Annotated in this window: 93 protein-coding genes, 3 tRNA genes and 2 pseudogenes; 59 read left to right on the forward strand and 39 right to left on the reverse strand. The window is 64.2% G+C overall.

Annotation, left to right across the window (positions count from 1 at the left end):
* The 3 genes from minE to minC all read right to left on the reverse strand — a co-directional run.
* The coding region (minE, locus tag N7333_RS06660) for a cell division topological specificity factor MinE (protein WP_279858604.1) at positions 1-237 on the reverse strand (237 nt) is incomplete at its 3' end.
* The gene (gene minD, locus N7333_RS06665; protein WP_003241594.1) at positions 234-1,049 is read right to left on the reverse strand and encodes a septum site-determining protein MinD; all 816 of its coding nucleotides are present in this window, start codon (positions 1,047-1,049) and stop codon (positions 234-236) included. The genes minE and minD, both read right to left, overlap by 4 nt.
* 102 nt (positions 1,050-1,151) lie before the next feature.
* Positions 1,152-1,880 (reverse strand): septum site-determining protein MinC, encoded by a 729-nt coding sequence (minC, locus tag N7333_RS06670; RefSeq protein ID WP_096827161.1) that lies wholly within the window; start codon positions 1,878-1,880, stop codon positions 1,152-1,154.
* A gap of 247 nt (positions 1,881-2,127) precedes the next feature.
* Here minC and N7333_RS06675 point away from each other — a divergent pair, with 247 nt between their 5' ends.
* Positions 2,128-3,060: a lipid A biosynthesis lauroyl acyltransferase gene (locus tag N7333_RS06675; protein WP_012017874.1), complete on the forward strand. Its 933-nt coding sequence runs from the start codon at positions 2,128-2,130 to the stop codon at positions 3,058-3,060.
* Positions 3,061-3,096: 36 nt separating this feature from the next.
* Positions 3,097-4,278, forward strand: coding sequence for a patatin-like phospholipase family protein (locus tag N7333_RS06680; protein ID WP_012017875.1), 1,182 nt, complete (start codon positions 3,097-3,099; stop codon positions 4,276-4,278).
* A gap of 93 nt (positions 4,279-4,371) precedes the next feature.
* Here the strand turns inward: N7333_RS06680 and N7333_RS06685 are convergent, their stop codons facing one another.
* From N7333_RS06685 to N7333_RS06705, 5 genes are all read right to left on the reverse strand, one after another.
* On the reverse strand, positions 4,372-5,226 hold the full coding sequence (locus tag N7333_RS06685) for a pirin family protein (protein ID WP_279858606.1): 855 nt from the start codon (positions 5,224-5,226) through the stop codon (positions 4,372-4,374).
* Between the two features lie 112 nt (positions 5,227-5,338).
* Complete coding sequence (locus tag N7333_RS06690) at positions 5,339-6,109, reverse strand: VacJ family lipoprotein (RefSeq protein ID WP_279858607.1); 771 nt, start codon at positions 6,107-6,109, stop codon at positions 5,339-5,341.
* Positions 6,102-7,400, reverse strand: coding sequence for a serine/threonine protein kinase (locus N7333_RS06695; protein WP_279858608.1), 1,299 nt, complete (start codon positions 7,398-7,400; stop codon positions 6,102-6,104). Before N7333_RS06695 ends, N7333_RS06690 begins: the two co-directional genes overlap by 8 nt.
* Positions 7,401-7,485: 85 nt before the next feature.
* Positions 7,486-7,974, reverse strand: a complete 489-nt coding sequence (locus N7333_RS06700; RefSeq protein WP_279858609.1) for a GNAT family N-acetyltransferase — start codon at positions 7,972-7,974, stop codon at positions 7,486-7,488.
* Between the two features lie 63 nt (positions 7,975-8,037).
* Positions 8,038-8,259, reverse strand: coding sequence for a DUF2061 domain-containing protein (locus N7333_RS06705; RefSeq protein WP_003241614.1), 222 nt, complete (start codon positions 8,257-8,259; stop codon positions 8,038-8,040).
* 151 nt (positions 8,260-8,410) lie between these two features.
* Here N7333_RS06705 and N7333_RS06710 point away from each other — a divergent pair, with 151 nt between their 5' ends.
* The 9 genes from N7333_RS06710 to N7333_RS06750 all read left to right on the forward strand — a co-directional run bounded on the left by N7333_RS06710 (position 8,411) and on the right by N7333_RS06750 (position 16,991).
* A complete protein-coding gene (locus N7333_RS06710; RefSeq protein WP_003241615.1) occupies positions 8,411-8,782 on the forward strand; it encodes a DUF2784 domain-containing protein in 372 nt (123 codons plus the stop codon).
* A 244-nt stretch (positions 8,783-9,026) separates the two neighbouring features.
* Positions 9,027-9,839 carry an SDR family oxidoreductase gene (locus N7333_RS06715; protein WP_279858611.1) on the forward strand — a complete coding sequence of 271 codons (813 nt, stop codon included), beginning with the start codon at positions 9,027-9,029 and terminating at the stop codon, positions 9,837-9,839.
* A gap of 130 nt (positions 9,840-9,969) precedes the next feature.
* Positions 9,970-11,100 carry an MFS transporter gene (locus N7333_RS06720; protein ID WP_096827157.1) on the forward strand — a complete coding sequence of 377 codons (1,131 nt, stop codon included), beginning with the start codon at positions 9,970-9,972 and terminating at the stop codon, positions 11,098-11,100.
* A gap of 74 nt (positions 11,101-11,174) precedes the next feature.
* The gene (locus N7333_RS06725; RefSeq protein WP_003241621.1) at positions 11,175-11,603 is read left to right on the forward strand and encodes a hypothetical protein; all 429 of its coding nucleotides are present in this window, start codon (positions 11,175-11,177) and stop codon (positions 11,601-11,603) included.
* A 9-nt stretch (positions 11,604-11,612) separates the two neighbouring features.
* A complete protein-coding gene (locus N7333_RS06730; RefSeq protein ID WP_003241623.1) occupies positions 11,613-11,945 on the forward strand; it encodes a YnfA family protein in 333 nt (110 codons plus the stop codon).
* 179 nt (positions 11,946-12,124) lie between these two features.
* Positions 12,125-13,438: an OprO/OprP family phosphate-selective porin gene (locus N7333_RS06735; RefSeq protein WP_096827155.1), complete on the forward strand. Its 1,314-nt coding sequence runs from the start codon at positions 12,125-12,127 to the stop codon at positions 13,436-13,438.
* An 82-nt stretch (positions 13,439-13,520) separates the two neighbouring features.
* Positions 13,521-14,645, forward strand: coding sequence for a GNAT family N-acetyltransferase (locus tag N7333_RS06740; protein WP_279858612.1), 1,125 nt, complete (start codon positions 13,521-13,523; stop codon positions 14,643-14,645).
* 454 nt (positions 14,646-15,099) lie between these two features.
* Positions 15,100-16,590 carry a sodium/proline symporter PutP gene (gene putP, locus N7333_RS06745; RefSeq protein ID WP_003241627.1) on the forward strand — a complete coding sequence of 497 codons (1,491 nt, stop codon included), beginning with the start codon at positions 15,100-15,102 and terminating at the stop codon, positions 16,588-16,590.
* Between the two features lie 176 nt (positions 16,591-16,766).
* Positions 16,767-16,991, forward strand: coding sequence for a VF530 family protein (locus N7333_RS06750; protein WP_198402219.1), 225 nt, complete (start codon positions 16,767-16,769; stop codon positions 16,989-16,991).
* A gap of 52 nt (positions 16,992-17,043) precedes the next feature.
* On the opposite strand, the gene N7333_RS06755 is transcribed toward N7333_RS06750, so the two are convergent.
* Positions 17,044-17,928, reverse strand: a complete 885-nt coding sequence (locus N7333_RS06755; protein WP_003241634.1) for an alpha/beta fold hydrolase — start codon at positions 17,926-17,928, stop codon at positions 17,044-17,046.
* 94 nt (positions 17,929-18,022) lie between these two features.
* Positions 18,023-21,121: a transglycosylase domain-containing protein gene (locus N7333_RS06760; protein ID WP_096827151.1), complete on the reverse strand. Its 3,099-nt coding sequence runs from the start codon at positions 21,119-21,121 to the stop codon at positions 18,023-18,025.
* A 201-nt stretch (positions 21,122-21,322) separates the two neighbouring features.
* Here N7333_RS06760 and N7333_RS06765 point away from each other — a divergent pair, with 201 nt between their 5' ends.
* From N7333_RS06765 to N7333_RS06775, 3 genes are read left to right on the forward strand one after another with little or no spacing between them, the layout of a single operon-like run.
* The gene (locus N7333_RS06765) at positions 21,323-22,003 is read left to right on the forward strand and encodes a methyltransferase domain-containing protein (RefSeq protein ID WP_003241638.1); all 681 of its coding nucleotides are present in this window, start codon (positions 21,323-21,325) and stop codon (positions 22,001-22,003) included.
* Positions 22,004-22,005: 2 nt separating this feature from the next.
* Positions 22,006-22,440 carry a VOC family protein gene (locus N7333_RS06770; RefSeq protein WP_012017885.1) on the forward strand — a complete coding sequence of 145 codons (435 nt, stop codon included), beginning with the start codon at positions 22,006-22,008 and terminating at the stop codon, positions 22,438-22,440.
* Positions 22,427-23,248: an aldo/keto reductase gene (locus tag N7333_RS06775; RefSeq protein ID WP_096827150.1), complete on the forward strand. Its 822-nt coding sequence runs from the start codon at positions 22,427-22,429 to the stop codon at positions 23,246-23,248. Before N7333_RS06770 ends, N7333_RS06775 begins: the two co-directional genes overlap by 14 nt.
* A gap of 40 nt (positions 23,249-23,288) precedes the next feature.
* On the opposite strand, the gene N7333_RS06780 is transcribed toward N7333_RS06775, so the two are convergent.
* Together N7333_RS06780 and N7333_RS06785 are read right to left on the reverse strand one after the other, a co-directional pair.
* Complete coding sequence (locus N7333_RS06780) at positions 23,289-24,248, reverse strand: hypothetical protein (RefSeq protein ID WP_096827149.1); 960 nt, start codon at positions 24,246-24,248, stop codon at positions 23,289-23,291.
* Between the two features lie 20 nt (positions 24,249-24,268).
* Positions 24,269-25,984 (reverse strand): proline--tRNA ligase, encoded by a 1,716-nt coding sequence (locus tag N7333_RS06785; RefSeq protein WP_012017888.1) that lies wholly within the window; start codon positions 25,982-25,984, stop codon positions 24,269-24,271.
* Positions 25,985-26,108: 124 nt separating this feature from the next.
* Here N7333_RS06785 and N7333_RS06790 point away from each other — a divergent pair, with 124 nt between their 5' ends.
* Positions 26,109-26,516, forward strand: coding sequence for a PaaI family thioesterase (locus N7333_RS06790; RefSeq protein ID WP_129483530.1), 408 nt, complete (start codon positions 26,109-26,111; stop codon positions 26,514-26,516).
* A gap of 70 nt (positions 26,517-26,586) precedes the next feature.
* Here the strand turns inward: N7333_RS06790 and N7333_RS06795 are convergent, their stop codons facing one another.
* Positions 26,587-27,852, reverse strand: coding sequence for an OprD family porin (locus N7333_RS06795; RefSeq protein ID WP_003241652.1), 1,266 nt, complete (start codon positions 27,850-27,852; stop codon positions 26,587-26,589).
* Positions 27,853-28,500: 648 nt separating this feature from the next.
* Here N7333_RS06795 and N7333_RS06800 point away from each other — a divergent pair.
* Together N7333_RS06800 and N7333_RS06805 are read left to right on the forward strand one after the other, a co-directional pair.
* Positions 28,501-28,932 carry an HIT domain-containing protein gene (locus tag N7333_RS06800; RefSeq protein WP_129483486.1) on the forward strand — a complete coding sequence of 144 codons (432 nt, stop codon included), beginning with the start codon at positions 28,501-28,503 and terminating at the stop codon, positions 28,930-28,932.
* Positions 28,929-29,135 carry a SlyX family protein gene (locus tag N7333_RS06805; protein ID WP_129483487.1) on the forward strand — a complete coding sequence of 69 codons (207 nt, stop codon included), beginning with the start codon at positions 28,929-28,931 and terminating at the stop codon, positions 29,133-29,135. Before N7333_RS06800 ends, N7333_RS06805 begins: the two co-directional genes overlap by 4 nt.
* A gap of 42 nt (positions 29,136-29,177) precedes the next feature.
* On the opposite strand, the pseudogene N7333_RS06810 reads toward N7333_RS06805, so the two are convergent.
* The 6 genes and pseudogenes from N7333_RS06810 to N7333_RS06835 form a co-directional block, all read right to left on the reverse strand.
* Positions 29,178-29,393: pseudogene (locus N7333_RS06810) on the reverse strand (cold-shock protein); the annotation flags it as partial.
* A 90-nt stretch (positions 29,394-29,483) separates the two neighbouring features.
* Positions 29,484-29,795, reverse strand: a pseudogene (locus N7333_RS06815) (cold shock domain-containing protein membrane protein); the annotation flags it as partial.
* Positions 29,796-29,967: 172 nt separating this feature from the next.
* Positions 29,968-31,035 (reverse strand): GGDEF domain-containing protein, encoded by a 1,068-nt coding sequence (locus N7333_RS06820; RefSeq protein ID WP_129483489.1) that lies wholly within the window; start codon positions 31,033-31,035, stop codon positions 29,968-29,970.
* 97 nt (positions 31,036-31,132) lie between these two features.
* Positions 31,133-31,603: a Dps family protein gene (locus tag N7333_RS06825; protein ID WP_024307258.1), complete on the reverse strand. Its 471-nt coding sequence runs from the start codon at positions 31,601-31,603 to the stop codon at positions 31,133-31,135.
* Positions 31,604-31,717: 114 nt separating this feature from the next.
* Complete coding sequence (locus N7333_RS06830) at positions 31,718-32,554, reverse strand: SDR family oxidoreductase (RefSeq protein WP_129483490.1); 837 nt, start codon at positions 32,552-32,554, stop codon at positions 31,718-31,720.
* A 71-nt stretch (positions 32,555-32,625) separates the two neighbouring features.
* Positions 32,626-33,744 carry an HD domain-containing phosphohydrolase gene (locus tag N7333_RS06835; RefSeq protein ID WP_129483491.1) on the reverse strand — a complete coding sequence of 373 codons (1,119 nt, stop codon included), beginning with the start codon at positions 33,742-33,744 and terminating at the stop codon, positions 32,626-32,628.
* A gap of 200 nt (positions 33,745-33,944) precedes the next feature.
* Here N7333_RS06835 and aspS point away from each other — a divergent pair, with 200 nt between their 5' ends.
* From aspS to nadA, 16 genes are all read left to right on the forward strand, one after another.
* On the forward strand, positions 33,945-35,720 hold the full coding sequence (gene aspS, locus N7333_RS06840) for an aspartate--tRNA ligase (RefSeq protein WP_036986948.1): 1,776 nt from the start codon (positions 33,945-33,947) through the stop codon (positions 35,718-35,720).
* A 104-nt stretch (positions 35,721-35,824) separates the two neighbouring features.
* The gene (locus tag N7333_RS06845; protein WP_129483492.1) at positions 35,825-36,574 is read left to right on the forward strand and encodes a YebC/PmpR family DNA-binding transcriptional regulator; all 750 of its coding nucleotides are present in this window, start codon (positions 35,825-35,827) and stop codon (positions 36,572-36,574) included.
* A 153-nt stretch (positions 36,575-36,727) separates the two neighbouring features.
* The gene (gene ruvC / locus N7333_RS06850) at positions 36,728-37,252 is read left to right on the forward strand and encodes a crossover junction endodeoxyribonuclease RuvC (RefSeq protein WP_003241668.1); all 525 of its coding nucleotides are present in this window, start codon (positions 36,728-36,730) and stop codon (positions 37,250-37,252) included.
* Positions 37,253-37,273: 21 nt separating this feature from the next.
* A complete protein-coding gene (gene ruvA / locus N7333_RS06855; protein ID WP_003241671.1) occupies positions 37,274-37,879 on the forward strand; it encodes a Holliday junction branch migration protein RuvA in 606 nt (201 codons plus the stop codon).
* 13 nt (positions 37,880-37,892) lie between these two features.
* Complete coding sequence (gene ruvB, locus N7333_RS06860) at positions 37,893-38,945, forward strand: Holliday junction branch migration DNA helicase RuvB (RefSeq protein ID WP_003241673.1); 1,053 nt, start codon at positions 37,893-37,895, stop codon at positions 38,943-38,945.
* A 53-nt stretch (positions 38,946-38,998) separates the two neighbouring features.
* Entirely contained in the window at positions 38,999-39,451 is a 453-nt protein-coding gene (ybgC, locus tag N7333_RS06865) for a tol-pal system-associated acyl-CoA thioesterase (RefSeq protein WP_129483493.1), read from the forward strand.
* A 2-nt stretch (positions 39,452-39,453) separates the two neighbouring features.
* Complete coding sequence (gene tolQ, locus N7333_RS06870; protein ID WP_012017899.1) at positions 39,454-40,149, forward strand: protein TolQ; 696 nt, start codon at positions 39,454-39,456, stop codon at positions 40,147-40,149.
* 27 nt (positions 40,150-40,176) lie between these two features.
* Positions 40,177-40,629: a protein TolR gene (gene tolR, locus N7333_RS06875; protein ID WP_003241681.1), complete on the forward strand. Its 453-nt coding sequence runs from the start codon at positions 40,177-40,179 to the stop codon at positions 40,627-40,629.
* On the forward strand, positions 40,626-41,609 hold the full coding sequence (gene tolA, locus N7333_RS06880; protein ID WP_096827138.1) for a cell envelope integrity protein TolA: 984 nt from the start codon (positions 40,626-40,628) through the stop codon (positions 41,607-41,609). Before tolR ends, tolA begins: the two co-directional genes overlap by 4 nt.
* Positions 41,610-41,614: 5 nt before the next feature.
* Positions 41,615-42,913 carry a Tol-Pal system beta propeller repeat protein TolB gene (gene tolB / locus N7333_RS06885; protein WP_003241685.1) on the forward strand — a complete coding sequence of 433 codons (1,299 nt, stop codon included), beginning with the start codon at positions 41,615-41,617 and terminating at the stop codon, positions 42,911-42,913.
* Between the two features lie 55 nt (positions 42,914-42,968).
* On the forward strand, positions 42,969-43,466 hold the full coding sequence (gene pal / locus N7333_RS06890; RefSeq protein WP_003241687.1) for a peptidoglycan-associated lipoprotein Pal: 498 nt from the start codon (positions 42,969-42,971) through the stop codon (positions 43,464-43,466).
* Between the two features lie 6 nt (positions 43,467-43,472).
* Positions 43,473-44,285: a tol-pal system protein YbgF gene (gene ybgF, locus N7333_RS06895; protein WP_003241689.1), complete on the forward strand. Its 813-nt coding sequence runs from the start codon at positions 43,473-43,475 to the stop codon at positions 44,283-44,285.
* A gap of 215 nt (positions 44,286-44,500) precedes the next feature.
* Positions 44,501-45,148 carry a 7-carboxy-7-deazaguanine synthase QueE gene (queE, locus tag N7333_RS06900; RefSeq protein ID WP_096827780.1) on the forward strand — a complete coding sequence of 216 codons (648 nt, stop codon included), beginning with the start codon at positions 44,501-44,503 and terminating at the stop codon, positions 45,146-45,148.
* A 2-nt stretch (positions 45,149-45,150) separates the two neighbouring features.
* A complete protein-coding gene (gene queC / locus N7333_RS06905; protein WP_129483494.1) occupies positions 45,151-45,825 on the forward strand; it encodes a 7-cyano-7-deazaguanine synthase QueC in 675 nt (224 codons plus the stop codon).
* A gap of 58 nt (positions 45,826-45,883) precedes the next feature.
* Positions 45,884-45,959: transfer RNA gene (locus N7333_RS06910), tRNA-Lys, on the forward strand.
* 136 nt (positions 45,960-46,095) lie between these two features.
* A complete protein-coding gene (gene nadA, locus N7333_RS06915; protein WP_129483495.1) occupies positions 46,096-47,154 on the forward strand; it encodes a quinolinate synthase NadA in 1,059 nt (352 codons plus the stop codon).
* Between the two features lie 126 nt (positions 47,155-47,280).
* Here nadA and N7333_RS06920 read toward each other — a convergent pair whose 3' ends face one another.
* Both N7333_RS06920 and N7333_RS06925 read right to left on the reverse strand, forming a co-directional pair.
* Complete coding sequence (locus N7333_RS06920; RefSeq protein WP_129483496.1) at positions 47,281-48,354, reverse strand: LOG family protein; 1,074 nt, start codon at positions 48,352-48,354, stop codon at positions 47,281-47,283.
* Positions 48,355-48,486: 132 nt separating this feature from the next.
* Entirely contained in the window at positions 48,487-49,890 is a 1,404-nt protein-coding gene (locus tag N7333_RS06925; protein ID WP_129483497.1) for an MBL fold metallo-hydrolase, read from the reverse strand.
* 125 nt (positions 49,891-50,015) lie between these two features.
* Here N7333_RS06925 and N7333_RS06930 point away from each other — a divergent pair, with 125 nt between their 5' ends.
* Both N7333_RS06930 and N7333_RS06935 read left to right on the forward strand, forming a co-directional pair.
* Positions 50,016-52,418 carry a xylulose 5-phosphate 3-epimerase gene (locus tag N7333_RS06930; RefSeq protein WP_129483498.1) on the forward strand — a complete coding sequence of 801 codons (2,403 nt, stop codon included), beginning with the start codon at positions 50,016-50,018 and terminating at the stop codon, positions 52,416-52,418.
* A gap of 37 nt (positions 52,419-52,455) precedes the next feature.
* The gene (locus N7333_RS06935) at positions 52,456-52,650 is read left to right on the forward strand and encodes a hypothetical protein (RefSeq protein ID WP_003241703.1); all 195 of its coding nucleotides are present in this window, start codon (positions 52,456-52,458) and stop codon (positions 52,648-52,650) included.
* A 13-nt stretch (positions 52,651-52,663) separates the two neighbouring features.
* Here N7333_RS06935 and N7333_RS06940 read toward each other — a convergent pair whose 3' ends face one another.
* The gene (locus N7333_RS06940; protein WP_003241705.1) at positions 52,664-53,065 is read right to left on the reverse strand and encodes a quorum-sensing-regulated virulence factor family protein; all 402 of its coding nucleotides are present in this window, start codon (positions 53,063-53,065) and stop codon (positions 52,664-52,666) included.
* 342 nt (positions 53,066-53,407) lie between these two features.
* Between N7333_RS06940 and N7333_RS06945 the strand changes: the two genes are divergently transcribed.
* Positions 53,408-55,105 (forward strand): OmpP1/FadL family transporter, encoded by a 1,698-nt coding sequence (locus tag N7333_RS06945; protein WP_012017908.1) that lies wholly within the window; start codon positions 53,408-53,410, stop codon positions 55,103-55,105.
* Positions 55,106-55,164: 59 nt separating this feature from the next.
* Entirely contained in the window at positions 55,165-55,899 is a 735-nt protein-coding gene (locus N7333_RS06950) for a tRNA-uridine aminocarboxypropyltransferase (protein ID WP_129483499.1), read from the forward strand.
* Here the strand turns inward: N7333_RS06950 and N7333_RS06955 are convergent.
* Positions 55,859-56,815, reverse strand: a complete 957-nt coding sequence (locus N7333_RS06955; RefSeq protein WP_129483500.1) for a DMT family transporter — start codon at positions 56,813-56,815, stop codon at positions 55,859-55,861. The genes N7333_RS06950 and N7333_RS06955 overlap by 41 nt on opposite strands.
* A 169-nt stretch (positions 56,816-56,984) precedes the next feature.
* Between N7333_RS06955 and erdR the strand changes: the two genes are divergently transcribed.
* Complete coding sequence (gene erdR, locus N7333_RS06960; protein ID WP_012017911.1) at positions 56,985-57,632, forward strand: response regulator transcription factor ErdR; 648 nt, start codon at positions 56,985-56,987, stop codon at positions 57,630-57,632.
* Between the two features lie 36 nt (positions 57,633-57,668).
* Here erdR and N7333_RS06965 read toward each other — a convergent pair whose 3' ends face one another.
* Positions 57,669-58,595 carry a LysR family transcriptional regulator gene (locus tag N7333_RS06965; RefSeq protein WP_096827131.1) on the reverse strand — a complete coding sequence of 309 codons (927 nt, stop codon included), beginning with the start codon at positions 58,593-58,595 and terminating at the stop codon, positions 57,669-57,671.
* 112 nt (positions 58,596-58,707) lie between these two features.
* Between N7333_RS06965 and fpr the strand changes: the two genes are divergently transcribed.
* On the forward strand, positions 58,708-59,487 hold the full coding sequence (gene fpr, locus N7333_RS06970; RefSeq protein WP_003241717.1) for a ferredoxin-NADP reductase: 780 nt from the start codon (positions 58,708-58,710) through the stop codon (positions 59,485-59,487).
* A 136-nt stretch (positions 59,488-59,623) separates the two neighbouring features.
* Here the strand turns inward: fpr and N7333_RS06975 are convergent, their stop codons facing one another.
* The 3 genes from N7333_RS06975 to N7333_RS06985 are packed head-to-tail and all read right to left on the reverse strand — an operon-like array spanning position 59,624 to position 61,918.
* A complete protein-coding gene (locus N7333_RS06975) occupies positions 59,624-60,178 on the reverse strand; it encodes a peptidylprolyl isomerase (RefSeq protein WP_129483501.1) in 555 nt (184 codons plus the stop codon).
* 5 nt (positions 60,179-60,183) lie between these two features.
* Positions 60,184-60,981: an alpha/beta hydrolase gene (locus N7333_RS06980; RefSeq protein ID WP_129483502.1), complete on the reverse strand. Its 798-nt coding sequence runs from the start codon at positions 60,979-60,981 to the stop codon at positions 60,184-60,186.
* A gap of 10 nt (positions 60,982-60,991) precedes the next feature.
* On the reverse strand, positions 60,992-61,918 hold the full coding sequence (locus N7333_RS06985; RefSeq protein WP_003241722.1) for a LysR family transcriptional regulator: 927 nt from the start codon (positions 61,916-61,918) through the stop codon (positions 60,992-60,994).
* Positions 61,919-61,992: 74 nt separating this feature from the next.
* Here N7333_RS06985 and N7333_RS06990 point away from each other — a divergent pair, with 74 nt between their 5' ends.
* From N7333_RS06990 to rarD, 6 genes are all read left to right on the forward strand, one after another.
* Complete coding sequence (locus N7333_RS06990) at positions 61,993-62,307, forward strand: hypothetical protein (RefSeq protein ID WP_003241724.1); 315 nt, start codon at positions 61,993-61,995, stop codon at positions 62,305-62,307.
* A gap of 135 nt (positions 62,308-62,442) precedes the next feature.
* Positions 62,443-63,042, forward strand: coding sequence for an FMN-dependent NADH-azoreductase (locus N7333_RS06995; RefSeq protein ID WP_012017916.1), 600 nt, complete (start codon positions 62,443-62,445; stop codon positions 63,040-63,042).
* 217 nt (positions 63,043-63,259) lie between these two features.
* On the forward strand, positions 63,260-64,027 hold the full coding sequence (gene pomA, locus N7333_RS07000) for a flagellar motor protein PomA (protein ID WP_003241728.1): 768 nt from the start codon (positions 63,260-63,262) through the stop codon (positions 64,025-64,027).
* Between the two features lie 9 nt (positions 64,028-64,036).
* Positions 64,037-64,927, forward strand: coding sequence for a flagellar motor protein MotB (locus N7333_RS07005; protein ID WP_129483503.1), 891 nt, complete (start codon positions 64,037-64,039; stop codon positions 64,925-64,927).
* A gap of 60 nt (positions 64,928-64,987) precedes the next feature.
* On the forward strand, positions 64,988-65,860 hold the full coding sequence (locus N7333_RS07010; protein ID WP_012017918.1) for a carboxylate/amino acid/amine transporter: 873 nt from the start codon (positions 64,988-64,990) through the stop codon (positions 65,858-65,860).
* Positions 65,860-66,753: an EamA family transporter RarD gene (gene rarD / locus N7333_RS07015; protein ID WP_096827126.1), complete on the forward strand. Its 894-nt coding sequence runs from the start codon at positions 65,860-65,862 to the stop codon at positions 66,751-66,753. Before N7333_RS07010 ends, rarD begins: the two co-directional genes overlap by 1 nt.
* On the opposite strand, the gene N7333_RS07020 is transcribed toward rarD, so the two are convergent.
* The 3 genes from N7333_RS07020 to N7333_RS07030 form a co-directional block, all read right to left on the reverse strand.
* Positions 66,754-67,332 (reverse strand): dihydrofolate reductase family protein, encoded by a 579-nt coding sequence (locus N7333_RS07020; protein ID WP_003241735.1) that lies wholly within the window; start codon positions 67,330-67,332, stop codon positions 66,754-66,756.
* A gap of 94 nt (positions 67,333-67,426) precedes the next feature.
* Positions 67,427-67,834, reverse strand: coding sequence for an anti-virulence regulator CigR family protein (locus N7333_RS07025; RefSeq protein WP_129483504.1), 408 nt, complete (start codon positions 67,832-67,834; stop codon positions 67,427-67,429).
* Positions 67,835-67,890: 56 nt separating this feature from the next.
* The gene (locus tag N7333_RS07030) at positions 67,891-69,192 is read right to left on the reverse strand and encodes a mechanosensitive ion channel family protein (RefSeq protein WP_096827123.1); all 1,302 of its coding nucleotides are present in this window, start codon (positions 69,190-69,192) and stop codon (positions 67,891-67,893) included.
* A 141-nt stretch (positions 69,193-69,333) separates the two neighbouring features.
* On the opposite strand from N7333_RS07030, the gene N7333_RS07035 reads away from it, so the two are divergent.
* Entirely contained in the window at positions 69,334-70,680 is a 1,347-nt protein-coding gene (locus N7333_RS07035; protein WP_177491242.1) for a DEAD/DEAH box helicase, read from the forward strand.
* 153 nt (positions 70,681-70,833) lie between these two features.
* On the opposite strand, the gene N7333_RS07040 is transcribed toward N7333_RS07035, so the two are convergent.
* Both N7333_RS07040 and N7333_RS07045 read right to left on the reverse strand, forming a co-directional pair.
* Complete coding sequence (locus N7333_RS07040) at positions 70,834-72,669, reverse strand: ABC transporter ATP-binding protein (protein ID WP_129483506.1); 1,836 nt, start codon at positions 72,667-72,669, stop codon at positions 70,834-70,836.
* A gap of 43 nt (positions 72,670-72,712) precedes the next feature.
* Positions 72,713-73,777, reverse strand: a complete 1,065-nt coding sequence (locus N7333_RS07045) for a metal-dependent hydrolase (protein WP_003241744.1) — start codon at positions 73,775-73,777, stop codon at positions 72,713-72,715.
* A 128-nt stretch (positions 73,778-73,905) separates the two neighbouring features.
* Here N7333_RS07045 and arfB point away from each other — a divergent pair, with 128 nt between their 5' ends.
* Positions 73,906-74,319 (forward strand): alternative ribosome rescue aminoacyl-tRNA hydrolase ArfB, encoded by a 414-nt coding sequence (gene arfB, locus N7333_RS07050; protein WP_129483507.1) that lies wholly within the window; start codon positions 73,906-73,908, stop codon positions 74,317-74,319.
* A 91-nt stretch (positions 74,320-74,410) separates the two neighbouring features.
* Here arfB and N7333_RS07055 read toward each other — a convergent pair whose 3' ends face one another.
* Positions 74,411-74,875 carry a methylglyoxal synthase gene (locus N7333_RS07055; RefSeq protein ID WP_129483508.1) on the reverse strand — a complete coding sequence of 155 codons (465 nt, stop codon included), beginning with the start codon at positions 74,873-74,875 and terminating at the stop codon, positions 74,411-74,413.
* Positions 74,876-74,889: 14 nt separating this feature from the next.
* Positions 74,890-75,891 (reverse strand): type I glyceraldehyde-3-phosphate dehydrogenase, encoded by a 1,002-nt coding sequence (gene gap / locus N7333_RS07060; RefSeq protein WP_096827114.1) that lies wholly within the window; start codon positions 75,889-75,891, stop codon positions 74,890-74,892.
* 128 nt (positions 75,892-76,019) lie between these two features.
* On the opposite strand from gap, the gene edd reads away from it, so the two are divergent.
* Positions 76,020-77,843: a phosphogluconate dehydratase gene (gene edd, locus N7333_RS07065; RefSeq protein ID WP_129483509.1), complete on the forward strand. Its 1,824-nt coding sequence runs from the start codon at positions 76,020-76,022 to the stop codon at positions 77,841-77,843.
* A gap of 90 nt (positions 77,844-77,933) precedes the next feature.
* Here edd and rdgC read toward each other — a convergent pair whose 3' ends face one another.
* A complete protein-coding gene (rdgC, locus tag N7333_RS07070) occupies positions 77,934-78,854 on the reverse strand; it encodes a recombination-associated protein RdgC (RefSeq protein ID WP_129483510.1) in 921 nt (306 codons plus the stop codon).
* A 305-nt stretch (positions 78,855-79,159) separates the two neighbouring features.
* Between rdgC and N7333_RS07075 the strand changes: the two genes are divergently transcribed.
* The 4 genes from N7333_RS07075 (at position 79,160) to N7333_RS07090 (ending at position 81,006) form a co-directional block, all read left to right on the forward strand.
* A tRNA-Val gene (locus N7333_RS07075) sits at positions 79,160-79,235 on the forward strand.
* Between the two features lie 15 nt (positions 79,236-79,250).
* Positions 79,251-79,327: transfer RNA gene (locus N7333_RS07080), tRNA-Asp, on the forward strand.
* Between the two features lie 187 nt (positions 79,328-79,514).
* Positions 79,515-80,225, forward strand: a complete 711-nt coding sequence (locus tag N7333_RS07085; RefSeq protein WP_012017926.1) for an FKBP-type peptidyl-prolyl cis-trans isomerase — start codon at positions 79,515-79,517, stop codon at positions 80,223-80,225.
* Positions 80,226-80,562: 337 nt separating this feature from the next.
* Positions 80,563-81,006 carry a DUF1232 domain-containing protein gene (locus tag N7333_RS07090; protein ID WP_012017927.1) on the forward strand — a complete coding sequence of 148 codons (444 nt, stop codon included), beginning with the start codon at positions 80,563-80,565 and terminating at the stop codon, positions 81,004-81,006.
* Here the strand turns inward: N7333_RS07090 and N7333_RS07095 are convergent.
* The gene (locus N7333_RS07095) at positions 80,957-81,727 is read right to left on the reverse strand and encodes a transporter substrate-binding domain-containing protein (RefSeq protein ID WP_129483511.1); all 771 of its coding nucleotides are present in this window, start codon (positions 81,725-81,727) and stop codon (positions 80,957-80,959) included. The genes N7333_RS07090 and N7333_RS07095 overlap by 50 nt on opposite strands.
* A 186-nt stretch (positions 81,728-81,913) precedes the next feature.
* Here N7333_RS07095 and N7333_RS07100 point away from each other — a divergent pair, with 186 nt between their 5' ends.
* From N7333_RS07100 to N7333_RS07110, 3 genes are read left to right on the forward strand one after another with little or no spacing between them, the layout of a single operon-like run.
* The gene (locus N7333_RS07100; protein WP_129483512.1) at positions 81,914-82,234 is read left to right on the forward strand and encodes a helix-turn-helix transcriptional regulator; all 321 of its coding nucleotides are present in this window, start codon (positions 81,914-81,916) and stop codon (positions 82,232-82,234) included.
* Positions 82,231-82,596, forward strand: coding sequence for a hypothetical protein (locus N7333_RS07105; RefSeq protein ID WP_003241767.1), 366 nt, complete (start codon positions 82,231-82,233; stop codon positions 82,594-82,596). Before N7333_RS07100 ends, N7333_RS07105 begins: the two co-directional genes overlap by 4 nt.
* The gene (locus N7333_RS07110; RefSeq protein WP_129483513.1) at positions 82,589-83,074 is read left to right on the forward strand and encodes an SEL1-like repeat protein; all 486 of its coding nucleotides are present in this window, start codon (positions 82,589-82,591) and stop codon (positions 83,072-83,074) included. The genes N7333_RS07105 and N7333_RS07110 overlap by 8 nt, the downstream gene beginning before the upstream one ends.
* Here the strand turns inward: N7333_RS07110 and N7333_RS07115 are convergent.
* Both N7333_RS07115 and N7333_RS07120 read right to left on the reverse strand, forming a co-directional pair.
* Entirely contained in the window at positions 83,063-84,817 is a 1,755-nt protein-coding gene (locus tag N7333_RS07115) for a bifunctional diguanylate cyclase/phosphodiesterase (RefSeq protein ID WP_012017930.1), read from the reverse strand. The two genes, N7333_RS07110 and N7333_RS07115, sit on opposite strands and share 12 nt — an antisense overlap.
* Positions 84,818-84,920: 103 nt before the next feature.
* Positions 84,921-87,002 carry a carboxy terminal-processing peptidase gene (locus tag N7333_RS07120; protein WP_003241774.1) on the reverse strand — a complete coding sequence of 694 codons (2,082 nt, stop codon included), beginning with the start codon at positions 87,000-87,002 and terminating at the stop codon, positions 84,921-84,923.
* Between the two features lie 128 nt (positions 87,003-87,130).
* Here N7333_RS07120 and N7333_RS07125 point away from each other — a divergent pair, with 128 nt between their 5' ends.
* The 3 genes from N7333_RS07125 (at position 87,131) to ahpF (ending at position 90,522) form a co-directional block, all read left to right on the forward strand.
* Positions 87,131-88,093 carry an NAD(P)H-quinone oxidoreductase gene (locus N7333_RS07125; protein WP_129483514.1) on the forward strand — a complete coding sequence of 321 codons (963 nt, stop codon included), beginning with the start codon at positions 87,131-87,133 and terminating at the stop codon, positions 88,091-88,093.
* A 155-nt stretch (positions 88,094-88,248) separates the two neighbouring features.
* Complete coding sequence (gene ahpC, locus N7333_RS07130; RefSeq protein ID WP_003241777.1) at positions 88,249-88,812, forward strand: alkyl hydroperoxide reductase subunit C; 564 nt, start codon at positions 88,249-88,251, stop codon at positions 88,810-88,812.
* Between the two features lie 153 nt (positions 88,813-88,965).
* Complete coding sequence (gene ahpF, locus N7333_RS07135; protein ID WP_129483515.1) at positions 88,966-90,522, forward strand: alkyl hydroperoxide reductase subunit F; 1,557 nt, start codon at positions 88,966-88,968, stop codon at positions 90,520-90,522.
* Positions 90,523-90,670: 148 nt separating this feature from the next.
* Here the strand turns inward: ahpF and N7333_RS07140 are convergent, their stop codons facing one another.
* A complete protein-coding gene (locus N7333_RS07140) occupies positions 90,671-91,513 on the reverse strand; it encodes a bifunctional allantoicase/(S)-ureidoglycine aminohydrolase (RefSeq protein WP_129483516.1) in 843 nt (280 codons plus the stop codon).
* Positions 91,514-91,656: 143 nt separating this feature from the next.
* Between N7333_RS07140 and N7333_RS07145 the strand changes: the two genes are divergently transcribed.
* The coding region (locus N7333_RS07145) for a LysR family transcriptional regulator (RefSeq protein ID WP_279858616.1) at positions 91,657-92,121 on the forward strand (465 nt) is incomplete at its 3' end.

Consider the following 92,121-nt stretch of genomic DNA (forward strand, 5'->3'; position numbering starts at 1 on the left):
AATGTTCAACTCCAGGATCGAACAGCTGCCCTGGTTTTCCAGGGCGACCTGTACCTGGTCCGATTCGATGTTGACGTACTTGCGGATCACCTCGACCAGCTCCTGCTGCAGGGCAGGCAGGTAGTCCGGCTGGCTGCGCTGGCCACGTTCGTGGGCAACGATGATCTGCAGGCGTTCCTTGGCGATGGATGCTGTGGTTTCCTTCTTGCGCGAACGCAAGAAGTCAAAAATATTCATTCTCGACCTCCAAACAGGCGCTGCAGGAAGCCCTGCTTCTTCACGTCCAGGAAGCGGTGCGGCACGTCCTTGCCAAGCAGGCGATCGACTGCGTCGCTGTAGGCCTGACCAGCGTCGCTCTGGTCATCGAGGATGACCGGAATACCCTGGTTGGAAGCCTTGAGCACGGCCTGGGATTCTGGGATCACGCCGAGCAGGCGGATGGCGAGGATTTCCTCGACGTCTTCGACGCCGAGCATTTCGCCCTTGGTGACACGCTCGGGGTTGTAGCGGGTCAGCAGCAGGTGCTCCTTGATCGGCTCCTCGCCTTTCTCGGCGCGGCGCGATTTGCTCGCCAGCAGGCCGAGCATGCGGTCGGAGTCGCGTACCGAGGAAACTTCCGGGTTGGTCACGACGATGGCCTCGTCGGCGAAGTACATCGCCAGGTGGGCACCTTTCTCGATACCGGCCGGGGAGTCGCAGACCACGAACTCGAAGTTCTGCGACAGCTCGGCGATGACCTTCTCGACGCCTTCCTGGGTCAGCGCGTCCTTGTCACGGGTCTGGCTGGCGGCCAGCACGTAAAGGTTCTCGAGGCGCTTGTCCTTGATCAGGGCCTGGGTCAGGGTGGCTTCGCCGTTGACCACGTTGACGAAGTCGTACACCACGCGGCGTTCGCAGCCCATGATCAGGTCGAGGTTACGCAGGCCGACGTCGAAGTCGACGATGACGGTCTTGTGGCCGCGCAGGGCGAGGCCGGTACCGATGGCAGCGCTGGTGGTGGTTTTACCGACGCCACCCTTGCCGGAAGTGACTACGAGGATCTTGGCCAAGGTGATTCACCCCAAAAAATGAAGATAAACGCGGGAATCCGTAGGCCATTCAAGGCTTCCAGATGCCCTTTTTGTGTCCCTGAAAAGTGGCGGAAGTATCCGTTAAAGGCGGGTGATGTTCAACACGTCACCCGACAGGCTGACGTGTACCGCATCGCCCCAGAGCGGGTCGCGGCGCAGATCTTCGGCGACCTTGTAATGGCCGGCGATCGACAGCATTTCGGCGCCCATTTGCTGACAGAAAATTCGCGCCTTGGTATTGCCCTTGATGCCGGCCAGGGCGCGGCCACGCATGGGCGCGTAAACATGGATGTTGCCATCGGCGAGAAGTTCCGCCCCGGCGCTGACGGGGGCCAGGACGATCAGGTCGCCGCCCTGGGCGTAGATCTGCTGGCCGCCGCGCACCGGGCTGGTGACGATTCGGCTGGGTTTGTGCTCGGGCTCGGCCGGCTTCTCTTCGACTTTCTTCGGCGCGGGGTCGAGGAGGCGTTCGCGGGCGCCGGAGGGCGGCAGCACCGGCAGGTCCATGGCTTCGGCGGCGGCAATGTCGCCCTCGCGCGAGGCGCGGATGGCCAGGGTGCGCAGACCGTGGCGACGGCACACGGCCATCAGTTCGGCCAGGTTCAGCTCGCCTTCGCCTTCCGGTAGCTTGTCCAGCGCCAGCACCAGCGGGGTGTTGCTGAAGAAGGCCGGGGCCTGGGCGACCTTTTCGGTCAGTTGCGCGTCGAGGCGGTCGAGATCGTTGTGCGCCAGTTCCATCACGGTGATGGCAAGCATGCTGCCCTTGAGCTGGAATACGGGGTCTTGGGCGAGGAGGTCGGCTTGGCTCATGGTGGTGCGATGGGCCTTGTGGCGAGTCGGAAGATGCCCGGACTTATAGCGATTCGAGCTGCATGCCGCAAGCAGCCGGCGTTGTGGCATGTGCTTCGCGGCGCTCGATCATGAACGGGCGAACGGTTTTCGGGTCGGTTTTCGCCTGGCCGATGACCTTGCTCCTGCCAGCTGGGTCCGCTCGCTTCCGAGCAGGCGGAAAAACTGCGTTAGAATGCGCGGCTTTGCTCGTGCTCGGAAACCTTTCATGGATCGCCCACGCTTTCGCGCCTATTTCCTTCATCCGCGCTTCTGGCCGCTGTGGCTCGGCTTCGGGCTGTTGTGGCTGGTGGTGCAGTTGCCCTACGGCCTGCAGCTCAAGCTGGGGCGTGCGCTGGGCTGGCTGATGTATCGCACGGCCGGCTCGCGCCGGCGCATTGCGGCGCGCAATCTCGAGCTGTGCTTCCCGGCCAAGAGCGCGGCCGAGCGCGAGCGCCTGCTCAGGGAGAACTTCGCCTCCACCGGTATCGCCTTCTTCGAAATGGCCATGAGCTGGTGGTGGCCCAAGGCGCGCCTGGCAAAGCTGGCCCATGTCGAGGGCCTCGAGCATCTGCAGCAGGCGCAGGCCGAAGGGCAGGGCGTGATCCTCATGGCGGTGCACTTCACCACCCTGGAGATCGGCGCGGCGCTGCTCGGCCAGTTGCACACCATCGACGGCATGTACCGCGAGCACAAGAACCCGCTGTTCGACTTCATCCAGCGTCGGGGGCGCGAGCGGCACAATCTGGATGCCACCGCCATCGAGCGCGAGGACATTCGCGCCATGCTCAAGGTGCTGCGCGCCGGTCGAGCCATCTGGTACGCGCCGGATCAGGACTACGGGCGCAAGCAGAGCATCTTCGTGCCCCTGTTCGGCATTCCTGCCGCGACCGTCACTGCCACCACCAAGTTCGCTCGTCTGGGCAAGGCGCGCGTGGTGCCCTTCACCCAGCAGCGTCTGGCCGATGGCAGCGGCTATCGGCTGGTGATCCATCCGCCGCTGGCGGACTTCCCGGGGGAGAGCGAAGAGGCCGATTGCCTGCGCATCAACCAGTGGATCGAGCAGGTCGTCAGCGCCTGCCCGGAGCAGTACCTGTGGGCTCACCGCCGCTTCAAGACGCGCCCCGAGGGTGAGCCGAAGCTGTACGGGAAGCGCAAGTAGCGCGCCTATACTCAACAAAAAATCAGGATTGGCCCGATGACTGCAGTTGCCCACCCTCATGAGCCTGTCACCGGGCTGATTCTTTCCGGTGGCGGGGCGCGGGCGGCCTATCAGGTCGGGGTGCTGGCGGCCATCGGCGATCTGCTGCCGGACTCCTCGCGCAATCCCTTTCCGGTGATAGTCGGCACCTCGGCCGGCGCGATCAATGCCGTTGGTCTGGCCTGCGGCGCGCTGCACTTCAGCGAGGCCGTGCGCCGTCTGACCACGGTGTGGCAAGGCTTCCATACCCATATGGTGTATCGCAGCGACTGGCCGGGGGTGATACGCCAGGCGACGCGCTTCATCGGGCACAGCCTGCTCGGCCTGGGCCGCGAACTGCCGGTAGCGCTGCTCGACAGTTCGCCGCTGCGCGAATTGCTGATGCGCGAGCTGGACTTCTCGGGTATCGCCGCCGCGGTACGTCATCGGCAGTTGCGCGCGGTGGCGGTGACCGCCTTCGGCTACGAGAGCGGCCAGGCGGTGACCTTCTACCAGGGGCGCGCCACCATCGATCCCTGGTTCCGTCATCGTCGTGTCGGGGTGCCGACGCGCCTGCAGCTGGAGCATCTGCTGGCCAGTGCGTCGATTCCGCTGATCTTTCCGCCGGTGAAGATCAACCGTGAGTACTTCGGCGACGGGGCGGTACGCCAGGCGGCGCCGATCAGCCCGGCGCTGCACCTGGGGGCCAGCCGCGTGCTGGTGATCGGGGTCAGCGGCAATGCCCAGCTCGAGCCCAATGCCGCGCTGCCTCGCGTGTCCAGCACGCGGCCGCCGACCCTGGCGCAGATCGGCGGGCACATGCTCAACAGTACCTTCATCGACAACCTGGAAACCGATATCGAGCTGCTCGAGCGCCTCAATCAGATGAGTGCCCTGGTGCCGCCGGAGCGCCGTCCGCGCGGGCTGGGTCTCAATCCGGTGGAGGTGCTGGTGATTGCGCCAAGCCGGCCGCTGGATCAGATCGCCGCGCGCCATCAGCACGAGTTGCCCAAGGCGTTGCGCCTGTTCCTGCGTGGCCCGGGCGCGACCAAGGCGGGCGGTGCCGGAGTGCTCAGCTACCTGTTGTTCGAGCCCGGTTACTGCAGCGAGCTGATCGAGCTGGGGTATCAGGACGCGATGGCGCGCAAGGCCGACCTCTGCCGTTTTCTCGGGTTGGCCGAAGTGGCGCAGCCTGCCTGAACCGCAGTATTGCTATGCGGTAGGGGGCCCGCGCGCACCATCGGCTGCATGTCGTTTGATGGTGCGCCCTACAACCACTCCGCCTTTTGTGGCTCAGGCCAGCGCGCCGTCACGGAAGTCGCGCAGGGCCTGCTCGATTTCCTCGCGGCTGTTCATCACGAACGGCCCGTATTGCACGATGGGTTCGCGCAGCGGCGTGCCGGCGATCAGCAGCACGCGTGCGCCCTGGGCGCTGGCCAGTTGCAGTTGCCCCTCATCCGTCAGGCGCACCAGGTGCCCGGCGCTGACCGCCTGCTTGCTGGCCTCGGGCAGTTCGAGCAGGCCTTCGTAGACGTAGAGCATGACCCGCTGACCGTCGGCCAGGCGCGGCGCGATCTGGCTGCCGGGCGGCAGGTGCAGATCGAACAGCTGCGGCTCGGTGTGCGGGCGCTGCACTGCGCCGGCCTGGCTGATTTCACCGTCATCGAACTGCCCGGCGATCACCACCACCTCCACGCCGGCCGAGGTGGTCAGGCGCGGGATCTGCTGCGCCGGTATGTCGCGATAACCCGCTTCGCCCAGCTTGTCCTTGGCCGGCAGGTTGAGCCACAGCTGGAAGCCGCGCATGGCGCCGGACTCCTGCTCGGGCATCTCGCTGTGGATGATGCCGCGTGCTGCGGTCATCCACTGCACGCCGCCGCTGCCGAGCAAGCCGACGTTGCCCAGGTGGTCCTCGTGCCGCATGCGTCCTTCGAGCATGTAGGTGATGGTCTCGAAGCCGCGGTGCGGGTGGGGTGGGAAGCCGGCGATGTAGTCGTCGGGGTCGTTGCTGGAGAACTCGTCGAGCATCAGAAACGGATCGAAGCGTTCCAGGCCTGGCCCGCCGATCACCCGGTTGAGGCGCACGCCGGCACCATCGGACGCGGGCTGGCCTGGCTGAATGCTGAGAATGCGACGTGGATCAGTCATGGCATGTGCTCCATCTCAATAAGGGAATGAACACATGCTATGTCGATTTGATCGATTGATGGGTGCAATTTATGCCGCCTAAATATCGATTTCGTCGATATTTAGGCGGCGCTCAGTCGGTGATCTTCAGCTTGCGCGACTCATGATAGAAGTAGCGAATCTTCTCGTACTCGAACGGCGAGTTGAGCTGGCCGTAGCGGAAGTTGGTGTTCGCGCGCTGGTCCACCACGTCCAGCAGGGTGATGCCGGGGTTGGCGCGGCTGGCCTCGGCCACGTCGAGGTAGTTGACCGCCGTGGCCAGGCCATAGTCGGCCACCAGACCCGTGGTGTCGCGCAGGTTGGAGGGGCCCAGCAGCGGCAGCATCAGGTAGGGCCCGGCGGGGACGCCATAGTGGCCCAGGGTCTGGCCGAAATCCTCGCGCACCTTGGGCAGGCCCATGTGGGTCGCCGGATCCCACAGGCCGCCTAGGCCGATGATGGTATTGAACAGCAGGCGCGCGGTGCTGTTCATCGCGCGCTTGCCCTTGAGCTGCAGCAGGCTGTTGGCCAGGGTGGGCACTTCGCCGAGGTTGCTGAAGAAATTGTGGACGCCGGTTTCCACCAGGTCCGGGGTGATATAGCGGTAGCCATCCACCACCGGCAGGAATACCCACTGATCGAAGCGGTAGTTGAAGTGATAGATGCGGCGGTTCCACGACTCGAGCGGGTCGTAGACCTGCAGCGCATCGTTGGAGGCACGTTCGAATTCCTGCTGATCGAGCCCGGGGTTGAAGTTCAGGTTCTGCAGCGGGTTGGTGAAACCGTCGGCATCGACCTGCCGATCGGCCAGCGCCGGCCCGCTGGCCAGCAGCAGGGCGATGAGGAGAGTGCTGTGCTTAGCCACGGAAGAACTCCAGCATGGCGTCGCTGTTGACGCGATAGTTGAGGTTGCCGCAGTGCCCGCCGCGCGGATACAGGGTCAGCCGCTCGCCGAAGGTGCGGCGCAGAAAGCCGATGTCGCCCGGGCCGAGGATCAGATCGTCGGCGTTGTGCATCACGGCCACCTTGTCGGTGTTCTGCAGGTAATTCTCCAGCGCATAGAGGCTGGTCTGGTCGATCAGCTGGTTGAGGCTGCCGCCGTCGTAGCGCGCACGCCACATCGGCATCAGCTGTTCGGCGATGTAGCAGTCGAAATCGCAGCGCAGTGCCAGCTGGAAGAACGGCGTGAGGCTGGTGCCCTCGGTGATGCGGTAGCCGCGTGGGGTGATCAGGCCGCGACGGTTGAGCAGGTCCGAGGTGAACACGATGTCGGCGGCGGAGAAGCGGAACGAGGTGCCGATCAGCATGGCCATCTGCTCGTCCGAGAGCTTTTCCGTGGACTGCTGGAAGTCGTAGAGCATGGCCTCGTTGATATCCAGGTAGCCCTTGTCGTGGAAATAGCGGGTGAGCTTGCCCAGCACCAGGTCATAGAAGTTGGTGCTGTTGTCGATACCCTGGACCCTGGTCTGCACCAGCTTGTCGAGATTGCTGATGGAGGTGTAGAGGTTCACCGGCGGGTTGAGCAGCAGCACGCGCTTGAAATCGAAGGCGCGGCGGGTCTCGTCGATCTGGCTGACGAAGGCGGCATGCAGGGCGCCCAGGCTGTAGCCGGTGAGCATGAAATCGCTGACCTCCAGGTGCGGGTGCTGGGCGCGTACCGCCTGCATGGCGCGGTAGAGATCGTCGGCATCGTCCGGGCTGTATCCCGGCGTGGCGAAGCGCGAGGCTGCGGCCATGAAGTCGTAGCTGGTCGGTGAGGACAGCTGCACCACATGGAAGCCGGCGCCATAGAACAGTTTCTTCAGGTATTCGTTGGTGCCGGTGGCATAGTGGGCACCGGTGCCGGCGATGATGAAGATCAGCGGCGCGCGGCCCTTCTGCTGGGCTAGGCGGTACTGCAGTTTGGTCACCGGCCAGAAGTTGGCCAGCAGCTCGAACTCGCGGTCCGGGCGGATGCGCACGGCGTAGTCGCGCTGATTGATGTCGCCATCTTTCGGTAGCGCCGGGCGCAGTTCCGGCGGGGTGGTGGCAATGGTCGCCTCGAACGGATTGGCCAATGGAAAGCCATAGCTCTCCATATCTATATCCGTGGCCATGCTGGAGGCACAGAAGACCAGGCCGCCGAGCAGGGCGGCGAGTCGGGCAAGGCTGGGCATGTGGCAAGTCCCTTTAATAAGAGAACGTCTGGATTCAACAGCTCGCTTATGACAGCAAGAAGTTGGGCAAAGTGCCAGGCTGCCTTCAGCGCGTTTGATCGGCCAGCGCCTTGAGCGCGGTTCCGCTCAGGCGGTAGACGGTCCATTCGTCCTGCGCCGTGGCTCCCAGGCTTTCATAGAAGCCGATGGCCGGTTGGTTCCAGTCCAGCACAGACCACTCCAGACGGCCACAGCCGCGACTGACCGCCAGGCGCGCCAGTTCGCTCAGCAGCGCTTTGCCGAGGCCGGCGCCGCGGGCAGCGGGGCGCACGTAGAGGTCTTCCAGATAGATGCCGGGGCGGCCGAGGAAGGTGGAGTAGTTGTGGAAGAACAGAGCGAAACCGGCGGCTTCGCCGTCCACCTCACCGATCAGCACTTCGGCGAAGGGGCGAGGGCCGAAGAGGTGCTCGGTCATCAGCAGCGGGTCGGCAACCACCTGATCGCCGAGGCGCTCATACTCGGCCAGTTCCTGGATGAAGTCGAGAATCAGTGAAATATCGGCGGGTTGCGCGGGGCGCAGGCTCAGCTTGGACATGGCGGCTCCTTGTGGATGCCGCCGAGTATGCCGCGGGTGCCCGGGGCTCTGGCAAGCCGGTTTTCAGGCCTGATGGTGCAACCAGGCATGCTTGGGAATGCTGCTGGCGCGCTTCTTCGCTTCCAGGCGGGCCCAGATCTTCTCGTGGAAGTAGAAGCCCACCGAATTGCACAGTGGCTCCACCGCGGCGACCAGGCCGCTCACGGCAATGCTGCCGGTCAGAACGTAAGCGACGCCGAAGGCGATGCAGAAGTGCATGATGGTGAAGGTCAGGGTCTTGAGCATGATGCACCTCGATGAGAATCGTTTCGTCTTGGTACAAGGCTAGTCCTGGCGTGTCAGGTCGGGAAATATGACCTTTACATGGTCGCGATAGCTGCGGTTAATCGGTTTTATTGTTTTGAAAGTTGCGATCTATTTTTAACAGGAGAGAGAAATGCTGTGGCGGGTAGCTGCCGATGCGCTGGTGCTGATCCATCTGGGCTTCATCCTGTTCGTGCTGTTTGGCGGCCTGCTGTTGCTGCGCTGGCCACGCCTGGTCTGGCTGCACCTGCCGGCGGTGGCCTGGGGAGCGGTGGTTGAGTTCTTTCATCTGTTGTGTCCGCTGACGCCCTGGGAGAACCAGCTGCGCCAGGCGGCAGGGCAGTCCGGTTATGACGGTGGCTTCATCGAGCACTACCTGATACCGCTGATCTATCCGGCCGGCCTGACGCCGCAGATCCAGTTGTGGCTGGGGGGTGTGGTCGTGCTGGTCAATGGAGCGGTCTATGCCTGGCTGCTGTGGCGCTGGCGCAAGCGCGCTGCCTAGGGGCAACGAATCGTAGGGTGCGCCATGCGCACCGCTGCTGTTGCTGGTTCCGGTGGGCCGGCTCTTAGGATGCGGTGGCTAGGTCGGTGCGCATGGCGCACCCTACGGATCGGCATTCCAATCGCGACACCCTACGCGCGATGTTTTTGCTCCGCCTATTCATAAGTCTGATGGAGGGCCGGCAGCACTATAGCCTTCGCTACACTGCCAGCCATTGCAATCAAACATTCAAGGCAGGCCCGCTATGCAAAACCGCATGATGATCACTGGCGCTGGTTCCGGATTGGGACGTGAGATCGCGCTGCGCTGGGCCCGGGAGGGCTGGCGTCTGGCCCTGGCCGATATCAACGAGGCGGGCCTGACCGAGACCCTCAAGCTGGTGCGTGAAGCGGGTGGTGACGGCTTCACTCGTCGTTGCGACGTGCGTGACTACAGCCAGCTGACGGCGCTGGCGCAGGCGTGCGAGGAGCAGTTTGGCGGCATCGACATCATCGTCAACAACGCCGGGGTCGCCTCGGGCGGCTTTTTCGACGAGCTGTCGCTCGAGGACTGGGACTGGCAGATCTCCATCAACCTGATGGGCGTCGTCAAAGGCTGCAAGGCCTTCCTGCCGATGCTGCAGCGCAGCAAGGGCAAGATCGTCAACATCGCCTCGATGGCCGCACTGATGCAGGGGCCGGCGATGAGCAACTACAACGTGGCCAAGGCCGGCGTGGTCGCGCTGTCGGAAAGTCTGCTGATCGAGTTGCGTCAGCAGGAGATCGGTGTGCACGTGGTCTGCCCGTCGTTCTTCCAGACCAATCTGCTGGACTCCTTTCGCGGGCCAACCCCTGCGATGAAGGCGCAGGTGGGCAAGTTGCTGGAAAGCTCGCCGATCAGCGCGGCGGACATCGCCGAGTACATCCATGCGGAGATGGCCAAGGGCAGCTTCATGATCCTGCCGCATGAAATGGGGCGCATGGCCTGGGCGCTGAAGCAGAAGAATCCGCAGGCGCTGTATGACGAGATGGCCAACATGGCCGAGAAGATGCGCAGCAAGGGCAAGGCTGCAAACTGACCATAAGGTCAGCTAAATGTGCCTGCAGGCTTGCCCGATGCGGCCTGCAGGGGTAGGGTGGCCGACCCGGCCTGCCTGCCGTTCTGACCCTGGATACCCCGTGAAACCGATGCCTCGGGCCTTGCTATTGATGGCTCTGGTGCTGGCGGCGATCAACCTGCGCCCCGGCATCACCTCCCTTGCTCCGCTGATCGAGCGGATTGCCACCGAGCTGTCGCTGAGCCGCAGCTTCATCAGCCTGACCACCGCGCTGCCGGTACTGTGCATGGGCCTGCTTGCGCCACTGGCGCCGCGTCTGGCCCTGCGTTGGGGCCTGGAGCGCACCATAGTGCTCTGTCTGGGATTGATCAGCCTGGCCCTGCTGGCGCGCCTGGCGGCGCATCAGAGCGCCGTACTGATCGGCAGTGCCATCGCTCTCGGCGCCGCCATCGCCGTCGCCGGGCCCTTGCTCTCGGGTTTCATCAAACGCTACTTCTCCGGCCAGATGGGCCGCGTGGTGGGGTGGTATTCGCTCGGCATGGCCATCGGCGGCGCCGGCGGCGCGGTGCTCACGGCGCCGGCGACCAGCCTGTTCGGCGATGCCTGGCATCTGGGCCTGGCGATCTGGGCGCTGCCCGCTGCGCTGGCCGTGCTGCTCTGGCTCTACCTGCCCAACCAGGTGGGCAGCGGCGAAGCGCAGGAGGGCGGTCTACCCTGGCGACAGCCGCGTGCCTGGCTGATCAGCGGTTTCTTCGCCCTGCAGGCGGGGCTGTTCTACGCCCTGGCGACCTGGGTGGTGGCGCGCTATCACGAAGCTGGGCTGAGTCTGCTGCGCAGCAACTCGCTGCTGAGCATTTCCATGCTGATGGGCTTGCCCAGCTCCTTCCTGCTGCCCTGGCTGGCGCAGCGCTTCGATGCGCGCTATCCGCTGCTGCTGGCCTGTGGCGCGCTGAGCAGCCTGTGCCTGGCGATGATCAGCTTTGCGCCGACCCTGTTGCCTGAGCTCTGGGCACTGCTGATCGGTTTCGGCCTCGGTGGCTCGTTCGCGCTGTCGCTGGTGCTGCCGCTTTACGAGGCCGGCTCGCCGCTGGCGGTCAGCCGCTGGACCGCGATGATGCTGTTCACCGGCTACTGCCTGGCCTGCATGACGCCGATACTCACCGGCCTGGCGCGCGATCTGTCCGGCAGCTATCGCCTGCCGTTCGCGGTACTGACCGCTCTAGCCCTGCTGATGACGCTGGTCGCCTGGTTGCTCGGACGCAGCCAGCGGCGCTCGCGTTGAAGAATTCGCGCCAGTTCCTTTCTTGCCCTGGCGCGCTGTGTTAGAAGGCGTTCTGCTTTTTCAGGAGTGCCGGTGTGGAGTCCGAATCCATCGTCTATGGCTGTATCCGCGACTGGCCCTCGGATGATCCCGAGTTGCGTCGCCTGCGTCGGGAAACCAACCACGGCGTGCTGGCCGAGCTGCCGGCTGGCGACCTGTGGCCTTTCCTCGGCCGCGAGATGTTTTCCTTCTGCGAACTGCCGGGGGCGGGCCTGTACCAGACCCAGGTGATCCACTTCGGCGCCAGCTACGGGGCAGTGGAGTACGAGTGGAACCTGTGGATCGAAGCCTTCGAGGCGCTGCTCAAGCGCCTGTACTGGGCCAGTGCGGTGGTGCATCTGGAGACCGAGCTCAATGGCATGCACACCTTCCGCTGGGAGTCCGACAGTGGTTTCCACAGCCCGCAGGAGGGCGCCTTGCGCGTGCGCTGCGCCTGGGAACGCGAGGGCACGTTGCGTGGCTAGGGCGGCTGGATGACCAGTTATCTGTGGTTTCTGCTGGCGGCCGTGTTCGAGATCGCGGGTTGCTACGCCTTCTGGATGTGGCTGCGGCTCGATCGCAGCGCCTGGTGGATCGCGCCGGGCCTGCTCAGTCTGGTTCTGTTCGCGCTGATCCTGACGCGAGTGGAGGCCTCTTTCGCCGGGCGTGCATACGCGGCCTACGGTGGTGTGTATATCGTCGCCTCGCTGGCCTGGCTGGCGTTGATCGAAAAGACCCGTCCCATGCTCAGCGACTGGCTGGGCGCGGCGCTGTGTTTGGCGGGTGCGGCCATCATCCTTTTTGCGCCACGCCTGCATACGTCCTGAGTGGGCAAGGCAGCTCCAGGATGCCTTATGCGTATTGGAAGTAAAAAGTTCCGCTGTCATCAAATCTTTATATATCAGCAACTGAGCTGAAATAACCCCTCGCCAAGATTCCCCCCAGCACGAACGAGCCCTGCGCTCGGGTGTTTTCAACACTAAAAGTCCAACAGGGGAATTTCTCGATGATCCGTAAGCACTTCGCCGGTTTCGCAGCCAGCGCCCTGGCCCTGGCCGTTTCCGCCCAGGCTTTCGCCGGTACCGTCACCACTGACGGCGCCGATATCGTGATCAAGACCAAGGGCGGCCTTGAAGTCGCCACTACCGACAAAGAATTCAGCTTCAAGCTGGGCGGCCGTCTGCAGGCTGACTACGGCACCTTCGACGGCTTCTACACCCGCAACGGCAACAACGCCGACGCTGCCTACTTCCGTCGCGCCTTCCTGGAACTGTCCGGTACCGTTTACAAGGACTGGAAGTACGTTATCAGCTACGACCTGGCTCACAACGCCGGTAACAGCGACGACGGTTACTTCGACGAAGCGTCGGTGACCTACACCGGCTTCAACCCGGTCAATATCCGTGTCGGCCGTTTCGACCCGGACTTCGGTCTGGAGAAGGCCACCAGCTCCAAGTGGATCACCGCCATCGAGCGTTCCGCCATCTATGAAATCGCCGACTGGGTCAACGGCCACGAGAACGGTCTGGGCGTACAGGCCAGCTCGGTCATCGGCAACATGGCGTTCATGTCCGGTGGTGTCAGTGCCAAGGACAGCAACGACACCGACGGCGAGAGCGTCAAGCAGTTCAACCTGCGCGGCGTGTTCGCCCCCATGGCCGAGCCGGGTAACGTCCTGCACCTGGGCCTGAACTACGCCAACCGCGGTCTCGACGACGTTGCTGCCGATGGCCGCATCCGTCCGCGTCTGACCGTACGCGGCGTCTCCACCAATGGTGGTAACGACGCCGGCACCAACGGCAACCGCGCCGTCTTCGGCGGCTTCCAGGGCGTCGCCGGCGACTTCGACAGCGATTCCGCCTGGGGTGCCGAACTGGCCTACGCCATGGGCCCGTTCTCCGCTCAGGCCGAGTACCTGGCACGCAAGCTGAAGGCTGACCGCGCTGGCATCGAAGACATCAAGGCCAACGGCTACTACGCGCAACTGGCCTACACCCTGACCGGCGAATCCCGCGGTTACCGTCTGGATGGCGCGCGCTTCGATGCGATCAAGCCGTCCGACAAGCAGCTGGGCGCCTGGGAAGTCTTCTATCGCTACGACAACATCAAGATCGAAGACGACAACGTCACCGTTGCCACCGCTACTCGTGAAGTGGGTGATACCAAGGCCAAGCTGCACACCGTCGGCGTGAACTGGTACGTCAACGACGTGGTCAAGGTCGCAGCCAACTACGTCAAGGCCGAAACTGACAAGATCACCAACACCGCTGGTGACGACGACGGTGACGCCTTCGTGATGCGCGTGCAGTACGCCTTCTAATGCATCGCTGATTCTGCTCCTGAATTGAGCCCCGCCACTGGCGGGGCTTTTTTTCGTCCGCCGCTTTCGCCAGACTGGCGCCATGCCTCTGCACACCTTGCCTCAACTGTCCCAACTGCCGGCCGCCAGCTGGGATGCGCTGCTGTCGACGCCGCAGCCCTTTGTGCGCCATGCCTTTCTGAGCGCCCTGGAAGACAGCGGCAGCGTCGGAGGGCGCAGCGGCTGGCAGCCATCGCACCGGCTCTGGTACGACGAGCAGGGGCGGCTGCAGGCGGCCATGCCGACCTACCTCAAGCAGCACTCCTACGGCGAGTACGTGTTCGATCACGCCTGGGCCGATGCCTGTCGCCGCGCCGGTATCGCCTACTACCCCAAGCTGCTCGGCGCCGTGCCGTTTTCCCCGGTGAGCGGGGCCCGCCTGCTGGGCGAGCCGCACGCTGCTGCACGGCTGCTCGATGAGCTGAGTGCAGGCCTGCCCGGCGAGGGGCTGTCGAGCTTGCACGTCAACTTCACCACGCCTGCCTGCGATGCGCTGCTCGAGCCGCGTAGCGGCTGGCTGCAGCGTTTGGGCTGCCAGTTCCACTGGCACAACCGCGGCTACCGCGATTTTCAGGACTTTCTCGACGCCCTCAGCTCGCGCAAGCGCAAACAGTTACGCAAGGAGCGCGAGCAGGTGGCCGGGCAGGGCATCGAGTTCGATTGGCTGCAGGGGCATCAGTTGAGCGAGGCGCAGTGGGACTTCGTCTACCTGTGCTACGCCAATACCTATCACGTGCGCGGCCAGGCGCCTTATCTGACGCGGGAGTTCTTCAGCCTGCTGGCCGAGCGCATGCCCGAGGCGCTTCGCGTCGTGCTGGCGCAGCAGCATGGGCGGCCGGTGGCCATGGCGCTGAGTCTGGTGGGCGGGGATACCTTCTACGGGCGCTACTGGGGCTGCCTGGCGGAGTTCGACCGTCTGCATTTCGAAACCTGCTTCTACCAGGGCATGCAGTTGGCCATGAGCGAAGGGCTGGCGCGTTTCGACGCCGGGGCGCAGGGTGAGCACAAGCTGATCCGCGGTTTCGAGCCGGTGATCACCCGCTCCTGGCATCTGCTGCTGCATCCCGGACTACATGCCGCGGTTGCGGACTTTCTCGAGCAGGAGCGTCCTGGCGTGCTGGCTTATGCCGAAGAGGCGCGCAGCTACCTGCCTTATCGCCAAGCGTGAGGTTGGCGGTTATCGGCCGGCATGGCGCGAGATAGGCGCCTGCGAGCCTTTCGTGGGTATGCCCGGGGCCGAACGCGCGTTCGCCAGAAGTTCCCCGGCCTGGAGATTTCTGCAAAAACTCCAGAGTTTTTTGCAAGAAGCCCTTGCACCGGAGCCTCTACATTCCGCCCCTCGCCCGTCTCGTGTGCAGTAGTCGTTGCTAGGCTAGACCGCTAGTAAGGAGCGCTGCAGGGCACGAGGCAACTGACCGGCGCGGCGTATGTCGAGCTGGCGGCGGCGAAAACCAGGGAGAGGGGCCGCCATGGCGGCATGAGCATTCCCCGGGTGTGCCTGCAAGGCATTGCCCGTATCTGACCTGGCCCGCCTGGCGGGCGTCAGACCCGGCAGCGGTTGCACCTGCAGTCGCTTGAACCATAACCACGGCCGCGGCCGTGACCAGAAAGAGAACAACAAAATGAGCGAGCAGAACGTTCTTGTTGTAGGGGTGACCTTCGTGGTCTACCTGGTGCTGATGTTGTGGCTGGGCATCGTTGCCTATCGCCGTACCAGCAGCCTGTCCGACTACATCCTCGGCGGCCGTTCCATCGGCCCGACCACCGCGGCCCTGTCCGCCGGCGCTTCCGACATGAGCGGCTGGCTGCTCCTGGGCCTGCCGGGCTACGCCCTGGTAGCCGGCTTCGAGGCCTCCTGGATCGCCATCGGCCTGCTGGCCGGCACCTGGCTGAACTGGCTGTTCGTTGCCCGTCGCCTGCGCGTCTACTCCCACGCAGCCAGCGACTCGGTGACCATGCCGTCCTACTTCGAGCATCGCTTCAACGACAAGTCCCATGCGCTGCGCGTGATCTCGGCCATCTTCATTCTGCTGTTCTTCCTCTTCTACGCCAGCTCCGGTCTGGTCGCAGCCGGCAAGCTGTTCGAGACCGTATTCGGCTTCGACTACCGAATCGCCGTGGTCATCGGCACCCTGGCCGTGGTCTCCTACACCCTGTTCGGTGGCTTCCTCGCCGTGGCCTGGACCGACGTGGTGCAAGGCCTGCTGATGGCCGCCGCGCTGGTGCTGGTGCCGGTGTTCGCCCTCAACGCGGTGGGTGGCGTGGATGCTGCGCATGCCGCGATCGTGGCCAAGAACCCCGAGCTGCTGACCTTCTTCAATGATGCCAAGGGCCAGCCGCTGGGCATCATCGCCATCCTTTCGCTGCTTGGCTGGGGCCTGGGCTACTTTGGCCAGCCGCACATCCTGGCGCGCTTCAAGGCGATTTCCGACGACAAGGACATGCCCACCGCTCGCCGTATCGCCGTGGGCTGGACCGCACTGACCCTGTTCGCTGCCCTGGCCATCGGCTGGGTCGCCGTGGGCTACCTGGAGACCGATCTGGGCGATGCCGAGACCGTGTTCATGGTGCTGGTCAACAGCCTGTTCCACCCGGTGGTCGCCGGTATCCTGATGGCGGCCGTACTGGCCGCGATCATGTCCACCGCCGATTCGCAGCTGCTGGTGAGCTCCTCGGCCCTGGCCGAAGACTTCTACAAGGCGATCCTGAAGAAGGACGCCGGTGGCGCGGAACTGGTCTGGATCGGCCGTGGTGCCGTGGTGGCGATCGCCATCGTCGCCCTGATCCTGGCGCTGAACCCGGACACCACCGTCCTGGGCCTGGTGTCCTACGCCTGGGCTGGTTTCGGTGCCGCCTTCGGTCCGGCCATCATCCTGTCGCTGTACTGGAAGCGGATGAACCGCAACGGTGCGCTGGCCGGCATCCTGCTGGGCGGCATCACCGTGGTGGTGTGGAAGCAGCTGTCCTCCATGGGCGGCATCTTCGGCCTGTACGAGATCATCCCGGGCTTCATCCTCGCCACTCTTGCCATCGTCGTGGTCAGCCTGATCACCGAAGAGCCGGAAGCGGCCGTCCAGGCGCAGTTCGACGACGTCGAGCGCAAACTGGCGTAATCGCTTGATCCTGGCCGCGGGCGATGCTCCGTAGCCAGTGCGGCAACGGCCGACACCGCAAGGTGTCGGCCGTTTTAGTTTTGTATGGGAATGGCATCGATCCAATGGATGCCGGGCTTCCGCCCGCTGCTGGCATTGGCTAAGGTGGCGCTCCCTGCCTCGGTACTCAGTACAGGTTGTCCATGACCGCGAAAGACCCGCTCCACGGTGTCACCCTGCAAGCCATCCTCACCGCGCTCGTGGAGCGTATCGGCTGGGATGGGCTGGCCCGGCAGGTGGACGTGCGCTGTTTCAAGCATGAGCCGAGCATCAAGTCGAGCCTGACCTTCCTGCGCAAGACGCCCTGGGCTCGGGCCAAGGTGGAGCAGCTCTACCTGCAGCAGTTTCACCAGCAGAAATAGCAGTGCGTCGCCGGATGCAGTTCGGCCCGCGTCAGCGCCATTCGCTGTCGGCTCAGTTCAGCGCCAGACCCAGCGCCTGCAGGGCCTGGCGATAGCTGTTGCCAGCCATGCGCAGACCATTGTTATGGTTGGCGCCGTCGATCAGCAGCAATTGCTTGGGCTCGTTGGCGGCGTCGAACAGCGCCTCGCTGAAGCGCGACGGCACGTAGCGATCGTCGCGCCCGTGGGCGATCAGCACGGGGATGCCCACTTCGCCGATCTTGCTCAGCGAGTCGAACTCCTGCGACAGCAGCCAGCGCACCGGCAACGAGGTATTGGTCACCGCCGCGGCGACATCGCCCAGGTTGGTGAAGCTGGACTCGACGATCAGGCCGGCAGCCTGCGCTTGCTGCCGTTCGCCGGCCAGCTCGCGTGCCAGATTGACGGCTACCGCACCACCGAGGGAATGACCGTAGATGAAGCGTTTGCCTGGATCCGGCTGCAGCCTGGCCAGATGCTGCCAGGCGATCAGCGCGTCCTGATACACGCTGCGCTCGGAGGGCAGCGCGCCGCGGCTCTGGCCGAAGCCGCGATAGTCGACGGCGAGCACGGAAAAGCCCATCGCATGCAGTTGTTCAATGCGAAACAGCTGGCCGGTGAGGTTCCAGCGCGAGCCATGCAAATACAGCAGGGTCGGCGCGTCCTGACGCGAGGACGGCCACCACCAGGCATGCAGGCTCTCGTCGGCCGCCAGGTCGGGGGACTGCAACTGCACGTCCTCGATGCCGGCCGGCAGGCCGCTGAACCAGCGGGCGGTACCCGGTTCGATGCGAAACACCAGTTCGCGCTCGGTCTGCTCCAGTTTGGCGCAGCCGATGGGCAGCAGAACCAGCAGGCTGGCCAGAATGATCAGGCTCAGGCGGCGACGGCGCAGCAGGGCGCTCCAGGATGCAGGCATGGGCGAGGCTCATAAGCTAAACGGGTGATGCTGCCATGGACTGCGCCTGCGCCTGGCGGTTTCATCCCGCCGGCACTGCTCTGGTTACCACGTGTTACCGCCAGCTGATCTGCGGCGCGCTCTGGGGCGCCTGGCAAAGGGTGACGCTACCCGGTTCCAGATAGGGCGCGAGTATCGGCGCCATGCCCTTGAGCACCTGTACCGGCAGCGCCGAGGTGAAGGTGAAGCGCTCTGCCTCGCGTCCCGGCACGAAGGCGGTGAGGGTGCCGTAGTGGCGCGGGCCGAGGAAGAACACGAAGGTGGCCGTGCGGTTCATCGCCCGCGAGCTGATCACCCGCCCGCCAGCGCCGACGCTTTCGATGCGGTTGTCGCCGGTGCCGGTCTTGCCGCCCAAGGTCAGGTTGCTGCCGTCCTGCAGCTGGAAGGTGCCCTGCAGCCGCCGTGCGGTGCCGCCCTCGACCACCTGGGACAGTGCATTACGCAGCGCGGCGGCCACTTCCGAGGCCATCACTCGCTTGGCGCCTTGGGTGTTGCGCTCGACCCGCGTCTCGTAGGGCGTGTCGGCGGCGAAGTGCAGTTCGTCGATGCGCAGCACCGGTTGGCGAACGCCGTCGTTCTGGATGATGCCCATCAGTTCGGCCAGCGCCGCCGGCCGGTCGCCGGAACTGCCCAGGGCGGTGGCCAGCGAGGGCACCAGATGCTGGAAGGGATAGCCGAGGTTCTTCCAGCGCCGGTGGATGTCGGAGAAGGCTTCCACCTCCAGCATGATGCGGATGCGACTGTCGCGGGCGCTCTTGTGCCGGCTGCGGAACAGCCAGCCATAGACTTCCTGGCGCTCGTCGACGCTGGCGGCCACGGCGTCGCCGAAGCTCGCCTGCGGATTCTCGATCAGAAAGCCCAGCAGCCAGAGTTCCAGAGGGTGGACCCGGGCGATATAGCCCTGATCCGGCAGGCTGTAGGCGCCGGGGCCGTAGTCCTGATACAGACGCGCGATACGCTGATCGGTGAGTTTTTCCTGCGGCAGCTGGGCGCGTAGGAACGCGGCGAAGGTAGCTTCGTCGGCATGCGGCTGCAGGTAGCGGTGCACGGCGCTCAGGCGCACCGAGGTCTGGCGCAGGCCGCTGAGGAAGGTTTCCAGTCGCTGCTGTTCCGGCTGGCCCTGGTACTTGCGCCAGAAACGCAGCAGGAAGGTCCGCCCCTCCTGATCGGCGAAGCGTTGCAGGTACTCCTGGCGGCGTGGGTCCTTGTCGTCCTTGAGCAGTTCGGCGCTGTTCTGATAGGTGCTGTAGCGCACCAGGTCGCGCATCAGGCGGACGAACGGCAGATTGATCGACTCGCGCAGCGATTCGCGCAGGGTCGGGTTGCGACCGTTGTCCTCGCGGCGGAAGTTGCCGAAGGTATGCAGCCCGCCGCCGGTGAAGAAGCGCTCATGCGGGCTGGCCGAGTAGCGCCGCTCCAGCGCGGCTTCCAGCATGCTGGCCAGGTCGGCGCCGGGATTGGCCAGCAGGTGGTTGACCGCCCAGCGGCTCAGGTAGTCCTGCTCGGCGATCTCGACGCTGCGCAGCTCGGCCGGGCTCCTTCCGGCGTGGCGCTGATGCAACTCGGCAATGACTTCGAGATAGGTGGCCAGCACCCGCAGCTTGGCGGTGGAACCCAGCTCCAGCTTGCTGCCTTCATTGATGTCGAACGGCTGGTCGGTGCTGTCGGTCTGCACGCGCACCCGACTGCCGGTGGCGGTGCGTTCGAACAGGGTAAAGCTGTAGCGCACCTCGGCGGTCTTTTCCGCTGACAGCAGGCGCTCGCCGAACAGGCCGATCTTGCCGGCGAATTCCGGGTCGGCCAGGCGTTGCAGGTAGAGGCTGGCCTCCTGCTGCAGGTCGCGCTGCAGGGTGCTGCGTGCGGCCAGATCGAGGCGGTCCAGATCGTACAGCGGCATGCCCAGCAGATTGGACAGACGTGAGCGGGCGACGCTAATGCCCTTGTCGCTTTCCACCGGGCGCAGGTTGGATTCCTGCTGCCAGTCGCGGTACTGCAGCTTCTGCGTCAGCGCCGCGTCACGCAGTTCGGCGTCGATCAACCCCCCGGCAGCCAGCAGGCGGATATGACTCTCCGTCAGCGCCTCCATTTCCTTGCGCCCCTGAGCCAGATAGTAGGAGGGGCGGCGCTGGGCGATCATCAGCGACAGTACCTGGCGCAAGGCCAGACCGCGTTCGGCCAGGCTGGCCTCCGGCGTGCGCGCCGGGTCGAGCAGGGCGTTGCTGCGCTCGAAGTCTGCGCCGTACCAGATGCGCAAACCGTCGGCCAGGCCGTGGACCTCGCCGTGCCCCGGTGCAGCGGACAGCGGTACGCTGTTGAGGTAGTCGCGCACGATGGTCTGGCGTGCTTCGAGGGTCTGCGGCCCCTGTTGGTAAGCGCGTACGCTGGCGGAAATCATCTGCCGCAGTTTTTCTCCCGCCGACAGCGTCAGGCCGTCCGGCGAATGGCGGTACTTTTCCAGTTGGGTGGCCAGGGTGCTGCCGCCAGCGGACTGGTCCTGCATGTCGAGCACCTTGCCGATCTGCGACAGGGCGGCCATGGCGAACCGCGGCCAGTCCACGGCCGGGTTGGCCAGCGGCTGCTCGGTATCCAGCAGATGGCGGTTCTCGATGAACAGCAGGCTGCTCACCACCAGCGGCGGAATGCTGGCGAAATCGGCATAGCCCTGTTGTGGATAGCGGAACTCATAAAAGGGCGTGCCGCGGCAGTCGCTGATGCTGAGGCCGGTTTGGCTCTTCTCGACGAAGGGCGGGAACAGGCCGCGACGGCTGTAGGCCATCAGTGCCGGCGAGAAGCGCGCCTGCTCGCTGATGGTGAAGTCGCGTTGCTGTAGACGCTCCAGCATTAGTGGCAGGTAGGCGTAGCCCTGACGTTTGTCGAAGGGGCCGTCGGCGGGGTAGAGGATGTCCGGGCTGGGGCCTTGCTCGACACGGTAGGTGAGGGTGGCGGCGTAGCGGCTCAGCTCACGGGCCTGGAAATGCGCGCTGCGCAACTCGAAGACCAGCAGCGCGGCGGCGGCCACCAACGACAACGCCAGCAGTGAGTAAAACGCCAGACGCCAGCGGCGTGGCCGCGGAGCCGGCTTGTCGTCGACCGTCGGCAAGACGTTCGACGCCAGTTCGCGGTGCTGAGGATCCGATTGCCATAACGCGCCCATAATCCACCGGCCTGGCCTGTCTGCTCCACGGAAAAACACGAGACTGCCGCTTAACGGGCTCTGCCCCCCTGGCGCCTCGTCTGCCTGTTATCAGCTTAGCCGCTGTGCGCGGGTCTGGCTGGCGGTTTTGACGCAAGGCGTGTCTGGGCCGCTCATTGGCGCTAGACTCGCTGGCAATGCACACAATGCAGGGGAAGCGGCATGCAGCGCGATCATCGAGAGCAGCTTCAGCAAAGCTGGCAGGCCAACGCCGATGCCTGGGCTGCGGCGGTGCGCGAACAGCGTATTGAGAGCCGGCGCCTGGTCACCGATGCGGCGATCATCCAGGCCGTGTTGGCGCTGCAGCCCAAGCGGGTGCTGGATATCGGCTGCGGCGAGGGTTGGCTGTGCCGTGGGCTGGCCGAACACGGCATCGAGCCGGTCGGCGTGGATGCTTCCGCGCCGCTGATCGAGGCAGCCCGCGCCGCCTGCGACGGGCGCAGTCAGTATCGCGTCTGTGGCTATGCCGAACTGGAGCAGCATGCCGAGCAGCTGGGGCGTTTCGAGGTGCTGGTGTGCAACTTCGCCCTGCTCGAAGAGCCGCTGCAGCCCATTCTGCGCAGCCTGCACGCGTTGCTGGCGCCTGGCGGCAGTCTGCTGATCCAGACCCTGCACCCCTGGCGCGCCAGCCATGGCGAGCCTTATCAGGACGGTTGGCGGGTCGAGGATTTCGTCGGTTTCGGCGAGGGCTTCCAGGCACCGATGCCTTGGTTCTTCCGCACCCTGCAATCCTGGCTGACGCTGATTGGCGAAACCGGCTGGCGTCTGGAATGGCTGCAGGAGCCATTGCATCCCGAGAGCGTTCAGCCGGTCTCCCTGCTGCTGCTGCTCAAGCCGCTCTGATCATGCAGCTGCTGCTCAACCTCGATGTTCCCGATCTGCCGGCCGCGGTGGCCTTCTATCAGCAGGCGCTCGGCTTCAGCGTCGGGCGCGTGCTGTTCGACGGTTCGGTCGTCGAGATGCTCGGCGCAGCCGTACCGCTCTACCTGCTGCACCAGCCCGCTGCCACTCGTCCCTGCCCGCAGTCCGGTGTGCAGCGCGACTACCGCCGTCACTGGACGCCGCTGCATCTGGATCTGCTCGTCGAAGATCTGGACGCAGCGCTGGCTCGGGCGCTCGCCGCCGGTGCGCGGCAGGAGGGCGAAATCCATGAACATGACTGGGGACGTCTGGTAACGCTGAGCGATCCCTTCGGCCACGGATTGTGCCTTCTGCAATGGCGTGGTGCGGGATACGACCTGGTCAGTCTCAACCCCGGAGGAAGCGATGCGCACAATTGAATTGGCCGGCGTACAGGTGCCGGTAGTCGGTCAGGGTACCTGGCGCATGGGCGAGGACCACCGACAGCGCACGCGGGAAGTCGCCGCGCTGCGTGAAGGGCTGGATCTGGGCCTGAGCCTGATCGACACCGCCGAGATGTATGGCGAGGGTGGTGCGGAGCAGGTGGTGGGTGAGGCCATTGCCGGGCGCCGCGACGAGGTCTTTCTGGTCAGCAAGGTGTACCCGCACAACGCCAGTCTGGACGGCGTTCAGGCGGCCTGTGAGCGCAGTCTGAAGCGTTTGGGGTGCGAGCGGATCGATCTGTACCTGCTGCACTGGCGCGGGCGCTATCCGCTGCGGGAAACTGTCGAAGGCTTCGAGCGGCTGCGCGAGCAGGGCAAGATCGGCGCCTGGGGTGTTTCCAACTTCGATCTGGACGACCTGCTGGAGCTGGATCAACCGGCCTGTCGCAGCAATCAGGTGCTGTACAACCTGCAGGCCCGCGGAGTCGAGTACGACCTGCTGCCCTGGCAACAACAGGCTGGCATGCCGCTGATGGCCTACTGTCCGTTGAGCCAGGCGGGTGCCTTGCTGCATGAGCCTGCGCTGCGTGAGGTGGCCGAGCGGCACGGGGTGACGCCGGGCCAGGTGGCCCTGGCCTGGACCATCAGACAGGACGGTGTGATTGCCATACCCAAGGCCGTGGGCAGCGCGCATCTGCGCGATAACGCCGCTGCGGCATCGCTGGCGCTGCATGCGGACGATCTGGCCCTGCTCGACGCGGCCTTCCCGCCACCGCGACGCAAGCAAGCCTTGCAGATGGTATAGGGAGCTACGCCGCCCGTTAGGGCGCGCGTAGCGGATGCGCTCAGTTCACGACCGGATCGGCCGCCAGGCGCCCGGCGTCCTTGAGCAGCGCTTTGAGGAAAGCGTCCTGCAACTCGGGGTCGTTACGGGTCAGCTCGATCAGGCTCTGTTCCAGCTCGCTGGCTTCCTCTTCCAGGCCCAGATCGGAAAGGCGCTTGACCCGATGCACCCATTGCGCCACGTCGTCGCCTTCGAGGTCGTCGAAGATCAGATCGTGCGCTTCGCGCAGCTTGCCGCGCAGGGTATGGCTGACCATCAGTGTCGCCTCGGCACGTGCCACCTCGTCGCCCAGACGATCCTCGACGCTCAGTTGGAGGAGGTTGAGGCGGGCCATGTCCTGTTCGCTGAACGGGCTGTCCAGCAGATTCAGGCGCAGCACGCCGCTGCTGTCGGTAAGCAGCTCGAACTGCTGCTCGCCGGCCTTGACCTGCACGGGACGTTCCGACCAGGGCAGGTTGATGTACTCCATGCGGCGATCACGCTGCACTTCCTCGATGCTCGCCAGATTCTGCTCGGCGCGGCCGTTCGACTCGACGTTCATGAAGGGATTCAGGCCCGCCATGCCATAGCTGATCCAGTCACGGGTGGCGGTTTCCGGCAGGCTGCCGAGCATCACCACGTTGAGTACGTTGGCACCGACGCCAGCCACCACCGCCACCGCACCCATGGGCACTTCATACAGCTCGCGCCAGGGTTGGTAGGGCGTGTAGCGGTCGTAGCGGCGCGTCACCTCGAAAGCGGTGACCTCGTAGCTCTTCTGGTCATGCACTCGCACCCGCCGTTGCGGCAGCTCGAGCACCTTGGGTTCGCCTGTGTCGATCTGCAGCTGGTGATCCAGCAATTTGCGCTCGACACGCTCCTCATGCTCGCTACGTTGCGGCAAGTGGTTGGCGCAGGCGCTGAGGAAAAGGGCGCCGCACAGGGCGGCGCCGGTCAGGCGAAGGTTGTTGCTCGTGTGCATGATGTCTCGGTGCGGCGTGATCAGCGGCTGATACGGGCTTGCAGGAAGGGCAGGATCTCGGCCAGCGGTACGGCCTGGGCTTCGGTCTCGGCGCGGCTCTTGTACTCGAGATTGCCCTCGGCCAGGCCGCGGTCGCTGACCACCACGCGGTGCGGAATGCCGATCAGCTCCATGTCGGCGAACTTGATGCCGGGGCTGGTCTTCTTGTCGCGGTCGTCCAGCAGCACCTCATAGCCTGCGGCGGTGAGTTCGGCATACAGCTTGTCGGTGGCCTCGCGTACCTGTTCGGTTTCGTAGCGCAGCGGTACCAGCGCGATGTGGAACGGCGCCAGGGCGTCGTTCCAGAGAATGCCGCGTTCGTCGTGGTTCTGCTCGATGGCCGCGGCTACCACGCGCGATACGCCGATGCCGTAGCAGCCCATGGTCAGGGTGACCGGCTTGCCGTTCTCGCCCAGTACCTGGCAGTTCATCGCCTCGCTGTACTTGGTGCCGAGCTGGAAGATGTGGCCGACTTCGATGCCGCGCTTGATTTCCAGGGTGCCCTGGCCGTCCGGGCTGGGGTCGCCTGCAACCACGTTGCGCAGGTCGGCAACGGTCGGCAGCGGCAGGTCGCGCTCCCAGTTGACGCCGAAATAGTGCTTGTCTTCGATGTTGGCACCGGAGGCGAAGTCGCTCATCAGCGCCACGCTGCGATCGACGATGCAGGGGATCGGCAGGTTGACCGGCCCCAGGGAGCCGGGGCCGGCGCCGATGGCGGCGCGAATCTCCGCTTCGCTGGCCATCTGCAGCGGACTTGCCACCTGCTCCAGATTGGCAGCTTTGATTTCGTTCAGCTCGTGGTCGCCGCGCACGATCAGGGCAATCAGCTTGCCCTCCTCGGCGGCATGCACCACCAGGGTCTTGATGGTCTTCTCGATGGCCAGGCCGAAGCCCTGCACCAGGGCGTCGATGGTCTTGGTGTTGGGGGTGTCGACCAGGCGCATGTCCTCGGTCGCGGCAGCGCGCTCTTTCTCGCGCGGCACGGCTTCGGCCTTCTCGATGTTGGCGGCGTAGTCGGAGACGTTGCTGAAGGCGATATCGTCTTCGCCGGACTCGGCCAGCACGTGAAACTCGTGGGAGCCGGTGCCGCCGATCGAGCCGGTATCGGCCTGTACGGGTCGGAAGTTCAGGCCCAGGCGGCTGAACACGTTGCAGTAGGCCTGATGCATGCGGTCATAGGTTTCCTGCAGGGACGCCTGGTCGGCATGGAAGGAGTAGGCGTCCTTCATGATGAACTCGCGACCACGCATCAGACCGAAGCGCGGACGGATCTCGTCACGGAACTTGGTCTGGATCTGGTACATGTTGATCGGCAGCTGCTTGTAGCTGTTCAGCTCGTTGCGGGCCAGGTCGGTGATGACCTCTTCATGGGTCGGGCCGACGCAGAATTCGCGCTCGTGACGATCCTTGACCCGCAGCAGCTCGGGGCCGTACTGCACCCAGCGACCGGACTCCTGCCACAGCTCGGCAGGCTGAATGGCCGGCATCAGCACTTCCAGCGCACCGGCGGCATTCATTTCCTCGCGCACCACGTTCTCGACCTTGCGCAGCACGCGCAGGCCCATCGGCAGCCAGGTGTACAGGCCGGAGGCCAGCTTGCGGATCATGCCGGCACGCAGCATCAGCTGGTGGCTGATCACCACGGCATCGGAAGGGGTTTCTTTCAGGGTCGAGAGCAGGAACTGACTGGTACGCATGTTTGGCCGTTCTGTCGGTTGCTAGGGCTTGGAATAGGCCGGCATTGTACGGTGCCTATACAGTGGCGTACAGGACGGGGCTGCGGAAGCGGCGCCGGTGAGCCAGAAGGAGGCGAGGGTGGGATTGACCGCGTTGGAAGTGCAGACACTGATTCGGGCCGGGTTGCCCATGGCCGAGGATATCGACCTGCGTATCGACCGGCTGGACGAGGAGGGCGTGCTGGCACGGGTGCCCTTTCATAGCAAGCTGGTGCGACCCGGTGGCACGCTGTCCGGCCCGACCATCATGGCCCTCGGCGATGCCGCCATGTATGCCGTGGTACTGGGGCGTCTCGGTCGGGTGGAGATGGCGGTGACGTCCAATCTCAATATCAACTTTCTGATCAAGCCCCGGCCGGTGGACCTGCTGGCCGTGGCTCGAATACTGCGTTTGAGCAGGCGTCAGGCGGTATGTGAAGTTTCGTTGTATTCGGCGGGTAATGAGAATGAACTCGTTGCCCACGTAACGGGGACATATGCGTTGCCGATTTGAATGTTAATACTCAAAAAGAAAAGCCCGGTCTCCCGGGCCTCTCTTATTCAAGTATTTGCTGGTTCCTAGGTTACAGGATGCTCAGCGGGTACTCGAGGATTACGCGAACTTCGTCGCTAGAAGCTGCACCGTAGTACACGCCATCGCTGCTGCGATAGGTGGCCTGACGTACACGCATGTTCAGGTCCTTGGCAGGGCCGCTTTGAATGGTGTAACCGACCTGAATGTCGCGTTCCCACTCTTTGCCGTTGGTAGTGTCGCCGACGTTGGCGTCGGTACCGCGAACATAGCGGGTCATGAACTTCAGGCCCGGTACGCCGTATTCGGCGAAGTCCAGGTCATAACGGACCTGCCAGGATTTCTCATCTTCAGCGTTGAAGTCAGAGCGCTGAATGGAGTTAGCCAGCCAAATGGTACCACCGCCGTCTACACCATAGTCATAGCCGATGCCGTCAAAGCCGCCATGGGACTTTTGGTAGGCAAGGGTGAATGTATGAGCGCTGATGTTATAGGCTGCAGCGAGACTCCAGATGGTGTTTTTCTCGCTCGAACCGGTATCGGTGTACTCTTTATCGTACTTGGTGCGATAGATGTTGAAGTCGAAGTTCAGCGATTGGGCTTCGCCCATGCCGATGGTGTAGTTGACGTTGCCGTAGTATTTCTTGAACGCGTCTTCTACGTCGGAGTAGTACAGCGAGGCAGACAGATCGTCGTTGAAGCTGTAAGAACCGCCGAGCACGTCGGCGCTCTTGAGGCCGATGCTGTCATGGTAGGTCTGATCTTGGGCATTGATCGCGGTGAAATGACCGGCGTGCAGCTCCAGGCCTTCGATCTCATTGCTGGTTACCAAGAAGCCTTCAGCAACTTCCGGCAGCAGGCGGCTGTCATCGGTGCTCAATACAGGCAGAGCGGTGAACTGGTCGCCGTATTTGAGAACAGTGTTAGACAGGCGCAGTTTTACCGCGCCGCCAGCTTCAGAGTAATCATCTTGCGAGCGACCATCGCTGTCGGTCGGGAACATGCCGGAGCCTGCGCGGCCTTTACCGCTGTCCAGCTTGATGCCGAGCATGCCAATTGCGTCAACGCCGAAGCCGATGGTGCCTTGAGTGAAGCCGGACTCGAAGGTGCCGATGATGCCATGGCCCCATTCTTGCGGGTCGTCAGTACGAGTCGGATGGTTGCGGAAGTCGCGGTAGAAGTACAGGTTACGGTTCAGGATGTTGAAGCTGCTGTCTTCAACGAAACCGTTGGACTCGGATTGTGCGCTGGCAAACGCCAGTTGGCTGGTACCCGCGGCTACTGCCAGGGCGATTACGCTCCACTTCATCACTTGCATCGTGATTGCTCCTTTGGTTTAGAAGAGTTGCGCTGCCCATTGTTTTGTTGTATGGGCGGCTCTTTCTTTTTGTGTCGGCGGTAACTTATAGCATGCAGCCAATATTGGCGATAGTTGCAGTCTATTCGTTGCGCATTCGGTCATGGCGGTGTCGCATTGCCTGTTGATGAATGTCGCAAATCTGTAGTTCTGCGCTTGCGTTTCGTTCCGTCGACGTTGTCGCGGTTCTGAGTTGCCTGGTACCGCTGTTATTGATCGACTGCGCGGCGTGCCGGGCATTGCGGAATGTTTAGCAAAAGTCGTGCTCAAAATCCACGTTAAGCGCTAAAACCTTGATTTGTTGAGGTGGACGATTCGGGCTGGGCCTGCCAGATGGGGGGCTTCGGCCACGTGGCGCCGCTGATCGGCGGATGGCGCTGCCGCTCATTGCCAGTATGTCTTTCGATACCGTCGGCGGTAACGTTTGATCCTGGCCATTACGGGAGGAAACAAAATGGTGCACGCCTGCGGTGCCGCTCGGGCGGGGTTGCCTTCCGTTGGTGCGTGGCGCGGGATGAATTGTCGTTTGGGGGCGCGTATGCTGCGCGCCCTCGGCCGCGCCTTACCGGCGCTACGCTTGGTTGACTGGATTGAAGCGAGGAGAACCTTATGTTCGCCCTGGATTCGCGTTTGCAGCAGGACTGCCTGCTGATCGGGGATTTCCCCCTGTGTCGTTTGCTGTTGATGAACGACGCCAACTACCCCTGGTTCATCCTGGTGCCACGGCGCGATGAGGTCAGCGAGCTGTTCCAGCTCGACGCCGCTGATCAGCGTCAGCTCTGGCAGGAAACCACCTTGTTGGCCGAAACCCTCAAGGACACCTTTGCCGCCGACAAGATGAACGTGGCGACGCTGGGCAATGTGGTCAGCCAACTGCACATGCACGTGATCGTGCGGCGGCGCGGCGATGCTGCATGGCCTGCGCCGGTATGGGGGCGCAATCCGCCGCGACCCTATGAAGAGGAGCAGGTACGCCAGCTCGTCAGCAAGCTGCGTCTGGTGTTGACCGAGAATTTCGAGTTTTCGGGAGAGGTGGCATGAGTCTCGAGGCGCGGGTCATGGAGCTGGAAAGTCGTCTGGCCTTTCAGGACGACACCATCCAGGCGTTGAGCGATGAGCTGGTCGAACAGCACAAGCGTATCGAGCGTTTGCAACTGCAGTTGTCTGCGTTGGCGCGGCGTCAGGAGGAATTGCAGGGGCAGGTGGGCATCGTCGAAGACGAAGCGCCGCCTCCGCATTACTGAATTGAAAAAGCCCGGTTTCCCGGGCTTTTCTTTGTGCGCGATTCAGCGTCGCGAAGGTGCTGCGGCAATCACGTCTTCCGCCTGCAGACCCTTGTCGCGCTGCATGACCGAGAACTCCACGCGCTGGCCTTCTATCAGCACCCGGTGGCCTTCGCCGCGAATGGCACGGAAATGCACGAAGATATCCTCCCCCGAGTCGCGAGAAATGAAACCGAAACCCTTGGAGGTGTTGAACCACTTGACCGTGCCGGTCTCACGCGACTCCTGGGAGCTGGTGACGCTCGATTGCTCGGTGCTGCGCTGGGCGCTTTGTGGCAGGGACGGGCGTACCTGGGCTGCCAGTTGCAGCAGAACGGCGGCGCTGGTGATCAGCAGGGTAAGCCAGACAGCCGGTTGGTCGCCGATGCTCGGCAGTGGAGCCAGCAGTACCAGGCTCTGCACGACGGCAGCCAGGACCAGCAGAGCGGAGGCCAGGCCCTGCAGCTGTTGGCGCAGGCCGCCGAAGTATGAGGGTTGTTGCGTGGCGATCAGCAGGTTGAGCAGGCCGATTAGGGCCAGATAGATGGCATCCGGAGTGGTCAGGAACGAGGCAGAAAAAACGGGTACGGCAGACAGCAGCAGGGCGGCGAACCCTGTCACGAGATGGGCAATCTTCAACATCTTCGATGAACTCACTGATTGAATGATGACTCAAGGTGTTGCGGAGGGAGCACGCTCTGCGGGTGGCGAGTTGGATGGCCAGGGCGCGCACCGGTGGATCAGGGTGCAGGCGCCGCAAGACGTTAACGCGGCGCGCCGACCTATTTAACAGCAAAGGCGGGGGCTACTCAAATCAAGCGCTTAGCACGGTTTTGCTGGTAATCGGGTGAACCTGGTTGCGGCCACTGCGCTTGGCCTGATAGAGCGCGTCGTCGGCGCGGGTCAGCAGTGTTTCCAGGCTGTCGTCCGCCTCGGCCAGGGCGCAGCCGAAGGAGGCGGTAATGCTGTCCAGCACCTGATCGGTACGGCGTACCTTGACCCGCAGCGCCTGGATCTTGTTGCGTAGTTTTTCGGCAAATTCGAGAACCGCTCCCAGGTCGACGCAGTCGCGCAGTACCACGCAAAATTCCTCGCCACCATAACGGGCGGCAAAGGCGCCTGACGGCAGAAGGTCGCGCAACAGTTGGCCAACGTGCTGCAACACCCGATCACCCAGCGGGTGGCCGTACTGGTCGTTGAACTGTTTGAAATGGTCGATATCGAGAATGACCAACGCCAGGCCCTTGTGGGTTTCGCTCAGGGCGCGTTCCAGCAGGCGGGTGAAGGCATGTCGGTTGAACACCCGGGTCAGGCTATCGAGCGTTGCAGCCAGGTGCGCCCGCTCGAGCTGACTGCGCAGGTGGGTGATTTCCTCCTGGGCGGCGCGCAGGCGGTAGAGAAACTTCTCCTGCTGGTCCTGCATCAGCTGGGTGCTTTCCTGCAAACCGCTGAGCACGCTGGGCAGGTCGTCGATGATCGGTTCCTGCAGGGCGCTGAGCCCATGGCTGAGGCTCTGCTGATAGTTCTCGCTGCCGATCACGCTGCGGGAAACGTCACCCTCGATGTCATCGACCAGTTCGATCACCTGCTGCTGGCCGGCACGGGCCTCCTCCAGCTCGCCGCGAATGATGTAGTCGCGAAAGAGTTTGCTGGCGGTATCCGGCGGGAACACGTCGAAATCCTCGACGACCTTGTCCAGGCGACGGTTGAGCTCCGGCTCGCTACCTCTGCTGTAGGTGTACCAGAGTGCATAGTGCACCGGATTGGGCGGGATGTCGTAACGCATCATCAATGGCACGGCCTGCTTGAGCAGCGCCGCTGCCTCGCGGGTCTCCTCGGGATACAGGTCGATGATGCTGGGCGGTTTGGGCGGCTGACTCATATGTCTCGAACAAGTCTATGGCGAATGGCCAGAGCATAGAACAGCCCGTGCCTCTCTGCCTAATGAAAAGGCCCGGAAAACCGGGCCTTTGGGCGTGTCACGCGGCGAGCAGGCTGCGCAGCATCCAGGCGGTCTTTTCATGCACCTGCATGCGTTGGGTCAGCAGGTCGGCAGTGGGTTCGTCACTGACCTTGTCCAGCAGCGGGAAAATGCCGCGGGCGGTGCGTACGACGGCTTCCTGGCCCTGCACCAGTTGCTTGATCATTTCGTCTGCGCTGGGCACGCCTTCCTCTTCCTTGATCGAGGACAGGCGGGCGTAGGCGGCATAGGTGCCCGGGGCCGGGAAGCCCAGCGCGCGGATGCGTTCGGCGATGGCGTCCACGGCGAGGGCCAGTTCGGTGTACTGCCCTTCGAACATCAGGTGCAGGGTGTTGAACATCGGGCCGGTGACGTTCCAGTGGAAGTTGTGGGTCTTCAGGTACAGGGTGTAGGTGTCGGCCAGCAGGCGCGAAAGGCCTTCGGCGATGGCGGCGCGATCCTGTTCGGCGATTCCTATATTGATTTCCATGGTCTTTCTCCTTTCAGGTGAGCCCGGGATGCTTATCCGGCAATGTGGGCAGAGCCTAACATGGCGAGATGCGGGGCGATTCTGGCTTGGATCAATGAAAGCGATGGTTAGAAGCTATTGATGGCTTGCGGTTCCCTTTCTGCCCAGTAGTCTGGCCAGCAGCCCGGGATAGGACGCCGGCAGCAGTCGCTGAATCTGGTCGAGCAGGCGCGCATCGCTGCCCACCAGGATGCGCGGTTTGCCGCTCTTGATGCCATTGACGATGACGTCGGCCGCCCGGGCCGCGGTGGTTCGCGCCAGCTTGTCGAAATTCTGGCAGGCGCGCTCGGCGTCCTGAGAGCCATCTATGCCGCGATAGAAGCGTGCGGAGCGGGCGATATTGGTCTTGATTCCGCCGGGATGGACGCAACTGACCGCCACGCCGCGGCAGGCGACCTCCTGGCGCAGGGCTTCGGTGAAGCCGCGCACGGCGAACTTGCTGGCGTTATAGGCGCCCTGGCTCGGCAGGCTGACGATGCCGAAGATGCTCGACAGGTTGACGATATGCCCGCTGCCCTGGCGCAGCAGGTGCGGCAGAAAGGCCTTGCTGCCATGCACCACGCCCCAGAAGTTGATGTTCATCAGCCATTCGAAATCCTCGTAGCTGAGCTGATCGATGGTCTGCGATACGGCCACGCCGGCGTTGTTGATGATCAGATCGGCGCCGCCGTGTTCGCTTATCACCTGCTCAGCGAAGGCATGCACCGCGTCGCGCTGGGCCACGTCCAGGGCATGGCAGGTGACGCGCGGGCTCTGGTGGCGCAGCGCTTCGGCATTGCGTTCCAGCTGTGGCAGATCGATGTCGGCCAGGGCCAGTTGGCAGCCTTCGGCCGCCAGGCGAACGGCAAGTGCCTGGCCGATACCCGAGGCTGCGCCGGTGATCACGGCGGTTTTTCCGCTTAGAGAGGGCATGCGAACTCCTTGCACTGGGCTATCCATGAAGCGCGGAGCTTAGCCACTGCAGTCGATCCGGTACAGCCGTTTCAGCCGTGCGCCAGGTTGGGCCGTTGCTGCAGGGTGCGGTTGAAGACGTCGACCCAATGGGCGCTGAACTGCTGTCCGGCGAGATTGTTGATCTCGAGTATCGCCCGCAGAAGCGGGCGCTTGCTCAGCGTCTGGTGCGCGCGCTCGTGGGTGCGTGCATCGAAGGTGTCGACGATATTGAGGATCAGCGCCCCGGGTGCGATCTCGGTTTCGCGCAGGCCCTTGGGATAGCCGCTGCCGTCGGCGTGTTCCTGATGTTGCAGAATGATCTCCATGGCCGGCGCCCAGTCAGGCATGCGCTTTAGCAGCTCGCTGGCCAGACGTGGGTGACCATGGACCAGGCGCCGTTCGTCGCGGCTGAGATCGGCCTGCTTGTGCAGCAGTTCCAGCGGCAGAAACGCCATGCCCAGATCGTGCAGGCATACCGCCGCTGCCAGTTGCTCGGGGCGCTCGACCTGACCGCCCTGGGCATTGATGCTCAGGGCCAGATCCAGCAGGCGCAGGTTGCGTCCTCGCCAGTAGTGCGAGCGTTGTTCGGCGGCCTGGGTGAGCGCAGCGAAGAACTGCAGATCCGGGTCGGCGGCGATGCCGTGGCGAGCCAGCAGCGCCTCGGTAGGGCTCTCGGCGAGAGCTGGCGGGGCTTGCAGACGGGTGCTGGGGTCGATCTGCTGCAGCAATGTGCGGCGAGCCTCCGTCTGTCGTTCGGCTGGCGTCACGGCCAGGGCCTGCAGCGCCTGGCAGAGGTGCTCGAACTGCATCTGGCTCAGGCGTGCGTCCGGGCCGCCCAGTGCCTGACCAATCAGGGCCTGCAGATGGTCCAGCGTCAGCAGCAGGATGTCGCCAAGCAGGCTGTCGAACGCCAGGCGCCCGCTGCGCAGGGCGTCCAGCACGTCCTCCATGGCCTGTGGCAAGGGCATCAGGGCATTGAGATCGATATAACCCAGGTTGCCCTTGAGCGTATGCACCAGGCGGAACAGTTCACGTAGCCGTTCGCCGTCTCTGGGCGCGTGCTCCAGTTCGATCAGCAGTTGCTCGCAACGCGGGAACTGGTCGGCGGCATCCAGGCGAAAGTCCTCCAGCAGGTCGCTGGACAGATCGGCTAGGCGGGGCAGGGGCATGGCATCTTCTCCATGATGGAGGCGCCCTTCATTATAGAAGGCATCTGCCGGGCGGCTGCGCCGGGGCGATTTACCCTATATAATCCCGCTCTTTTTCAACACGGGGCGCGCGGCTGGACGCTCGCCGCGGCGTTGCCTCCGCCCAGTGCGCAGGATACGCCTGACCCATCCAAGACCTTTTAGAGAAGCGAACCACGATCATGATGCGCAGCCACTATTGCGGCCAACTGAACGAGAGCCTGGATGGCCAGGAAATCACCCTTTGCGGCTGGGTCCACCGTCGCCGTGACCATGGTGGGGTGATCTTCCTCGATATTCGTGATCGTGAAGGCCTGGCCCAGGTGGTGTTCGACCCGGATCGCGCGGAGACCTTCGCCAAGGCCGACCGCGTGCGCAGCGAATACGTGGTGAAGATCACCGGCAAGGTGCGTCTGCGTCCGGCCGGTGCGGTCAACCCGAACATGGCTTCCGGTGCCATCGAAGTGCTGGGCTACGAGCTGGACGTGCTCAACGAGGCGGAAACCCCGCCGTTCCCGCTCAACGAATACACGGACGTCGGCGAGGAAACCCGCCTGCGCTACCGTTTCATCGACCTGCGTCGCCCGGAGATGGCCGAGAAGCTCAAGCTGCGCTCGCGCATCACCTCGAGCATCCGCCGCTACCTGGACGACAACGGCTTCCTCGACGTCGAGACGCCGATCCTGACCCGCGCCACGCCTGAAGGCGCACGCGACTATCTGGTGCCGAGCCGCACCCACGCCGGCAGCTTCTTCGCCCTGCCGCAGTCGCCGCAGCTGTTCAAGCAGCTACTGATGGTGGCCGGCTTCGACCGCTACTACCAGATCGCCAAGTGCTTCCGCGACGAGGACCTGCGTGCCGACCGTCAGCCGGAATTCACCCAGATCGACATCGAGACCAGCTTCCTCGATGAAAAAGACATCATGGACATCACCGAGACCATGGTGCGCAACCTGTTCAAGGAAGTGCTGGGTGTCGAGTTCGGCGAACTGCCGCACATGCCGCTGGCCGAAGCCATGCGCCGTTTCGGTTCGGACAAGCCGGACCTGCGCATCCCGCTGGAGCTGGTGGACGTCGAGGACCAGCTCAAGGACGTTGAATTCAAGGTCTTCGCAGGTCCTGCCAACGACCCGAAATGCCGTGTTACCGCGCTGCGCGTACCGGGCGGGGCGAGCATGCCGCGCAAGCAGATCGACGACTACACCAAGTTCGTCGGCATCTACGGCGCCAAGGGCCTGGCCTACATCAAGGTCAACGAGCGCGCTGCCGGCGTTGACGGTCTGCAGTCGCCGATCGTCAAGAACATCCCGCTGGACAACATCAATGTCATCCTCGACCGCGTTGGCGCCGTCGATGGCGATATCGTGTTCTTCGGCGCGGACAAGGCCAAGATCGTCAGCGAAGCCCTGGGTGCGCTGCGCATCAAGCTGGGTCATGACCTGAACCTGCTGACCTGCGAGTGGGCGCCGCTGTGGGTCGTCGACTTCCCGATGTTCGAGGAGAACGACGATGGCAGCCTGACCGCCATGCACCACCCCTTCACTTCGCCCAAGTGCACCCCCGAGGAGCTGGAGGCCAACCCGGCTGCCGCACTGTCGCGCGCCTACGACATGGTGCTCAACGGCACCGAACTGGGTGGCGGTTCGATCCGTATCCACGACAAGGCCATGCAGCAGACCGTGTTCCGCGTGCTCGGCATCAGCGAAGACGAGCAGCAGGAGAAGTTCGGCTTCCTGCTGGATGCGCTCAAGTACGGTGCGCCGCCCCACGGTGGTCTGGCTTTCGGCCTGGATCGCCTGGTAATGCTGATGACCGGCGCCAGCTCGATCCGCGAAGTGATCGCCTTCCCGAAAACCCAGAGCGCGGCCTGCGTCATGACCCAGGCGCCGGGTGTGGTGGATGCCAAGTCGCTGCGCGAGCTGCATATCCGCCTGCGTGAGCAAGCCAAGGCCGAATAAGCCTGCAAAAGAAGCCTGGAGATCCCAGGCTTCTTCGTTATGGGGTGGAGAGACTCGAACCCTCACGCCTGGCAATTGTGAAAACCTTATAGATGGAGTGAGTTATGGCTGGTCATTCCAAATGGGCCAACATCAAGCACCGCAAGGGGCGTCAGGACGCCAAGCGCGGCAAGATCTTCACCAAGCTGATCCGTGAGCTGACGGTCGCGGCCAAGCATGGTGGCCCGGTTCCGGCGGACAACCCGCGTCTGCGCCTGGCCGTGGACAAAGCGCTGACCAACAACATGTCGCGCGAGGTGATCGACCGCGCCATCGCCCGCGGCGCCGGCAACAACGAAGCCGATAACGTCATCGAGTTCAGCTACGAAGGCTATGCGCCGAGCGGTGTGGCCATCATCGTCGAGGTGATGACCGACAACCGCAACCGCACCGCCGCAGAAGTGCGTCATGCCTTCACCAAGTGCGGCGGCAACCTCGGCACCGATGGTTCGGTTGCCTACATGTTCGAGCGCAAGGGGCAGATCAGCTTCGCACCGGGTGTCGATGAGGACGCCCTGATGGAAGCCGCGCTGGAGGCGGGTGCCGATGACGTGGAGATGGGCGAGGACGGTTCGGCCCTGGTGTCGACCAGCTTCACCGAGTTCCACGCCGTCAACGAAGCGCTGGGCGCTGCCGGCTTCAAGGCCGAGGAGGCGGAAATCGCCATGATTCCCTCGATCAGCGCGCCGATTGCTGATCTGGAAACCGCGCAGAAGGTCTTCAAGCTGATCGACATGCTCGAAGATCTGGATGACGTGCAGAACGTCTATCACAACGCCGAAGTCGCCGACGAGATCATGGAGCAGCTCGGCTGAGGCCAGCGTTTGACCCTGTGGCGTTCGCGATCTGATCAAGCCGGAAGCGCTGAACAGCGACTCCGGCTTTTTTCGTCGGGCCGAGCGGCGGCGGATGACGGCGCCGGGGGCGGCCCGTATACTCGCCAACTGGATAAATAGACAGTTGCTGATATGACCCTGATTCTAGGCATCGATCCCGGCTCGCGCATTACCGGCTATGGCGTGGTGCGCGATACCGGGCGTGGCTGCGAGTACGTCGCCTCGGGCTGCATTCGCACCGGCGACGGTCCCTTGGCCGAGCGTCTGCAGATCGTCTTTCGCGGCGTCAGCGAAGTGATTCGCACCCATGGGCCGGTGACCATGGGCATCGAGCAGGTGTTCATGGCGCGCAATGCCGACTCGGCCCTCAAGCTAGGCCAGGCACGAGGCGCTGCCATTGTCGCGGCGGTGGAAGCGGGGTTGGAAATCAGCGAATACACCGCTACTCAGGTCAAGCAGGCCGTGGTCGGCACCGGTGCAGCGGACAAGCAGCAGGTACAGATGATGGTCATGCACCTGCTCAAGCTGGTGCAAAAACCGCAGATCGACGCCTCCGATGCCCTGGGTATCGCCCTGTGCCATGCCCATCACCGGCAGAGCCTGATTCCCCATGGGCTGGCCAGTGCCAAGCGGCGTGGCGGTCGTCTTCGTTTATAACCTCTTGAAAGGAAAACAGTGGTGATCGGACGTTTGCGCGGCACCCTGGCGGAAAAGCAGCCGCCGCATTTGCTTCTGGATGTAAATGGCGTCGGTTATGAGCTGGAAGTGCCGATGACCACCCTATATCGTCTGCCTGCGGTGGGGGAGACGCTGACGCTGCACACCCATCAGGTGGTGCGCGAAGACGCCCATCTGCTTTACGGATTTTTCGAGAAGCGCGAGCGCGAGCTGTTCCGCGAGCTGATCCGCCTCAATGGCGTCGGCCCCAAGCTGGCGCTGGCCTTGATGTCCGGGCTGGAGGTCGACGAGCTGGTGCGCTGCGTGCAAGCCCAGGACACGGCGGCGCTGACCAAGGTGCCCGGCGTCGGCAAGAAGACCGCAGAGCGGCTGCTGGTGGAACTCAAGGACAGGTTCAAGGCCTGGGAGACCATGCCGGCCATCGCCACCCTGGTGGTTGAACCTCGCCTGGGGGCGACAGTCTCAAGCGCGGAGAACGATGCGGTGAGCGCTCTGATTTCCCTCGGCTACAAGCCGCAGGAGGCCAGCCGGGCCGTGGCTGCCGTCAAGGAGGATGGCTTGAGTAGTGAAGATTTGATTCGTCGCGCGTTGCGCGGCATGGCGTAGTGGAAGTATTGCGATGATCGAAGCCGATCGCCTGATTACCGCCAGCCCGCGCGAGCGCGAAGAACAGCAGGATCGTGCCATCCGTCCGCTGAAGCTGGCCGACTACATTGGCCAGCCCGGCGTGCGCGAGCAGATGGAGCTGTTCATCCAGGCTGCTCGTGGCCGGGCGGAGTCGCTCGATCACACCCTGATCTTCGGTCCGCCCGGCCTGGGCAAGACCACCCTAGCCAATATCATCGCCCAGGAAATGGGCGTATCGATCAAGAGCACGTCCGGCCCTGTATTGGAGCGTCCGGGCGATCTGGCTGCCCTGTTGACCAACCTGGAAGCCGGGGACGTGCTGTTCGTCGACGAAATCCACCGCCTCTCGCCGATAGTCGAGGAGGTGCTGTATCCAGCCATGGAGGACTTCCAGCTCGACATCATGATCGGCGAAGGCCCGGCGGCGCGCTCGATCAAGCTCGATCTGCCGCCCTTCACCCTGGTGGGTGCCACCACCCGCGCCGGCATGCTGACCAACCCGCTGCGCGACCGCTTCGGCATCGTCCAGCGCCTGGAGTTCTACGGTATCGACGACCTGGCTACCATCGTCACGCGATCTGCCGGCATTCTCGGCCTGCCCATCGAAGACCAGGGCGCTTACGAGATCGCGCGTCGTGCACGCGGCACGCCGCGTATCGCCAACCGCCTGCTGCGCCGCGTGCGCGACTTCGCCGAAGTGCGCGGGCGTGGCCACATCACCCGTGAGATCGCCGACCAGGCGCTCAACCTGCTGGATGTCGATGAACGTGGCTTCGACCACTCCGACCGTCGTCTGCTGTTGGCCATGATCGAGAAGTTCGACGGTGGACCGGTGGGCGTCGACAGCCTGGCGGCCGCCATCAGCGAAGAGCGCCACACCATCGAGGATGTGCTCGAACCCTATCTGATCCAGCAGGGCTATATGATGCGTACGCCGCGCGGGCGGGTGGTGACCCGTCACGCCTATCTGCACTTTGGCCTCAACACCCCGAAACGTCTCGGCGAGCAGCCGAGCGGAGACTTGTTCGCAGTGAGCGACGAATGACGAAAAAATTGTTACCCAGCCGGATTGGCAAGCGACAGGGCGGGCACTAGAGTATGTGCGCGCAAAACGGAGTCCAGCCGTTCAGTCACCGCTGCCGGGTCTATTACGAAGACACCGATGCCGGTGGCATCGTCTACTACGTCAACTACCTCAAATTCATGGAGCGGGCTCGCACCGAGCGCCTGCGTCAGCTGGGTTTTGCCCAGTCGACGCTTGCCGGTGAGGGCCTGTTGTTCGTCGTGCATTCTGCCGAGGCGCGTTATCACGCGCCGGCGCGCCTGGATGACGAACTGGTGATCAGCGCCGATGTGATCGAATTGAACCGTGCCAGCCTGCGCTTTCGTCAACAGGTCAGGCGGGCCGCGGATGATGCGCTGCTCTGCGAAGGGCAGTTTCTGGTGGCCTGTGTGCGCGCCGACAACTTGAAACCCCGGGCTATACCCGAATCCCTGCGACACGCGTTCGCCGGGACGCAGGCGCCGGGTTTAATTGCAGCAGGAGAGTAAGCGTGGAAGCTAACGCCGTTGACCATATGTCGATGTGGAGTCTGATCAGTAACGCCAGTCTGTTGGTTCAGCTGGTGATGCTGACCCTGGTGGCCGCCTCGGTCATTTCCTGGGTGATGATCTTCCAGCGTAGTAATGCCATCCGCGCCGCCAAGCGTGCTCTGGACAACTTCGAGGATCGTTTCTGGTCCGGTATCGACCTGTCCAAGCTGTATCGCCAGGCCGGCAGCAACCCCGATCCGGATTCCGGTCTGGAGCAGATCTTCCGTGCCGGCTTCAAGGAATTTTCCCGTCTGCGTCAGCAGCAGGGCGTCGACCCGGACGCGGTGATGGACGGCGTGGCGCGTGCCATGCGCGTGGCCATTTCCCGCGAGGAAGAGAAGCTGGAAACCGCGCTGCCGTTTCTCGCCACCGTCGGTTCCACCAGCCCGTACATCGGCCTGTTCGGTACCGTGTGGGGCATCATGAACTCCTTCCGCGGCCTGGCCCAGGTGCAGCAGGCCACCCTGGCCACCGTCGCCCCGGGTATCGCCGAAGCGCTGATCGCCACCGCCATCGGTCTGTTCGCGGCGATTCCGGCGGTCATCGCCTACAACCGCTTCTCTGCCCGCGGCGAAATGCTGATCGGCCGCTACTACACCTTCGCCGACGAGTTCCAGGCCATCCTGCACCGCAAGGTGCACACCTCGGAAGACTAAGACGCGCGCACAGGATAGGTTCTAGCCATGGCGAGAATTCGCAACAGACGCAAACCGGTCGCCGAGATGAACGTGGTGCCCTACATCGACGTGATGCTGGTGCTGCTGGTCATCTTCATGGTCACCGCGCCCATGCTCAACCAGGGCGTCAAGGTCGACCTGCCCAAGGTCAGCAGCGAAGCGCTGCCGCAGGACAACGACGCCCAGGTGCTGACCATTTCCATCAAGGCCGACAAGACCTACTACTGGAACATGGGCAGCGAGGTCGACGTCGATACCGAGCAGGAGCGCGCCTCCACCCTCGAGCAGATGACTCAGGCGGTTTCGGCGATCATTGCCGAGAACCGTCGCCAGGGTAAGCAGGTGCAGGTGTTCGTGCGCGGTGATCGCACCGTCGACTACGGCACCGTGATGGCGGCCATGGGCGGCTTGCAACAGGCCGACGTGGGCAACGTCGGATTGATTACCGAGGCGCCCTGATGCAGCAGACCGAGCGTTCGCAGTCGGAAAGCTACTTCTGGCCCGTGGTCTGGGCCGTGGGTCTGCACGTCCTGATGTTCGCCATGCTGTTCGTCAGCTTCGCCTTCACGCCCGAACTGCCGCCAGCGCGTCCGGTGGTGCAGGCCACCCTGTACCAGTTGCAGTCGCAGAGCCAGGCCACCACCCAGACCACGCAGAAGGTGGCAGGCGAGGCGCAGAAGACCTCGGCGCCGCAGTTCGAGACCGAGAGGCTCGAGCAGAAGAAGGCCGAGGAGCAGAAGCAGGCCCAGGCCGAAGCGCAGAAGGTAGCCGCGGCCAAGAAAGCCGAGGAACAAAAGAAGGCGGAAGAGGCTCGAAAGGCCGAACAGGCCAAAGCCGAAGCAGCGAAGAAGGCCGAAGCCGAAAAGGCGGCCGAGCAGAAGCGTCAGGCCGATATCGCCAAGAAGCGCGCCGAGGAAGAAGCGAAGAAGAAAGCCGCTGAAGAGGCCAAGAAAAAGGCCGCTGCAGAAGAGGCGAAGAAGAAGGCGGCAGCTGCCGAGGCAGCGAAGAAGAAGGCCGCCGAGGATGCCAAGCGCAAGGCCGAAGAGGCCCGACGCAAGGCAGCCGAGGATCAGAAGGCGGCGGCGCTGGCCGAGTTGCTCTCGGACAACGTGCAGAACCAGCAGGCGCTGGCCGAAACCCATGGCGACAAGGTGGCGGGTAACCTTGATGATCTGATCATCAAGCTGATCACCGAGAACTGGCAGCGACCGATGTCGGCGCGCCGCGGCATGAGCGTCGAGCTGCTGATCCAGATGCTGCCCGATGGCACCGTGACCAATGCCAGCGTATCGCGCTCCAGTGGCGATGCGCCGTTCGACAGCTCGGCCGTGGCTGCGGTACGTAACGTCGGGCGTATTCCCGAGATGCAACAATTGGATCGCGCTACCTTCGACCGTATGTACAGGCAGCGTCGCGTCATTTTCAAACCGGAGGATTGAGCTCTGTGAATACCCTGATTCGTATCGCCCTGCTGGGGCTGGTCATGCTGGTCGGCAGCGTCCAGGCGGCCGACCCGCTGGTGATCTCTCACGGCGCCGACCGCGCCACTCCGATCGCCGTGGTGCCGTTCGGCTGGCAGGGCGGCTCGGTGCTGCCCGAGGACATGTCGCAGATCATCGGCAACGACCTGCGCAACTCCGGCTACTTCGAGCCCATCCCGCGGCAGAACATGATCAGCCTGCCGACCCAGGCCAGCGAAGTCATCTACCGCGACTGGAAGGCCCTCGGCGCGCAGTACGTGCTGGTCGGCAACATCGTCCCCAACGGCGGCCGCCTGCAGGTGCAGTACGCGCTGTTCAACGTCAACACCGAGCAGCAGGTCATGACCGGCAACGTCGGTGGCGGCACCGATCAGCTGCGCGACATGGCTCACCATATCGCCGACCAGTCGTTCGAGAAGCTCACCGGCGTCAAGGGTGCGTTCTCCACGCGCCTGCTCTACGTCACGGCCGAGCGCATGGGCGCCAACAATACCCGCTACACCCTGCAGCGCTCCGACTACGACGGCGCTCGCGCCGTGACCCTGCTGCAGTCGCGTGAGCCGATCCTGTCGCCGTCCTTCGCTCCCGATGGCCGCCGCATCGCCTACGTGTCGTTCGAGCAGCGTCGTCCGCGCATCTTCGTGCAGCACATCGATACCGGCCGCCGCGAGCAGATCACCAACTTCGAAGGCCTCAACGGCGCGCCGGCCTGGTCGCCGGACGGCAATCGCCTGGCTTTCGTGCTGTCGCGTGACGGCAACCCGGAAATCTACGTGATGGACATGGGCAGCCGGCAGATGCGCCGCATCACCAACCATTACGCCATTGATACCGAACCCTTCTGGGGCAAGGACGGTCAGACTCTGTACTTCACCTCGGATCGCGCGGGCCGTCCGCAGATCTACAAGACCAACATCAATAGCGGGGCAGTGGAGCGAGTGACCTTCGTCGGTAACTACAACGCCAACCCGAAATTGTCGGCTGATGAGAAGACCCTGGTGATGATCCATCGTCAGGACGGTTTCACCGTGTTCAAGGTGGCTGCGCAGGACCTGGAAACCAACCGTCTGCGCATACTTTCAGACACAAGTTTGGATGAGTCGCCCACTGTTGCGCCCAATGGCACCATGCTAATCTACGCCACCCGCCAGCAGGGCCGGGGAGTCTTGATGTTGGCGTCCACCAATGGACGCGTGAGGCTCCCTCTTCCTACCGCTCAAGGCGAAGTTCGAGAGCCTTCTTGGTCCCCTTACCTGAACTGATGCGGTGCTACACCTTTATTGCTTAACACAACTGGGGTTCATTAGGAGTTACATGATGGAAATGCTGAAATTCGGTAAGTTCGCTGCACTGTCCCTGGCTCTCGCCGTTGCCGTAGGTTGCTCCTCCAAAGGCGGCGACGCTGCTGGCGAAGGCGCTGTCGACCCGAACGCTGGCTACGGTGCCAACACTGGCGCTGTTGATGGCAGCCTGAGCGAAGAAGCTGCTCTGCGCGCTATCACCACCTTCTACTTCGAGTACGACAGCTCCGACCTGAAGGCCGAAGCCATGCGCGCTCTGGACGTACACGCCAAGGACCTTAAAGGCAACGGCGCTCGCGTCGTTCTGGAAGGCCACGCTGACGAGCGCGGTACCCGTGAGTACAACATGGCTCTGGGCGAGCGTCGTGCCAAGGCCGTTCAGCGCTACCTGGTTCTGCAGGGCGTTTCCCCGGCTCAGCTGGAACTGGTTTCCTACGGCGAAGAGCGTCCGGTTGCCACTGGCAACGACGAGCAGTCCTGGGCCCAGAACCGTCGCGTAGAGCTGCGTAAGTAAGCTGCCATGCGTGATTGCCGTCGTATCCTGACCCTTCTGACACTCGCCCTGCCGCTTGCGGCGATGGCGGAAGTTCCCGTACTGGAAAGCAGCTCCATGCAACAAGGCAGCAGCTATCCTCCGGCGGGTTATGGTACGGCCGGCGCCTACGCCGGAGCGGGTGCGCAAGCGCCCGCTTCAGCGCAGGGCATGCTGTTCAATCAGCTCGAGCAGATGCAGCAGGAAATCGCCCAGCTGCGCGGCATGCTTGAAGAACAGCAGAATGAAATCCAGCGCCTCAAGCAGGAAGGCCTGGAGCGTTACCAGGATCTGGATCAACGTATTTCCTCCGGCGCCGCTGCCGGTGGAGCTCCCGCACAGAATTCCGCCAACGGCGCGATCAACGCCAATGGCACCCCGACGCCACCTGCCGCTCAGCAGCAGGCCAGCGCCGAGCCGGGCGATCCGGCCAAGGAAAAACTCTATTACGACGCAGCCTTCGACCTGATCAAGGCCAAGGATTTCGACAAGGCGTCGCAGGCATTCACCGCCTTTCTCAACCGTTATCCCAACAGTCAGTACGCCGGCAACGCGCAGTACTGGTTGGGCGAAGTGAACCTGGCCAAGGGCGATCTGCAAGCCGCCGGTCAGGCCTTTGCCAAGGTCAGCCAGGCCTACCCGAGCCACGCCAAGGTGCCGGATTCGCTGTTCAAGCTGGCCGACGTCGAGCGTCGCCTGGGCAACAACGACAAGGCGCGCGGCATTCTGCAGCAGGTGATCGCCCAGTATCCGGGCAGTTCGGCCGCGCAGCTGGCCCAGCGCGACCTGCAGCGTCTGTAAGCCGAGAATCGATGAACAAACCCGCGCTCGTCGCGGGTTTTTCTTATCCAGTCTCGCGTGATCCATTAGAATGCGCGCTCGCATGGCCCACGGGGTTTCAGCTCGGCTGATTTCCCTGTCGCCATGCCTCGTCGAACGTCGGCCGCGGCCGACGTTCCTGTCTTTCCACGCAACGGAGGCGGATGACCTGTTTCGTCATCACGCCCGTGGCTACCATGCAAGAAACCCTGCGCATCACCGAGATTTTCTACTCGTTGCAGGGGGAGACGCGTACCGCCGGCTTGCCGACGGTATTCGTGCGCCTGACCGGCTGCCCCCTGCGCTGTCAGTACTGTGACACCGCCTACGCCTTCAGCGGCGGCGAGATCGTCACCCTGGACAGCATCCTCGATCAGGTGGCCGCCTATCGGCCGCGTTACGTCTGCGTCACTGGCGGCGAGCCGCTGGCCCAGCCCAACTGCATCCCCTTGCTCACGCGTCTGTGCGACGCCGGTTACGAGGTGTCGCTGGAGACCAGCGGCGCGCTCGACGTCTCGGCCGTCGACCCGCGGGTCAGCAAGGTGCTGGATCTGAAGACGCCCGGTTCGGCTGAAGTGCAGCGCAACCGTTACGAGAACATCGAGTGGCTGACCGCCAATGACCAGGTCAAGTTCGTCATCTGTTCGCGCGAGGACTACGATTGGGCAGTGTCCAAGCTGATCCAGTACGACCTGGCGGCCCGAGCCGGCGAGGTGCTGTTCTCGCCCAGCCACAAGCAGGTGGAAGCACGGGCGCTGGCCGACTGGATAGTGGCGGACAACCTGCCGGTGCGCCTGCAACTGCAACTGCACAAGATTCTCTGGAACGACGAGCCGGGACACTGATCATGAGCGACAAGAAAGCGGTCATCCTCCTTTCCGGCGGCCTGGATTCGGCCACCGTGGTGGCCATGGCCAGGGCCGAGGACTACGCCTGCTACAGCATGAGCTTCGATTACGGGCAGCGTCATCGCGCCGAGCTGCAGGCGGCCGAACGCGTTGCCCGGCAACTGGGCGTGGTCGAGCACAAGGTGATCGGCCTGAATCTCAACGGCATCGGTGGCTCGGCGCTGACAGACAGCAGCATCGCGGTTCCGGAAACCCCGGGCGAAGGCATCCCGGTGACCTACGTGCCGGCACGCAACACGGTGTTCCTGTCCCTGGCGCTGGGCTGGGCCGAAGTGCTGGGGGCGCGCGATATCTTCATTGGCGTCAATGCGGTGGACTACTCGGGCTATCCCGATTGCCGCCCGGAGTTCGTCGCGGCTTTCGAGCGCATGGCCAACCTGGCGACCAAGGCTGGTGTGGAGGGGCAGGGCTTTGCCATCCGTGCGCCGCTGCAGCAGATGAGCAAGGGCGAGATCATCCAGGCCGGTATGCGCCTGGGCGTGGACTATGCGCTGACCGTCTCCTGCTACCAGGCCGACGATGACGGCCGCGCCTGTGGCAAGTGCGACAGCTGCCGCCTGCGCGCCGCCGGTTTTGCCGCAGCCGGCGTACCCGATGCAACTCGCTACTTCTGAAAAAGTTTTCGCGAAGTGTTGATTTCCTGAATTAAATCAGTATCATGCGCCTCGCGTTGGGTCGTTAGCTCAGTTGGTAGAGCAGTTGGCTTTTAACCAATTGGTCGTAGGTTCGAATCCTACACGACCCACCAGATCGCAAAAGCCAGTCGTCAGACTGGCTTTTTTTTGCTCTCGGAAAAGCCCTCTGGCCATGTTGCCCCGCCTGTGGCGATGGGCAGGCAGGGGGTATACTCGCAGCTTGCTCAAGAGCGCCGCAGGTTCGATGATATGACGCAGATTTCCGAACGCCTTCTGGTTCAAGCCCACCTCGATGCCAAGCAGCCCAAGCCGCTGACCGCCGAGGAAGAGGCTTTCTATCGCCGCGAAATCGCCGCCGAGCTGAAGAAGCAGAACGCGGTGCTGGTGGCGCACTATTACTGCGATCCGGTCATCCAGGCGCTGGCCGAGGAAACCGGTGGCTGCGTTTCCGACTCCCTGGAAATGGCCCGCTTCGGCAACCAGCACCCGGCGCAGACCGTGGTGGTGGCCGGGGTCAAGTTCATGGGCGAGACGGCGAAGATCCTCAACCCGGAAAAGCGCGTGCTGATGCCGACGCTGGAGGCGACCTGTTCGCTGGATCTGGGCTGCCCGGTGGAAGAATTTTCGGCCTTCTGCGATCAGCATCCCGAGCGCACCGTGGTGGTGTATGCCAACACCTCGGCGGCGGTGAAGGCGCGTGCCGACTGGGTGGTGACCTCCAGCTGCGCGCTGGAGATCGTCGAGAGCCTGATGGACAACGGCGAGACCATCATCTGGGCGCCGGACAGGCATCTGGGCAACTACATCCAGCGCGAGACCGGTGCCGACATGCTGCTGTGGGACGGCGCCTGCATCGTCCACGAGGAATTCAAGTCCAAGCAGCTGCTGGACATGAAGGCGCTGTACCCCGACGCCGCCATTCTGGTGCACCCGGAATCGCCGCAGAACGTGGTCGAGCTGGCCGACGCCGTGGGCTCCACCAGCCAGCTGATCAAGGCGGCGCAGACCCTGCCGAATTCCACCTTCATCGTCGCCACCGACCGCGGCATCTTCTACAAGATGCAGCAGCTGTGCCCGGACAAGACCTTCATCGAGGCGCCGACGGCCGGCAACGGCGCGGCATGCCGCAGCTGTGCGCACTGCCCGTGGATGGCGATGAACACCCTGGAGCGTGTGCTGATCGGCCTGCGTCAGGGCTCCGGTGAGATTCATGTCGACCCGGCGCTGATTCCCAAGGCGATCAAGCCGCTCAAGCGCATGCTCGATTTCACCCAGGCAGCGCGGATGAAGGTTGCCGGCAACGCCTGATAGGCATGCAGTAAAAAGAAGCCCAGCCAATGCTGGGCTTCTTGCTTTGCGTAGCCCGGATGCAATCCGGGAATGGCGAGAGGACAATGCCCCCGGATTTCATCCGGGCTGCGGCAATTCGTCAGCTCAGGTTGCCCAGTTTTCCGGTGCGTTGACGGCATTGAGCAGGGCGCGCAGCCGTCCGTAGTCGCGGCCGTTGAAGGCGAAGGCCAGGCGGGTCAGGTGCCGCAGCTCGGGCTCGTCGCGTTCCTGCTCGCAAGAGGACTGCTGGGTGAAGCCGCCTTCCTTGCACAAGCCGGCGAACTCGCGGGTCAGTTGCGCCAGTGCCACCTCGCTGAGCGGATGATTCAGGCGTATGACGAAGCGATCCTTCAGCCAGCGGCTGGAGTGGAAGTTGCCGTAGAAGCGGGCGATCTCTTCCACCGCTTCTTCGGCGCTGTAGACCAGGTGCAGCAGGTTGAGGTCGGTCGGCAGGATATAACCGTTGTCGCCCAGTTGGCGGCGAATGAAGCCCAGGGCGTCTTCCCAGTAGCTGCCGCCCGGCTGGTCGAGCAGCACCACCGGCACCAGCGGGCTCTTGCCGGTCTGGATCAGGGTCAGCACTTCCAGGGCTTCGTCCAGCGTGCCGAAACCGCCCGGGCAGAGCACCAGGGCGTCCGCTTCCTTGACGAAGAACAGCTTGCGCAAAAAGAAGAAGTGGAACGACAGCAGGTTGTGGCTGCCGCGCACGGTGGAATTGGCGGCCTGCTCGAAGGGCAGGGTGATGTTGAACCCCAGGCTGTTCTCCAGGCCCGCACCTTCGTGAGCGGCGGCCATGATGCCGCCGCCGGCGCCGGTGATCACCATCAGGTCATGATGCGCCAGCAGGGCGCCCAGCTCACGGGCCTGCCGATACAGGGGATGATCGGCCGGGGTGCGTGCCGAGCCGAACACCGTGACCTTGCGTCGACGCTTGAGCTGTTCCAGCACACCGAACGCGTGTTCCATCTCGCGCAGGGTCTGCAGCATGATCTTGGCGTCCCAGCGGTTGCGATCCGCCTGGGCCATGTGAATCACGGTGGTGAGCATCTCCCGATACAGGGGCAGGTTCGGGCTGTTGCCGGGGGCCGCCAGTGCTAACAGCTCGTCCACTTTGCTCGGCAGATCGACCTCGCTGGTCTGCACGTGGCGTGACAGGTAATCGTCCGGTTCGTAAGCCATGGAAACTCTCCTTTTCTGGGCCTGGCGAGAGTGGATTGCGCTCGCGCCTGTGCCGGTTCCTTGATTATGGAGTTTCGCGAAGGTTGCCACAGCCAGGTTGCAGCCTGGCTGCAAGCTTTTCGTAAGCGCGGGTTACAGGGCGATCTGCTCCCCCGGCTCGGGGATATTGGCGATCCAGTTCAAGCGTTCGCGCAGTGCCTGCTGCAGGGCCTGCATCTTTTCCAGCTCGCCGTGGACCAGATACAGCTCGGGGTGATGCTCGAACTGGCCGGCCCAGTGCAGCAGCTGCGACTGTCCGGCGTGTGCGGAGAAGCCGCCCAGGGTATGCACCTTGGCTTTCACGGCGATGCGCTGGTGCAGCACCTTGACCGTTTCGGCGCCGTCGACGATCAGGCGGCCCAGCGTGCCCTTGGCCTGGAAGCCGGGGAACACCAGGTGGCAGTTCTCGCGCCAGAGGTTGTGCTTGAAGTGATGGACGATACGCCCGCCATTGCACATGCCGGCCCCGGCGATGATGATCGCCCCGCTCTTGATCCGGTTGATGGCCATCGACTCTTCGGCCGTCGCGGTGCAGCGCAGGATCGGCAGCCAGTCCTCGACCCGCTTGACCCCCTTGGCGGCCAGGGCGGCGCGGTCTTCGGCGGCGAACTGATCGTGAAAGCGGCTGTAGATGGCGTTGGCGCGGATCGCCATGGGGCTGTCGAGGAACACCGCCTGCTGGGGCAGACGGCCCTCCTGGTAGAAGCGGCCGAGGTAGTAGATCAGATCCTGGGTACGACCCACGGCGAAGGAGGGAATCAGTACATTGCCGCCATCACGATGGGCCTGCTGCAGGATGTCGGCGAGCTCTTCCAGAGTGGCTTCGCTGTCGCGGTGGTCGCGGTCGCCGTAGGTGGACTCCATCAGCAGCACGTCCGCCTTGTTCAACTGCGCCGGGGCCTGCATCAGCGGCGAGCAGGTGTTGCCCAGGTCGCCCGAGAACACCAGATGACGGTGCAGGTGATGGTCCTCCACCTGCATCTCGACGATGGCCGAGCCGAGAATATGACCGGCGTTGTGGAAGGTCACCTGCACGCCCTTGGCCACCTCGACCGCTACGCCGTAGGCATGGGGGCGGCGCTGGCTGAGGGCCTGTTCGGCGTTGGCGATCGTATACAGCGGCTTGATCGCCGGCTTGCCCTGGCGTGCGCGCCAGCGATTTTCCCATTCGGCGTCCTTTTCCTGCAGGAAGGCCGAGTCCAGCAGCATCAGTTCGAGCAGCTCGCAGCTGGCCTCGGTGGCGTGGATAGGGCCGCGATAGCCTTCGGCGACCAGGCGCGGCAGCAGCCCGCTGTGATCGAGATGGGCGTGGGAGATCACCACCGCATCCAGGCTGCGCGGATCGAAGGGGAAGGCGCTGCGGTTCTGATCCTCCTCTTCGCGGCGTCCCTGGTGCATGCCGCATTCGAGCAGGACCCTGGCGCCGTCGCGGCTTTCCACCAGGTAGCAGGAGCCGGTGACCTGTTGAATCGCACCGAGAAAAGTGAGCAGGGCCATGGTTCTATCCTTGTTGTGATGATGAGGCGAGTCTGCCGGTTCGCATCGCAGCGCTTGTTGATGCAGGTCAGCCGGGGCCTTTTTCCCGCTGCCTAGACTGCAGGCAAACATTCAGGAGAGCAGCCATGACCCAGCTATTGCCCGACGCCGCCGCCTTGCACCAGCACGCTCAGCAATATCCCGACTTCGCCCGCTGGCAAGCCGGCCACGGACCTATCCAGCATAGCCCGCAGACCTGCGCCGCAGTCTTTCGGCTCGCTCATCAACTGGTGCAGAGCGGCCTGCAGCCCGACCTGCCAAGCGTCTATCGCCTGCTGTGCGCCCTCGATTCACTGACGGCCGCCGGCCTCTGGCTGGTGGTGCACATGACCTACGCGCAGCGCGTGAGGCTCGATGGCCAGCCGCTGCAGGCCGCCGACTTCAAGGACGTGCCCGAGGGGCATACCGGCGGCGCGCTGAACATGGTGCCGGCCTACGCCGGTTACCTGGCCCTCAATGCCCTGACCGCCGAGACGCGCGGCTGGTTGATGGGGCAGGGCCATTGCGTGGCGGCGATCGAAGCGCTGAACCTGCTGACCGGCAACCAGCATCCCGAGCAGGCCGCCCGTTACGCTCGCGACGAGGCGGGCATGAGCCGCCTGGCGGCGGATTTCTACAGCTACGCTCAGGCCGCTGACGGCAGCCCAGGCGTGCCGCTGGGCAGTCACGTCAACCCGCACACCGCCGGCGGCATCGCCGAGGGCGGTTACCTGGGTTTTGCCGAACTGCAGTACGCGCATCTGCCATTGCCGGGGGAGAAGCTGGTGGCCTTTCTCTCCGACGGCGCTGCCGAGGAGCAGCGCGGCAGCGACTGGATGCCGCGCTGGTGGCGCGCCGAGGATTGTGGCGTGGCGCTGCCGGTGATGATCGCCAATGGCCGGCGTATCGAGCAGCGCACCGAGCTGGGCACGCATGAGGGCCTCGAAGGCTTTCGTCAGCACCTGCGGCTGTGCGGCTTCGATCCGCTGAGTTTCGACGGGCGCGACCCGGCGGCCTTCGTCTGCGCCCTGTGGGAGATGGAGCAACGCCTGGCGCACCGTGTCGGCGAACTGAACGACGACGTGCTCGCCTATCCCTTGCCGATGCCCTACGGCATCGCCGAAACCACCAAGGGCTATGGCTTTTTCGGCGCCGGCAGCAACGCCGCGCACAACCTGCCGCTGCCGGCCAGCCCGGCGCGCGACGAGCAGGCGCGCGAGCTGTTCAACCAGCATGCGGCGGCCTTGTGGGTGGAACCGCAGAAGTTGTCCGATGCCTGCGATCTGTTCGCCAGCCGCAAGGGGCGCGCGCTGGAGCGGGACAACCCGCTGGCCTTGCGTCAGCCGCCGCAGCCCGTGCAGCCGCCGCTGCATTTTCACGATCATGCCTGCTCGCCGATGAGCGCCCTGGATCGCTATTTCGTCGACCTGGTGCGCGCCAACCCGCAACTGCGGCCGCGGGTGGGCAACCCGGACGAACTGGCCAGCAACCGCCTGGGTGGCGTACTGGCGGCGCTCAGGCATCGCGTCAGCCAGCCGGAGAGCGAGCTGGAGTCGGTGCACGGCGCGGTGATCACTGCGCTCAACGAGGAGGCCGTGGTATCCGCCTGCCTGGCCAACCAGGGCGGGCTCAATCTGGTGGCTAGCTACGAAGCCTTCTGCGTGAAGATGCTCGGCGCCGTTCGTCAGAGTCTGATCTTCGCCCGCCAGCAGAAGGAGGCAGGGCGTCCGGCCGGCTGGCTGGGCTGGCCGCTGGTGGCCACCTCGCACACCTGGGAGAACGGCAAGAACCAGCAATCGCACCAGGACACCACCTTCTGCGAGGCGCTGCTGGGCGAGATGCACGACGTCATGCGCGTGTTGCTGCCCGCCGATCACAACTCGCTGCTGGCCCTGCTGCCGGAGATCTACCAGACGCGTGGTCGACTGGCCTGCCTGGTGGCGGCCAAGCGTGAACGACCCTGTTTCTTCACGGTCGAACAGGCACAGCAGCTGGCGCGCGACGGTGCCCTGCAGGTCGCTGAGGGTGGCGACGGCGAGCCTGTGCTGCTGATCGCCAGTGGCAGCTATCAGCTGAGCGAGATGCGCCGCGCCGCCGTTCGTCTGAGCGAGAAGGGCGTGGCCTGGCGTCTGATTTACTTGCAGGAACCGGGGCGTTTTCGGGCGCCGCGCGATGCCTGGGAGGCCGCCAGCGTGGCCAGCGCCGAGCAGCGTGAAGCGCTGTTTCCGGCGGCGTGCCGCCGTCGCGTGCTGCTGACGCACATGCGCCCGGAGGTGGCCGCGGGCCATCTTTGGCCGCTGCTGGGCGACGCCGCCAGCTGTCGGGCGTTGGGCTACCGCAACCGCGGCGGCACCTTCGACGAGGCCGGCATGCTGTTCGCCAATGGCTGCAGTTGGGCGCATGTGCTGCAAAGCGTGGCCGAAGTGCTGGGCGTATCGCCCGATGGCTGGTTGAGCGCTGAGGAACGCGCGGCTCTGGCAGGCAGGGGGGACTCTCGCTGTCTGCGTTGAGCCCACGAAGTGGAGCAACGGGAAGGGAGGGGCAGGTATGCCCAGGTTGACGCTGGAGATAAACACGGAGCTGTACCGCATGCTGCAACAGGCTGCGCGTACCAATCACATGAGCATCGAGGACGAGTGCCTGCGCCGCCTGGAGGGCGGCGCGCGGCGCTCACGCTACATGGAGGCACTGCTCGCCGAGCTGCGCGCCGATGAGGCGCAGCGGCGAGCGGGAAGAGGCTGAGTTTTCGACTGCTTCAGAGACCGCAGTCGCTCTTGTCGAACACTTCCACGGTGACCGGGCGGTTGCTGCGGTACTCGCTGAACTGATAACGCAGCTGGGCGCCCTGCGCCAGCAGGCTGCGATAACCCGGGTTGCGGCAGACGCTGGCCGCCAGCTGGCTACGCACCGTATCGGGGTTGCCACGCATCTGCGCGGCATGTGCTTCGCGCACGCTGAGATGGTTGATCAGCGTGTGGCCTTCCACGGTATAGCCCTGATCGAGAATGTCCTCGTTGATCGCCCGCGGCGTGCCTTCGCTGCTTTGCCGGGCGACCTGCTCCAGCGTCCGGGTCAATTCCATCTCCTTCAACGAGGCCGCCTGGGCAGTGGCAAGCATCAGGCCGAGGGCGAGTGCGGGAAGGGTGTAACGCAGCATCTGACTGACTCCTAAAGCGTGGACATCGTTGGACACGGGCCCGATGGGATTGTTCGTTGCCCGGCAAGGCGTTACCTATGGGTACATGCTGGCACCTGGCCGGCGCCGCTCACCACGACCAAAGGCCGGGGATCGTCTCGGCAACCTGCACGTCACAAGACTGACCGCCTGGTGACGTGCCTGCCTCACTGCCAACGTTGCGCATCGTGCAGGCCACGCCAATACCACGCGGCGACTCGTATACCGCCTCGCTGCAGCGCCCGGCCGTTGCAGCTGTCTAGAGCCTGCCCCTGGCGATGACTGCAGCGTGCGGTGTTCAAGGTAGCGTGCAGGAGAATAACAATGACAATGCTCTCTCGGCGCTGGCCATCGCCCCTGATGGTTGGCAGTTTACTGGTTTTGCCTGTGGTTCAGGTGCAGGCATCCGGTTATCACTTCGGTTCGCAGTCGGTCGCGGCGCAGGGTTCGGCGCATGCCAACGGCGCCGAGGCAGCCGATGCCTCGACCATCTTCTACAACCCCGCCGGGCTGGCCCGGCTCAAGGGCACCCAGCTCACCTCCGGGTTGACCATTCTGCTGCCGGACGGCAAGTACGAGGACAAGGGCAGCCGCGACGTGTTCGGCAACCCGGTATCGGGCGATGCCGGCGAGTTTCTCCCCGATGCGGCGGCAGCGCCGAATTTCTACTTCTCCCACGAGATCAACGAGCGGGTGACGGTCGGCCTCGGCATCTTCACCCCCTTCGGCGCCAAGCTCGACTACAAGGAAGACTGGGCGGGGCGCTACGGCATTCAGTCGGCCAGCCTGGAGACGGTGACCTTCAACCCGAGCATCGCCTTTCGTTTCAACGACCATCACAGCATCGGCTTCGGTGTTTCGGCGCAGTACATCAAGTCGGTGCAGCGCGGGGCGGCGGACGTCAAAGGTGCTTCGCGACAGTTGGCCGGGCAGTTCGTCGATGCGAACTATGACAGCACCCGTAACGCGGCCGACCCCATTCTCGGGCCTATCGTCGGGATCATCGCCGGGGTTCCGGTGCCGGAAGAAATCACCTCCTGTCGCGGCGTCGCGGACAGAGACGGCTTCGTCGATTGCGTCGCCAGCAACTTCGCCGACAACGTTCAGGGCGACGGTTACTTCCGGGTAAAGGGCGATGACTGGGGCTTCGGCTGGAATATCGGCTACATGTGGGAGCCGACCGAATCGACACGCTTTGGCGTGGCCTATCGCTCCAACATTCGCCATACCCTGGAAGGGGAGACCAAATGGAGTTTCGCCGGTGTGCAAGGCAGCGTTCCTTCGCCGGATACCTCGCTCGAGGGCGGTTTCACCATTCCCATCCTGGACATCTATGTGCCGCCGACCGATGCCCTGCGGGAGCTGTTCGATGAGGGCAACTGGGTCAATCCCGGTGATTTCGCTGCCACCCGGCTGCACCCCAATTCCAAGGCCAAGACCGCCATCGACACGCCGGAGATGCTCTCCTTCAATGCCTTCCACCAGCTCAACGACAAGGTGGCGCTGATGGCGGACCTGACCTTCACCCGCCATTCGCGGCTCGATGAAGTGCGTATCGGCATCGACCAGGTCGCCGGCTATCCCTACTTCAATGGCGTCACCGAGGGCGACCTGAGCGTCAAGCAGGACTGGAAGGACACCTACAAGATCTCCCTGGGCATGAACTACCAGTACAGCGACGACCTCTTGTTGCGCACCGGGGTGGCGTACGACAAGTCGCCCGTCAATTCGACCCAGTTGCGTCATCCGGCGTTTCCCGACGCCGATCGCTACTGGCTGTCGTTCGGTGCCAACTACAAGGTGACCCGCGACACCTCGCTGGACTTCGCCTACAGCTACGTGCAGTTCTCCAGCGGCAAGATGGACTACCAGGACGGCTGCTCGCCGGCCGGTTGGGTGCCGGGCAGCGGTGGGCTGTACCAGGACAGCGGCGTGCGCTGCACCGGCAACGGCGGCAATTTCACCGGCGAGTACGAGACGCGCATCCATTTCATCGGCCTGGCCTTGAACCACACCTTCTGATCCATCTGACCGGCGAACGGGGTGGTAGAATTCCGCCCCCTTTGCTGTTCGCCTTGCCCATGAATCGTCCGTTTGCACCCGACTCCCTGCATGCCGTTGCCCGTCTGCGCGCCGAGCGCCTGGCGCGCAGCGTCAAACCCTTCGTCGCCCGCGGCTCGCGCGCCGAGCGCTGCCCGGCCTGCCGCGTGCAGCCGGACTATTGCCTGTGTGCCTGGCGCCCGCGCGTGGAGGCGAATGCCGGCATGTGTCTGGTGATGCACGACATCGAGGCGTTGAAACCCAGCAATACCGGCTGGCTGATCGCCGATGTGGTACCCGACACTCACGCCTTCGGCTGGTCGCGCACCGCGGTCGAACCGGCGCTGCTGGAGCTGCTGGCCGAGCCGCAACGGCAGCCCTATCTGGTGTTTCCCGGCGAATACGCAGAGCCGGGGCGGGTGGTGGAGGAGGTGCGCCTGACGCCGGGCAAGCGGCCCTTGTTCGTACTGCTCGACGCCACCTGGACCGAAGCGCGCAAGATGTTTCGCAAGAGCCCCTATCTGGACGCGTTGCCGGTGCTCAGCCTGACGCCTGCGCAACTGTCACGCTATCGTCTGCGCCGCTCCACCCGCGGCGAGCACCTGTGTACCGCCGAAGTGGCTGCCATGTGCCTGGAACTGGCTGGCGACCTGCGCGCCGGCGAGGCGCTGGACGATTATCTCGACGCTTTCAGCCAGCACTACCTGGCTGCCAAGCGGCGTCTGCCGCTGGATCTCAACGACGCCCTGCATCAGCGCTTGCAATCGTACCGCTGAGCTCGCTTGGCAAGGGCTTGGGCCATAGCTGGGCCAGCAGCATGCCGGCGAACATCAGCGCGCAGCCCAGATAGCCGCGCAGGGCCAGCACTTCGCCGAGCAGCAGGGCGCCGGCGATGGCGGCGAACACCGCCTCCAGCGAAAGAATGATCGCCGCGTGCGAGGCGATGGCGTGCTGCTGCGCCACCACCTGCAGGGTGAAACCGATGGCCACGCCGAACAGGCCGCCATAGAGAATGGCTGGCCCCGCGGCGATGATGCCGTCGAGCGTGGCCGTCTCGAACACCAGCGCCAGCAGCAGGCTGATCACCGCACAGGTGATGAACTGGATCAGCGCCAGGCGCAGCGGGTCGTGGCGGCTGGCGAAGAACCCCACCAGCAGCACGTGTACGCCCCAGACGAAGGCGCCGGCCAGTTGCAGCCAGTCCCCCGAGGCCACGGTGAAGCCTTCGCCGACGCTGAGCAGGAACATCCCCAGCACCGCGAGGCAGGCACCCAGCCAGATGCCGGCACTGCTGCGCTGGCCGATCAGCAGGCCGAGGATCGGCACCACGATGACGTACAGGCCGGTGATGAAGCCGGAATTGGTCACGGTGGTGAACAGCAGGCCCACCTGCTGCAGGTTGATCCCCAGCGACAGCGCCAGGCCCATCACCACGCCGCCCAGCAGCAGGCCGCGGTTCAGGGGCGCCGCCGGGCGCTGGCTGCGTCGTTGCAGCAGGGCCAGCAGTGGCAGCAGTATCAGGCAGGCCAGGGTGAAACGCAGACCGGTATAGAGAAAGGGGCCGATGCTGTCCATGCCCAGACGCTGGGCGACAAAGGCGCTGCCCCAGATCATCGCGGTAATCAGCATCAACAGGTCGGCGCGCAGGGCTTGGCTTCGCATGGAACGAACTCGGCTGGAAAAGCAGCGCATGCTGCCGCAAAGCACGAAGCTTGACCACCCCGTCACAGCTCGGCATGCTGGGCGCCGCCGTCGGTCCGAGTGGGGAGCCTGAATAGCTTGAATGCGCAGGCTTGAGCGGGTCGGCAGGCCAAAGCACTGCCATACTCAGTGCCACTCATAACAAGAACAGGATCTGCCGATGGCCGCTTACGAAATCCTGATTGCCGACGATCACCCGCTGTTTCGCAGCGCACTGCAACAAGCATTGACCCTGGGGCTGGGGCCCGAAGTAAGGCTGGTGGAAGCCGCCAGCATCGCCGAGCTGGAGGCCTGTCTGGCTGCCAAGAATGACTGGGATCTGGTTCTGCTCGATCTCAACATGCCCGGCGCTTACGGCTTTTCCGGTCTGGTGCTGCTGCGCGGGCAGTATCCACAGATTCCCGTGGTGATGATCTCCGCCCAGGAGGAAGCCTCGGTGGTCAACCGTTCGCGCGAGTTTGGCGCCAGCGGCTTTATCCCCAAGTCCAGCCCCCTGGAAACCATTCAGCTGGCCGTGCGTCAGGTGCTCGACGGCGATACCTGGTGGCCGCCCATGGCGGAGGAGAGTGCACCGGTTTCCGAAGAGGCCAAGGCCGCCGGCGCCGGGCTGGCCAGCCTTACCCCGCAGCAGTTCCGCGTGCTGACCATGGTCTGCGAAGGCCTGCTGAACAAGCAGATCGCCTATGAGCTGAGCGTGTCCGAGGCTACCGTCAAGGCTCACGTCACCGCCATCTTCCGCAAGCTCGGGGTGCGTACCCGCACCCAGGCGGCGTTGCTGCTGCAGCAGATGGAATCGATTCCGGGTTGATCGACCCGGCGGCGGACAGGTCTGCGGCCTGTTCGCCTAGGCAATCGACGGCAGAACGATCTGATCGCTGCGCCCCACGCCTGCGGTGAGTTCGCGGCATTGTTCGAGAAACTCGCGCATGGCGGCGGTCTGGTACTTCTGTTTGTGCCAGATGAAGTAGAATTGTCGGCGCAGGTCCAGCTGCGGCGTCTCCACCGGCACCAGGCTGCCGCGGCGAAAGGCATCGCGCAGGGCCAGACGCGAGATGCAGCCGATGCCCAGGCCCGACTCCACGGCGCGCTTGATCGCTTCGGTGTGTTCCAGTTCGAGACGGATATTGAGGCTGCGCGGATGATGGCGCATGGCCTGATCGAAGGTCAGGCGCGTGCCCGAACCCTGCTCGCGCAGGATCCAGGCCTCATGCGTGAGCTCCTCCAGCGTCGCCGTGCCGCGTGCGGCCAGCGCATGCTGTGGTGCGCAGAACACCACCAGTTCATCTTCCACCCAGGGCTGCACTTCGATGTCCGGGTGCTGGCAGTCGCCTTCGATCAGGCCCAGGTCCAGCTCGTAATGCGCGATCTGCTGCACCACATGGGCGGTGTTGTGCACCTGCAGCTTCACCCGACATTCCGGATGGCGCTGCATGAAACTGCCGATCAGCAGGGTGGCCAGGTAGTTGCCCACGGTGAGGGTTGCGCCGACGTTGAGCGAGCCGAAGCCGCTCTTGCCACCCAGCAGGCGCTCGATCTCGCGCGCTTGGTCGAGCAGCGCCACCGCCTGTGGCAGCAACTGGCGGCCCAGTGCATTGAGCGACAGGCGTTTGCCGGCGCGGTCGAACAGCTGGCAGTCCGACTGGCGCTCCAGTTCGGTCAGCGAGGTGCTGGTGGCCGACTGCGACAGGGCGAGCGATTGCGCCGCGCGTGAGACGCTTTCCTGCTGCGCCACGGCAACGAAGACCTGGAGTTGTCTGAGAGTAAATCGCATATCGATATAACCGATAACCTATATCTTGATAATCCGCTTAACAGATATTGTTGCCGCGAATAAAATGCCGCGCAATCGCGTCTTCAGGCGCCCGATTCTCGAGGAAGTCATCATGAGCAATATGAACGTCGAGCGCGTGCTCAGCGTCCACCACTGGAACGATACGCTGTTCAGCTTCAAGTGCACCCGTGATCCGGGTCTGCGCTTCGAGAATGGCCAGTTCGTGATGATCGGCCTGCAGCAGGACAACGGCCGCCCGCTGATGCGCGCCTACTCCATCGCCAGCCCGAACTGGGAAGAGCATCTGGAGTTCTTCAGCATCAAGGTGCCGGACGGCCCGCTGACCTCGCAGCTGCAGCACCTCAAGGAAGGCGACGAGATCATCATCAGCAAGAAGCCCACCGGCACCTTGGTGCTCGATGACCTCAACCCGGGCAAGCATCTGTATCTGCTGTCCACCGGCACCGGTCTGGCGCCGTTCATGAGCGTGATCCAGGACCCGGAAACCTACGAGCGCTTCGAGAAGGTGATTCTGGTGCACGGCGTGCGCTACGTGAACGAGGTGGCCTACCGCGAGTTCATCACCGAGCACCTGCCGCGCAACGAATTCTTCGGCGATGCGCTGAAGGAGAAGCTGATCTACTACCCGACCGTGACCCGCGAGCCGTTCGAGAATCAGGGCCGTCTGACCGACCTGATGCGCAGCGGCAAGCTGTTCGCCGACATCGGCCTTCCGCCGATCAACCCGCAGGACGACCGCGCCATGATCTGTGGCAGCCCAAGCATGCTCGACGAAACCAGCGCAGTGCTCGACAGCTTCGGCCTGAAGATTTCCCCGCGCATGCGTGAGCCGGGGGACTATCTGATCGAGCGCGCCTTCGTCGAGAAGTAAGCGCCGCCGCTAAACGACAAAGCCGCCCCATGGGCGGCTTTGTCGTTTCAGTTGTAGGGTGCGCCGTGCGCACCGGGGGATTGCTCGTTGGGGCGCGGTGCGCACGGCCTGGGCGGCCCCACGACACCCTACGTTTTTACAGACGCTTGGCCTCGATGATCAGCACCGGCTCGCGTGGCACGTTCTGGTGCATGCCGCGGTTGCTGGTGGGCACCTGGGCGATCTTGTCCACCACGTCCATGCCGCGGGTCACCTTGCCGAACACGGCGTAGCCGAAGTCGCGCGAGCCGTGGTCGAGGAAGGCGTTGTCCTTGTGATTGATGAAGAACTGGCTGGTGGCCGAGTCGCGTACCTGGGTACGTGCCATGGCCAGGGTGCCGCGCACGTTGTGCAGGCCGTTGTCGGCCTCGTTCTTGATCGGCGCATCGGTGTCCTTCTGGCGCATGTCGGCATCGAAGCCACCGCCCTGCACCATGAAGCCGGGAATCACCCGGTGGAACTGGGTGCCGTTGTAGAAGCCGTTGTCGACGTACTTGAGAAAGTTCTGCGTGCTGATCGGTGCCTTGTCGGCGGCCAGCTCCACTTCCACTTCACCCAGGCTGGTGGTCAGCAGCACCTTGGGATTTTCCGCGGCCAGCAGGCTGGACGACAGCAGCAGGGCGCCGGTGGCGAGAACGAGTTGCTTGAGCATGATGGTCAGTTTTCCTTGTTGGCAGTCTCGCCAAGAAAGGCGAGCAGGACGGTATTGAAACGTTCGGGTTGATCCAGTGGTGTGGCGTGGCGCGAATTTTCGATCACCACCAGGCGTGCATCGGGTATTTCTGCGACGTACTCGCGCTTGCGCTTGACCGGGGTGTAATCCTGGTCGGCCGTGATCACCAGGGTAGGACAGGTGATGCGCTTCAGCCGTTCCCGCACGCCCCAGCCGATGATGGCGTCGAGGCTGGCCAGGTAGGCGCGCTTGTCATTCTGCGGCCAGCGCTCCTCGACCCTGCGCCGCAGCTCGGCCTGCTCGGGCCTGGGGAACAGCAGCTTGGCCAGCGCCTTGGCGATGGTTTCCAGGCTGAGCAGGCGCGACAGGGTCCAGCGCTTGCCGATTTCCAGCCAGTCGCGCGGGCTTTTCGCCTTGACCTCCGGGCCGCTGTTGACGATGGTCAGACTGCGCAGCAGCTCGGGGTGGTCGACCGCCAGCTGGAAGCCGATCATGCCGCCCATGGATATCCCCACCAGGTGCACCGGCGGCAGCTGCAGATGCTCGATCAACGCGGCCACGTCGTCGGCGAAGTCGGCGATGCGATAGGCCTCGTGCGGTTTGTCCGAGCGGCCATGGCCGCGAACGTCGAGCGCCACAACCCGGTAATGCTGGCTGAGCACGGGCACCTGGTATTCCCAGTCGCGGGTGCTCGAGCCCAGGCCATGCACCAGCAGCAGCGGGGCGCCGTGGCCATAGTCCTCGTAGTGCAGCTGGCAACCGTCGTTGTCGAAGTAGGGCATGGCCGGGTTCTCAGTTGGGCGACTGCGGGGCGGCGAAGGCGGCGTCCAGAGGGGCCGCGTCGAAGTTCTTGATCAGTTCGATGAGAATCTGCGTGGCCGGGCCCAGTACGCGCTCCTTGTTGCTGTAGAGGAAGAAGCGTGGCTTGCGCACGGCGCCTTGTGCCAGCGGCAGGGGTTTGAGCAGGCCTTCCTGCAGCTCGCGGCTGATCAGGTGGCGCGGCAGCCAGGCGAAGCCCAGGCCGCTGCTGACGAAGGTGCGCGCGGTAGGCAGGCTGCCCACCGTCCAGCGCTGCTCTGCGCCCAGCCAGCCGGCGTCGCGCGGCTGCAGGCGGCCGCTGTCGCGGGTGACCACCTGCATCTGGCCCTCCAGATCCTGAAAACCCAGCTCGCGTTGCAGGCGATGCAACGGATGCTCCGGATGGGCGACGGCAATGAATTCCACTTCGCCCAGTTCGATACCCAGGTGGCCGGTGATGTTCAGCGCGCTGACGGCCAGGTCGGCGGTACCTTCGAGCAGCACTTCCTCGACGCCTGAGAGCACCTCCTCGCGCAGGCGCACCCGGCAGCCGCGGCTCTGCGGCATGAAGGCCGACAGGGCACGAACCAGGTTGGCGGTGGGATAGGCCGCATCGACCACCAGGCGCACCTCGGCTTCCCAGCCCTGCTCCATGTGGTGGGCCAGGTCTTCCAGCTGGCTGGCCTGCTTGACCAGTTGCCGCGAGCGGCGCAGCAGCACGTCGCCGGCTTCGGTAAGAACCGCCCGGCGCCCATCGATGCGCAGCAGCGGCACGCCGAGCTGCTCCTGCATGCGCGCCACGGTATAGCTGACCGAGGACTGCGAGCGGTGCAGCACCTCGGCGGCCTGGGCGAAACCGCCCTGATCCACCACTGCCTGCAAGGTGCGCCACTGATCCAGAGTTACGCGGGGAGCTTTCATCACACTGTCCTGTTGCCGGCTGTTATCGTCGGCGATCTCGACCTACACTGGCGCTCCCACGTTGGAGAGCGCCGATGAAAAAAATCTTCTGCCTGTTGTTCGTCCTGTTGCCGCTGGGGGCCCAGGCCTACCCCATCGAGCTGGAGAAGCAGCTCAACGGTGCCGAGGTGTCGGCCAGCACCCAGGAAATCGACCACAACATGGCGGCGCTGATGCTCTACAACTACGGCCAGAGCGAGGCCGAGTGCAGCGCGGTGTTCCGCAACGGCCCCGAGGCACCGCGCACACGGCGAACCCTGTTGGCACCGGGCGCCAGCAACAACATGACGGTCAAGTTCACGCGCAGCGTGATTCGCCTGCGCATCAGCCTGACCTGTGGCCTCAAGTAGGCAAAGCCTAGACTTGGGCGCCCTACAAATCAACTTTGTCGATATATGTAAGCGGATATTTGCGCTTTTTAATCGGCTTGGCCGGTTCTAGTCTTCACTCCATCGACTTACCCCTACCTCGATGGAGTCTCAAACATGTCCCGTGTTCTGGTTATCGAAAGCAGCGCCCGTCAGCAGGGCTCGGTTTCCCGCCAACTGACCCAGCAATTCATCGCCAACTGGCAGGCCGCGCATCCGGCCGATCAGGTTCAGGTCCGCGACGTGGCCAGCGACCCGCTGCCGCATCTGGATGCCACCCTGCTGGGTGGCTGGATGACCCCGAGCGAGCAGCAGAGCGACGCGGAAAAGGCGGCGCTGGCGCGTTCCAACGAGCTGACCGATGAGTTGCTGGCTGCCGATGTGCTGGTGCTGGCTGCGCCCATGTACAACTTCGCCATTCCCAGCACCCTGAAAGCCTGGCTCGACCATGTGCTGCGTGCCGGCGTCACCTTCAAGTACACCGAAACCGGGCCGCAGGGGCTGCTGAGCGGCAAGCGTGCCTTCGTCCTCACCGCGCGTGGTGGCATCTATGCCGGTGGTGCGCTGGATCATCAGGAGCCCTATCTGCGTCAGGCACTGGCCTTCATCGGCATCCACGAGGTGCAGTTCATCCACGCCGAAGGTCTGAACATGGGCGCCGAGTTCAGCGAGAAGGGCCTGGCCCAGGCCAAGGCCAAGCTGGCTGAAGTAGCCTGATCCCTCCGCTATCTCCCTTCCCTTGAGCGGGCGCGTTCACCAGCCTGGACGCGCCCCGCTCGATTCCCCTGTGCCGTTGAGCCTCATCAGCGGCAGATTGCGCTAGATTGTTTTTCTGCGTCTTCATAAATCGACGCTCTGGCCGATACTCGTCCAATCATCAATCTATCTGGCGACCGTTGCTGCGGTCGTGCTGCGCAAGGCTGGGGGAAAAACGGTGGATCTGGCGACGCTGATCGGTCTGGTGGGTGCTTTGGTGGTGATCGGCGCGGCGATTATTCTCGGAGCATCCAGCGAGGTGTTCTTCAACGTGCCGTCGCTGCTTATCGTGGTGGTCGGCAGCCTGTTCGTGGTGCTGGTGAAATTCAGCTTCGGGCAGTTTCTCGGCGCCTTCAAGGTGGTGGCCAGGGCCTTTCGTTTCCGTTTGCCGTCAGTGGAAAGCTGCATTGGCGAGATGGTCGAGATCGCCCAGGTGGCGCGCAAGGAGGGCGTGCTGGCGCTGGAGGGGCGCGATTTCAGCTCGCCCTTCCTGTCGGCTGGCGTACAGCTGATGATCGACGGCCAGGGGCAGGACACCATTCGCGCCTTTCTGGAAAAGGAGCGGGTGCTGACCCTCGAGCGCAATCGCGAGGGGGCCAAGGTGTTTTCCGCCATGGGCGACGTCGGCCCGGCGATGGGCATGATCGGTACCCTGGTGGGCCTGGTGCAGATGCTGTCGAACATGGAAGACCCCAAATCCATCGGCCCGGCCATGGCCGTGGCGCTCCTGACCACCCTCTACGGCGCCATGATGGCGACCATGATCTGCCTGCCGCTGGCCGACAAGCTGAGCCTGCGCAGCAGCGAGGAGGCGCGCATGCAGGCGTTGTGGATAGATGCCCTGTTGGCCATCCAGGACGGCGTCAACCCGCGCATCATCGAGCAGATGCTCAAGAGCTACCTGCCGCCTTCGAAGCGCGAACTGCAGGCCGATAAATCGGGGTAGGAGAGAGCCATGGAGTTGCCTGAAGAGGAAGCCAGGGCGATGCCCGCCTGGGTCATGACCTTCGCCGACCTGATGTCGCTGCTGATGTGCTTCTTCGTCCTGCTGCTGTCGTTTTCCGAGATCGATGCGCAGCGTTTCAAGCAGATTGCCGGCGAGCTGGCCAAGGCCTTCGGCGTGCAGCGCGAGGTGCCGGCGTTGGAAGTGCCGCTGGGTACCAGCCCGGTATTCGACAAGTTCTCCCCCGGCAAGCCGGAGCCCACCGAGGTGCAGGAGATTCGTCAGCAGACCACCACCCAGGACCCGCAGCTCGACACCCTGCGCGGCGATGCCGAGGCCGAGCTGCTGGCGCGTGCCGAGGCCCAGGTCGACCAGCAGGTGCGCGAAAGCGTCGCCGCCCTGCAGCAATTGCTGCAGAGCGAATTGAGCGAGGGGCGTCTGCAACTGCTCGAGGAGCGGCGGCGGATCATCCTGCGGGTCGAGGAGCGCGGCTCCTTCGCCTCCGGTTCGGCCGAGCTGACGCCGGCATTTGAGGACATGCTGCTGGGCATGAGCGAGCTGCTGGTGGAGATACCCGGTACCCTGACCGTCGAGGGACACACCGACGATGTGCCGATCAGCACCGCGCGCTTTCGCTCCAACTGGGACCTGTCCGCCGCACGCGCTTCGGCGGTGGCCAACGCGCTGCTGCTCAATCCCGCGCTCGAGCCGCAGCGGCTGGAGGTCAAGGGCTTCGCCGATACCCGGCCGCGGGTGGCCAACGATTCGGCGCAGCAGCGCGCCCTGAACCGACGCGTGGAGATCATCATCGACCAGAGCGCCAGTGATGAGGATCAGGCCGAGCAATTGCGCAGCCTGATGGGCGATCAGTTGCGACACGAGGTTGAGACGCAGCGACACTGATATGGCCGTTGCCGCCTGGCTGGGCTATGGTGCCGGCCCGCGTTCGACCCGGAGTACCCGATGCGTTATCTGCTGATCGTCACCCTGCTGTGGGCCTTTTCCTTCAGCCTGATCGGCGAGTACCTGGCCGGCAGGGTGGACAGCTACTTCGCGGTGCTGACGCGCATCGTCATCGCCGGCCTGCTGTTCGTGCCGCTGACCCGTTGGCGTGGTCACGCGCCGGCCTTCGTGCGCGGCATGCTGGTCATCGGCGCCTTGCAGTTCGGCATCACCTACGTCTGCCTGTACCTGAGCTTCTCGGTGCTGAGCGTGCCGGAGGTATTGCTGTTCACCATCCTCACGCCGTTGCACGTGACCCTGATCGAGGATGCGCTGAACCGCCGTTTCAACCCCTGGGCGCTGGTGGCGGCCGCGGTGGCGGTGCTGGGGGCCGGAATCATTCGCTACGACGGCATCAGCAGCGGCTTTCTGCTCGGCTTCCTGTTGCTGCAGGTGGCCAACTTCACCTTCGCTGCCGGTCAGGTGCTGTACAAGCACCTGTTGCTGCGGCATCCCTCGGACGAGCCGCAGTATCGACGCTTCGGCTTCTTCTATCTCGGCGCGCTGCTGGTGGCGCTGCCTGCCTTCCTGCTACTGGGCAATGCCGAGCGCCTGCCGGTCACCCCGCTGCAGTGGGGTGTGCTCGGCTGGCTGGGCGTGGTGGCGTCCGGCCTGGGGCTGTACTGGTGGAACAAGGGCGCCAGCCTGGTGGATGGCGGCACGCTGGCGGTGATGAACAATGCGCTGGTGCCGGCCGGTCTGCTGGTCAACCTGCTGTTGTGGAACCATGATGCCGACCTGCTGCGCCTGGCGCTGGGCGGCGCGGTGATCGCCGCGTCGTTGCCATTGCTGAAGCTTGGCCAGGCGCGTCGCGTGCGCGGCGAGGTGTTCTGATGCTGTTGTCGGGCAGAGGGGTGGCGCTTTCGGTCGGCGCCTCGGTGCTGTTCGCGCTGTTACCGGGTTACGTGCAGCTGCTGGCCCCGCTGGACGGCATTCAGATCTTCGCCCAGCGCGTGCTCTGGTCGATCCCCCTGGTGCTGTTGCTGGTGTTGCTGACCCGACAGGGCGCGCTGCTGCGTGAGACCTTCGCCCGTTTGCGCCGCGAGCCGCTGCTGGTGGCGGCCTGGCCCGTGGCGGCCGTGCTGATCGGCGTGCAGTGGGGGCTGTTTCTCTGGGCGCCGCTGGCAGGGCGCATGCTGGAAGTGTCCATGGGCTACTTCCTGCTGCCCCTGGCCATGGTGCTGGCCGGCAGGCTGTTCTACAACGAACGCCTGCGCCCGCTGCAGCAGCTGGCGGTGGCTTGCGCCGTGGTCGGTGTGCTGCACGAGCTCTGGCGCACCCAGGCGTTTTCCTGGCTGACGCTGGTCACCGCGCTGGGCTATCCGCCGTATTTCATGTTGCGCCGCTGGATGCGCCTGGATGCCCTGTCCGGCTTCGTGCTGGAAATGCTCATGCTGGCGCCCCTGGCCATCTGGCTGATCCTCGCATACGGGCCGGCCGGCGCCTTCGAGGGCAGGACCGCGCTCTGGCTGCTGGTGCCCGGCATGGCGCTGATCGGCACCCTGGCGTTTGCCGCGATGATGGCCTCCAGCCGGCTGCTGCCAATGGGGCTGTTCGGCATCCTCAGCTATGTCGAGCCGGTGCTGCTGTTCGCCGTGGCCCTGCTGGTGCTGGGCGAGCGCTTCGATGCCGGGCAATGGCTGACTTACCTGCCGATCTGGCTGGCGGTGCTGCTGGTGGGCTGGGACAGTGCCCGGCTGCTGCGCAAGCAGCAGCTCGAGCGCTGATCAGGCGGCCGTGCTGCGCGGGGTGGGAATCTGGGTGAGCTGGCTGGCCTGTTTCTTCACCTGATAATGCAACTGCACCATGCCGCTGGTGAAGGGGCGCTGCTCGCTCAGCGTCAGGCTGCGCTCCATGCCGGTGGCCAGCAGGGGAATACCGGCACCGAGCAGATGCGGCACCAGATTGATCACCACCTCATCGATCAGCCCGGCGGTGTAGCAGCTGCCCGCCAGCAGGCTGCCGCCGACCAGCCAGATGCGCTGGAATCCGGCTTCTCTCAGTGCGCCAACGGCCTGCGCCGGGGTGCAATGGGTGAGCTGCACTTCATCGCCGGCGCGCGGCAGCTCCAGGCGGGTCAGTACCACGCAGGGCTTGCCGGGGTAGGGCCAGGGGCCGCCGCGTTTGAGCAGCGCTTCATAGGTGCCGCGGCCCATCAGCAGCGCGTCGATGCCCGCGTAGAAATACTGAAAGCTGTACTCCTCGTCCGGCTGACGCGGCGTATCGAACCAATCGAGGCGGCCGTCGGGGCGAGCGATGTAGCCATCGAGACTGGCTGTGACGTGATAGATCAGCGTGGGGGTCATGATGTCACCTCGGCAGGCCATCTGAGAATTGGAACGGTGCCGCAGGGACAAGTTCTGCGGGCGCCGTACCGTTTGTCGGCAGGCGCCCGCAGGCTCAGTCCAGCACGTTGCGCAGGATTTCGTAGACGATGCCGGTGGCGATGGCCACCAGCACCACGTCGCGGCCAATCTGTTTCCACTCGTAGCCCTCGTAGTAGGGCAGGCGTGCGCTCAGACGGCTGTCGAAATTCTTGGCGATGCCCGGTGGCAGTGGCTTGCCGCGGGCCAGGTTCTTGGCGATACCGGGCGGCAGGGAAGAGGTCGGGCCGATCAGTTGCCGGTTTTCGCCGAGGATGATGCGCACCCGGCCGACATCGACAGTGGGGCCGCGCAGATCGATCTGCACGCCGTCATGGCCGCCGCCCGGTTTGCCCTTGCCTGGCGGCGGGCTGGCCAGCAGTGGGGAGGCGGCCAGCAGCAGGCTGAGGCCGAGGCAAAGGGTGGTGCGGGATCGGGCTGGCATGGTCGGTACTCCTGCGATGGCGCCATGCTCATTGGAAACCCAACCGCCGTTCCGGTTCAATCCCGGGCCTGCTGCGCCGTTTGCGCTTGTGACGGAAGTCGCTGAACCAGAGCCTGCAGGCCCTGGCGCAGGTCGTTGCCGGCAGGCTGCTGATACAGCGCCAGGTCGAACTCCGGCAGCAGGGCCAGCAGGTAATCGAAGATATCGCTCTGGATGCGCTCGTACTCCAGCCAGTTGGTGGTGCCGGTGAAGCAGTAGATTTCCAGCGGGATACCTTCGGCTCCGGGTTGCAGCTGGCGCACCATGCAGGTCATGTCCTGGCGGATCTGCGGATGGTCCTTGAGGTACGCCTCGGCATAGGCGCGGAAGGTGCCGATGTTGGTCATGCGCCGGCGGTTGGCCGAGGGGCCGTTCTCGGCCTTGTGCTCGGCGTTCCACTGGCGCAGTTCGGCCTGCTTGCGCGCCAGGTAATCGGCGAGCAGGCGCACGTCGCTCAGGCGCTGCTCCTCGGCGTCATCGAGAAAGCGCACCAGGCCCGCGTCCAGATACAGGCTGCGCTTGATCCGTCGGCCACCGGCCTGGGTCATGCCGCGCCAGTTCTTGAACGACTCGGCCATCAGGCGCCAGGTGGGAATGGAGACGATGGTCTTGTCGAAGTTCTGCACCTTGACCGTGTGCAGGGTGATGTCCACCACATCGCCGTCGGCGCCGACCTGGGGCATCTCGATCCAGTCGCCGACGCGCAGGGAATCGTTGCTGGTCAGCTGCACGCCGGCGACGAACGACAGCAGGGTGTCCTTGTACACCAGCAGGATCACCGCCGACATCGCACCCAGGCCGGACAGCAGGAGCAAGGGCGAGCGGTCGATCAGGGTGGCGACGATGACGATGGCGGCGAACACGTACAGCAGCATCTTGGCCAGTTGCACGTAACCCTTGATCGAGCGGGTACGCGCATGCGGGGTGCCTGCATAGAGATCGAGCAGGGCGTTGAGCAGCGCATTGAGCGCCAGGGTCAGCGACAGCAGGGTGAAGGCCAGCGCCAGGTTGCGCAGGAAGTGCTCGGCCTGATCGTTCAGATCGGGTACCAGCACCAGGCCGAACTGCACCACCAGCGACGGCACCATCTGTGCCAGGCGATTGAACACCTTGTTGCGGCGCAGATGCTCGATCCAGAACAGGGCCGGCTGGCGTGCCAGCAGGCGGGTCGAATGGAGGATCAGAAAGCGCGCCAGGCGTCCGGCCACCAGCGCGATCAGCAGCAGCACCAGGAGCCCTACCGCTGCGCTGAGCCAGGGATACTGCTCGAAACGGCTGAGCAGTTCCTGTGGTTGGCTGAGCAGTTCGTCCATGTCCATGGGGTGATTTACCTTTCGAAGCATCTGAAAGGGCCAATTAGACCATCCGCACGGCACCGCTTCGCAACCTCGAGACGCCTCCCACCGCAAAGAAGCTCGGCCCGGACGCCGGAAACCGTTAGGCTATGCACCGTTTTGTCGATCTTTCGAGGTAGTGCCCCCGTGTTTGCCCAATTCGCCCTGCATGAACGCCTGCTCAAGGCCGTGGCCGAGCTTAACTTCGTCGAGCCCACCCCGGTGCAGGCGGCAGCGATTCCTCCTGCGCTGGAGGGCAAGGACCTGCGGGTGATCGCCCAGACCGGCAGCGGCAAGACGGCGGCCTTCGTTCTGCCCATGCTCAACCGCCTGCTCGGTGACGGCAACTCGCAGCAGCGTGTGAGCATTCGCGCGCTGATCCTGCTGCCGACCCGCGAGTTGGCCCAGCAGACGCTGAAGGAAGTCGAGCGCTTCGCCCAGTTCACCTTCCTCAAGGCCGGCCTGGTGACCGGTGGCGAGGACTTCAAGGTGCAAGCCGCGATGATGCGCAAGATCGACATCCTGATCGGCACGCCGGGGCGTCTGATCGAGCATGCCAATGCCGGCAACCTGCCGCTGGGCGATGTCGAGGTGCTGGTGTTCGACGAGGCCGACCGCATGCTCGACATGGGTTTCGCCGAGGACGCCCAGCGCCTGGCCGAAGCCTGCGGCCCGCATCAGACCCTGCTGTTCTCCGCCACCACCGGCGGCAATGGCCTGCGCGAGATGGTCGCCAAGGTGCTCAAGGAGCCGCAGCACCTGATGCTCAACAGCGTCAGCCAGCTCAACGAGGGCACCCGTCAGCAGATCATCACCGCCGACCACAACCATCACAAGGAACAACTGGTCGACTGGCTGCTGGCCAACGAGACCTATGACAAGGCCATCGTCTTCACCAACACCCGGGTGCAGGCCGACCGTCTCTACGGCAAGCTGGTGGCGGCCGGGGTCAAGGCCTTCGTGCTGCACGGCGAGAAGGACCAGAAAGACCGCAAACTGGCCATCGAGCGCCTGCGCCAGGGCGCGGTCAAGGTGCTGGTGGCCACCGACGTGGCGGCGCGCGGACTGGATGTCGACGGCCTGGATCTGGTGATCAACTTCGACATGCCGCGTTCGGGCGACGAGTACGTGCACCGCATCGGTCGCACCGGCCGCGCCGGTGGCGAAGGTCTGGCCATCTCGCTGATCTGTCACACCGACTGGAACCTGATGTCGAGCATCGAGCGCTACCTCAAGCAGCGTTTCGAGCGCCGTACCATCAAGGAGCTCAAGGGCAGCTACCAGGGGCCGAAGAACCTCAAGGCTTCGGGCAAGGCCGCTGGCAGCAAGAAGAAAAAGACCGACAAGAAGGACCCGAAGAAGGCCGCTGCGCCCAAGCGCAAGACCGGACCGCGCCCGGCCGGCAAGCCGTCGGCACTGGTCAGCGAGGACGGCAGCGCGCCGCTCAAGCGCAAGAAGCCGGCAGCGGAGTGATGTTCGGCTGACCAATGCTGTAGCCCGGAACCGTAGGGTGCGCCGTGCGCACCAGACCCCTTGGCCGCTTCCGGTACTCGGATTACGCCTGCGGCTAATCCGGGGCTACGGCTGATCTTCTCGGTGCGCACGGCGCACCCTATTGCGTGGGTTTCATTCCACCCCGACGAAACCGCCGGTCTGGTGCTGCCATAGGCGCGCATACAGACCGCCGCGTTCGACCAGTTCGGCGTGGCTGCCGGTCTCGACGATGCGCCCCTGATCGATCACCACCAGCCGATCCATGCGTGCGATGGTGGACAGGCGGTGGGCGATGGCGATCACCGTCTTGCCCTCCATCAGGCTGTCCAGGCTTTCCTGGATGGCCGCCTCGACTTCCGAATCCAGCGCCGAGGTGGCTTCGTCCAGCACCAGGATCGGCGCGTCCTTGAGCAGCACGCGGGCGATGGCGATGCGCTGACGCTGACCGCCGGACAGCTTGACCCCACGCTCGCCGACCTGGGCATCCATGCCGCGACCACCCTGGCTGTCGTCCAGGGTCGGGATGAAGTTGTCGGCACGGGCCTTGCGCACGGCCTCCCAGAGCTGCTCCTCGCTGGCGTCCGGCTTGCCGTAGCGCAGGTTGTCACGGATCGAGCGGTGCAGCAGCGAGGTGTCCTGGGTCACCATGCCGATATTGGCGCGCAGGCTTTCCTGGGTCACCTCGGCGATGTCCTGACCGTCGATCAGGATGCGCCCGCTCTCCAGGTCGTACAGACGCAGCAGCAGATTGACCAGGGTCGACTTGCCGGCGCCGGAGGGACCGACCAGGCCGATCTTCTCGCCGGGGCGAATGTCCAGGCTGAGGCCGGCGATCACGCCGCCGCGCTTGCCGTAGTGGAAGTGGATGTCCTCGAAACGCACGCCGCCCTCGCGCACCTGGATTGGCCGGGCATCGGCGCGGTCGAGCACCTGGCGCGGCTGGACGATGGTCTGCATGCCGTCCTGCACGGTGCCGACGTTCTCGAAGATGCCGTTGACCACCCACATGATCCACTCGGCCATGTTGTTGATGCGGATCACCAGCCCCAGGGACAGGGCGATGGCGCCCGTGGTGATCAGCGACTGGCTCCACAGCCACATCGCCAGGGCGCCGGTGCCGACGATCAGCACGCCGTTCAGGCAGGTGATGAGAAAGTCCAGGGCGGTGATGGTGCGCGACTGCAGGCGGAACTTGTCGAGCAGCTCCTGCATGGCTTCGCGGGCGTAGCCCTCTTCTTCCTGGGAGTGGGCGAACAGCTTGAGCGTGGCGATGTTGCTGTAGCCGTCCACCACCCGGCCCATGACCTTGGAGCGCGCCGAGGAGGCGGCTGCCGAGCGCGCCTTGATGCGCGGCACGAAGTGCCAGAGAGCGGCGCTGTAGCCGACGATCCACAGGGCCAGCGGTATCACCAGGCGCAGATCGGCGGCCGCGAACAGGTACAGCGCGCTGCCGGCGTAGACCACCACGTGCCACAGCGCGTCGATCACCTGCATGGCCGAGTCGCGCAGCGACGGGCCGGTCTGCATCACGCGCTGGGCGACGCGACCGGCGAAGTCGTTCTGGAAGAAGCTCAGGCTCTGCTTGAGCACGTAGCGGTGGTTCTGCCAGCGGATCAGGTTGGTCAGGCCAGGGTTGACCGCCTGATGGGTGAGCAGGTTGTGCAGGCCGAACACCAGGGGGCGGATGACCAGCGCCACCAACACCATCCACAGCAACTCGCTCTGGTGCTCGGCGAAAAAGCTGCCGGCATCCGTACTGGCCTGGGCCATGTCGATCAACTGCCCGAGGAAGCTGAACAGCGCCACTTCGATCACCGCGGCGACGAAGCCGACGATCAGCACGGCGAGCATCAGCGGCCAGACCTGTCTCAGGTAATGACCGTAGAAGCGCAGCATGCCCTCGGGTGGCGCGACATCCGGGCTGGGTTTGAAAACGTCGATCAACGACTCGAAACGGCGAAACAGCATTGCAGGCGTCCTGCCTCGGTGAGTGGACGCCGATAGTAACCTCTCAGTGCGAGCGAGTCTCAGTCAGTAGCGGTTTTTCCAGCTCTGCGGCCCAGGCCAGCAGGGGAATATCCAGGTCCGGTTGCCAGATGCGCTTGAGCAGCAGGGCCAGGTGAGCCGGCTCGCCGCGCTCGAAGGGCAGGCGATCGACATGCTCGTGTACCTGCCACTGGCCATCCTGCAGACGGGCGAAGTCGAAGCGGAACGGGTGGAAGCCGGTCATGCCCAGGCGCAGGTCGGTGACGATCAGGCGGTCGCCTATCTGGTCGTAGCGCAACACGCCGTTGCTGAACCAGGCCAGGCGCTGGTGCTTGGGCGAGTCGAGCAACTGTTCGCGCAACTCGATCCCGCGCGGCAGGCGCTGCAGCTGCGGCGGCGCGGCATCCAGCCAGCCGACCAGGGCTTCGTGGTAGTGCTCGCCGTCCAGCACGATGACGCGCCACAACAGGGTATTGAGCGGCGTCGGGGTCACGAACAGCTGCTCGGCCTGGATGCCCTGACGCGCCAGTTCGGCTTCCACGCGTTGCTCGGCCATGAACTTGCCGGCCATGCTGAAGCCGATGTAGAGCGTCGACACCGCCAGGGCAACGCTGGGGATGCGCCAGCTGTTCTCGCGCAGCCCGGTGAACAGGCTGATCACCACGGCGGCAATCAGCGGCAGGGTGTACAGCGGGTCGATGATGAACAGGCTGGACCAGGCCGTGGGTGTCGGCATCAGCGGCCAGAACAGCTGGGTGCCGTAACTGGTGAAGGCATCCAGCAGCGGGTGGGTGATCAGCACCAGCCAGAGCGTCAGGAGCAGGCGTCGGTCCGAATAGCCGGGGTGAGGGCGGTAACGCCTGATCAGCCAGGTCAGCAGCAGCGCCAGGCCGCTGAGCACGAACAGCGAGTGGCTGAAGCCGCGGTGATAGGTCATGTTGCCCACGGCATCGCCGTAATCGATGACCACGTCCAGATCGGGCAGGGTGGCGAGGGCGGCACCGTACAGCAATGCCTTGCGCCCCTGCCAGCGACCGAGCAGGGCGCCCTGGATGCTGGCGCCGAGCACGGCCTGGGTTATCGAATCCATCGGTTGCTCTCGCGTGAATGCAGGCCGCTACGTTAGCCGAGCCTGCGCAGCGGCGCTGCGGGGAAATTTCAAGCAAAGATTACAGCGCCAGCGGTTATCCTGCCCGTTCGACAACGCGGACCTGAACCATGCTGATCATCTCCAATGCCGTGCATCTGCCGCTCGAGGAAATCGAGCTGAGCGCCATTCGCGCCCAGGGCGCCGGCGGGCAGAACGTCAACAAGGTGTGCAGCGCCGTGCACCTGCGCTTCGACAGCCAGGCCTCTTCGCTGCCGCCGTTCTACAAGGAGCGCCTGCTGGCGCTACGCGACAGTCGCATCACCGCGGATGGCGTGGTGATCATCAAGGCGCAGCAGTATCGCACCCAGGAACAGAATCGCGCGGACGCCCTCGAGCGTTTGGCCGAGCTGATCCGCAGTGCCGGCAAGGTGGAAAAGAAACGCCGCCCGACCAAGCCGACCCTGGGCTCGAAGAAGCGCCGCCTGGACGGCAAGAGCAAGCGCGGGGCGATCAAGGCGGGGCGGGGCAAGGTGGATTTCTAGCGGCCCCCCAGCCGTCAGATGCTTCACGTAGGGTGCGCCGTGCGCACCTGCATCTCGCGGGGGCGCACAGCCTAGGCGGCCCCGCGACACCCTACCCGCGGGCCGCCAGATAGGCCTGGTAGTCCGGAATGCGATACTCGTGCTGCTGCTCCAGCAGGCTGCTGCTAAGCAGGTAGTCGGCGCTGCTTTCGTTGCACGCCACCGGGATGTTCCACACCGCGGCGACCCGCAGCAGCGCCTTGATGTCCGGGTCGTGCGGCTGCGGTTCGAAGGGGTCCCAGAAGAACACCAGGATGTCCACGCGGCGTTCGGCGATGCGTGCGCCGAGCTGCTGGTCGCCGCCCAGCGGGCCGCTGATCATGCTTTCCACCGGCAGCTGCAGGCGTCTGCTCAGTAGCAGGCCGGTGGTGCCGGTGGCCAGCAGCTCGTGACGCGCCAGCTTGTCGCGCTGGCGCTCGCACCAGTCGAGCAGAAAACCCTTGCAGTGGTCGTGGGCCACCAGGGCGATGCGCTTGCGCGCCGGCAGGCTGGCGCTGGTGAAGGCGATACGGCTCATCAAGGCTCCTCGTTTCAGCCCAGGCGGGCCAGGGTCAGGCAGTTGTCCAGCATGCGGTTGGAGAAGCCCCATTCATTGTCGTACCAGGCCATCACCTTGAGCAGCTTGCCGCTCACCTTGGTGTGGTTGGCATCGAAGATCGACGACAGCGGGTTGTGGTTGAAGTCGCAGGACACCAGCGGCAGCGCGTTGTAACCGAGCACCGGCGACTTCTCGCTGGCGGCCTTGAGCAGGGCGTTGACCTCTTCGGCGCTGGTCTCGTGCTTGAGCTGCAGGGTCAGGTCGACCAGCGACACGTTGATCACCGGCACCCTCACCGCCATGCCGGTGAGCTTGCCGGCCAGTTCCGGCAGCACCAGGCCGACCGCTTCGGCGGCGCCGGTTTTGGTCGGGATCATCGACTGGGTGGCCGAGCGCGCGCGGTAGGGGTCGCTGTGGTAGACGTCGGAGAGGTTCTGGTCGTTGGTGTAGGCGTGGATGGTGGTCATCAGGCCCTGTTCGATGCCCAGCTCGCGGTGCAGCACCTGGGCCACCGGAGCCAGGCAGTTGGTGGTGCAGGAGGCGTTGGAGACGATCTGCATGGCCGGCGTCAGCACCGCTTCGTTGACCCCATAAACCACGGTTGCGTCGGCACCTTTGGCCGGCGCCGAGATCAACACCTTACGGGCACCGGCAGCGAGGTGGGCTGCGGCCTTGTCGCGGTCGGTGAACAGCCCGGTGCATTCGAACACCACATCGACCTGATGCGCTCTCCAGGGCAGCTCGGCGGGGTTGCGAATGGCGCTGACGGCGATGTGATCGCCGTTGACCCACAGGCTCTCGCCATCGGCCACCACCTCGCCGGGAAAGGCGCCGTGTACGCTGTCATGACGCAGCAGGTGGGCATTCATGGCGCTGTCGCCCAGGTCGTTGATCGCCACCACCTGCAGATGCTGGCGATAATCCTGGGTGTAGAGTGCACGCAGCACGTTGCGGCCGATACGGCCGAAACCATTGATGGCGATTCGCAAAGTCATGGTGAGCTTCTCGTAATTTGTTGTTGGAATTACAAGATTATGCTCATGATGCTAGAAATCAAGCCTTTTTGATGGCAGTATTTTGTTAAAAATACAAACAGATGCTAGTAGCTAGCCTGGAGAAGACCATGCATCCCCGCGTTGTTGAAGTCACCGACCGTCTGATCGAGCGCAGCCGCGCCACCCGCCAGCGCTATCTGGCCATGATCCGCGCGGCCGCCAGTGAAGGGCCGCAGCGCGGCAAGCTGCAATGCGCCAACTTCGCCCACGGCGTGGCCGGCTGCACCGGCCATGACAAGCAGACGCTGCGTCTGATGGACGCGGCCAACGTGGCCATCGTTTCTGCTTATAACGACATGTTGTCGGCCCACCAGCCCTACGAGCACTTTCCCGAACAGATCAAGCAGGCCCTGCGCGATATGGGCTCGGTGGGCCAATTCGCCGGCGGCGTGCCGGCGATGTGCGACGGCGTCACTCAGGGCGAGCCGGGCATGGAACTGGGCATCGCCAGCCGCGAGGTGATCGCCATGGCCAGCGCCGTGGCCCTGTCGCACAACATGTTCGACGCCGCGCTGTACCTGGGCGTGTGCGACAAGATCGTGCCGGGGCTGGTGATGGGTGCGTTGCGCTTCGGTCATCTGCCGTCGCTGTTCGTGCCGGCCGGGCCCATGACCTCGGGTCTGTCCAACAAGGAAAAGGCCGACGTGCGTCAGCGCTACGCCGAGGGCAAGGCCAGCCGCGACGAGCTGCTGGCCGCGGAGATGGCCGCCTATCACGGGCCGGGCACCTGCACCTTTTATGGCACCGCCAATACCAACCAACTGTTGATGGAGGTGATGGGCCTGCACCTGCCGGGCGCTTCCTTCATCAATCCGGGCACGCCGCTGCGCGAGGCGCTGACCCGCGAGGCGGCGCAGCAGGTCACCCGCCTGACCAAGCAGAGCGGAAACTTCATGCCCATCGGCGAGATCGTCGACGAGCGCTGCCTGGTCAACTCCATCGTCGCCCTGCACGCCACCGGCGGCTCCACCAACCACACCCTGCACATGCCGGCCATTGCCCGCGCCGCCGGCATCCTGCTGACCTGGCAGGACATGGCCGATCTGTCCGAGGTGGTGCCGACCCTGGCCCACGTCTATCCCAACGGCAAGGCCGACATCAATCACTTCCAGGCCGCCGGTGGCATGGCCTTCCTCATTCGCGAGCTGCTCGAGGCCGGGCTGCTGCATGAAGAGGTCAATACCGTGGCCGGCCGCGGCCTGTCGCGCTACACCCGCGAGCCCTTCCTCGAGGGCGGCAAGCTGGTCTGGCGCGACGGCCCCACCGCGAGCCTGGAGGAGAGCGTGCTGCGCCCGGTGGCGCGGCCGTTCTCGGCCGAAGGCGGTTTGCGCCTGATGCAGGGCAACCTGGGGCGCGGGGTGATGAAGGTGTCCGCGGTGGCGCCGGAACATCAGGTGGTGGAAGCGCCTGCGCTGGTGTTCGAGGATCAGCTGGAGTTGGTCGAGGCGTTCAAGGCCGGCAAGCTGGAGCGCGATTTCGTCGCCGTGGTGCGTTTCCAGGGGCCGCGCAGCAACGGCATGCCCGAGCTGCACAAGATGACCCCTTATCTGGGCGTGCTGCAGGATCGCGGCTTCAAGGTGGCACTGGTCACCGACGGGCGCATGTCCGGCGCCTCGGGCAAGATCCCGGCGGCTATCCATGTCTGCCCCGAGGCCTTCGACGGCGGCCCGCTGGCGCGGGTGCGCGACGGCGATCTGCTACGCGTCGATGGGCAGAGCGGCGAGTTGCTGCTGCTTGGCGACGAGGTCGAGTTCGCCTCGCGCGAGCTGGCGCCGACGCCGCCACCGGCCAGCGGTTGTGGTCGCGAGCTGTTCGCCTTCATGCGCCACAACTTCAGCACGGCGGAGCAGGGCGCCAGTGCCTTTACCGAGAGTCTCGAGTCGCTGGTCTGAGGCTTGGCAATCCGGGAATGCCTTGCGCAGTGATCCCGGATGGCATCCGGGCTACCGTCCTGTATCGGTGCGTAGCCCGGGCAAGGGTGATCAGATGCCTTGCGGAATCTCTTCGCCACCCAGTGCGGTGAACAGCTCCGGCAGGAACTCCACCAGGGTCATCATCATCAGGATGAAGCTGGCGTCCTGCTGGGCCAGGGCGTCGTCGCCGCCGTCCTGTTCCGCCTGCTCCTGCAGCACGTCTTCGAAGCGCAGACGCTTGATGGCCAGCTTCTCGTCGAGCACGAAGGACAGCTTGTCCTGCCAGGCCAGCGACAGCTGGGTGACCTGCTTGCCGGTGGACAGGTGCAGCTGGATTTCCTCGCTGGTCAGGTCCTGGCGCTTGCAGCGCACCACGCCGCCGTCCTCATGGGTATCGCGCAGCTCGCACTCGTCGAGCACGTAGAAGCCTTCGGCGGCCTTCTGCGTTTTCAGCCAGTCGGTGAGGGTGGCGGTCGGCGCGATCTTCACCGACAGCGGACGTACCGGCAGCGAGCCGATGGCTTCACGCAGGGTGGAAAGCAGGTCCTCGGCCTTCTTGGCGCTGGCACTGTCGACCAGGATCAGGCCCTGTTTCGGCGCGATGGCGGCGAAGGTGCCGGATTTGCGAATGAAGGCGCGCGGCAGGAAGGCCTGGACGATCTCGTCTTTGATCTGATCGCGCTCCTTCTTGTACACCTTGCGCATCTGCGTGTTTTCGATCTCGTCGACCTTTTCCTTCAGCGCGTCGCGCACCACCGAGCCGGGCAGGATGCGCTCTTCCTTGCGCGTGCCGATCAGCAGGAAGTCGCCACTGACGTGTACCAGGGGCGCGTCGCCGCCTTTGCCGAAGGGGGCGGTGAATCCGTAAGTGGTCAGCTCCTGGCTGGCGCAGGGGCGCGCCGGCTTGCTGGCCAGTGCGGTCTCCAGCGCGTCGGCGTCGAAAGGGATGTCCTGAGTGAGGCGGTAGACCAGCAGGTTACGAAACCACATGAGCGGGTGAATCTCCATTGGTGTTGAGGTCGCAGGCAGCGCCATCCGTGGGACCTTCGCGAACGGGAAGGTGGCCGCGCAGCGACGGATGAAGGTGGCGGACGACCCATCGGATGGTGGGCGGTCCGTCGGCACAGAGCGCGCATTATTCTCCGCTGGCGTGCTCAGGCCAACCCTGACAGCAGACCGTTGAGGAAATTCGCTGGTCTCACCTAAGTTCTTGCTGGGGCGATAAATTTTTTTGCCAAGAGGGCTTGCCAAGGTCCGGAACGCTCTCTAGAATGCGCCCCACTTCGAGAGCGAATGGGTGGTTAGCTCAGCCGGGAGAGCATCTGCCTTACAAGCAGAGGGTCGGCGGTTCGATCCCGTCACCACCCACCAATCTCGCAGTTACGCGCAGCGGTAGTTCAGTCGGTTAGAATACCGGCCTGTCACGCCGGGGGTCGCGGGTTCGAGTCCCGTCCGCTGCGCCATTCTTCTCCTCGCTTCATCCCCTCCTGTGACATCTCTTCGGTTTCCACCGAAATCTCAGAAAAAATCCTTTGTTTGCTTGAACTTATGCGCATTGCTCGGCTCCTATGCCGTAGCCAGTGATCGTGGCAGGCTGCTAAGCTCGCGCTTTCACACGACGGCCTTCGGGCGCATCTACAAGGAACAAGCATGAAACAGCATCGTTTGGCGGCGGCAGTTGCCCTGGTAGGCCTGGTGCTCGCCGGTTGCGATTCGCAAACCAGCGAAGTCGAACTCAAGAGCCCGGCGCAGAAGGCTTCCTACGGTATCGGTCTGAACATGGGGCGCAGCCTGTCCGAAGAGGGCATGGACGATCTGGACTCCAAGGCCGTCGCTCAGGGTATCGAGGACGCGCTGGCGAAGAAGGAGCCGCGCATCAAGGACGAAGACATGATCGAGGCCTTCTCCTTCCTGCAGAACCGTGCCGAAGAGCGCATGGCTGCCCTGAACAAGGAAGCGGCCGAGGCTGGCAAGAAGTTCCTTGAAGAGAACGGCAAGCGCGAAGGCGTGGTTACCACCGAATCCGGTCTGCAGTACGAAGTGGTGAAGAAGACCGACGGTGCGCAACCCAAGGAAACCGACGTGGTGACCGTTCACTACGAAGGCAAGCTGACCGATGGCAGCGTGTTCGACAGCTCCGTCGCACGCGGCAGTCCCATCGATCTGCCGGTTGGCGGCGTGATCCCGGGTTGGGTCGAAGGCCTGCAGTTGATGCACGTGGGCGAGAAGTACAAGCTGTACATCCCCAGTGAGCTGGCCTACGGCGAACAGAGCCCATCTCCGGCCATCCCCGCCAACTCGGTGCTGGTGTTCGATCTTGAGCTGATCGGCATCAAGGATCAGGCAGACGCGCAGCAGTAACACTTGCACGCGTCATCGCAACGCCCCGTCTTGACGGGGCGTTGTCGTTTCTGGCTCGAAAAAGGCGGTGTGTCGCAAGTCGAGTGTTACGCTTATGCACATTGCGGAAACGGTTCCTGACGGATTTTCGCTACACCGCGCGGTGATGCCATGTCAATTCTCAAGTTATTGATTTGAATGGCTTTTATCCTTTGTATAAAAAATGCCCGATCTGAGCGAAGTCCTCATGGCACGGGCCTTTGGTAAGCTTGTCGAAAGTCTTTGCACAGATTTATCCACAGCTTCGGTGGATAAGCCAGGCAAGGCCAGGCGTTGTCTGGCTTGCCGAGGAGGTCCGATGAAAGCTCCATGGAAACTGATGCGTTACCTGCCTCTGGCGGCTCGCTTCCTGCGGGACGGGCGCTTGCCGGAGCTGGTCCGTGCCCTGGGTGACAAGCGTTCCCCGGAGGGGCAGCGGTTCGCCGCGTTCAAGGACGACTTGCGTGTGCTGCGCGCCCTTTGCCTGGCCTGGTTCAAGGGCGAGTACCGGCAGATCAGCAGTCAGGCGCTGCTGATGGTGGTGGCGGCGTTGCTGTATTTCATTGCCCCGCTGGACGCCATTCCGGATTGGTTGGTGGGTGTCGGCTTCGTCGACGATCTGGCCGTGCTGGCCTGGGTGATGCGCACCTGGCAGGGGGAGCTGGAGGCGTTCAAGGTCTGGCGCGCGAAGCAGGCTCCGGAGCGTCTGGCGCTCATCGAGCATCTGCCGCCTGCTGACCAGGCTGATCCGCAGCATTCCTGAGGGCTTCATCCAGCCATTGGCTGATCAGCCCGCGATCACGCAGCTCCAGCAGCACGGCGTCCAGTCGCTGCGCGGCTATCGGCAGGTGCGGGCCGTACGCGCAGTGAATCTGATAACGCTCCACCACCCAGGGGCTGAAGCGCAGCTGTAGCTGCGGATATTGGTTGAGCTTGTAGGCCAGATTGCGGCGCATGTCGATCACCGCGTCCAGGCGTTGCTTGTCGAGCATATGCAGGCTGGTGTCGAGGTCGCGTACGTCCTGGCGTTTGATCGCGCCATTGGCGAAGGCGGCCATCAGCGGCTGGCTGTAGACGTAACCCAGGCTGGTACCCAGGACCCTGCCGTGCAGGCTGGCGAGATCGCTCAGCGGTGGCCGATCACGATGCTGCAGCAACACGTCTTCCTCCTCGTACAACGGAGGCGACCAGTGATAGCGCTGCGACTCGCTCATCCATTGCGGCGTGGTGTTGCAGATCAGGTGCAGCCGGCCCTCCTGCAGGTAGGACTCCAGGCGATTGTTCGGCGTTTCGATGAACTGCACGGGAAGATCGAAGCGTTTGCTCAGCTCCTCGCCCAGGCGTGGTGCCAGCCCGCGCTGCGGCTGCACGCGTCCCGGTTCCACATAGGGCAGGGTGTCGGCCGGGCCGTAGCCCCAGATCAGGGTCTGCGCCGTACAAGGCGCGGCCAATAGTCCACCCAAAAGCGCGTACAGTATTCGCAAGATGGACTCCCCGTTGGCAGATGTTTCGACGCAGCTACCGCTATGGTGCGGTTTGTTCAGCCTCGAGAATAGAGCGTGATGCCTTGGCAGTACAGATCACGCCTCTGGCGCCAGACGCCTGTTAAGATGGCGGCTCGCAAGGAAGGCGCCGAGGTTCGTCGGTGCTGCTTTCCCACGGAGAAATTCATGACTGTGCAAATCATTTCCCGCGATGGCGAACCGGAATATGCCGTGTTGCCCTGGGGCGAATATCAGGCATTGATGCAGGCGGCCGGGCGCCAGGAGCATGCCGAGCCCGCTGCCGCGCAGCCGGTCAATGCGCTGAAGCCTTCGCTCGAGCAACTGCAAGCGCTGCGTGAGGCCAAGGGCTTGAGTCCGGAGGCTCTGGCCCGCAGCGTGGGCATCAGTCCGCATTACCTGGCCATGATCGAGCGTGGCGAGCGTCGACCCGACGCGGCCATCCTGCGTTCGCTGGCCTGGACCCTGGGGCTGGAGGGCTGGTCTTGAGCGTGCGCATCAGTCGCCAGCATTGGCAGGCCCTGCTCGATGAACTCGATGATGCTCGCCGTCAGCGTCATCTGCTGACATACCGTGCACTGATCGAGCGCCTGGAGTTGCCGAGCCCGGCCATGCAGACCCTCACTGCGGCGCTGGAACACCTGGCTGCGCTGGATGCCCGTGCCGAACGACCGCTGCGCAGTGCGCTGGTGATCAGCCAGGGCGCCAGCCGCCTGCCGCGAACCGGCTTCTTCGAGTGCGTCACCCGTCTGGGGCGTTTCAGCGGTGCTTCCGATGGCGTCGCCGCTGCCTCCTGGCACGCATCCGAGGTGGTGCGGGTGTTCGAGTTCGATTACCCCGCCGATGTCTAGGCTGCTGTGGGGCCTGCGCGCGCGGCTTGGCTACTGGCTGGCCCGGCGCCTGTTTCATTGGCCCGTGGCGCTGCGGCAGCCGCGCCTGTGGCAATGGATGCAGGGGCAGTACGGGCGCATGGCCAACCTAGGCGACACTGCCGCACAAAGTTTCTACGGCCATATCCTGCTGTTTCGCGGCCAGGGCCTCGGTGCACGCGAGGAGGGGCTGAGGCTGCTGCGCCTGGCCGCCAATGGCGGGGATGGCAAGGCCGCCTATCAGCTGGGCGTGCAGGCGCTGCAGGGCGATACCCGGCAGCCTCCGGATGCCGCGCAAGCGCTGCGTTGGTGGGAGATGGCGCTGGCTGCCGGACATCCCCTGGCGGCCAGCCGTCTGAGCCAGCTCTATCGCCAGGGCGGCCCTGGGGTGGAGGTCGATCTGCAAGCCGCCGAGCGCTACGCCGCCATGGCAGAAGGGGCTGGTCGCTCAGCCCGCTGAGCCCGGAATGATGTGCAGGCTGTAGCCGGGCACCGACTTGGCCTGACGCTTGGCGTCCGACGCCAGCTCGGCCAGGCGTGCGGCGTCCAGTTGCGCGCAGTCTTCGCCCTGCAGATGCACTACGCCGATCGACAGCGACAGCAACGCATACTCCTGGCGCTGGCCCTGGCGGTTGTGGGCGATAAAGCAGCCGGCTTGCAGATGCTCTTCCCGGTAGAAGCGCCGGCACTGGCTCTGGAAGTCCTCGATCAGACGCCCGAGCTTTTCTCGCCAGTCGGCCGAGCCAAGCACCAGCATGAAGTCATCCCCGCCGATATGGCCGACGAAATCGCGTGCCGGATCGACCCTCTCGTTCAGGCACTGGGCCAGGCACAACAGCACCTCGTCGCCCTTGGCATAGCCGTACAGGTCGTTGAAGGGTTTGAAACTGTCGATGTCGACGTAGCACACCGCGGCCTGGCGGCCCTGCTGTAGCAGGCGCGCCAGGCACTGCTGGATGGGCACGTTGCCGGGCAGCAGGGTGAGCGGATTGGCATGGCGTGCCTGCTGCAGCTTCTGCTCGGTGATCAGCTTGAGCACGTCGATCACCCGACCCAGGCCCAGATAGCGACCGCTCTGGATGATGATGAAGTCCTCCTCGATGCGCTGGCGCGCGCGGCTGGTCAGCAGCCGGCTGACCTTCTGCAGCGACTGGGTGAGCTCCACGGCGAGAAAGTCCTGGCTCATCAGCCGGCTGATCGGCTTGCGCGCGAACAGGTCGGTGGCGAAGGGCTTGAGCAGCGCCTCCGAGAGCGAGTGGCGGTGGACGATGCCGACCGGCTGGCGCTGTTCATCCAGTACCGCCAGGGAATTGAGATTGGCTTGAGCGCGAAACACCTCCAGCACCTCGGCGATGGCGGTGTGCTGGTCGACGGCCGGCTGCTCGCTGAGCAGGGCGCTCAGGTCGTGGCTGTCTTCGGCGAGACCGCTCTGGCCGCTCTGCAACCGTGGCAGCAACTGCCGGGCGTCACGTGGCGGCTTTTCCTGCGGGCGGCTGAGCAGGTAGCCCTGCACCAGATCCACGCCCATTTCGGCCAGTACCGTCAGTTCCTCGCCCAGCTCGATGCCTTCGGCTATGACCTGGGCGCGCGAAGCGGCTGCCATCTTCAGGATGGAGCCGACGAACTCGCGTTTGACCGCGTCCTGATGGATGCCATCGATGAAATGCCGGTCGATCTTCACGTAGTCCGGGCGCAGTTCCGACCACAGGCGCAGGCTGGAGTAACCGGCGCCAAGGTCGTCCAGGGCGATGGAAAAGCCCATGGCGCGATAGTGGTGCAGGGCGGTATCGAGCAGGGCGAAGTCTTCGGTGGGCGACTGCTCGGTGAGTTCGATCACCACCTGGCTTGGCGGAATGCCGAAGGCCTGCAGCAGTTTCAGGGTTTGCCCCGGCTGGTGGCTGGGGTCGAGCAGCGATTCGGGCGAGACGTTGAGAAACAGCTTGCCGTCCAGGCCCTGGGCGCTGAAGGCCTTGCAGGCGCTCTTGCGGCAGGCCATTTCCAGTTCGCTCAGGCGGCCGGCATGGCGGGCGACGGCGAACAGCGTCAGCGGCGAATGCAGCGGGCTGTTGGAGGGGCCGCGGGTAAGCGCCTCATAGCCCAGGATGCGCTGTTCGGAAAGCGAGACGATGGGCTGGAACAGGCTGCTGATGTCGCCGTGAGCGAGGATGTTCCCCAATGCGCTCAACTGCTCGGTGACGGTCATGGGTGCTCTCGATCTGGCAAAAAAACGAAGGGGCCGGTTTTTGGCCGGCCCCTGCATTTCACGACAGTTCGATGACGATTTGATGACGTTAGATGCTTTGCGCTCAGTGCAGCGCGAGTGAGGGGTTGAGTCCCAGATAGTCGAGCAGGATGCGCCCCGATTCGGCCAGGTAGGCGTCATCTTCCGGCGTGCTCTTGCCGTCTTCCAGCGGCAGGGCGTCCTCGTCTTCCTTCTGCAGTTCCTTGAGCGGATCTTCGCCCTTGGCCAGCCGGCGGTTGTTCTCCAGCTTGAGCTGCTTGGCTTCCACCTCGGCCTGGCGGGCACGACGCGTCTGCTCGTTGAGGCTGACGGTGGTTTCGGCCATCAGCTTCTTGGCCAGGCTCAGGCGGTCGCGGGTGAAGACGAAGTCCGGGTCATTGGCCGTGCGCCGGTCATGGCGCACTTTCAGTTCGCTCAGGAAGGGCTTGATCGGGTCCAGTTCGGGCTTGATCGCCGGGCGGATGCTGTCCCAGGGCAGGGCGGCAGGCAGCGCGCTTTCGCCGATGTCCTTGGTATCCATCACGTCGGGGTAGAGGATGTCGGGAATCACGCCCTGGTTCTGCGTGCTTTGCCCCGAGACGCGGTAGAACTTGGCCAGGGTCAGTTTCAGCTCGCCGTGGTTGAGCGGCTGGATGGTCTGCACCGTGCCCTTGCCGAAGGTCTGGCCGCCGAGAATCAGCGCGCGGTGATAGTCCTGCATGGCGCCGGCGAAGATCTCCGAGGCCGAGGCGGACAGGCGGTTGACCAGCACGGCCAGGGGACCGCTGTAGTAGACGCCTTTGCTGTCGTCGGCGAGCACGTCGACACGGCCGTCGGCATTGCGCACCAGCACGGTGGGGCCCTGTTCGATGAACAGACTGGTCAGCTCGGTGGCTTCCTGCAGCGAGCCGCCACCGTTGTTGCGCAGGTCGATCACCACGCCGTCGACCTTTTCGGCCTGCAGCTCGTCGAGCAGGCGTTTGACGTCGCGGGTGGTGCTCTTGTAGTTCGGGTCGCCAGCGCGGAACGCCTTGAAGTCGAGATAGAAGGCCGGCAGCTCGATGACCCCGAGCTTGTAGTCGCGGCCCTCGTGCTTGAGTTCCAGAACCTTCTTCTTGGCTGCCTGCTCTTCCAGCTTGACCGCCTCACGGGTGATGGTGACCACCTTGCTGGTCTGGTCGCTGGGCGGGTTGCTGGCCGGAATCACTTCCAGGCGCACGGTGGAGCCTTTCGGGCCGCGGATCAGCTTGACCACTTCGTCCAGACGCCAGCCGATCACGTCGACCATCTCGCCGTTACCCTGAGCGACACCAACGATCTTGTCCGCCGGGGCGATCTGCTTGCTCTTCTCTGCCGGGCCGGCCGGTACCAGGCGTACGACCTTGACGTGCTCGTTGTCGCTCTGCAGCACGGCGCCGATGCCTTCCAGCGACAGGCTCATGTTGATGTCGAAGTTTTCCGCATTGTCCGGCGACAGGTAGGTGGTGTGCGGATCGTAGGTGGTGGCGAAGGCGTTGATGTAGGCCTGGAACACGTCTTCGCCACGGGTCTGCTTGAGGCGCGCCAGCTGGTTCCGGTAACGCTTCGTCAGCAGTTCCTGGATGTCCTTGGTTTCCTTGCCGGCAATCTTCAGCCGCAGCACTTCGTCCTTGAGGCGTTTGCGCCAGAGCTCGTCGAGTTCGGCGCGATCCTTGGCCCAGGGGGCTTTCTCGCGGTCGACCTGCAGCTCTTCGTCGATGGTGAAGTCGATCTTGTCGACGCCCTTGCCGAGCTCTGCCAGGGCGTAGTCCAGGCGCTCCTGCAGGCGGGTCAGGTGGCGGCGATAGATGGCGAAACCTGGTTCGAGATCGCCGCTCTTGAGCAGATCATCGAACTTGGTTCGCCACTGGTTGAATTCGGCGATGTCGCCGGCGGTGAAATAACTGCGCGTCGGATCGAGCAACTTCAGGTAGTTGTCGTAGATCTGAATCGAGCGCTCGTCATTCAGCGGCGGCTTGTTGTAGTGATGGCGTCTGAGCAATTCCACTACGTTGAGGCTGGCAATCACTTGCTCGCGATCCGGCTGCAGGTAGTCCCAGCCAGGAGCAGTGGTGGTCTTGGCCGCCAACGGCAGGGCACTGAAGCCGAGTACGAGGGCGAGGGCGGTACTTGCAAGGGAGCGCTTCATGCTGATTCGACGTAGTGGCAGGTGATAACGCATATTAGGCCGTAATTGAGGGCGCCAGGTTCCGTTGGCGCTAGACGTAAGCCCGGCGGTCTGCGCCGGGCCCGTTCCACTTGCACTATGGAGGCAGCATGAAGGCATTGCAAGGCGTCGAGGGGCAGGCGCAGTGGCTGGAGCAACCCGCTCAGGCCTGCGACGCGGGGCAGATTCGGGTCAAGGTGGCTGCCGCCGGGCTGAATCGTGCCGACCTGTTGCAGCGTGCCGGTCTCTATCCGCCGCCGCCTGGTGCCAGCCAGGCCCTGGGCCTGGAGTGTTCCGGGGTGGTTATCGAGGTCGGTGCAGGCAGCGCCTGGCAGGTGGGCGATCGTGTCTGCTGCCTGTTGGCCGGCGGTGGCATGGCCGAGGAAGTGGTGCTCGATGCGCGCCACGCCTTGCCGATACCCGAAGGCCTCAGCCTGGTCGAGGCGGCGGTAGTGCCGGAGGTCTATGCCACCGCCTGGCTCAATCTGTTCCAGCTCGGTGCGCTGCGCCCGGGGGAAAAGGTGCTGCTGCATGCCGGCGCCAGCGGCGTGGGCTCGGCAGCCATTCAGCTGTGCAAGGCATTCGGCAGCCCCTGCTGGGTCAGTGTCGGCTCCGCCGAGCGGCTGGCCTACTGCGAGGCGCTGGGAGCGCAGGGTGGAGCGCTGAGAGGCGAGGATTTGCAGAGCCTGCGCGACTTCGGTCCCTACGACGTGATCCTCGATCCGGTTGGCGGGCAGTACGCCGCGCTCAATCTGGAGCTGCTGGCACGTGACGGGCGCTGGATCAACATCGGCCTGATGGGCGGCCGCGAGGCCACCCTGGACCTGGCGCAGGTGCTGGGCAAGCGCATTCAGCTGATCGGTTCAACCCTGCGTAACCGTGACGAGCAGTTCAAGGCGGACCTGCTGCGCGATCTGCAGCAGCAGGTCTGGCCGCTGTTCGCCGAAGGACGATTAAAGCCGCAACTGGAGCGCAGTTTTGCGATCAAAGACAGTGAGGCGGCGTTCGAGACACTCGCCGGTAACCAGGTCGCAGGTAAACTCGCGCTGCTGATTGATCCCACCCTGGTCTGAACCAGGGCTGCAGCCCACGTGCGACGTGGGTTGTAACATCGATTGGTGCATTCAATCGATATCATGGCCGTAATCAATAAGCTTTTTTCCGTTAGGTAGCTAATATAGCGACCGTAGATTTTTCAACCCTCATAGCAACTCACAAGGAGTCAGAGATGTCCCTCATCAATACTCAGATCCAGCCGTTCAAGGTCAACGCTTTCCACGCTGGCGAGTTCATCGAAGTCACCGAGCAGTCCCTGAAGGGCAAATGGTCCGTGCTGATCTTCATGCCGGCTGCCTTCACCTTCAACTGCCCGACCGAAATCGAAGACGCCGCCAACAACTACGCCGAGTTCCAGAAGGCCGGTGCCGAGGTCTACATCGTGACCACCGACACCCACTTCTCGCACAAGGTATGGCACGAAACTTCGCCGGCCGTTGGCAAGGCTCAGTTCCCGCTGATCGGCGACCCCACCCACCAGCTGACCAACGCTTTCGGCGTACACATTCCGGAAGAAGGTCTGGCGCTGCGCGGCACCTTCATCATCAACCCGGAAGGTCAGATCAAGACTCTGGAGATCCACTCCAACGAGATCGCCCGTGACGTGTCCGAGACCCTGCGCAAGCTGAAGGCCGCTCAGTACACCGCCGCCAACCCGGGTCAGGTTTGCCCGGCCAAGTGGAAAGAAGGCGAAGCCACTCTGGCTCCGTCGCTGGACCTGGTTGGCAAGATCTAAATCTGCCAGCTTCCTTTCCGGCCTGTCTCAGGTCGGAAAGGACCCACTCTGCGCTGTCAGGGCCATTACCGGCCCTTGTGGTGCCCGATGCCCGGGCGCGATCCGTCCGGGCATTTTATTGCCCGAATTTTTCGTATTTGAGGAATTTCCGCCATGTTGGACGCCAATCTTAAAGCCCAGTTGAAGGCCTACCTGGAGAAGGTCACCCTGCCGTTCGAGATCGTCGCGTCCCTCGATGACAGCGCGAAATCTCAGGAGCTGCTGGGCCTGCTGCAAGACATCGTCGGCCTGACCGACAAGATCACCCTGAAGACCGACGGCCGCGATGCCCGCCGCCCGTCGTTCTCGCTGGTGCGCCCCGGCGCGGATATCGGCCTGACCTTCGCCGGTATCCCCATGGGCCACGAGTTCACCTCGCTGGTACTGGCGCTGCTGCAGGTTGGTGGCCATCCGTCCAAGCTGGATGCCGACACCATCGCGCAGATCAAGAGCATCGAGGGCAAGTTCGAGTTCGAGACCTACTTCTCGCTCTCCTGCCAGAACTGCCCGGACGTGGTTCAGGCGCTGAACCTGATGGCCGTGCTCAACCCCAATATCCGCAACGTCTCCATCGACGGTGCGCTGTTCCAGGAAGAAGTCGAGCGTCGCCAGATCATGGCCGTGCCGAGCATCTACCTGAACGGTGAGGTGTTCGCTTCCGGCCGCATGGACGTGAAGGAAATCCTCGCCAAGATCGACACCGGCGCCGCCAACCGCGATGCCGAGAAGATGAGCGCCAAGGAAGCCTTCGACGTGCTGGTGGTCGGCGGTGGCCCGGCCGGTGCTGCGGCGGCCATCTACGCCGCACGTAAGGGCATCCGTACCGCGATTGCCGCCGAGCGCTTCGGTGGCCAGGTGCTGGACACCATGGCCATCGAGAACTTCATCTCGGTCAAGGAAACCGAAGGCCCGAAACTGGTGCGCGCGCTGGAAGAACACGTCAAGGAATACGAAGTCGACGTGATGAACCTGCAGCGTGCCTCGGCCCTAGTGCCGGCCAGCAGCGAAGGCGGCCTGCACGAAGTGAAGTTCGAGAACGGCGCCTCGCTCAAGGCCAAGACCGTGATCCTTTCCACCGGCGCGCGCTGGCGTGAAATGGGCGTGCCCGGCGAGCAGGAGTACAAGGCCAAGGGCGTGTGCTTCTGCCCGCACTGCGACGGCCCGCTGTTCAAGGGCAAGCGTGTGGCGGTGATCGGTGGCGGCAACTCCGGCGTCGAGGCGGCCATCGACCTGGCCGGCATCGTCGCCCACGTCACCCTGCTGGAATTCGCCGATACCCTGCGCGCCGACGCCGTGCTGCAGAAGAAGCTGTTCAGCCTGCCCAACGTGACCGTGATCAAGAGCGCGCAGACCACCGAGGTCACTGGCGACGGTCAGAAGGTCAACGGCCTGGTTTACAAGGATCGCACCACCGAGGAGCAGCATCGCGTCGAGCTGGAAGGCATCTTCGTGCAGATCGGTCTGCTGCCCAACAGCGACTGGCTCAAGGGCACCGTCGAGCTCAGCCGCTTCGGCGAGATCGTCGTCGATGCCAAGGGCGCGACCAACATCCCCGGTGTGTTCGCCGCCGGTGACGTGACCACCGTGCCGTACAAGCAGATCGTCATCGCCATGGGCGAGGGCTCGAAGGCATCGCTGAGCGCCTTCGATCACCTGATCCGCCACAGCTGATCGGTTGTTGCAGAAACGAAAAGGCCACCCCTCGGGGTGGCCTTCTTTTTATGTCTACCCAGGAGCCGCTTCGTAGGGTGCGCCGCGCGCACCGATACTCAGGTGCCGCAGCATCGGTGCGCACGGCGCACCCTACGGGCATTGCCGATCAGCGCTTCAGGCCGCCCAGGGTCAGCGGCATCTGACGGTTCACATCCTTGTACAGCAGGTAGCGGAAGCGGCCCGGGCCGCCGGCGTAGCAGGCCTGCGGGCAGAAGGCGCGCAGCCACATGAAGTCGCCGGCTTCCACCTCGACCCAGTCCTGGTTCAGGCGATACACCGCCTTGCCTTCCAGCACGTACAGGCCGTGTTCCATGACATGAGTTTCGGCGAAGGGGATCACGCCGCCCGGCTCGAAGTTGACGATGTTGACGTGCATGTCATGGCGCATGTCGCTGATCTCGACGAAGCGCGTGGTGCTCCAGCGGCCTTCGGTGCCGGGCATGACGATCGGCTCGATATCCTGCTCGTTGGTGACGAAGGCTTCCGGATGGGGCACGCCCTCGACCGGCTGGTAGGCCTTGCGCAGCCAGTGGAAGCGCACGGCCTGGCTGCCGTTGTTGCGCAGCGACCAGTCGCTCTGCGGCGGGATGAAGGCGTAGCTGCCCGGGCGCATGGCGTGCTGGGTGCCGTTGAGGGTCAGGTTGAATTCACCTTCGACGACGAAGATCACGCCTTCGGCGCTCGGGTCCAGCTCCGGCTTGTTGCTGCCGCCATTCGGGCCGACTTCGACGATGTACTGCGAGAAGGTTTCGGCAAAGCCGGTCAGCGGGCGTGCGATGACCCACATGCGCATGTTGTCCCAGAACGGCAGGTGACTGGTGACGATGTCACGCATCACGCCCTTGGGGATCACGGCGTAGGCTTCGGTGAACATGGCGCGGTCGGTCAGCAGTTGTTCCTGACCGGGATGGCCGCCATGCGGGGCGTAGTAGTAGGGCGATTTGCTCATCGAGAGAGTGCCTCGGCGGGTGAATGGCGCAGGGATCTGTCCCCGCGCGGAAAACTGGCTCCCCTGCACTATAGGAATTCGCGGCTGGATTCGGAAATTAAATAGTAGAATGCCTGCCAGTGGGTTTCATGATGGGTGGCGACATGCTCGATCCGGTGCTGTTACGCAGTTTTCTCGCCGTGGTGCAGACCGGCGGCTTTACTCGCGCTGCGGCCAGCCTGCATCTGACCCAGTCCACGGTCAGCCAGCAGGTGCGGCGTCTGGAGGAGCAGCTTGGCGCCGAGCTGCTCGACCGCAGCGGCCGCTACGTGGTGACCACCACCGAGGGCGAGCGCCTGCTCGGTTACGCCAACCGCATCGTCGCACTGATGGACGAAGCCATGCTGGCGCTGGGGCAGAGTGCGGTGGAGGGCGAGGTGCGCCTTGGCGTGCCGGACGATTTCGCTGCCAACAGCCTGACTCCCTATCTGGCCGATTTCGCCGATGCCCATCCGGGTATCCGCCTGGAGATCACCAGCGGCCTCAGTCACGACGTGTGGCGTGCATTCAACGCCGGCGAGCTGGATCTGGCGCTGATCAAGCAGCGTGCCGGCAGCGCCAAAGGCCTG

It is taken from the genome of Pseudomonas sp. GD04158, assembly GCF_029834875.1.
GTDB classification, from domain to species: Bacteria; Pseudomonadota; Gammaproteobacteria; order Pseudomonadales; family Pseudomonadaceae; genus Aquipseudomonas; species Aquipseudomonas hydrolytica.

What these genes read in the sequence shown, in the direction of transcription:
- minC (WP_096827161.1), bottom strand. Translation starts at nt 1,880, where the DNA reads ATGAGCCAAGCCGACCTCCTCGCCCAAGACCCCGTATTCCAGCTCAAG.
- N7333_RS06675 (WP_012017874.1), top strand. Translation starts at nt 2,128, where the DNA reads ATGGATCGCCCACGCTTTCGCGCCTATTTCCTTCATCCGCGCTTCTGG.
- N7333_RS06680 (WP_012017875.1), top strand. Translation starts at nt 3,097, where the DNA reads ATGACTGCAGTTGCCCACCCTCATGAGCCTGTCACCGGGCTGATTCTT.
- N7333_RS06685 (WP_279858606.1), bottom strand. Translation starts at nt 5,226, where the DNA reads ATGACTGATCCACGTCGCATTCTCAGCATTCAGCCAGGCCAGCCCGCG.
- N7333_RS06695 (WP_279858608.1), bottom strand. Translation starts at nt 7,400, where the DNA reads ATGCCCAGCCTTGCCCGACTCGCCGCCCTGCTCGGCGGCCTGGTCTTC.
- N7333_RS06700 (WP_279858609.1), bottom strand. Translation starts at nt 7,974, where the DNA reads ATGTCCAAGCTGAGCCTGCGCCCCGCGCAACCCGCCGATATTTCACTG.
- N7333_RS06705 (WP_003241614.1), bottom strand. Translation starts at nt 8,259, where the DNA reads ATGCTCAAGACCCTGACCTTCACCATCATGCACTTCTGCATCGCCTTC.
- N7333_RS06710 (WP_003241615.1), top strand. Translation starts at nt 8,411, where the DNA reads ATGCTGTGGCGGGTAGCTGCCGATGCGCTGGTGCTGATCCATCTGGGC.
- N7333_RS06715 (WP_279858611.1), top strand. Translation starts at nt 9,027, where the DNA reads ATGCAAAACCGCATGATGATCACTGGCGCTGGTTCCGGATTGGGACGT.
- N7333_RS06720 (WP_096827157.1), top strand. Translation starts at nt 9,970, where the DNA reads ATGGCTCTGGTGCTGGCGGCGATCAACCTGCGCCCCGGCATCACCTCC.
- N7333_RS06730 (WP_003241623.1), top strand. Translation starts at nt 11,613, where the DNA reads ATGACCAGTTATCTGTGGTTTCTGCTGGCGGCCGTGTTCGAGATCGCG.
- N7333_RS06735 (WP_096827155.1), top strand. Translation starts at nt 12,125, where the DNA reads ATGATCCGTAAGCACTTCGCCGGTTTCGCAGCCAGCGCCCTGGCCCTG.
- N7333_RS06740 (WP_279858612.1), top strand. Translation starts at nt 13,521, where the DNA reads ATGCCTCTGCACACCTTGCCTCAACTGTCCCAACTGCCGGCCGCCAGC.
- putP (WP_003241627.1), top strand. Translation starts at nt 15,100, where the DNA reads ATGAGCGAGCAGAACGTTCTTGTTGTAGGGGTGACCTTCGTGGTCTAC.
- N7333_RS06755 (WP_003241634.1), bottom strand. Translation starts at nt 17,928, where the DNA reads ATGCCTGCATCCTGGAGCGCCCTGCTGCGCCGTCGCCGCCTGAGCCTG.
- N7333_RS06760 (WP_096827151.1), bottom strand. Translation starts at nt 21,121, where the DNA reads ATGGGCGCGTTATGGCAATCGGATCCTCAGCACCGCGAACTGGCGTCG.
- N7333_RS06765 (WP_003241638.1), top strand. Translation starts at nt 21,323, where the DNA reads ATGCAGCGCGATCATCGAGAGCAGCTTCAGCAAAGCTGGCAGGCCAAC.
- N7333_RS06770 (WP_012017885.1), top strand. Translation starts at nt 22,006, where the DNA reads ATGCAGCTGCTGCTCAACCTCGATGTTCCCGATCTGCCGGCCGCGGTG.
- N7333_RS06775 (WP_096827150.1), top strand. Translation starts at nt 22,427, where the DNA reads ATGCGCACAATTGAATTGGCCGGCGTACAGGTGCCGGTAGTCGGTCAG.
- N7333_RS06780 (WP_096827149.1), bottom strand. Translation starts at nt 24,248, where the DNA reads ATGCACACGAGCAACAACCTTCGCCTGACCGGCGCCGCCCTGTGCGGC.
- N7333_RS06785 (WP_012017888.1), bottom strand. Translation starts at nt 25,984, where the DNA reads ATGCGTACCAGTCAGTTCCTGCTCTCGACCCTGAAAGAAACCCCTTCC.
- N7333_RS06795 (WP_003241652.1), bottom strand. Translation starts at nt 27,852, where the DNA reads ATGCAAGTGATGAAGTGGAGCGTAATCGCCCTGGCAGTAGCCGCGGGT.
- N7333_RS06800 (WP_129483486.1), top strand. Translation starts at nt 28,501, where the DNA reads ATGTTCGCCCTGGATTCGCGTTTGCAGCAGGACTGCCTGCTGATCGGG.
- N7333_RS06805 (WP_129483487.1), top strand. Translation starts at nt 28,929, where the DNA reads ATGAGTCTCGAGGCGCGGGTCATGGAGCTGGAAAGTCGTCTGGCCTTT.
- N7333_RS06820 (WP_129483489.1), bottom strand. Translation starts at nt 31,035, where the DNA reads ATGAGTCAGCCGCCCAAACCGCCCAGCATCATCGACCTGTATCCCGAG.
- N7333_RS06825 (WP_024307258.1), bottom strand. Translation starts at nt 31,603, where the DNA reads ATGGAAATCAATATAGGAATCGCCGAACAGGATCGCGCCGCCATCGCC.
- N7333_RS06830 (WP_129483490.1), bottom strand. Translation starts at nt 32,554, where the DNA reads ATGCCCTCTCTAAGCGGAAAAACCGCCGTGATCACCGGCGCAGCCTCG.
- N7333_RS06835 (WP_129483491.1), bottom strand. Translation starts at nt 33,744, where the DNA reads ATGCCCCTGCCCCGCCTAGCCGATCTGTCCAGCGACCTGCTGGAGGAC.
- aspS (WP_036986948.1), top strand. Translation starts at nt 33,945, where the DNA reads ATGATGCGCAGCCACTATTGCGGCCAACTGAACGAGAGCCTGGATGGC.
- N7333_RS06845 (WP_129483492.1), top strand. Translation starts at nt 35,825, where the DNA reads ATGGCTGGTCATTCCAAATGGGCCAACATCAAGCACCGCAAGGGGCGT.
- ruvC (WP_003241668.1), top strand. Translation starts at nt 36,728, where the DNA reads ATGACCCTGATTCTAGGCATCGATCCCGGCTCGCGCATTACCGGCTAT.
- ruvB (WP_003241673.1), top strand. Translation starts at nt 37,893, where the DNA reads ATGATCGAAGCCGATCGCCTGATTACCGCCAGCCCGCGCGAGCGCGAA.
- ybgC (WP_129483493.1), top strand. Translation starts at nt 38,999, where the DNA reads ATGTGCGCGCAAAACGGAGTCCAGCCGTTCAGTCACCGCTGCCGGGTC.
- tolR (WP_003241681.1), top strand. Translation starts at nt 40,177, where the DNA reads ATGGCGAGAATTCGCAACAGACGCAAACCGGTCGCCGAGATGAACGTG.
- pal (WP_003241687.1), top strand. Translation starts at nt 42,969, where the DNA reads ATGGAAATGCTGAAATTCGGTAAGTTCGCTGCACTGTCCCTGGCTCTC.
- ybgF (WP_003241689.1), top strand. Translation starts at nt 43,473, where the DNA reads ATGCGTGATTGCCGTCGTATCCTGACCCTTCTGACACTCGCCCTGCCG.
- queE (WP_096827780.1), top strand. Translation starts at nt 44,501, where the DNA reads ATGCAAGAAACCCTGCGCATCACCGAGATTTTCTACTCGTTGCAGGGG.
- queC (WP_129483494.1), top strand. Translation starts at nt 45,151, where the DNA reads ATGAGCGACAAGAAAGCGGTCATCCTCCTTTCCGGCGGCCTGGATTCG.
- nadA (WP_129483495.1), top strand. Translation starts at nt 46,096, where the DNA reads ATGACGCAGATTTCCGAACGCCTTCTGGTTCAAGCCCACCTCGATGCC.
- N7333_RS06920 (WP_129483496.1), bottom strand. Translation starts at nt 48,354, where the DNA reads ATGGCTTACGAACCGGACGATTACCTGTCACGCCACGTGCAGACCAGC.
- N7333_RS06925 (WP_129483497.1), bottom strand. Translation starts at nt 49,890, where the DNA reads ATGGCCCTGCTCACTTTTCTCGGTGCGATTCAACAGGTCACCGGCTCC.
- N7333_RS06930 (WP_129483498.1), top strand. Translation starts at nt 50,016, where the DNA reads ATGACCCAGCTATTGCCCGACGCCGCCGCCTTGCACCAGCACGCTCAG.
- N7333_RS06935 (WP_003241703.1), top strand. Translation starts at nt 52,456, where the DNA reads ATGCCCAGGTTGACGCTGGAGATAAACACGGAGCTGTACCGCATGCTG.
- N7333_RS06940 (WP_003241705.1), bottom strand. Translation starts at nt 53,065, where the DNA reads ATGCTGCGTTACACCCTTCCCGCACTCGCCCTCGGCCTGATGCTTGCC.
- N7333_RS06945 (WP_012017908.1), top strand. Translation starts at nt 53,408, where the DNA reads ATGACAATGCTCTCTCGGCGCTGGCCATCGCCCCTGATGGTTGGCAGT.
- N7333_RS06950 (WP_129483499.1), top strand. Translation starts at nt 55,165, where the DNA reads ATGAATCGTCCGTTTGCACCCGACTCCCTGCATGCCGTTGCCCGTCTG.
- N7333_RS06955 (WP_129483500.1), bottom strand. Translation starts at nt 56,815, where the DNA reads ATGCGCTGCTTTTCCAGCCGAGTTCGTTCCATGCGAAGCCAAGCCCTG.
- erdR (WP_012017911.1), top strand. Translation starts at nt 56,985, where the DNA reads ATGGCCGCTTACGAAATCCTGATTGCCGACGATCACCCGCTGTTTCGC.
- N7333_RS06965 (WP_096827131.1), bottom strand. Translation starts at nt 58,595, where the DNA reads ATGCGATTTACTCTCAGACAACTCCAGGTCTTCGTTGCCGTGGCGCAG.
- fpr (WP_003241717.1), top strand. Translation starts at nt 58,708, where the DNA reads ATGAGCAATATGAACGTCGAGCGCGTGCTCAGCGTCCACCACTGGAAC.
- N7333_RS06975 (WP_129483501.1), bottom strand. Translation starts at nt 60,178, where the DNA reads ATGCTCAAGCAACTCGTTCTCGCCACCGGCGCCCTGCTGCTGTCGTCC.
- N7333_RS06980 (WP_129483502.1), bottom strand. Translation starts at nt 60,981, where the DNA reads ATGCCCTACTTCGACAACGACGGTTGCCAGCTGCACTACGAGGACTAT.
- N7333_RS06985 (WP_003241722.1), bottom strand. Translation starts at nt 61,918, where the DNA reads ATGAAAGCTCCCCGCGTAACTCTGGATCAGTGGCGCACCTTGCAGGCA.
- N7333_RS06990 (WP_003241724.1), top strand. Translation starts at nt 61,993, where the DNA reads ATGAAAAAAATCTTCTGCCTGTTGTTCGTCCTGTTGCCGCTGGGGGCC.
- N7333_RS06995 (WP_012017916.1), top strand. Translation starts at nt 62,443, where the DNA reads ATGTCCCGTGTTCTGGTTATCGAAAGCAGCGCCCGTCAGCAGGGCTCG.
- N7333_RS07005 (WP_129483503.1), top strand. Translation starts at nt 64,037, where the DNA reads ATGGAGTTGCCTGAAGAGGAAGCCAGGGCGATGCCCGCCTGGGTCATG.
- N7333_RS07010 (WP_012017918.1), top strand. Translation starts at nt 64,988, where the DNA reads ATGCGTTATCTGCTGATCGTCACCCTGCTGTGGGCCTTTTCCTTCAGC.
- rarD (WP_096827126.1), top strand. Translation starts at nt 65,860, where the DNA reads ATGCTGTTGTCGGGCAGAGGGGTGGCGCTTTCGGTCGGCGCCTCGGTG.
- N7333_RS07020 (WP_003241735.1), bottom strand. Translation starts at nt 67,332, where the DNA reads ATGACCCCCACGCTGATCTATCACGTCACAGCCAGTCTCGATGGCTAC.
- N7333_RS07025 (WP_129483504.1), bottom strand. Translation starts at nt 67,834, where the DNA reads ATGCCAGCCCGATCCCGCACCACCCTTTGCCTCGGCCTCAGCCTGCTG.
- N7333_RS07030 (WP_096827123.1), bottom strand. Translation starts at nt 69,192, where the DNA reads ATGGACATGGACGAACTGCTCAGCCAACCACAGGAACTGCTCAGCCGT.
- N7333_RS07040 (WP_129483506.1), bottom strand. Translation starts at nt 72,669, where the DNA reads ATGCTGTTTCGCCGTTTCGAGTCGTTGATCGACGTTTTCAAACCCAGC.
- N7333_RS07045 (WP_003241744.1), bottom strand. Translation starts at nt 73,777, where the DNA reads ATGGATTCGATAACCCAGGCCGTGCTCGGCGCCAGCATCCAGGGCGCC.
- arfB (WP_129483507.1), top strand. Translation starts at nt 73,906, where the DNA reads ATGCTGATCATCTCCAATGCCGTGCATCTGCCGCTCGAGGAAATCGAG.
- N7333_RS07055 (WP_129483508.1), bottom strand. Translation starts at nt 74,875, where the DNA reads ATGAGCCGTATCGCCTTCACCAGCGCCAGCCTGCCGGCGCGCAAGCGC.
- gap (WP_096827114.1), bottom strand. Translation starts at nt 75,891, where the DNA reads ATGACTTTGCGAATCGCCATCAATGGTTTCGGCCGTATCGGCCGCAAC.
- edd (WP_129483509.1), top strand. Translation starts at nt 76,020, where the DNA reads ATGCATCCCCGCGTTGTTGAAGTCACCGACCGTCTGATCGAGCGCAGC.
- rdgC (WP_129483510.1), bottom strand. Translation starts at nt 78,854, where the DNA reads ATGTGGTTTCGTAACCTGCTGGTCTACCGCCTCACTCAGGACATCCCT.
- N7333_RS07085 (WP_012017926.1), top strand. Translation starts at nt 79,515, where the DNA reads ATGAAACAGCATCGTTTGGCGGCGGCAGTTGCCCTGGTAGGCCTGGTG.
- N7333_RS07090 (WP_012017927.1), top strand. Translation starts at nt 80,563, where the DNA reads ATGAAAGCTCCATGGAAACTGATGCGTTACCTGCCTCTGGCGGCTCGC.
- N7333_RS07100 (WP_129483512.1), top strand. Translation starts at nt 81,914, where the DNA reads ATGACTGTGCAAATCATTTCCCGCGATGGCGAACCGGAATATGCCGTG.
- N7333_RS07110 (WP_129483513.1), top strand. Translation starts at nt 82,589, where the DNA reads ATGTCTAGGCTGCTGTGGGGCCTGCGCGCGCGGCTTGGCTACTGGCTG.
- N7333_RS07115 (WP_012017930.1), bottom strand. Translation starts at nt 84,817, where the DNA reads ATGACCGTCACCGAGCAGTTGAGCGCATTGGGGAACATCCTCGCTCAC.
- N7333_RS07120 (WP_003241774.1), bottom strand. Translation starts at nt 87,002, where the DNA reads ATGAAGCGCTCCCTTGCAAGTACCGCCCTCGCCCTCGTACTCGGCTTC.
- N7333_RS07125 (WP_129483514.1), top strand. Translation starts at nt 87,131, where the DNA reads ATGAAGGCATTGCAAGGCGTCGAGGGGCAGGCGCAGTGGCTGGAGCAA.
- ahpC (WP_003241777.1), top strand. Translation starts at nt 88,249, where the DNA reads ATGTCCCTCATCAATACTCAGATCCAGCCGTTCAAGGTCAACGCTTTC.
- ahpF (WP_129483515.1), top strand. Translation starts at nt 88,966, where the DNA reads ATGTTGGACGCCAATCTTAAAGCCCAGTTGAAGGCCTACCTGGAGAAG.
- N7333_RS07140 (WP_129483516.1), bottom strand. Translation starts at nt 91,513, where the DNA reads ATGAGCAAATCGCCCTACTACTACGCCCCGCATGGCGGCCATCCCGGT.